The sequence below is a fragment of the Bacillus sp. P4_E1 genome (assembly GCF_056401715.1).
Map to the genome: position 1 here is coordinate 115,343 of NZ_JBFUIV010000008.1, position 115,343 is coordinate 230,685.

Sequence of the window (115,343 nt, forward strand, 5' to 3'; positions counted from 1 at the left end):
ATAGCTTTCCGATTTTCTTTTTTTAATAGGGAGACCATGACTCCGGTCGTAATCCCAATCACAGCATATTTAAATATTGTATGTTTCATTTTTCTCATCCTTCTCTACTTTTATTTTCTTCCATGCTACAGCCTAAAATATAGTCTATTTCAATCTTTTCTTGAAATAGGAAATTAGCATTACCTTACCTATTTATCAGATGTTGCAATCTATTAGAGGGAATGATAGTTTTGCGGCTGCCTATCACTCGCCATTGGTGTTTCAGCTGTTACTAGGAGTAAAATTCTCCCTTGATCTAGTTTTTCTTCATATAAGTTAGCTTCCTCCTTCGACAACCCCATTTCTTCCATTTGATTTCGGAGTTCGTCCCCTTTTTTGGAGAAAAAGTTGATAATACTTGTGCCCAATCCTTGTTCTTTTACTCCAATCGTATTTGTGTTTGTATCATCCGCAATCCTTTTTGTTAGATGTTTTTCATGTGCTAAGACATAAATGTCATCTTGGCGAATCCCTTGCAATTCTAGCTCTTTTACTTTCATAACTACTTCCTGTTCATTTTGATATTCATGAACCACCGGTTTTCTTTCATTCTTATGCATGGTATCTTTCCTCCTTTAGATTTTTTATTTAGTTGTTATGTAATATGTAATACACCTATTTTAAAGATGTTAAACTTAAATTTTCAAAAAACTTAATGCAATAGGTTATTAATGTTTTTGAATATCAAAGCGATGTCACGAGAACTTTGCTTTAATAAAAGTGTTACAAATAACGATTTGTTTGGAAGGCAAGCCCCTTATTTTATAGAAAATTTCTATTTAGAAATAGTTACAAAAGGAGTACAAGATATTTTTTTCGTTAATTAAATCAAAGGAAAATATAAAAACACTCCTTTTCAAAGAGTGCTTTTAAAAAACATATAACCTAATAAAAATGTTTCTATTTTGATTACAGAAAGAAAGTCTTTATTAAAACATATGGTTGCTAATTTAATTGCGATCTTCCTTGCACCCAAGCAGCAATATCATTTATAACATACTCAGGTATATTAGCAGGACTATAATATTCATCCGGCTTACTTATTTCCCCATCACCCTCTGTAAAGAAATGATTTAACTTTGGATATAGTCGATAATCAACGTTATCTCGTTCTTTTAATTGTTCTTTCCAAAGAGGAATTTCGATTTTTGATTGAACTTGATAGTCTCTTTCTCCTTGAATAATAAGAAGCGGTGTCTTTTGTTCTTTTGACATTTCTGCTGCTTTAATTTTCCGGATAGAATCCCAAAATACTGCTGATCCTAAGTAAAAATCTTTTGGGGGATTCTGACTAGAGAAATTGGGATCATTTAATAATTCAAATTGCGATTTGTAGAATTTATATTCCTCTAGGTTCATTGCTCCAATAGAAAAAAGGTACTCAAATTGATCTAAAACAACGTCTTGGATCGTACGAGCTGGCCCTCCCATTACAATTGCCCCAGCAATATTTTGATTTTGGTCTTTTTCAATCATTTTCGGAAGCATCATTCCACCTTGACTATGGCCCAGAATATAAATTTGATTCTTATCTATTAGAGGCTCATTTTTAAGAAATTGAGTTACAAGAAGAGCATCATCTGTTGTCTCTTTATCAACTGTATAAAAGGGACTGAATTGTATTTTCAACCCATGTTCATATGTTCGTTTATTATAGCGAAGGACAGCAATTCCCTTCGATGCAAGACCTTCAGCTAAATCGCGAAATGGTTTTAAAGCAAACGCTGTTTCATCCTGATCAGTTGCTCCAGATCCTTGAACAAGAATAACCGCTGGGAAAGGACCCTTTCCTTTTGGAACAGACAATGTTCCTGGTAATGGAAAGGCACCACTTCCAACTACTACTTCTTTATCAACAAATGATTCAGGCTTACTATATGATGGACGCTCTGCAACAGGACTAAACGACATGCTGAGTTGAAAATCGTCTATTTTTCCAGATGGATCTAGTTTTATTAGTAAAGGTACAGTCATTTGTTCAAAAACTAATTGAATCTCCACATTTGTATGAACAGGATTTGTCTCTTTTTGTGTAACCTCTCCAATTTCTATAAAAGAACCTGCTTGTAATTGAACTGGCAGTCCCTCCCAATAGCTCTTCAACCATTCTTTGGATATTATTTTCTGTAATGACCTTGAGGTTAAATCAAATGCAGATTTATAATCTTCACTATTCATATGGCGAATAAATGAAAGAGTAGTAGATATAATAGGATTTTCATCATCACTATTGTCTACTTTTTTTATAGTTGTGTTTGCTTCCTTTAATTTCGAAATAAATTGGTGGTTAAACAGATAATTATATGTATCAGGATATAAGCTTGTTTTCAATACTTCCGTATTCCGTCCCTCATACAAACTTGAAGAACTCGTAAAATTCCCAGGTGAAATTACTTCCTCCGCATATGAGACTGAGGGAATTGTTATTGTACAAATTGCACTGACAAGTAATAACTTATTACTTATTCTTTTTTTCTTACCCATAATTATTGATTCTCCTTTCAAAATTAAAAATTTCTAATACAGTATGCCAAATGCTATAAGGAAAATAAAAATTATCAAAGAGATTAATAATCTATTTTACGATCCCCCCTAACAAGTTAAAAAGCTATCATTAACAAACTTCAATAAAAAATGCCTTCCCCCTCTTTTTTTATCGTTGGATTTTCCAATGACCTAGAAGCACAGCGCTGCATTACATGTAACTGCCCCATGGGATTCTCTATTCCAAAAGAAAAAAGCACCCCACTAGATGTTTTCTTTAATTGTTCTCACTATCATTTATTTAGATAATTCTCTTATTACTGTAAGATAAATTTATTCTAGTTCCTAAATCCCACTTATTTCTTAATTCACTCATACCAATATAAAACCAAATAACCTACCATCAAAAAATAAAGAAAACAGGTTATTTAGCTATTCATTCCGTAAGCTTAATGCTCAAGGTAATCTTTTTTCACACGGTTAAACTTTATTAAGAAAACCTTAAGGAATTTCCCTCTATATTTATAAGAATTTTTTTCTATACTGAATCATATAAACGAACAAGAGGAGAAACGTCATGAAGAAATTTGTAATTTGCATACTAGGAATAGGCCTCCCTATATACTTACTACCTTTCATATTACGCGGAGATTTAGACAGATTTAATCCGATTGCTGAAGAAAAAAATGTATACGCTATTGCGGAGGAATATGGCGTTCCAGATTACCATCATAAAGGAAGAGCTATGTACTCGCTAAAAGGTGTTGATGAATTAAGGAATGAGAAGGAATATAAAGTAGGAACGAACACTCCTAATGATTTTATAAGAAAAACTTACTTAAAAATTCATGTGAAAGGTAAGTATGTCTATTCCTACGACATTATTTCTGAAAAGGACATTCCGGAGAAAATAAGGGGCCAATTGGAGATAGCAAATAAATAAAAGAGCCAATTCGTACGAGTTGGCTCTTTATTATCTCTCCCACCTACCGTTAGGCTATCTTCCTACACATGCTTGAGATGGGAGAATCCTTTCGGTAAATTTATTACATTCGCTATCATTGTTTTAATAACCATTCTTCAATTACTTTCACTGTTTCATCTCGTTGTGCTTTTGACGTAATTAAGCTCGCATTATCACCTTTTTGCTCACCATACATGCCAAAATGAGCATGATTGCCGCCTTTTATCATGTGCATAGTTATATTTTTTGACATTAACTTTTTATTGTTCTCTATTTTTTCTACAGTTGCTAAAGCATCTACTTCCCCATAAATTGATAACATCGGAAGCGATTTAGTAGAGAAATCCTCTGCAGGATACGAACCTAAGAAAATGATCCCATCTACCTTGTCTTCATGTTGAAAAGCATACTTAGAAATCATAGCTCCCCCCATTGAATGCCCCGCAACATACCATTTTTGAACTTCAGGATACTTTTCAATTACACTGTCTACCACATTGATTCCAAGTATCGCTAAGTTTAATGGTAACTTAGGCATCACTACAAAATGCCCATCTTTTGCAAGAGCTTCCCCTAAGTAACTATAAGCCTCAGCTTCTACTTTAGCTCCTTGATAAAAAATAATCCCTATTTTAGCATCTTTCTGTCCAAAAACTATATTATCTTCATCTTTTTTATCATCTACTAACGACAAAGCCTCTTTCGTTGGTTTATAAGTAAACTGAGACCAAACAAAAAAAGTAATACTTCCCATAAGTAAAATACCTAGTAAAGAGTACAGAACAATTTTCATCCACTTCTTCACATATATGCCCTCCCTAAGATGTGTATATTCTATACTTTAAATGAAAAAGGATTCCTCCACAAATGGGGAACCCTTTTTATTATATATATCTGGTCTCGAGGTAACTATTTCTTGATTATTTTTTAATTTTTTCTTTTGCTTTTTCTGGAATATCACTTTCTTTTACTTCCTCTAATGAAAAAACATGACTTCCTTTTACCCGAACTTTTATATAAGTGTCTTGATATTCAGTTTGGCCAGCAATCCCTACTTTAATTTCCGATTCATTTCCTGATTCATCCACTCCATTTAACATGTACATAAATCTCCTAGGGTAATCAGGGTCAGGTTCAGCTGGGCCCTTAGTAAGAGCATAGACATCTTTTTCTTTCACAAGTGGATTATATCTATCTATAATCTCGTTTTCTGTAAAAGTTAATCCCCAAAACGCTATGATTAGCACTACAATTACTCCAGCAATTTTAAATAATAATTCTTTCATGTGTAAATTTCACCTTTCGTTAATTAATATATTTATGACAACATTTATATCTTTGAATTTTGAAAGGATAAATATGTTGTATAAGACATTTCTAAATATAATGGGTATATCTTAATAAAAAGTGAATAAACAACTTAAGTTTTTCTTAATATCCCATTGTAAATTTTCAAATGAGTCATTATCATAACGGACATAGATACTGTAATGGTGAATGAAAGCTATCGAAAAAATAAGCGAGATTCTCAAAGTAGATATCAGTAGCGAAAGAAAAAGCCGATTTCCTTATCGTATAGGAAATCGGCTTTTGGCTTAGTTATTGATTTAGTAATAAAAATGTACGATATGAAAATATTTTTATTTAATCCCTTGTTTTTTCAAATCTATATTACTTAAACACTTCATCGAACGTTTTTTCAATTTTATCAGCATCCTTTGATATTGCTAAAAGGATATAATTATCTTTTGTTTTTAAGACACGTTTTTCTATTAAGAAATATTCTTCTGGAAGATAGTCTTTAAAACTTTTTGATTTTTTTTCAATCCTATTTGAAATTTTCTCTTTAATACTTTCTACATTTTTCATATCTTTTACTTTCATTACAGCAATTTCATCAGCTTTAATATTTGTAGGAGCGGTATATAGCACAAAACTTTCGACTTCATCAGCATTTATGTTATATAGCTTTTGAAGTTTTTTACTATCTCCTTCTTTCATTTCTTCTAAGTTAGTAACATGTTTAATTTTCTCCCCTATTTCTGTAGCTGAAAGGCTATTGGCATTTTCTTTTTTTCCAAAACAACCACTTAAAGCTCCTAAGGTAATCGTACAAACAATAATAGTAATAATGAATTTTATATTAAAAGGTTTCAACAAATTTATCTCCTTTTCATTTAGTTGCTTCAAATATTTAATTTGAGCCAGGATTGTAGCAATTTATATTTAATGAATACGGCCATTGACATAAATAAATTAAAGACGAGGATACTGCTCGTTATAGATAGGATATACATTAAATATAATAAATTCAATTATTCAGATAAAACATTTATGGATGCATCTTCAAAGAAAGTATTTCCATTATAAAGCACTAACATATCATTGATTTTATTTTTCTGTACCAACATATTTAGACTATCTGTATAGTACCTAAGGTCGACTATATGGATTTCACTAAAATGCGGTAGTAAAAAAGGCAATAAAGAATTTGCATAAGAATCTTTGACAACTAATAATTTTTTCCCATTCGTATTATCAGTTTTTATTTTTATTAATGGATGATTCCCATTGAAAAATACAGTATATTTATCTTTTTTCTTAATGTTCTCCATTTCATAAAGCGATGTTGACGTTTTGCTTTCATCAATATACTCTACTTTATATTTGTTAGCTTGCTTTGGTTCATATAATTCAATACTATCAGGGTCTATATTTCTAAAGCCCGATTTTGAATATAGGGATCCATAAAAGCTATTTGTAATCTCTTTAATGTTGAATGAATCACTTTTATTAGGAGTAAATTTCATGTTTTTACCTAGCTCTTGATAAGCATAATATGCGCCTTTAGTAGTCCAATGATGATCGGTTTTATAATATATATATTCATCCTTTTTAGAACTCAATACAGGATATACATCAATAAAGTTTATATCCTTATCTAAAGATTTTTTCACTTTATTAATATACGTAAGCTCATCACTATGAGAAACATAGTTTGGGAGTTTATTTTCTAAAATACTAGTTGCTGTAGGTACTAACATGACTTGCATTTTCACATTAGGATTTGCAAGATGAAAATCATTTATTGCTTCTATTTTGCTATTTACATCTTGTTCTTCAGGCTTACTAAACTTTTGAAGTAAAAAGCCATCTTTACCGATATACACACCATTATTCTCTTTCTTTCCTAGTGTGTAGTCCATATCAGATTTCACGTTTATCCAAAAGTCCCTGAATGCAAACTGATCAGAAATATATTTTTCGTAGCTAGAAGTGAACTTTTTCTCTATAAGATTTTGGAAAGAGAACGCCGGAAACTGTTCTAGCTTTCTATTCTCTTCATCTGAAAATGTTTTATTGGGAGTTAGTAAATTTACACTGAACATTCCCCCTATAAAGAGTGTCAATAACCCTGCCATTGTGTGTTTGTATATTTTTTCATACTGATTCAAGTAACTCACCCCTTTCAAACAAATACGATATCATTAAAACCTAAAGTATAAGAATGGATTATATGTGTCATTCACTAAATACGCCGTTGAAAGAACTACTAGTATGACATACAAAACTGGAATGCCAATAGCACCTAGTAACTTCAGCTTTTCTCTAACATATACAATTGCCCTTTTTGGGAATGGTGTTGAACAACATGCAAGGACAATAAATAGTATAAAATTAGTTGTTAAATAATATAGAGTTTTATTATCCAAGAAAACGGATTGATTAAAGCCAAACATTGTTCCTATGAAATTCATTGCTACTGATAAGTTTTCAAATTCAAAAAATACCCATCCTATTAAAACAATGATAAGTGTATACACATGTCCGATAAAGCTCATTCTATTTTTAAGCCATTTTAAAAGAAATAGCTTTTCTAGTGTTACAAATAATCCAAAATACAATCCCCAAACAATAAAATTCCAGTTCGCTCCATGCCATAATCCTGTTAAGAACCAAACTATAAGTAAATTTCTAAGTTGCTTGATTAATCCAGTCCGATTTCCGCCGAGAGGAATATATACATACTCTCTAAACCATGATCCTAACGATATGTGCCATCTACGCCAAAACTCAGTTACACTTTTTGATATATAGGGATAATTAAAGTTTTCTGGAAAATCAAACCCAAACATTTTACCTAACCCTTGAGCCATAGCTGAATATCCTCTAAAGTCAAAATAAATTTGGAAAGCAAAAGCAATAATCCCAATCCATGCTGTAAGGATCGTAAGTTCTGATATAGAAGTTGTTTTTACACTTGTCCAAAGAAGTCCTATATTATTAGCTAAAAGTACTTTTAATGCAAGGCCTCTAATAAACAATTCCATTCCTTCACCAAAACGATCAAATGTTACTTTTCTTTCTTGTAATTGTTTGTCAATATCACTGTATTTTACAATAGGTCCTGCAACAAGTTGAGGGAACATCGTAACATAAGTACCAAAAGAAATAATATTTTTTTGCGCTTGTACTTTCCCTAAATAAACATCAATCACATAAGACATCGTTTGGAAAGTATAGAATGAGATTCCCACCGGAAGAGGAAGCGTTTCGACCTGAATATTTAAATTGAAAAGGGTATTGATATTCTCTATTACGAAACCATAATATTTGAAGAATCCCAGTATTCCTAAATTTATTATTATGGAATTAATAAATATCGCTTTTGTGATCCCCTTTCTATCTCTATATTTATCTATAAGCACGCCATTAACATAGTCAAATATAGTAGAGAATATCATAATAACTATATAAACAGGCTCACCCCATGCATAAAAAATGAGACTGACGATAAATAATATACAATTTCGAAGAACTTTAGGTGATACGTAATAAATAATAAGAGCTAATGGTAAGAACATGAAAAGAAAAATCAAACTACTGAACACCATTGTTCTTTCACCTCCTACAATTGTTTTTTCTTAAAAATTTACAGTCCTTACATAAGAACTGTAAATTTCAAATATAGATACTACTTAACAGAACCTTTCAATTGTTCAAGTAGCATCTTGTAATAATCAGCTTTAAAATGCACACCATCTGAATCATGAACATCTTTGTTTTTTTCAAAGATCGGGGATAAATCAATGTACTCTACTTTCTCAGTTTTTGCTAATTCTTTAAGTTTCACGTTATATTCATCAATATGTTTATATTGCGGATATTCCTGTAATACGCTATCTGTAACTGGTGTAACAGATAAAAGGTGTATGCTTACATTTGGAAGTTTCTCTTTTATTTTTTGTATTAATTTGGAATAGTTATCTATTGAAAACTTAACTGGATTTTCGATAGGCTTTCCTTCGAGGTCCATAGGCATCAGTAAATCATTCGTTCCAAAGCTCATAAAAATATGTTCAGGTTTCTTTTCTACTACTTTATTAACATCTTCCTCTATAGCCATTGCTGTAACTTTCCCCTTGTCAGCAATAATATTTTTATCTTCGATTAATTCTTGATCAATCATTCCTTCAGTAATGGAATCTCCAAAGAATAAACTATTTTTAAAAATAGGTTTATACGCACTATCTTTCGATGTTTTTTCATGCGTAGCATTTTGAGTAACCTTATTTGATGGTTTTTCAGTCTCGTTATTTACACAGGCTGCGGAGGTCAATGCAACGGCCCCCGTAAGTAGACAAACACATACTTTCTTTAACATTTCTATCTTCCTCTCAAGTCATTATTTCGTAAGCGATGGTGTATATAGCAATGTTATTTTTGTTTTCAATGCGAACCTTTCGTTTACAAAATATAGATTAAGCGTTATAGGTAAAGATGAGATGCAGATTATATAGATATAATTTAAAGAATCAACAGTTTGAAAATTAGTTATTAAATAACTTAACAGAAGAATAATTTGATGCTTATATTTCTGAGATTGAATATGAAATTTGATTGAAGAAAATGTGTTTAATAACCCCTGAAATGGTTTGTTAACGGTCGATTTCAAGATAGGGAATATGTGTTGGTTTAAACAAAAAAGGAAGCGAATTATTGTAGCTAGCAATAGTTCACTTCCTTTTTGTATTAGCTATAAACATTAAACACATTAACAGTAATAACTTAATAATAAAAACGTTTTTGTTTATTTTAATTGATTTTTTAAATATTCTAACCAAATCGGGTAAAATTCAGATTTAAAATGGATGCCATCCTTAACATAGAGATCTGGATTATCTTTAAATATCGGAGACAAGTCGATAAAATTCACTTGTTCTTTCTTTGCTAACACTTTAAATCCTTCGTTAAAATCATTAATGTTTTTATAACGCTCTTCTTTTTGTGTACGTTCTGGTGTAACTGGTGTAATTGACAGGATATTTATTTTGGTATCAGGTAATTTTCCTTTTATTTTTTGAATCAGTTGAGAATATTGGGTTATTGTAGATTCTTTTGTTTCACTAAGATTACATAACCCAAGTAAAATAAATATATTTTCCGGTTTTTGATTAACTACTTGCTCTATATTTTTTTGAGCATCTCCAATTGATTTCCCTATACCACTTACAATGTTTTCTTCGTCTAATATATCAATATCATGAAGTCCATCTGTAATGGAATCCCCTAAAAATACACTTGATTTAAAAATAGATTTAAATGTCGAAGTATCTATATTAGACGAAGAGATGTGTTCTTTTTCAAAAGTGGTAGAAGAAGAGTCTATTTTAGAGACTGGACTAGTAATCTCTCTCTGACTATCTGGATTTCCGCAAGCTGATAAAGCGATGATACCTATCAATGGGATTGTAATTATTTTTTTAATCATATACAATTTCCTTCCTTACAGTGCTTTTATTAGTAAAACTAGATAACATTTTTACTGATAAAAACCAATTTTTAAAGACAACCATGTATATACTATAAACGTTGATCTTTCTGGAAATTTAGTCGAAAATGATCCTCATCATTATATACCCCAAATTCATACCCTTGCTCTTTATAAAATTTAATAATTTCAGGAAGAGCTTGTAATGTTTGTGCTTTTTCATGCATTAAAACAACTTCTACTTCTTCTGTTGTCTGTTTTTTTACATTTTCTATAATCTGAGTTGGATTATCTTTTAATTTCCAATCATTTGAGTCTACTGTCCAATCCCAAACTTTTATTGCTGCTTCTACAATTTGATTACGAATTTCCTCACCCTTTAATCCTGGTGCAGATCCATATGGCGGACGAACTAGTTTAGGAGTTGTACCCGTAATATTATGGATAAGATCTAACGTTTCTTTCATCTCTGGTACAAATTGTCCCTTTTTGTATAGCTTATCACTATTATGTGTCATACTATGTGCACCAATATAATGTCCTTCTTTTACTGCTCGTTTTACATTTTCCTGAAAACCTGTATTTTGTAAATTACTACCTTGCATAAAAAATGTCGAAGCAACATTTTGCTCTTTTAGTACATCTAAAAATTTCCCAGTCAATTCGCTAGGACCGTCATCAAATGTTAAATAGACAACTTTTCCTACCGGTTTTCCATCAGGTCTTTTCTGTTTTGCTGGTGGTGTTTCTTTTTTCTTTTCTTGTTGTTGCGTATTAACTTGTTTACTACTTTCATTAGCTACCCCCTTCGCTGGGGTAGAGTTCCATTTCCCAATTAAAAAGAATGTGAAAAAGGTCGTTGCTATAACAACTCCTAGAGATATTATTACTTTAGTTACTACACTTGTTTTTTTCTTACCTTGTGATTCTTTCATTATTTTTCAATCCTTTCCCTATTAATTTTCATATTTATTATTTATAAGGCTGAACCTTTACTTGACTGAATCATTAGTTTCAACCGGTATCTACAATAAATAGATTAATAGAGACGGATAAAGATAAGATGCAGATAATGTCGATTTTGTTTAAAAATGATAAAAACGTGTAGAACGAAAATTCTACACGTTTTTATTTAAATAGAAGAAAAATAATACTCCATCTTCTGTATTCAAAACACCATATTCCACGTCATGTAGCTCTAATATATTCTTTGAAATGGCAAGGCCCAATCCTGTTCCACCTTTAGAGCGTTGACGAGACGTATCCCCTCGATAAAAACGATCCCATATTTTTTCTACATGTTCTGGCGCGATATGAGCCCCTTTATTTTCTACACATACTTTTACACGTTCATTTTCTTCTATTGTAGAAATAATAATATTCTCATGTTCCGGTGTGTAACGAATCGCATTCGTAATAAAGTTAGTAACCACCTGTTCTATTCGATGTGGATTTGCGACTACCTCAATTTTAGAAAGTTGTTTATGCACATGTAATTGCTTAGCTGTTATATCCGAGGTTAATTGCTCACATATATAATCAATCATCTCATCAATATGGAAAACATCCATTTCCATTTTATACGTACCAGACTCGAATTTTGCTAACTCCAGCATATCAATAATAAGCATATCCATTTTATCTACTTCTTTTGACATTGCTTTAAAGTAATACTCCTTTTTATTACTAGCAACACCATCCTCCAAAATTGAAATACAGCTCTTCATAATACTTAAAGGCGTTTTTAACTCATGTGAAACACCCGCGATAAATTCTTTACGTGTATTTTCTAATTGCTTTTCTTTCTCTATATCTTGCTGCAATTGATTAATATACGAATGCAAAGCCTTAGAAAGTGTATTAATATTTTGTGATAAAGCACCTATTTCATCCTTTGTAGTAATAGGTATTGTCTCTGAGAAATCTAAACCAGCGATTTTTTTTGTAGTATCATTTATTTGTAATAGTGGTTTGGCAATTTTATTTGAATAATAGAACGATATCAAAACGATTAAAATCAAAACAAAGATAATTAAATATACATAATAATCCTTTATCATTTGCACAGCTTCATCAACTGGCTGTAATGATGTCATAGCAAATATATAATTCACCTTACCATCTGCATCTATTGTTGGTTTGATTAATAGTTTATATTTAATATCATTTTCTTCATAGTCCACTATTTCTGTAGAAGTAATATTATTTGGTTTTTGATTTAATATTAAATCAACCTGAAATTGTTTTATTCTATCTATTAACACACGATTTCCATAAATAGAGTTAGTTCCTACAGTACCCTCCGGTAACTGCACGTTCTTAATACTTCCTGCTAAATATAACTGTGAATTTCCTTTTGAAGATGCGATTTTTGGGCCATATAGCTTCTCTGACAATTGCTTGTTCTCTAGCCCAACATTCTTCTCTTTTATTGTTAACATCGCAGGGACTACTGCATCACCTTCCTGCACTCCATCGATAATAATATGATTCCCCTGTTCTAAACTATCTTTTATCCTTTGTATATCTTCTAAATTAACAAAACTATACAACGGTACTTGAATGGAACGTTCAGAAAAGGTGTTATTTCCGTTAGGATCTAACTGAATTTCTAAAGAAAAATCACTTGCATATTTTATATTCCCTACCCTATCTAGCGTTGTAATCCATGTCGCATTATCTTGGTAGAAATTTTGTTCCAACTCTTGAATCCTTTTCGCGTCATCTCCAGCTTTTATATATGCCTTTTCAAAGGATTGAATATTCGTTTTAATATCATTAACTTTTCGATTCGAATAATATTGCTTAAAAAATATGGTTTGTCCAATAAAAATAGTCACTAAAATAAGTGTGCATAATGCCGTAGTTAATATAAATAACTTTAATACAATTCCTTTTTTCATACCTGTCCCTCAAATTTATAACCAGTTCTAACAACGGTTACAATACAAGTCGCTTTTCCCCCTAATTTATGACGCAAATTACGGATATGACTATTAACAGTACGATCATCCCCAGCGAATTCATAACCCCAAATTTTAGTGATTAGTTGTTCTCTCGAAATTACAATCCCTTGATTTTGCATGAAATACGTTAATATTTCAAATTCTGTATGTGTCATACTTATGTCTTCCCCATCTACAGTTACTGTACGAGAAGGGAAATGTACATGGATACCACTACTAGTTAATGTGTCTGCAGTAGATACATTAATAGTGGAAGAATATCGGCTTTCAATTAATCGTTTTGCCCTTGCCAATAAAATAGGAGGACTATATGGTTTTGTAACATAGTCATCCGCTCCCATTTCAAATCCCAGTAAAGTATCATCTTCATCCACCCGAGCCGTTAGCATAATAATAGGTACATTAGATTTCTTACGAATTCGCCGGCAGACCGCCCAACCATCTAATTCCGGTAACATAATGTCTAAAATAATTAAATGTACCTCATGTTCTTCAAATATAGATAATGCTTCTTTCCCATCAATCGCCTCTAAGACGTTATATCCTTCGTTTAGTAGGTAATCCTTCATTATTTCACGTAAAATATCTTCATCTTCTACAATTAAAATTGTTCTTTGCATATTTCATCTTCCCCACGATTAATTTTATTTTTATGAAGAAATAGTTCATTTTATATTTTAACCAATTAGAAATCTTTCACTATTTCTGTCACTACTAAATGCAACATAGTTATATCAAGATAATAGCATGCTGATATAAAGATAAAATGCAGAGATAGCCTTACTATTGAAATGCTATTATAATTTTGTAATTGGAATGGATTTGAATCACATAAAGAACCAGAAGAAATACTATTATTTGGAGGTATCACGATGAACCTTTTAATTAGAGCGTTAGAAACAAATGATTTAGACAATCTCCCGGATATTGATGACAGTTTTATAGTGAATGCTCGGTTAATTCTTTCTCTTTCAAAAGTAAATAGACGCATACAATATACAGTAGAAGACGTTCCGAGTTATGAAAAAAGTTATTTACAAAATCAAAATGATAATGAAGAACTGACGTACAATGAATATATAAATAAGCCCAATCAAGTAATTTACATAGCACTGTTACATAACCAAATCATCGGATTCATAGTATTGAAAAAGAATTGGAATCACTATGCTTACATAGAAGATATAACGGTGGATAAAAAATATCGTACACTCGGGGTTGGTAAAAGATTAATTGATCAAGCAAAGCAATGGGCAAAAGAAGGCAACATGCCCGGTATCATGCTTGAAACGCAAAATAATAATGTCGCAGCATGTAAATTTTATGAAAAATGCGGATTTGTAATTGGTGGATTTGATTTTCTTGTTTATAAAGGTTTGGATATGACAAGTGATGAAGTTGCAATTTATTGGTATTTGCATTTCAAATGAGAATGTTCTTAACGTTAAACAAAATCAAAATAAAAACCCCACTCTCTCTATACTAAAATTGAAAAAGTGGGGTTAATTTACTTAACAATATTTTTTATTTAACGAAAGAATTCTCCTTCCAGAGGCGCATGAAGGGCGATAGCCCAGCGGTAGGTAGGAGATGAATTTCGGTTTGGCATAGCCAAAAACTTTTGATAAACTAGCTATATGAAGTTCCTTGATAACTTGATATAGAAGGTTGCAGGAAGAAACTAGCGTGCGAAAACCAAGCTATTCGGTTCCTGCGTAAAATATCAACCGTATAAAGAGAGCATCCAATCATTGGACATCTAGGGGTGGAACGCTCTGAAGTAACGCTCAGGGAGACGAAAGGTTACTTTCGTCGTGGAACTGAGAAGCTCCCACTTCAAGCTTTGCTAAGTGGCGAGTAGTTCACAACCAGTAACTAATTAACAATCCTGCTGATAATAAGAAGCCGAAAATCGTATTTGTCATCGCTGTTGATTTCATTGCGATGCGCATATATCCGGGATCCTTTGCTCCTTTTTGGAAACTTTGAATTGCAGAGATTGGCTTTTTCAAACCTAGGAACATAACTAATGCCCAAGGGCTTATATAACCCATTAATACAATCGCCGCGATCCATAAATAAGCAATGAAAAAGGCTACAGCTAGTGTTACTATGGCTTTTTCTCTCCCAAGGAGGATTACTAATGTCTTTCTTCCACCTTTAATATCTTCTTCGATATCTCGGATGTTATTCGACATGTTGATTGCACCGACTAAAATCCCAATTGGAATAGAAATTAATACACTTTCAATCGTTATCGTATTCGTTTGAATAAAGAAAGCAATGAGTACAAAACATGTCCCCATCAACAATCCAGAAACTAATTCTCCAAACGGAGTGTACGCAATTGGTAATGGACCACCTGTATATAAGTAGCCAACCGCCATCCCAATTAAACCAATGACGACTAACCACCAGCTGCTATTCATACATATATAAACTCCAATAATTGCTGCTACCACATACAATAAAAGCGCAACTGTTAATACATTTTTTGGCTTCAATCCATGACGGACAATTCCACCACCAATTCCAACAGAATCAGCGGTATCTAATCCACGTTTGAAATCATAATACTCATTAAATAAATTCGTTGCTATTTGCAATGCTAAACATGCAATCATCATCGCAATAAATAAAAGCCAATGAATGTCTGTAACATACAGTGATGCTACTGTCCCTAAAATTACAGGAGAAAACGTCGCCGTTAATGTATGTGGGCGCGTCATCTTCCATATTAATTTAGCGGAACTAATTTCTTTTTCATTCCCCATAAATCTGTTCAATCTCCCTACATTTTAAGTATAAATTACTAGCAGTATCTTTCTATCTATTTCCTGCTTCACATCTATTATATCAAAAAAAGAATTAGCGATAGAACTTTAATGCTCTTGCTTGCACCATAACTTTGCATCAAAATATCGTTTTTTCTAATATGTGGTACAGCCGCATGTCCGTCAACTTAAGAAATTGGTAGTTCCCCAAAACGAAGAAAATTTTCATTTTGAGGACACTTCAAAATATTAGCTTGAGGGCATGGGACTGAACCCCTAATGCTTTATTTTAATAATAATTCTTTTCATAAAATAAAACCCAGTTATCAGTCTAAACCATTTTTTAGATCTAACAATAACAAGTGTACATTTTTACCTTTCAGATGGTCTCTTTTATTCTAATTTCTTCATTTCTTTCAGCCGTTCTATATCCTTTTCTGAAGCCTTTTCTATTTTATACAATTCATAGCTACCCTTTGTCTCATTTATTACTACAAATTCAATTTCATTCCGAATATAGCTTTTAGTTTTTCCTTTTTTATAACCAATAACATTATCTAATATAGTTTCTCCACTATCTTTTTTATATAAATTATAGCTAACAGGTGGACGACCAATTACATACTTATTATCAGAAAATCCGACTATATCATCTCTCCCTAATCCTGTCGAAACACTCCAGACAAAAATAATCTGAAATATAGAAAAACAACAATACCACATAAGAAAACAAATAGGATTGATTTAAAAAATAACTTTAAAAATATCCTGCCCAAAAACATTCCCTCCCATTTCACCTCGGGATAGCAAGAACAAAACGTGAATTTTGTACGCTAAGAAACCAAATTTTTATATTGTTGAACTCAATCCCCGTCAGTGCCATAAGAAAAAGGGTTACCGCAGTAACCCTTTTTCTTATAATACACGTCATTTAGGTAAGCTATGGATGAATAAAGTCAATCTATGAAATTTCCCACAATCTTTTAACTTCCACCAATTCCTGCCCATTGAATTCCATTCTATATATATCTGGTTTTGATGTCTGTAGTAAAAAATTCAAATCATACTTACTGTCATAATATCCCATCATCAAAGTCATTACAGCTCCATGAGTGCCTAATACTACTTTCTGTCCTCGATAGGTGTTTAATAATTCTTTTAAAACTTTTATAGCACGTTTCTGACAGTCGACATTAGACTCTCCTCCCATTAAAGCAAAGTCGGGGTCTAAGAATGACTTTTCTATCAAAGGGAATAATTCTTTATCCGACATTCGTTCCTCTTCAGCAATAAAAATTCTCTCTTTTAAGTCCTCAAATACTATAACTTCTTGTCCTATTTGCTTCGCTAACTGCTGAACAGTTAGAATTGAGCGATTGTATGGACTTGAGATAACAACGTCGATTCCCTCACCTTGTAATGCATCTGTTATTCGTTGAACATCTAATTTTCCTTTTTCAGTTAATCCTCTTGTCTCTTCTTTTCCAAATTTCGGTGAATCCCCGTGTCTCACCATATATATGAAAGTTTTCATAATTACCTCCATTTTTCCAGTTCCCTTTACAATTCCTCCCTGATGTTAGCATATATATCCAAGTTTGTCTCCTTTAATTAACAGAAAACTGTGCGAATTTGAAATGAATTCACGATATTTGTAAGAAAGACGCGAAGTTTTCACTATCCTCAGGTATAAAAAAACGTTATTCTTTCTAAACAAGCTTGATTATTAGAAAGGATGAGATTTTTATGAATCTTTCGATTCGAAGCGAGCTACAATTATTTGCTGAAGAATTACATCAACATCTTACCCCATCATTTTTAGAAAAACTCGCTAGAGAACTAGCTTTTGTACAACGAAAGCGTAAATTTTCAGGACGTGATTTAGCTATTATTTGTGTATGGATTAGTCAACGTGTAGCGAGTGATTCCTTAGTTCGACTGTGTAGTCAACTTCATGCTGTTACAGGAACTCTTATGAGTCCAGAAGGACTAAATAAACGCTTCAATAAGAAGGCTGCTTGCTTGTTAAAACATATCTTCTCTATATTATTAAAAAATAAAATTTGTAAAACATCAGTGATTCCAAGCTCTTCAATTACCTATTTTCAACAGATTCGTATTTTAGATGCGACGATTTTTCAAGTGCCAAAACATTTAGCTAGTGTGTATCCTGGATCGGGTGGTTGTGCACAAACAGCAGGTATAAAGATTCAATTAGAATATGATTTACATAGTGGACAGGTTTTAAATTTTCAAGTTGAACCGGGTAAGAACACTGATAAGACCTTTGGAACAGAATGTTTAGCAACATTACGACCTGGCGATTTATGTATTCGGGATTTAGGCTATTATTCACTGGACGATTTAGATCAAATGGACCAACGAGGCGTGTATTATATATCGCGACTTAAACTAAATAATTTTGTACAATTACATCCGATTTACATTGGGTATATCCTAATTATTAAACATAGAAAATTAAAACATAATACATAAACGAAAGGGCCAACTCCTAGGAGTTGGCCTTTTTTCTCTTATTTTAAAAATCTTCAATAGTTACGCTACCTTGATAAACAGATAGGTTTTACTTTTGTAACCCATTAATAATTGTATCTATATTCCATTTCATCATTTTCAAATACGTATCTCCATCTTCACCTGATTTACCTAGTGAATCTGTAAAAATTGTACCTGCAATTGGTACGTTTGTTTCTTTTGAAACAGTTTCCATACTACGTCGATCTACACTTGTTTCAACAAATAAAGCTGGCACTTTGTTTGTTTGAATTAAACTTACAACATCTCGAATTTGATCTGGTGTACCTTGATTTTCTGAGTTAATTTCCCAAATGTATCCCGTCTTAATTCCATATGCTTTTCCAAAATATTTAAATGCACCTTCACTAGAAATTAAGAAACGTTTTTCCTCTGGGATTTGATGAATTCTGTTCACAGTTTCATCATGTAGCTTTTGGAGTTCCGCTACATACTTGTCGGCATTTTCAGTATAGAACTCTTTATTTTTAGGATCTTCTTTAATTAATGCCTTCTTCACATTTTCAGCGTATACAATACCATTTTTAATATTCATCCATGCATGTGGGTCTGGTTCTTTTTCTAATCCTTTTGTTTCTAAATAAATAGCTTCTACACCTTCACTTACTTTATAAACAGGTGCATCTTTTTCTGATTTATTTGCCGTTTTTAATAGTTTTTCAAACCATGCTCCGCCCTCTTCTAGGTTTAGCCCATTGTAAAACACCATATCTGCATCTGTCATTTTCATAACATCTTTTGGTAGTGGATCATATTCATGCGGGTTAGCTCCAATTGGAACAAGACTATGAATCTCAACTTTATCTCCACCAATTTGCTTCACCATATCATATATAATGGAGTATGTAGTTACAACTTTTAATTTTCCACTGTCCTCTTCTTTTCCATTAGTGTTACTCGAACACGCTGTTAATGCAAATACGAAAATACAAAGTAGCGATAATAAAACATTTTTAAATTTCATCTTTATCCTCCAATCAATTATGACAACTCTGCTCTATTTTTTCTAATTTTGATAGCTCTCCAAAACAAACCTTGTGACGGCGAGAAAAAGAATGCCAATGCGAACAAGAATGTTGCGACAAGAACAATTGTTGCACCTGAAGCAAGATTATAAGAGAAACTAAAATATAGCCCTACTACAGATGAAAGTGCACCAATACCTGCAGCTAAATAAATCATGACCCATAAACGATTTGTTAATAAATACGCTGTAGCCGCTGGTGTAATAAGCATAGCGACAACTAAAATAATTCCTACAGTTTGAAGCGATGCTACTGTAACCATTGTAAGTAGAATCATTAAGCCGTAATGAATCCACTTATTTGGCAACCCATAACTTTGCGCCATCGTTGGATCAAAAGTGGATACGAGTAGTTCTTTATAAAACAGAATCACAAGACCAATAATGACAACTCCAATAATAAGTGTCATCCACATATCGGAAGAGCGAACTGATAGAACATTCCCGAATAAAATATGATACAAATCCGAACTACTCTTCATAAAGGTAATTAAAATAATCCCTACAGCGAAAACAGATGTAAACATAATCCCTATCGCCATATCATGTTTAATTCGACTATTTTGACTTACAAATCCAATTCCGACGGCAGTAATAACACCTGTTAAAACCGCCCCTATAAAATAGTTCATACCAATCATATAAGAAAGTGCTACTCCAGGAAGAACGGCATGTGAGATCGCATCACCCATTAATGCCATACCTCGTAAAATAATAAAACATCCTATTACCCCACAAATCACTCCTACCATAACGGAAGTTAAAAGCGCCTTCTGCAGAAAACTGTACTGCGTTAATGCATCTATAAATTCTACAATCTTCATGATGAATGTACCTCCGCTGCATTATTAAACAATATTCCTTGATTCACATATGCTTTTGACATAACAGTTGGTTCTAATACTTGTCGTACTTCCCCGTAATGAATTAAGCTTTTATTCAGTAATAGTAATTTATCAAAATAGGACTCTGCTTTACTTAAATCGTGATGTACAACAACAATCGTTTTCCCTTCTATACGTAATTCTCTAAGAATTTTAATAATTGTCTCTTCACTTGTTACATCAATTCCAACAAATGGTTCATCTAAGAAAAATATCTCTGCCTTTTGTGCTAGCGCTCTCGCCAAAAAGACACGTTGTTGTTGTCCACCTGAAAGCTCACCAATTTGACGATTTTTAAACTCTTCCATTCCGACCTTTTTTAAACATTCAAACGCCCAATCCCGATGCTCTTTCTTCGGCCTTTTCATCATCCCTAAACATGGATACGTTCCAATTAGTACGACATCTATTACTGTGATCGGGAAATCCCAATCTATATCACTTCTTTGCGGTACATATGCAACATGTTTTCTAGCGCTTCGAATATCCTCTCCAAGAATCCGAACATATCCCTTATCACTTGGGATTAAATCTAAAACAGCTTTCATTAAAGTAGATTTCCCCGCACCGTTTGGACCGATAATTCCAACGAGTTTTCCTTTTTCAATTTCAAAAGAAACGTTTTGAACTACTTGATTCCCTTGATAGGATACAAATAAATCTTTGACAATTATAGCCTTATCCATTTTTTGTGCACTCCCCTTTCTTTTTTTCGTGTATGTAATCATTTTGCACTAAGGCAACTTTCAAACAAAAAAATATAGCGCGAATGTAAATTCACATAAAAGTTTCCTCTAAAAAACAAAAATATCAAACTTTTCTAAATTCATTTTTGACACACATATTAGCCAATGCTAATATGAATAAAGAATAACATATTAGTAATTACTAATACGAATGGAGAGATTACAATTGTGCAACTCAAATGATTCAGATGTAAAAGCCAAGTTCATACGTGGCTTTGCTGATAAAACAAGATTACAAATTCTTCAATGTATGATGGATGGTGAAAAAACAGTATCTGAAATTGTGGAAATCACTCAAGGAAATCAGTCAAACATATCTCAGCACCTAAACTGTTTAAAAGGATGCGGAATCATTCTAGGTAGACAGGAAGGAAAATACGTCCACTATTCCTTACGCAATAAGCAAATTGAACAGTTACTCACTATGTTTGATGTTGTTTTTCATGAAGTACAAAATGAAGTAGCCTCATGTGATAAACACGATGCTTGTTTGTCTCAAAAAGGAGAAAATTGTCATGACAAATAAGAACGCGAAGGAAAAACAGTAGCTATGATTGGGGACGGTATTAATGATGCCCCTGCCCTCGCTACTGCAAATCTAGGAATTGCCATGGGCGGTGCTGGAACTGATACAGCAATGGAAACGGCAGATATTGTATTAATGGCCGATAATCTTGAAAGACTTCCGCATACGATGAAACTTAGCCGGAAAGCATTGTACATCATTAAACAAAATATATGGTTCTCATTACTTATTAAATTTATCGCCCTTGCCTTTATCTTCCCAGGGTGGCTTACTCTTTGGATGGCTGCCCTAAGTGATACAGGCGCTGCGCTTATTGTAATCCTAAACAGTATGCGTTTATTACGAAACCAATAATAAGATGCGGGGCTACTTAGTAGCTCCTTACCTTAAATAAATTTTGAAAGGATGTACATATGAAAAAAGTGCGTGTCATTACATTACTTATGCTTATTTCTATCATTACGATTTTAGGAGCATGTAGTGATAATAAATTAAGAGATTCACTCGATTGGGATGTAGAAAAGTTTACGTTTACAGATCAAAATGGAAAAAAGTTTGGTTCATCTGAATTGAAAGATAAAGTTTGGGTAGCCGATTTTATTTTTACAAGTTGTGAAACCGTTTGCCCTCCTATGACAGCTAATATGGCAAAACTTCAAAACATGTTGCAAAAAGAAGGTATTAAAGATGTAGAGTTTGTATCGTTTAGTGTAGATCCTGAAGTGGACACACCTGAAAAAATAACAGAGTTTATGAAAGTATATGAAATGGATGCGAAACGAACTCATTTTTTAACAGGGTATACACGACCAGAAATTGAAAAATTCGCAAAAGATAACTTCCAAACACTTGTAACTAAACCAGAAAATAATACACAAGTTATACATGGTACAAGCTTTTATCTTGTAGATAAAAATGGGAAAGTTGTGAAGAAGTATTCAGGCATTCAAAACACGCCTTATGAAGATATGATCCGTGATATTAAAAAAATTCGCTAAATAAAAACCGCCTATTATGTATTAAATTTAAAAAATCCGAGGTGTTTACATGAAAAAAAAGCAAAACTCTCACATCAAATTATTATTCATTGCCACATTAATCATTTTCGCTGCTGTTACAGCTTTCGTCGTGCTAAATAAAGAAGATAAAGTTGCTACAAATAAAGTAATAAAAGATTTACCTCCTATCGGCAAGCAACCTACTTTAGGAAAAGAAGATGCACCAGTCTCTATTATTGAGTTTGGCGACTTTAAGTGTCCTGCTTGTAAAGCATGGGGTGAGCGTATCTTTCCTCAGCTTCAAAAAGACTATATCGATACAGGAAAAGTTAAATTTTCATATGTAAATGTTTTATTCCACGGAACAGAATCTAAATTGTCTGCTTTAACTGCTGAATCTGTTTATAAACAAGATCCACAAGCCTATTGGAGCTTCCATAAAATTATTTATTACTAAAAAAACAGCCAAATCGATGGCTGTTTTTTTAGTAATTGATTGGTGCTATTTTCCCAAGCAATAATGGGACTTCTCTAGTCAAGCACATAAAGTTTATTTATTTCATATTCTCTTCGTATTATGCAACAACCTCAAATTTCAATGTGTTTCGATTTACTACGATATATTCACCTTTTGATTTATTCATTACTAGAGAGACTTCGTTAGTATGTGTTATTTCAAAACTATCATTTTGTACATCCACCAATAATTTTACTTCCATATCACTATTTCCATATTTCAAGCCACTATAAGATAATTTCGTCATTGTTATCCTCCTTTTTTTATATTAATCTATCTCTATAATACTATAAGTTATAACCTTTACGAAAATAGTCTGTTATTACGAATGCATTTGTGCAAAAGACATTCCCGAAAAAATAATTGGTATATAACAAAAAACCTACTTATATGAATTGGCTCTTTCTCTACTTACCAATACAGATAGATTTTCTCCTCTTATTTTATAAGCTCTCAAATGTTTCTCTGCTTTTCTCTCGTCACCTAATAGACTCAACGTCTTTTTAACAAAATTCCAATTTAAACTACCAGATAACCATAGTAGTGAAGAAAGCCTTTTATAGTCATTTGAAGCTAAAATATTACTAGCTTTATACCCTTCTAAAAATGCTCTAGCAACTTTCGAGCATACTACATGTGACTCTATTCCTTCCGTTCGAGAATACCACTTTATTAAAAAGGCTAGTCCTTCCATACGATCAACATATGCAATCAATTCAAAATCTACAATCCCTTTTACACATTGATTTGAATCCCATATGACATTTAAAGGATTTAAATCAGTTTGTACAATAAACTCCAAATCACTCGTATGTGCGCATTCTAAATGATACGTAGCTAGATCCATATACCTCTGCAATTCCTTACATGTACCACCTTTATTTTCTAACAACTTTATAAACTCACCATATCCATCTAAATGAGATTTCTTTTGAAAAATCGGACTTTGAAACGTACTAGAAATATCATGTATCTTTCTTGCTTCCTTTCCAAAAACTTCCGCCATGGTTTCTGTACAATGAGTAATATGTTCTCCTTCAATCCAAGTAAACAATACAAATCGGTACTGTTCATCATTCCAAGTGACTAATGTAAATGAATCTCCCGCCCTATTCTCCTTAATCTGCATAAATGGTATTCCATGCTCTCGTAAATAATACGTAAACCGTACTTGCTCTTTCAATTGTTCATTTGATAACATCCCAAAGGCTGGATTAATTGTTCGATTGCTATTTATAAATCGTGCGGAATACCGATTCCCATTCACCATGATTTTATAATGTAAATCTGTATGCCAGCTATTCTTATGTAGTTCTTCTTCAACTATTAGTGAATGAATTTCTTTAAAGTAGTTTATTAATATGTCTTTTATTATTTGCTTCATCTTATTCTCCTTACATGTAAAAAACCCTCGATGGTAGGTTTGTAAAATACACTTCATTTACTCAAAAGGAAAATAATAACCTACATAATTAAACACATTTGTAAAACCTACATTTTCTACAACCGCGACAGAAGGCTTGTTCAAATCCATGCAGTCCCAATATGGAATGATATTATTCTCCAAACACTCTTTTACGAAACTATGAGCTATCGTTTGAGCTAATTTTCTCCCTTGGTGACCTTCTATCGTTTCAATATCTATACAGTGTATATTGTCAAAGACGAACCCCGAAAAACAAACACTTACAATCATGTTGTCAAAAACAATACAATAACCTATTCCCTCATTAAAAAATTCATCCGTTGAGGACCAAAATTCTAAAATTTTTGATTGTAAAAATTCAATATTCTTAAATACGTTCCCTTGATTTTCATAGAGAGCTTTACTCATTTTTAGTACTGTATATCCTTGTTCAATTTTAGGTTCACGATTCCCCTCATAATCCTCTTCCTTTAGCGTATACACTCTTTGATTCCAACTCTTTAAATTACGATGTTGAAATATTTTTTCGATTGCTTTATTCCACTTTGAATGATTACCAATTGCTTCAAAGCAATTTAGTCCAGCCTTTCTTGCCTCAGGTTCTATCACATTATCAATAAAACTATTCATTTCATTATTAAACTTTTCATTTTCTGCACTTCCTATAAAAAAGAAGCCATCGTTATTCCCTAACCAAATAAGTCCTGAATTAGGAGAATAGATGTTATCTACAAATATACGACCAGGATTCACCCCTGCAATTACAGCCTTTACCTCCAATTGCCCTTTTTCATTTACTAAACTGTTACATTTATAAAAATCAGTCTTGTTTAATTCAGAAATCATATGTTATCCCCCCTGAAACTGCTCTATTCTAACTTTACCACCATGACAGAATATTCTCTATTCGTTTTAATAGTTGTTTTCAACCAATGAAATATAAAATAAAAAAGAGCCAATCCCCTATACGATAGAAGATTGGCTCTTTCCTTTATTTATTCCCCTGTTTCAGAAAATCGCTTTATACGTTCTCCAATTTCATCGCGAACACGTTGAAATTCAGACCATTCTTTTCCTGCTGGGTCATCAAATCCCCAGTGAACACGATTTACGTGCGGAGGTGTCGAAGGACAAACAGAATCCGCATGACTACAAAGAGTAACAACTAAATCAGCGTTATTTAAAATATTTGCATCAATTATATCCGATGTTTGATTCGTTATATCAATATTTACTTCGTTCATTGCTTTAATAGCATTTGGATTTACTCCGTGTGCTTCGATTCCTGCAGAATATACATTCCACTTATCGCCTAAATATTGTTTGCCCCATGCTTCTGCCATTTGGCTTCGGCATGAATTTCCTGTGCATAAAAAATAGATTGTCTTTTTGTTTTCCATGTTGTTTTCCATGTTGTTTTCCGCCTTTATTTTTAAATTATACTGGTTGATCATTAAAATATTTACGCTTAAACCAAAAAGCGACGTTTACAAGTGCAATCATTACAGGTACTTCAACTAACGGCCCGATAACAGCTGCAAATGCTGCGCCTGAATGAATACCAAACACACCAACTGCTACAGCAATTGCTAACTCGAAGTTATTGCTACCTGCTGTAAATGCTAACGTTGTAGTCACCGAATAGTTTGCACCAATTTTTCTTCCCATAAAGAAAGAAACAAAAAACATTACAATAAAATAGATTAATAACGGAATTGCTATTCTTACTACATCTAATGGTACGCTAACAATCATTTCCCCTTTTAAAGAGAACATAACGATGATTGTAAATAGTAATGCAAGTAATGTAAGTGGACTAATCTTCGGTATAAACACCTTTTCATACCACTGTCTTCCTTTTAACTTAACGAGTACAAAACGTGTCAACATACCTGCTATAAAAGGAATTCCCAAATAGATAAATACTGATTTCGCTACTTCTCCCATTGTAATATCGACAATAGCCCCTTCAATTCCTAACCATTCTGGAATGACTGTTACAAACACGTATGCATAAACAGAGAAGAATAACATTTGGAATACGGAGTTAAAAGCCACTAAACCTGCTGCATACTCTTTATCCCCATCTGCAAGGTCGTTCCAAACAATTACCATTGCAATGCAGCGTGCTAAACCAATCATAATGAGTCCGACCATGTATTCTGGCTTATCTGGAAGAAAAATAATTGCTAAAACAAACATAAGTACAGGACCAATAATCCAGTTTTGCACTAAAGATAAAACCAATACTTTTACATCTTTAAATACCCGGCCCATTTCCTCGTAACGAACTTTCGCCAACGGTGGATACATCATGACAATTAAACCAACAGCGAGTGGGATGGACGTCGTTCCAACTTGTAATGTATTTAGTCCGTCTACTACACTAGGAAACACAAACCCTAAACCAATCCCAACAGCCATAGCTAGAAAAATCCATAGTGTTAAATATCGATCTAGAAAAGATAAACGTTTCATTTTATTTTCCATCTCCTATTAACAACAAGAATTTTTATCTACTACGTTAGAAGTCGTGCAACAAGATGGATCTTCAATTTTATGAACATCACTATGTGCTTTTGTATAAAAGAATTCCCACTCGTTCCCATCAGGATCCGTTACCCAAAACTTATCTTGAACCGCATAGCAACAAGTTGTATCCATCTCATCACGCGCAAAGAACCCTTCTTTTTCTAATCTTTCTTTATGAAATGTAATTTCTTCAGCTGTATCCACTTGGAAACCAAAATGATTTACCTGATTTCCCTTCACTTCATCTCGTACGTTTAGCGTAAAATTAAGTCCTGGCGTCTCTAATAAAAATTTTGCATAATCCATTTTCACCTTAACTGGTGACACACCAAATACCTTTTCGTAAAATTGAATAGACTTCTCTAAATCCGTAACATTTATACCAACGTGAACATATCTCATAGCTTATTCCTCCTCTTTAAATACTATTAATCAATTTTTTTTGATTAATAGTGCAAAATTTTAACAGCAACTACCTTTGCCTGTTTTTCTAAAAATACAGCACAATTCTTCTGATAATAAATTATTTACTTCCGCATCATTTAAATCATAATAACTCCACGTACCTTTTGTTTCTTTTACAATTAAACCTGCATCTAATAAAATTTTTAAATGATAGGACAACTTAGATTGCGTCATTTCAAAAACCTCTGTTAGATCACACACACAAGTTTGTCCCCGCTGGCAAAGTTCATACATAATCTCTAAACGCTTCTGATCCGCTAATGCTTTGAATTTTTTCTCATAGAGCTGAAAATCTTGCGCCACTGTAGTTCACTCTCCCTTCATCAACTTTTTTTGATATTTATAGTATATACGCTGATTAATTTATTATGCAACTAATTAATCGATTTTTTTTGATTTACAAAAACCTCCTCCCATCATATCTTTGCTACAACTAAAAAGGACCATAGCCTTTTCAAAAATAAAAAACTACGGTTCTTTTTACAACTTAATAGTTACAATGTTTCCGAGGAATGGAGTCTCTATAACTGTTTTAAATTTTAATTTGACCATTATAGCGTAGTGCCCCATCACCATCAAGCTAAGAAAAACAAATACCCCCAAATGAAAAAAATCGATATAACTCTTCGGCAAATAAAGATAACTCTTGTTTTTGGTACATATTCATAAAAAGCACGTCACCCTTTCTCATTAACATAAGAGAATAGTAATGTGCTTTTAATTTCAAAAATAGTCTAAATCCTTAAGTTGATGGTTGTGGGGCGGGACCCCAATAAGAACGGTATCTAAGGTTGGATGAGAGGTGTTAGTTCCATTCCAAAGGCCTCAGCCGAAGATTAACTCAAGTACCGATTTCGGATGACCCCCATGTGATGAAGTTCGTGTCCTGCGATGCCGTACGCGAGGGCGCGCACCGTAATGCTTAGGTTGTTGGCTGTGCCCTGGCGGGTCCACGCCTCCGCCGGTAGCCCGCGCAGCAATGTGATCGTTGATTGCCGTACGGCCCGGTAGTCTTCGGCCAATTGCTCGGTTGTCCAACTTCCGAAAGGAGGCATGAACAATTCCTGATCAAAACCAGTCAGAGACGTCTGGTCCCCTCTTGCGAACCGGAGCAGGCGGTAGGTCATGACGCGTTCCGAGTCTGCAATGTGGCCCACGACTTCTTTCAGCGTCCATTTTCCTTCAGCATACCGATACGCGTACTGGCTTTCGGTCAACGATGCCAGGAGCTCGGTCATTTGTTTTTCCTGGGCGAGCAGAATATCGATGATGTTACCGTTCGGTACCAAACGGATATATTCGCCGGAGTTCCCGGCGTATTCTTCTTCTGACGGTCTTTGATTCATGCGTAGTCACCTCTTATATGTAGATATAGAAAATTATAGCACTCGTCTATGTCTAATAAATTCGCAAAATGATAGAACTTTCCTTCTAATAATTGAGGATAATCAACTATTTAGTTTGTCGGTCGCCACACTATCCTGATTCGTTAGCACAATAAGCAATGCTAATCAATAATGCATAAAGTGAAACTTTAATCAGTGGGGGTTTTCTTCATCCCCCACTGATTATTAGTTGAACCAATCGGACTTTTATGGGCAGTTGATCCCCCACCTAACTTCTTTGCTTTCGCTGAATTTTGAGGTGGGGGGTCTTACTGCCCATTAAAGCGGGATAAAAATTATCTGTTATACAATATTTCGAAGTTATTAATATATAAAGGTAACACCTTCTTTTTTAATTTAAAGATGGATTTTCAATTATATTTTGAAATGAATCGGAGTAAAACACACTAGTCTAACTACTTTTCTATACAAGATTTTATGCAAAAAAGAATAGCGAAGACCCCTAGAATCTCCGCTATATCAATGATGTATAAAATCTTGTATAAGTGATAGATAGACAGAGAGACAAAAAATTTAGTAAAAACAAGGATTCTATGAAAAACTTGCTACCGATAATGAGACGTTATGTTAACCGAGCATGAATAGAATATTCATCATTTTTCCTCTTATATTCACTTGTACTAGAATTAAACTAGTCTTCAAACCAAAATAACACTTCAATAGGTGCTTTCAAAACCTTCGCAATATCATAAGTAAGTTTGAATGAAGGATTATATTTTCCATTTTCGAGATTGCCAATTGTTTCTCTTCTGACACCAACTTCATTGGCTAAATCTTCTTGAGACATACTTAGCTTTACCCTATATTCTTTCATTCGAGTTTTAAGTGGCATCTTGCATCCCTTTCTTTTCTCTACGCTCAAATATTTCTAAATTAATTATGAATGTACCTAAAGGTATGAAAAACGAAAATATAACAAAGAACCGAATTACATGTAGATTTTCAAGAATAAAAACACTTAAGAGTAGTATACTACCTAATACTAGTGCTATGAAAAAGGCTCTTGTAGCTGCAAGGCGAACATGTAGCATAAAAAGCTCATCTGGTACGACTTTTGCATATGCGAAGAAGAAAAAGAAACCGAAAAAATAAGATGCCCATGAAATATTACCTAAAAATGAGAACGGACCTAAAAAACCCAAAAAACCGAGAAATCCTAAATAAGCTAATTTATTTTTCATATAAACCTCCTGTGTGATATATTTCGCTCTTTATGATATAAATATATCACATTAACTTGAAAATAAATAGAATTTAAAACGGTACATCTTTGTTTCAAATTAATACTTTTAACTTCCGCTTTCGAGAATTATGTAAATAAGCTGTCCATGTGGACAGCTTATTGTTTTTTTGCTTAGCGTGCAAAATGTTCATTTTTTCGTTTTGAGGTATTTACGTTTCTTAGTCTGATGGTGATGGAGTGGGGCCCCAAACAGTACGATTTTATTTCAAAGACACAACGATCTTACTACACACTGTTTATTTATCCCACACTCTCATCTGCTAGTATTACTATTTTTTATTACTAATGTTGCCGTTTCACTCGGATGGCTAAGAGGAAAATGATGGCCATATGGAACAAAATCAACCTTACCAAGATGCGATGGAGCAGAATAGCCTCTGTCATACTCCCCCAAATAATGTGAAGATTATACTTTGTTACTTCATTGAAATCACCTTGATCGTTTTTCAGTAGTAAACTGTTAAGCTGAACCGTAGTATTTAAAATTCTAGGAGAAGTAAAACTGTTACTTATTTTTTCGATATAATGTTCAGGGATGCTCTCCATACTTTCAAACAAACCATTACTTAATAAATAACGCCCTATCAAATTAGTAGTTGCCAATTTTAATGTCCATTTGTTCATAACTTGGGGAACATTTAGCGATTTAGCATTTTTTTTAGCAACAGGTGGCTGAAGTAAAGTGATTGAATACTTCTTATCTATGTACTTTTGTACCAATGCTTCCAGAAGAATAAACGCACCGAATGAATGGCCAATTAGATGTGCACCATTAGTAGCTTTCTCCAATAACTTTTTCACTACATTCAAATAGATATCTAGAAGATTTTTCTCTTGTTTAAAAGGAGAACGTCCCAAACCTGGAAGATCCAAGATCCATACAGGTTGACCAGTTTTTTCATGAAGCTCTTGTGCTAAAGGAAATAAATCCTCTCCATCACTCAATAAACCATGTAATAAAATAAACGGTTTACCCTCTCCTTGTAATTGGTAAAGGGTAGTGTTATCGCATAATGTTCGTTTAAATAAATGATTATGCTGGCCATTTTGATACATCATTCGATAATCCAGATCAGCTACTACGGCAGGGAAAAATTTCATTACACTCGTCTTCTTAAACCAATCTCCTCCCATAATTTTTTTCGCTGAAACATTTGAAAATTTTCGTTTTGTAATAAAATTCAGTCCATCAGAAGGAATTTTTGTTATTTTACTTACTCCACTATTCATAATTGCTTTCATAAGTGGCATTGGGACAGAGATTTTTGGTGCCCTCATATTCATACTTTCCGACATAATACTTAATAATTCAGCAATGTTCTGATCGTGCTGTTTGTCTTCAACAAGTGTATATGTTTGAATAGTCGGTTGTTCCAATCTGAAAACCTGCACAATAAACTTCGCAAGCTCATCGTTTGAAATAAGTGGTAACCTATATCCCTTACCTCCAGGAATCACTGGCATGAGCCCTCTTCGCATACTCATCACAAGCAAACCTAATCCTGCTATCTGCTCTGTACTCCCTGTTTTACTACTACCGACTACAGTTGGCGGATTAATTACAGAAAGCGGATAACCTACTGCTGATGCCTGGTGACGGATATAAAGATCTGCTAAAAATTTTGTTCTCTCATATGGATTTTTCATTTTCAAATAATTGTTTCCTTCTTTAAACACATCAATTGCAATCTTGCTATTTTTATCATCAAAGGGACTCATATAACCTACAACATGAATAAATTGTTGCAAGCCCTTCAATTGATGAATACTTTTAGCTAATTCACTAATATGTTTGGCGCCATTTAAAAATACGGAAGCTGCCTCTTTACTTGTCACTTGAATATCCATGGGGCCTCCTGCGTGAATAATCACATCCGTTTTCAATACCCTCTCCTTATCTTCAGCACTTAGACCTAAATCTATTTTCGTCAAATCACCTTCAATAAAGTGCATAACTGCCTTTTTTAAGATGCCTCTTTCTTGAAAAATGCGTATTGCTTTACTTTTCGACCTTACTAAAAGAAGAATTTCAACATCCTCTTTGGCTAATTCTTTTACTAATTGCTTTCCAATAAAGCCTGTTCCACCAGTTAAAAATACTGTTCTCATATAAAATCTCCTTTTTAGTACTAATTAGTACTAATTTGATGTAAAAAAAATGCTTCTTTTATCGAAGCAATTTTAAAAAATGATCTGCTGTTTTCATAATTACAGTTGCATCCTTCAATGTTTCTGAAATAAATAACGCTCCTTCAAGATTTGTAATAAAAAGTGATGCAACCTCATCAATATTAATCGTGTTTCTGAATTCTCCATTCTCTACCCCTTGTTTAAGTAATAGAGAAACTTTCTTTTGTAATCCTGTAAAAAAAAGACCTATTTTTTCTTTTATTTGCGTGGCCTGTTTAGGACTTTGAATATAAAGAGTAATAAATGGACAGCTCCCCTTATACTCTCTCGACTGAACTCCTTGTGATAATTGCTTTAAAAACAGTTGGATACGATCTTCAACTAAAAATTGGTTCTGAGAAAGTACGTCATCAATTGCAGATTGATACATTTCAATCCAATAATCAACGACCCCTTCTAATAATACTTCCTTATTAGAAAAGTGATAATACACATTAGACTTTGAAACTTTGCTTACACGTACTAATTCATCCATACTTGTATAAGCAAACCCTTTTTCTAAAAATAATGTTGCAGCTACTTCAATCACACGTTTTTGATTCATTAATTTTACCTTTTTCATAACTAGAACTATATAGTGCTAATTTAAATGTTGCAAGGATTTATTTTAATTTAGAAAAAAGTTTGATTAAAAAAGTTCCACTAACATTGATTTTACTGCAAAAAAATCTTATTTTGAATAAAGTGGAACTGAACCCCGAAATTGTTAATTCACTATCGTCTAATAGGGGTCACCATACATACCCATCAACTTAAGAAAAAGAAATGCCCTCAAAACGAAAAAATGAGCGGCTTCTCAAAATAGCTATCTGTAGAGAAAGAAAATTTTAATTTAGGGGGATATGAAAATATTAGCTTGATGTGTATGAAGTAGTGCCCCTATAAACAAAATCCTCCAGAAACATCTAAAATTTGCCCTGTTACCCAGCGGCTATCAGAAGAAGCAAGGAATGCTACTACATCTGCAATATCTTCAACTTGCCCTATTCGTCCGAACACAGATGAATTCGTAGCAAAATTTCGTATTTCCGGATTATCTAGCAATTTCGCATTCATATCTGTCTTCGTATACCCAGGCATAATTGTGTTCACTGTTATACCTCTTTCTCCAAGCTGTTTAGCTAGAGGAAGTGTCATCGTATTTAATGCCCCTTTACTTAAACCGTATGCAATTGATCCTGTAAAACCAAGTCGTACTTCGGCCGATGAAATGTTAATAATGCGCCCTTCTGCTCGTAGTAATGGTAATGTTTGCTGAATTAAGAAGAATGGTCCCTTAATATTTACGGCCATAATTTCATCAAAAACTTTTTCTGTCGTATTTTCAATTGTTCCTTGTGTACCTATCCCTGCATTGTTTACTAAAATATCAATCTCTGATGTACCAACTCTTATTTGTAATTCATTCTTCAATTGTTCTACTATCTTTTTGACACCATCAATTGAATTGAAATCCGCTTCAATTAAGAATGCCTTTCCTCCATTAGATTCAATCTCACTAATTGTTTCATCTGCAGCTGCTTTATTTCGGCCATAGTGAATTGCAACTAATGCACCGTCGTTTGCCAATCTCATCGCAATCGCACGACCAATACCGCGACTCGCCCCTGTTACTAACGCTACTTTCCCATCAAGATTCTTCATTTTTTCCACCCTTCCTAAATTTTCGTTTAATAAATCCTATACTTATATTTTTAAGCAAATACTAATAATTTTAAATATAGATTTATAGGTAATTTAGTTCCTTCACTTATGATATTATAGTTATAATTTGCGATTTACTTTAGAAAATAAAAAAGGGGGGCTATCCAATGCAAAACGCAGTAAAACTAGATGAAATTGACCATAAAATTATGAACTTGTTGTATGAAAATGCGAGAATTTCTGTTTCAGAAATAGGACGTATTATATCCATGACGCAGCCTGCTGTAAAAGAACGCATTAACAAACTTGAAAATCAAGGCGTTATAGCTGCATACCGAACGAAATTTGAGCCTTCTAAAATTAATAAGAACATTCAAGCATTCATCATGTTTAAAACGAGTCAATGCTCTGATTTCATCCAATTTTGTAATGCCGCTCCCGAAGTAACTGATTTATATCGAATTAGCGGGGAGTTTAATTATATGATGAAGGTCATGAGCGATTCGATGGATTCTCTCGCTACATTTTTAGACTCCTTAATGCAATTTGGATTATCGTCTCCTTTAATTGTTTTAAAGAGTGAGTTTGAGGAGAAATTGTCGTTCTGATAAAAGGATACGTATTATCCTCCGCTAACATTAAAAGTTGCTTCTTTGTGAGAGAAATCAACAAAATAAATGATATAATCTATTTAAAATCAAATGATCAAACACAATTGATATAGATGGTTAGGAGAAAATTAATGAACGAAAAAATAGGCTATGTTTGTAAATTTTGCGGAGTATTTCACGATGAACTCCCTATATGTTATGGGAATGAGGCTCCCGATTATTTTTACTATATCCCTGAAGAAGAGCTAGAGAGTCGAGTTGAAATGGATGAAGATCTATGTGTAATTGATGATGAATATTTCTTTATGAAAGGTTGTATTGAAATTCCAGTTTTAGATGGAGAGGGACCTTTTATATGGGATGTATGGGTATCTTTAAGTGAAACAAACTTCCAAAAGACGCTTGATTACTGGGAAACGAAAGGAAGAGAAAACGAATTAGAGCCAATGTTTGGTTGGTTATCTACCCAACTTCCTTGTTATCCAGATACAGTAAGTTTAAAAACAATGGTTCATACTAGAGAAATCGGTTACAAACCTTATATTGAACTCGAACTAACAGACCATCCATTATCTATTGAACAAAAAGATGGTATTAAACTAGATCGCATCCAAGAAATTGCTGAAGAAATTTGTTATCAAAATAACGAAGAAATAAATGATTAGTAAATAAAAAAGAACATTGAAAAATCAATGTTCTTTTTTATTACATTTTCACTTATTAATCAGATTTCTTTTCGAAAAGAGAACACTCAACTGTATTTTAACCACCTACCCCTGATTCCTCTGCTCCTCCCTAAACTCCTCCTTAACCTTTTCTAACAACCCTTCTTCTGTAATTAATCGATACGCTGTATTTGCTAGTGCTTTTGCGGATGTAATTAATGCTTTATCTCCTAATTCTGAACGTGCTGCTTCTCTAAATTCATTCGTATGCGCAATTAAGTCATCTGGACCGATTTTAATGTACGGATGAATTGTCGGTACAACTTGGCTTACATTTCCTGCATCCGTTGAGCCGATTCCTACTCTTTCTTTACGGTTTACCTCTTCACCTTGTAGTTCTAACTCTTCCGCTACGACGTCATTAAATGTTTTTGTTACGAGTAGTTCATCGATTTCATTTTGGAATTGATGAATTTTTACTTTTGTGCCTGTTGCTAACGCTGCTCCTTGTGCGATGTTTCTTACTTTCTCTGTTACTTCCGCACATCTTTTTCTCGTTGCAGCACGGATGAAGAACCTTGCTGCGGCGTAGTCAGGAATAATGTTAGGTGCTTTCCCGCCCTCAGTAATAACACCATGAATTCTCACATCTGATGGGAGTTGTTGGCGAAGTGCATTAATACTGTTATACAGCTGGATAATCGCATCTAATGCGTTAATTCCTTCTTCTGGTGAGGCCGCTGCGTGAGCTGTTTTTCCGTAAAAATGAAAATCTAGTGGATCAACTGCTAGTGACGGACTCGTTGGAGCTGTTTTTCCGCTCGGATGAATCATAAGCGCCGCATCAATGTTTTTAAATAAGCCAGCTTTCACATAACTCGATTTTGCGCTACCATTTGGCCCGCCCTCTTCTGCTGGTGTTCCGAACACGACAACTTCTCCGCCGATTTCCTCAAGCGTTTCTGATAACGCGATCGCTGCTGCAACGCTAATTGTGCCAATTAAATTGTGACCACATGCATGACCGAGTCCTGGTACAGCGTCATACTCAGCTAAAAATGCGATGACTGGTCCTTGTTTCCCTGAACTTTTTCGCGCGATAAATCCTGTTTCATGCCCAGCTATATTGTGCTGCAACTGAAATCCTGCGCTTCCTAACAACAAACTTAACGTTCTTGATGCGTAAAATTCTTGGTTACCAATCTCCGGATTCGCATGAATATTATGACTTGTTTCTATGTACTTTTCCTTATTTCTTTCTATACTCTCTTCAATTGTTTTTCTTTGTGACGTTACTCCTGTCGCTCCCATTTTTCTTCCTCCTTTTATTTTCACGTAAAAAAGCCTCTTTCTAAAAGATAGAAAGAGGCTTCTGTATATACAGTCAAAATGAGCTTCTTTCTTATCTTTCAAGTTACCTTGCTGGAATTGGCACAGTATTCATAAAGAATCCGCTGCCGAGGTGTCATAGGGCCAGTCCCTCAACCTCTCGTGATAAGAATTTTCATAAAATTATATTAAATTATTTTCATTCTAAGTTCATTCCAGGCAAAAGTCAAGGAATTCCTATCTGAATTTACCGAATATCTAAAAACCCTTTTAATACGCCAATTGTTTCAGGTGCTTGTAATCTTGCACATATGTACGGAAATTCCATACTACCTTCAAACATCATTTGAGATGTAAGAGGTGCTCCTGCCCAAAAGATTTCATCATCGATTACGATAAACGGGAATGCTTTATTTTGTCTTTGTAACTTTACATTTTTTAACGGAACTGGTCCATCACTATACACTGTTATTTGCGCATTTGTACGCATTAACGCTTGCCAGACTCGCTTATCCACTTGCTTTGTACTTGGAAGTGAAATGATAATTTTTCGTTTTGCGGCTAAAATATCTTTCAATAACCCTTTCGGCTCTTCAAGATTCATTTCCATAAACCAGCGTAAACGTTTCGAGATCTTTCGCTCCCACAATTGTCTTGATGTCGTGCGATCATACACATCTCCGTGACGTTCTATATGAGCTGTTAATTGCGATAACGCTTGTTTTCTCGAAAGATTTTTACGCATGTAGTGGCAATCTGATAATTGAATGAACTTCCCTCTCGCTCTTGTCACTGCAACGTTGACGAGGCGATGATTTTTATGGTCAAAGAATAACACGCCAGGTCGTTCTTGCGGATAACTATCTACCGTATCAAAGATCATCATATCTCTTTCAGACCCTTGAAACTTATGAACTGTCGCCGCTAAAACTGGTATGTTTTGATATTTCGTTTTCTGCAACATTTCTCTAATACACGTTGATAAAAAACGGGACTGTGCCCTGTAAGGCGTAACTACACCGATAGATTGAACACCGTCTAACAATCCAATTAACATCATTTGCATCGCTACTAAACCAGACATAATATTAAAACGAGAACCGGAAGCAGCGTCTTTTAAAGAAAAGGCTCCCATTAAGCTCGTATCAAATAAAACACTCGCCTCATTTGCGAACGGTTGCAGTTTCGCAAGTTCTTTACGCTCTGAAACAGATGGATGATCGTACACTCTATTTTTATAAATAAATGAATTCGTAAACTTAGATATATCCGTATGCATACGTCTTTGCTCCTGCAGCATAAAAAGGTTCGGATGTGCTTCTGATTTATTTACAGAATCAACAATCCCTGCATGATAAAACATATCTTCACCGAGCCATTTTCGAACGAGTTCATGGTTCGCCATCGCAATCGGAGGTAACTGTAAAAAGTCACCACAAACGACAATACGTTTCCCAAGTGAAGCAGCTAATGCGATTTGCGGAACATAAGCCATACTTACTTCATCTACGACAACTAAATCAAATGTACGCTCATAAATAAGTGAATCAATTGCACATTTCGATAAAGTCGCACCGATTACTTTCGCATTTTCAATGTATTCTTTTTCTACTTCTTTAATTTTCGCTTTTTGCTTTCGAAGATCACTTTCAATCTCTTGTATACGCTTCTTATCAGCAGAAGTCGCTTTATATGATAAAATCTTTTCACGAAGATCTTGTCGCGTCTCTTCTAAATAGAGTCTTTCTTCTCCCCAAGATCCATTCGTCGTTTCAACTAACTTCGATGCAAGTAACGTTTCATGATTTCGTATATGTTCATGTTGACTATAACCGTAACGAACAATTTCTCCAGGCGTCCATTTCTTCTTCTTCTCAATTTGCTTCGTTACTTCACTCATTAATACGTCTACTGCCGCATTACTATGAGCTAACACAAGTACCGATTTTCCTTTTTGATAATGAGCAGAAATAATACGCGATAAATTGTAAGACTTCCCTGTTCCCGGTGGTCCCCACACGTACGTTGTTGGATTGTAAAAAGAACGATACGCCAATTCATTTTTCGTATTTTTCATCTTTTCAATATGTTTCGGACTGCTCGTCCCATCAACAAGACGCTTTATACGATTACGTTTTAACTTATCCTTATGTGCCTCTTTCAATCGCTCTTGTAGTTGTTCTAACAATTGCCACGGTTCACTGTATAAAACGGCTTCTCGTATTTCACCTTGTATATAATCATTTAACTTCAATTCGATTTCTAATCCATGTACAGATAATACTTCCCCTGTCGCTTCCTCACCATCGAACTCAATTCGAATTGGTGAACCTTCAGGTAAGCTTACTTCCGAAATAAGCTGAAATACGTATACTGTACTTTCATAATCTGTATATAAAAAACGACCGTTCATGATAGAGATTTTACTACCACCTATCGTTTTCCAATGTTTAATTTCATATGCTAATGCATAATGCCACTCTTTCATTGTTTCCGATAATGAAGGAGTTTGAGTAGTTGTATTCATCGTATAATCTCCTTCCTTCTCCCCAAACATACTTTCTCACTATACCATATAACACGCTAAAATTTGTAAGGTTTTTATCTTGCTTATTTTCTTAATTTTCAATAATATATTGTATATAATTTTCAGAAAGAAGGAATCCACATGCCAGTTAGACGAATCGAACACGTTGGACTTATGGTTACAAACTTAGAAACATCTATTTCATTTTATAAAGAAGTAGTTGGCTTACAGCTCATTAAACGTATGGGGCACCCAAATCCAGACTTAAAACTCGCTTTTTTAGGTGTGGAAGAATCGAAAGAAACGATACTTGAACTCATTGAAGGTTACAACTCTTCCCTTCCGGCAGAAGGAAAAGTACATCACATTTGTTTTAAAGTGGATTCATTAGAGGATGAAATCGAAAGACTAAAGAAACAAAAAGTAACCTTTCTACTAGGAGAAGAAATTGAAACATTACCAGATGGAACACGTTACATATTCTTCGCTGGTCCTGATGGAGAATGGATTGAGTTTTTTGAGACGGAGAGATGAAGTAAACCTTTATTTTGCGGGATAGAAAAAGAGCCGGAATTCCGGCCCTTGTTTTTAACTAGTAACAATAAAACATACCTTCAATCCGAAAATTTACCTATATTAAAAAAAATTATTTTATTAGGAGTAAAGAATGATAAATACAATCTATATTATTATTTTTTGGATCCTTATACTCTTTCCAATCCTTTATATAATTAAGATAAAACACTGGAATTTAAAAGTAGTTGCCGTATTTGTTGGAAGGATCCTATTAAGTATTATCTTTTTCTTGAACTACTCACCACTTAACGTCCTTACGGACTGTTTGAAGTGGGAGATTCCTAAGTACAGAAGCCTAGTGGCTTCTAATTCATTAGGCTATCCCCGTAGTTCCTACGGTTAGAAGCCTTAAAGCTTCATTTTTAAGATTGATACTTGCGTTAATATCTCTGTCGTGATGACTATTGCACTCAGGACAATCCCATTCACGAAGATTTAGATTCTTAACGTCTTTATTTTGATACCCACAACAAGAACATAATTGGCTTGAAGCAAATGTTTTGGATACCGGAATGACTTGTTTTCCATACCATTTTGCCTTGTATTCTAGCAACGTTCTAAATTGTGACCAAGATACTTCACTAATCGCTTTTGCTAACTTATGATTTTTTAGCATATTCGATACTTGCAAATCTTCTATACCGATAACATCGTGGTTTTTGATGATTTCAGTTGAGATTTTGTCCAAGTAATCTTTTCTAGCATTAGCTATGTATTCATGAATCCTAGCTATCCTTACTCGTTGTTTATTCCAGCGAGAAGATCCTTTCATTCTTCTAGAAAGAACACGCTGTGCTTTTGCCAACTTCTCTTCCAATGAGCGAAAAAATTTAGGGTTTTTATAGGTTGTTCCATCTGACAAAATGACGAAATCTTTTAATCCTACATCCATTCCAATATAAGAATGTGTTTTCGGAAGTTCTTGCACTTCTGTTTCAACTAACAATGACACAAAGTATCTGCCAGAAGGGTTCCGTCTAACCGTAGCATTTAAAATACGTCCCTTTACTTCACGACTTTTGGCAAATCGAACAAGACCTAGTTTCGGCAATTTCATTTTGTTTCCCACAACAGCAATGTTTTCATTTGTTTGTTTTGTGGTATAAGATTGTACGTTGTTCTTTTTAGATTTGAAACGCGGGGCACTGTTTTGTTTTTTAAAAAAGCGTGTATAAGCATCCGCAAGGTTGCGAACAGACGATTGAATAGCAATACTATCCACTTCTTTTAGCCAAACAAACTCTTTCTTCATTGCAGGAAGTTTGGCAGAGCATGTACCATATGTCAAACCTTTTCCTGTTTCTTTGTATGCATTATCCCATAGAGATAGGAAGTGATTGAATACAAAACGAGAACAACCAATCGTTTTATTGATCAGGATCGCTTGTGCTTTATTTGGATAGATACGAAATTTATACGCTTTATTGATCATCCTTCGTTTCACCTCCATTTCGATATATATATATCTATCATATACCAAACGTACATTCGATTGATAGTGAAGTGATTATGACAAATTGTCCGGTAACACTTTACATATGTCGAACAATTAAGATGAATTGGCATCTCTTGTTCGATGCCAATTCATCTCCCTCCTACTCCCTAGGCTACGTCCTTCACGCTCCTTGAGGAAGGAGTCTTCTTGGCTAAATTGATAAATGGAATAGCTTTCGGAATGCAACGAAATTGGTCAGAGCCTCCCTATGAAACAGAATGGGATTTCTTTATAAAGTCTTTGCAACATGGGAAAACGGATGCACTTATACACTTGGTACTTCTAATTATTATCATTACTTTGGATCTAGTCATCACATTTTATTATATTAATAAAAAGAAATAGGGTGTTCTCTCCTATTTCTTTTCTTAATGTTATAAAAATCTTTCAAATAGCTCTAATTTGCACAATGCTTCCCGTTAATATAATACGCTGATTCTGTGAAAACCGTAAATACAACCTCTACTTCTGGAAGTCCAAAATCCATTACATATGTAGTAATGGCCTTGGCAAATCGATCACGAATTTCCTGTCCACGCTCGAACCATTTCACTTCAATAAGAGGAAACGCTTCTATTTCTTCACCATTGAATACAAACGTAGAACTTGGTAGTTCCAAGGTGAAATTATCCGTACCACACTCACAGATATCTGCGAGCTCTTCTACTAATGGCTTGCTTATGCTTTTTAATTGTTCAATAGTAATTCCACGAAACATAACATGCGGCATGTGAATCCCTCCGTTAGATAGCTTTATATTTGCTCACATCATAACACAATTTATTTTGCTGCACTAACATCTATTGGTACATTTCAATGACATTCTTAAGAATGATCATATGTTATTGAAGCAATACATGTATTGTAACCTGAAAAATAATAAAGGGGTATTGTCACATCGATATCAAACTATCAAAAAGAGATGACCCTAAATTAAAAAACACGCTATTCTTTCTGTAGCATCAATTCAAAAAAGAAGGGATTCCCCCCTTCTTTTTTGAATTCCGTGTCCCTCATTATTTACTATAACCGCGATTCAGTTTAGTTAACTTTTCATTGATGTGAAAAATTCTTACTCTAATATCTTTAACACCAGATGCTTGAAGTCTATTTTTGTGCATTTCCGCGTATTTTTCAGCATCTTGTTTTTCTTCAAATACATAGATGCCTCCAGCTTCTTTCGTTTCTTGATTCTCCGTCCATATTTTCGAATGGAATCCTTCTTCTTCATTAATACTTTTTGCTAAATCCCAAAATGCTTTTTCCATTTCTTCACCAAAAGGACCTTCAAACGGAAAATCAACTTGTAATAAATATGCCATTTTCACTCACTCCTATGTTCAATATTTTCACAACCTCTTTTATAAAATAATTACAAAATGATAGCAACTTGAACGCATACAGTTTAACGGCTTTCGGTTATGTTCTTTAAAAAAACAGCCATTCCTTAGTGAAACGGCTGTTTTCGTAATTCAATAAAAGCTCCCAGATTGCGGTAAATATTTTTAAAGATTATTTTGTTTTTTTGACTTGATTATAATAAAAGATGGACTTCGCGATTCGTTTATTAAATCTGGCATTTTCTCTATCCCTGCCAAAGTTGATTGCGGTTCGATTATTTTATCCAGCGAAAGCCCGTGTTCAATTAAAGTATTTATTAATGTAGCAACAGTTCTATGATAAATAACCACACTATCGTCAACAAACCAGTTGTGTACTCTGATTCCTTCTTCTTGATAATTATCTAATGCCCAGTGTGATGTATTACCATCCTCAGTTTTTATCCAATGGTTGCTTCCTTTGCGAGCTGTTGCTATTGGGTGTTCGGTTGAAAAGATAAATTCACCACCGCTTTTTAATAATTCATTAATCTTTTGAATCATTGCCGAGTAATCTTCAATGTAATGTATAGAGAGGGAACTTATAATCAGGTCGAACTTTTGATTGGCTAGTCCCATATCCTCCATAGGAAGACACATAAATTCTATGTTATCATCCTGATTTAACTTTTTAGCACGTTCAATCATATTTTTGGATATGTCTACACCTATTACGTTTTTTGCACCATTTTCTATACAATACTTTGAAAAATGACCATCACCGCAACCCAAGTCTAGTACCGATTTTCCTTTCAAACACAGAATTAATGATTTGATTGCTGGCTGTTCTATGAAGTCATTAGCATTTATTCCACTTTCACGCAACGCTGTGTAGTTTTTGAAGAAATTCGGATTATCGTAAACATTTTGTCTCACTTACATCACTCCTCTGATAAGGTTTTCATAGATTAAGCTGACTTCTGTTTCCAAATTACCATACTAACCATAAAAATTTTGTCATCTTTTTATTCATGTTGTGTATATAAAGCATAAAGATTGTTGGATTTTGAATCAACATATACGTCCCTTTTATTTAAAAATAAGAAAACCCCATATTCAATAAAAAATACAGGGTTTTTATAAATCAGTTTATTTTGTTTAAAGTTATACTTAGTCGAAAGAAGTTCGTGAATTAAATATTACTTATCTAATTAAGACGAATTTAGATTCCAGCCCAAACATCTTTTCCATATCGCCCTTCGTCTTGCACACGTTCCAACCAATTCCTTGCTTCTTGTTCACTGACTTCATGAATTTCTTGATAGGCTTGACAAAGGGTGTCTTCTACGTCAGGAGCCATTTTACTTCCATCACCACATATATAAAGATGCGCCCCATTATCTAATAACGAAATTAAATTGATTCTATCTTGTTTTATTAAATGCTGTACATATGTTTTAGGATATCCTTCTAGGCGGGAAAAAGCTATGTGTAAAGAGATTAATCCATCTCTTTCATCATTTTCTAGTTCTGTACGATAGAGATAATCCTTTTCAGGATGACGACAACCAAAATATAGATGTGCTTGTCCTAAGTTAATACCTTTTTGCTTTTGAACACGACGCGCTTGCAAGAATCCACGGAATGGTGCAACTCCAGTACCTGGTCCAACCATGATAATTGGTGTTTCTGGATTTTCAGGTAATTGAAAGTTTGATTGTGGCGTTCGAATGAAACATATAATCTCATCTTTATTATGACGCTGAGCTAAATAATTAGAAGCGACTCCTTCATATGTCCCTACCCCACTCCATGCAGGTGCATTAACAACACCAACCGTAATGCTCAGACGATCCTGTGCAACGAGTGGAGAGCTTGAAATAGAATAGTAACGCGGTTTGAGCGCAGGAAGAAGTTCTAAAAAGCGTTCAAATCGGAGTTCACAAGCCTCATACTTTTCAAGAAGATCCAACATTGACATACGTTTCTTTAATATTTGTTCATGATAAACTCCCTCTTCCAATAATGATTCCAATTCCTTTTTATGAGGAGGGCATGCTGTAAATGTCACCATTTCTCGTATTTGTGCTCGAGTGGCTGCTTCTTGAACTTCTACACTATAACTAAGAAGGTCAAATAAACTAACAGGACTGTCTAAAGGTATGTGATTTACACTTCGTCCACTTGCACTCAATATGACTTGATCCTTCCCATTTAATCCAAAGCGTTTTAAAATTCGGTTGACATTTTTCTCACTATTAATTGGCAGCACCCCAAGGTGGTCACCTTCTTGATACGTAGCGCCTTCTGGCAAGGATATCTCAATATGTCGCGTGCTTCTTTCACTGCTAGATGATTGAAGTTCACGATTTTCTAGTATAGATGCATAAACTGCTTCATATGTTCGCGCAAGAGGAGATCCTCCAAGACGACTAACAAATTGTAAACTTAATGTACTGCGTTCTTTCTCAATGTTTTTGTTAAGTTCCAATCCAAATGCCTTCATCGCATCAGACCACATACTTTGTTTCCATTGCTCGAGCTGTTCCTCGAAATCACCACTTGCATCCGCTTCTCCACGTGTAGAAAATCTTGTTGCTCCTTTTTGAGCCATTTGCTCATCAATGTATCTTGGAATTCGCTGATAAGTACTAGCCCAATTATGATCTCCACAACCAAAAACTGCGTATTGAACACCTTTTAGCTCATCCGATTTTAATTCCTCCAACCATTGCACAAACTGCCCTGCATTACTTGGTGGTTTTCCATTATAAGAAGAAGTTACAATAAGAACCGCCCCTTCTTTTGGCAGACTTCCAATTCGATCGTTAAGTGCTACCACTTCCGTTTGAACACCTTCTAAACTAGCTGTATCTGCTAGTTCTCTTGCAATACCTTCTGCTACCCCTGTATCCGATCCATACAGAACAAGAAGCGAAAGATTATCGGCTCCAATAATAGAAGGAGTCTTCTGAACTTGCTGTTCGATTTCATCGTTTTTCAGTTTCTCCTCTATAGGCGCAAGAACAGTAGTATGGCTAATAGTTTGATTTCGGGGTAGAATCCTAATTTTAAAATCACCAGGCTTTAGCGTTAATGTTTGTTTTACGTCCAGCTGATAGTCTTGATAATCGATGAATTCAAAATGTTGAAGAAGCATCCCCATTACGAGTGTGGCTTCATGAAGTGCAAACTGCATACCGATACATGCTCGTTGACCATTTCCAAATGGCTTATAAGCATGATGGGGAATCTTATCCAGCTCTTCAAATCGTTCAGGTTGGAATTCTTCCACATTGTCTCCCCACGCGTCTTTATCCCTATGTAGCTGTGGAATAAGAACAGAAATACGATCTTCTCCTTTCTTAATTGGATATTTCCCACCAATCACTGTATCTTCTTTTGCATAGAGACTGAATGCTGGAGCAGTAGGCCATAGACGTAGCGATTCATTTAAAATCATCCGGATATACTTTAATTTCATAACTTGTTGGTATGTTGGAGTGGGATCTGTTAAAACCCGATCTACTTCTTCATAGGCTTTTTTCAATTTATCTGGATTCTTTAATAAAAAATAGATTGCAAAAGATAATAATCCACTTGTTGTTTCATGCCCAGCTATTAAAAAAGTGATAATTTGGAAACGAATATTTTCATCATCTAATTTTTCACCAGTTTCCGGATCCTGCACATTTAACATACGGGAAAGTAAATCATTTTCTTCCTGATTTCCACTACTTTTACGTTCAGCAATAATATTATCTACTAAAGAAAACATAGATTGAATATCATGCTGAAATTGACGTTTCGTTCTCCACATGAGTTTGTCTTCTATATCCAGCCGCTGTAATTGGTGCATCGCCTCATCTAGAGCACGGCTCATGCTAGTAATAAAAGGATGAGGGGTCTCACGATAATAGCTATTAAATCGATAATTAAAACCACATAGACCAATTGTATCCAATGTAAGGCGAGTCATATCCTCTGGAACATCTACGTTTTCATTCGGATTAAGCCGTGCCCATTTTTGAACGAGTTGTACAGCAATATCAACCATCATAGCATGATAATCTTTCATTGCTCGTTGGCTGAATGTAGGCATCAAAATATTATGAGCTTTTTTCCAGTTAGGCTCGTGAGTCTCGCTTGTAAATAATCCGTCTCCAGCAAAGGCGCGAACTTTCGCTAAAGCACCCTCTATACTTTTATCAAATCTTGTTTCGTCACAGACTTCTGCTACCAGTTCATGTCCAGAAACGACAATGATGGTATCACTTAAAGTTTGAATTCGAAAAATGGGACCATACTCTTCCGCTATCTTGATAAAGGATAGGGTCGGTTTATCTTTATCGATTAATGGGAGATTCCCCAGCAATCCATATGTTTTCGGTTGAGGAATGGCAGATACTTTTTTATCCATTAAAAACACCCTTTCAAAAAAGCATGAAATAAAATATCCCATTCAATAAAAAGAAGATAGCAATGAATCGCCTGGGATAAAGATATGTAATTGATTACCTTATTTTATCTTTTCCCTAACTATTCACGATTATGATATTGCTTATAAGGTTGGTAATCTAAGTTGTTTGTTGATATTAGATTTATAACTTGCAGAGAAAATACTAAATTAAAATGAAGCGTATTATTATAATGTTTATCAGAAATTGAGAGCTAAAGATTGTAGTATTGGGAAAACCAGTAGTTCCTAATGTCAATTCAAACAAATACGATAAGCAAGTATACTGTGTTACTAATGAAAAAGGATCTGATATGAATATCAGATCCTTTTTACTATATATAATTATTTCACTGGTTCTTTTCCAAATTTAAATACCAGCGCCTTAGCAGCAGAAATTTGCATCTCTTCATAGTCTAACTAAACAGCAAAAACTTATAGGAATCATGATCTTAAGTTTTATTTTACTCTACCGATTTAACCTCTCGACAGCTTCCGCACTTGTATCTACACGTTTAACGAAAAAAACTAATAGTAGTGCAACAACATTCATGCCAAGCGCTACATAGAATGAATATTGAATTCCGGATAATAAAGCCTTCTGAGTTAACATTGCCTTCGTAGCCTCTGTGAAGGTTGTAGGATCTACATCAACCATTAGACTTTCAGCTTTTGTTTTTGTTACAGAATTCATAATCGTAACAAGAATAGCAGTACCAATCGAACCGGACACTTGTTGAGCTGTATTATTAACAGCTGTACCGTGCGGATTTAAGCGCGTTGGCAATTGATTAAGACCATTTGTCATAAGTGGCATCATCACCATCGCCATCCCAAACATCCGCAGTGTGTAAATAAGAATAATATGCGTGTGACTAGAGTCGAGTTGCAGGTTTGCTAGCATATAAGTTGAAACGGCTGTAATAGAAAGTCCTACTATACCAAGAATACGAGGGCCATATTTATCAAATAGTTTACCTGTAATTGGTGACATAATCCCCATTATTACCGCACCTGGAAGCATCATCAGCCCAGAGCTCAGCGGCGAAATACCGCGGACGTTTTGTACATAAGCTGGTGTTAAAATCATACCCGAAAACATGGCCACTGCGTTAACAATCGCAATTACAGACGCAAGTGCAAACATTGGGTACTTGTAAACACGTAAATCCAATAACGGTTCATTCATTTTTAATTGGCGGACAATGAAAGTAACTAGGGCAATAGCGCCTATGGTTAAGGTTGTTAAAACAACTTTATTCGTCCAACCGTCGGAGCTTGCAGAACTGAATCCATATAACAAACCGCCAAAACCGATAGAAGATAATAGTAATGAGAGATAATCAAGTTTTGCATTTTTGTTTTGTCTCATGACATTCTCCGATTTCCAAATCCCTAACAGTAAGCTAATGATTGCTAACGGTAAAATCATTTCAAAAAGCAAACGCCAGTCATAATACTCTACAATATAACCCGATAGTGTCGGTCCAATTGCTGGAGCTGTAATCATAACTAATCCAAAAATCCCCATTGCTGTTCCCCTTTTTTCTCTTGGAAAGCTTACTAGCATAATATTCATTAACAAAGGCCCCATGACTGAGGAACCTGCTGCTTGAACCATCCGGCCAGTAAGTAATAAACTAAAGTTCGGTGCTAAAGCCGCTAAGGCCGTACCAAAAATAAAAATCACCATAGATGTAATAAATAAGCTCCTATTGGAGAAGCGGGTTATTAAAAATGCTGATGCCGGAATTAATATACCACTTACAAGCATATACCCTGTAGAAAGCCACTGGATCGTCGAATAATCTTTAATGTCTAAATCCTTCATTATTGATGGCAAAGCTACATTTAAAAGCGAGTTATTTAGAAATGAAACAAATGCCCCAATAAAAAGGATTACAAGCATTAAATATGGTGGTTTTCTTTTATGTAATGTTTCACTCATATATTCATTTGCCCCTTCATTATAAATTCCATTGATTCATTTAAATCTTTTGCATATCTGCACAAGAATACATTGTCCTTGCAGTATTTTGCCAAACTCTTCGAATGGATATTCTCTTTTTAGCAATTCTACTTGCTCAACATAACATTTTAAATTTTTTTTGTTGATTAAACCTTTATAAACACGTTTGTTAACCGAAATTAAATTAGGCTGAAATAAACAAAAGGAGCAACTGAAAATACCCTTCTAAAAGCCCCCCATCTAACTTTTTTGCTTTCGCTGAATTTTGAGGGGACGGTGTCTTACTGTCCACAAATAGCGGAATAAATCAACAAGACCACACACCCATTCCTTTAAATACGGGCTTGTAAATCTAGTTATGTAACCATCCATAAAAAGGAATATTACATAGGCTAAGTCTAACATTACATTTTTAAAGTGAGGGGAATAAGCTTATGCACCAATATTGGTATTTGAATTCAAATGGAAACGGGGAGCAATATAATAACCAAATTTCAATGTCATCATTACATTCACAACCTCAAATAACTAAAGCTCAGGGAATGGATGGTCTGAAGGTTCCTGAGAATTTGAGTTGTCGAGTCTATCCATTTGGTTGGGATTCACCAGCCAATTATACGGGTTTCACTCCCGAGCCCCCTCCCTTCCCTTTAGGTCAGCCAATCCATTATGCAGGGATGATGCCCCAAGGACATCCTGCTAATTGGGCTCCATTACCAGGCCATGCAGGTTTTAATTTTCAAAAACCTCCCATCCCCTGGCCCCAACCATTCAATCATACAGGGATGTTCGCACAAGGTCATATTGCCGCTTTACTATCACCGCCAGCCAAAGCTTTTCATTTTAATACCAATAATAACTGGGGTGTTTTTGGAAATTCTCCAGGATGGGGGAATAACGGGCAGCCAGGAATGCTTGGAAACTTACTGACAGCAGGAAAAGGAACCATGAATGGAATCGGAATGCTTAGTAGTCTAATCGGTATGGGAAAATTCTTCTTTTAGTTAATTAGAACGGGGGGATAGGTCCATAGCTCAAACATGCCCCCTCAATGTATTTATTGTATGGTTCCAGTACTCCCTCCAAGTTCGTTTGCTAGTCAAGCGAACTTAATTAATAAAATACAAGGGAAAACCTTCATCTTATGTATGAAAGGATCTTTCAATTAAAGATCCTTTTATATTGCTCATTTAACTAAATAAATTGGTTAATTGCATAACGCTCTTCTAACTTTCCTTGCGAAACTTAGCGGATCATCAACGTCTTCGATATTAACGTAAATTAAATTCGGCTCATCACATAACCACTCATTGTGTATAGACGAAACGATTATTCCTTGTTTAATAATTGTAGCAACAAATTCAGTAACTTCTTTTTGTAAGAGCGCTATCCGACCTAGACATAATGCCTGTCCAGTTTTATTATCTCTTGATTCGAATGAGAAGGAAGTTGTTACTCTAAAACGTTTTCCTAAGATAGTTGCTTGTATTTCATCCCGATTTATTGTTGCCACGCATTTTCCACCGGCGAATCCTTCTTGGCCACCGATAATTCTTGCAAACTGTTGACAAATTAATTCATCATTAATCGCCATGCCTTTAATCATCCCCCTTTTACTGTTAGGTTATGAATGAATACATCGGTCTGAAACGGTAATGAATCTATTCTATTACAAAAAAATGATAGCAATCTAACGAAATCTATTAGCTTGATTACTTGAATTAACTCGGCTATTATATGTTAAAACATTTTTAAAGAGCATAAAAAAGACACCCTAAGGTGCCAGCCTCCAACTTGAGAATCGTATCTATGTATGGAGAAATTTAGAAAAGACAAATACTAAAGATAAGGTTCTAGCTATAATTTATAGAGCTCTTATGCCATTAATTAATTACATTGTTCATCATAAGAAGAATCCCGTTATATTACTTTCTGACCAGTCTCGTTAAAGCCATCCCAATAAATCCAGCGCCCATTCCTATTAGCCATCCAGCATGAGTATCGCCTAATATAGATCCCACTCCTCCGCCAAGAAACATGCAGCCAACAAATACTAATCCTCCAATTCCCCAATTCGTCCGTTCCATAATTCAATCACACCCTTTCAATAAAACATATGCTTTTAGCTATCTAAACTTTCTTGCATAGGATGGTTAATTTTTTTGCTTAGGTTTAGCACTTTCAGGGAATTCAAAAGATGCGGAAATTGGCCGATTTGAATGAATTGCAGAAGAAGAATTTAATTTTTATGTATTATAATAACTTACGGGCTGTGGAACAAATTTTTCTTCCACTAACCAACTAATAGAAGCCTGGAGATTTTCCACAATCGGAAGCTCATCCCATCACTATCAAGCTAAGAAAAGCAATTACCCCCAAAACGAAAATTATATGCATCATTGACTACTGTTAACGAGAATTATGTAAATAAGCTGCCCATATGGGCAGCTTATTGGATTTTTTCAAATACGCGATATTTTATTTGTCGATAATTTTTTAATCTTCATTATTGATTTCTATTGTACCTGTTCTAGCACTAACCTTTAAAATATTTAACAGATTATCAGGTGTCTTGATTTCCACTTCATATTCAAATTTAGATTGTGCTAAGTTGTCATCTTCTAATTCGAATTCTTTTTTCACATTAATAATTTCTCCATTTGTATGAGCTAAAGAAATTTCACGAACTTGTTTCTCTGTATAGTTTTCATTCTTTTTCGCATAATTGTAGCCCATACCATAATATCCACCAACAATAGCAATACCACTTACTAAAATAGCAATTACACTTATAATTATTTTCTTTTTATGTTTTAACATTTCCATCCACTCCTTAATAATTAATCATTTATTCCAAATCTTGCTTCAAGTACATTTTCTGCTTGCTCTAATTGATCTTCAAGTATATCTTGTTCTCTTTCTTGTATTTGATATTGTTCAACAGTTATCGTTCCAGCGTGAAAATCTGCTTCTAGCTGATCATCAGATAGATCTATCTTGTCATCTAATTGGTCAATTTCTTTTTTTGCTGCTAAGTACGTATTTAAGTTATCTTCTTTTGCTCCAACTGGTTTCGTATTATTTGCCTTTTCTACAATAGATGTGACTTCGTTTTTGAAATCTTGTGTTTGCTTAGTATCATTCATAGCAGGCCCTGTTTTGTGTGGTTCTTGTTGTAGTTGAGCACCTTCTTTTTGTGATGTATCGTTTTCTACTTTCAGTTGTTGTACTTCTGTATCGTTATCAGCTTGAGTCGAACAAGCTGTTAAGAATAAACAAGACATTGCTCCAATCATCATCCATTTTCCCATTATGTTCTCCTCCCTTTACATGTGCACCTTATCCATGTCCTTATATTACTGAACAAACATTAAAGGAAGATTAATGCGCAAAAAAATAAAATGATATAATTAAATAGTTTCTAATCTTTCTTTAATGTTTTGAAATTATAGTGATACATATAAATAAGAAGAAAAGGAGAATGTTAATGCGAGTTCTTATTGTCGAAGATGAAAAAGACTTACAAAATATATTAGTAAAACGATTAAATGCAGAATATTATAGTGTCGATGGATGTGGGAATGGAGAAGATGCTTTGGATTATATAAGCATGGCTACCTACGATTTGATTGTGCTTGACATTATGATTCCCGGAATAGATGGTTTACAAGTATTACAAAGATTACGTGCGGACAATAATACAACTCCTGTCTTGCTTCTTACAGCTAAAGATACAATTGATGATCGCGTAACAGGACTCGACTTAGGTGCGGACGATTATTTAGTAAAGCCCTTTGCTTTTGATGAGCTGTTAGCAAGAATTCGAGTGTTGATGCGAAGAAAAACAGGAAATACATCTAATGTGTTTGAAATCGCTGACCTAGTGGTGGATTGCAATATGCATAAAGTAACAAGAGGAGATCAAGTTATCAATCTTTCCAGTAAAGAATTTGCTATTTTAGAATATATGATTCGTAATAAAGAAGTTGTGTTGACACGAGATAAAATTGAGCAACATGTGTGGAATTACGACTATGAAGGTGGCTCGAATATTATTGATGTTTACGTCCGCTATCTTCGCAAAAAAATTGATAGCCAGTTTGAAACGAAGTTAATTCATACAGTACGAGGAACTGGTTACGTATTGCGAGTAGAATCATGAAAAGACTATCAATAAAAATGAGAGTGACCCTATGGTATACGGGGCTAGTTGTAATTATTATGGCACTCGTGTTAGCTTTTATTTTAACTTCTTCAGATAAAGTTTTGCTTTTTAATATGAAAAATCAATTGAAGAGCACAGTAAAAGAAAGTGTTGAAGATATCGAATATAAGCATGGGCAGTTAAAGATTGACGATGAATTTGAAGCCTTAGAAGATGGAGTAAATATCATCATTTATAGTAAACAAGGTGAGCTGCTGGCAGGACATAATCCAACAACCTTTAATAAAAAGGTATCGCTTAAATCCGATGAAATACAAACCATTAAAGACGGTAATAAGGAATGGATAGTATATGATTTTCTCCATAATGTAGGCGGCGATGAGCAAGTCTGGGTTCGTGGCATAATGACCATGAATCAATTATCATCGACCATGAATACGCTTATTGTGGTAACACTCATCTCATTTCCATTACTTATTCTCATTGCAGCAGCGGGAGGATATTTTATTACGCAAAGAGCGTTTCGACCTGTGCAACAAATGAGTGATTCAGCCAGTGAAATTGGTGATGGTAAAGACCTTTCGAAGAGAATTAATTTACAAGGTTCATCGAAAGACGAAATGTATCATTTAGCACAAACCTTTGACAAAATGTTTGAGCGATTGGAGACATCATTCGAAAGTGAAAAACAATTTACATCTGACGCATCTCATGAATTAAGAACACCAACATCTGTTATTATTTCGCAATGCGAATACGCTTTATCGCAGAGGAATAATCCGAAAGAAATGGAAGAATCGTTAGAAGTAATTTTAAGGCAATCGCGTAAAATGTCCGCGTTAATCTCGCAACTCTTATTATTAGCACGAGTTGACCAAGAAAAGCATAATACTTTTCAATTTGAATGTATCAATATGAGTGAATTAACGGAAATCGTTGTAGAAGAGCTTTCATTAATGGTTCAAGAAGCTTCGATTAATATAACAACAAATATAGAGGAAGACCTGTTTATTAAAGCAGATCAAACATTGATGATGCGTTTATTAATGAATTTACTAACGAATGCGATTGCTTATAGCAAAGCGAACGGCACTGTGAATATGCAACTGTTCCGGGATGAAACCAACATAATAGGTAAAGTCTCCGATAATGGCATAGGCATCAGCGAGCAACATGTTGCGAAAATATGGGACCGCTTCTATCGAGTTGACGCAGCACGAACATCTTCAAACAATGGAAACACAGGTTTAGGATTGTCGATGGTAAAATGGATTATAGAACTACACGGAGGAGAAATTACCGTTGAAAGTGAATTAGGAGAAGGCAGTACTTTTACATTTAAACTACCTATTGAAAACCGAGCATAATGTATGCTCGGTTTTAGCTTTAAAATACAGATTGATTAAAAAGCTCTCTTCAGTCCTTGTTTAATAATTGTAGCAACAAATTCAGTGACTTCCTTTAATCAACATAGATCATGCACTATGAAATAAAGTGAAACTTTAATCAGCTCCCAACAAACTTCTGTACCCACCTAAATTTTGAACTGGGAGTTTTACTTTCCACAAATAGTAAAAAGCTAAATATATAGTAAAACCCCAGAAATCCAAAGGTCTCTGGGGCTCCATTATATATTTAGCTCTTTTTGCTTTTTATTTTGTTTATGTCTATGCAGCAATTTTCGACTTATGAGAGAAATCAGTAATAAGATCAGTATTAGTACGAAAAGTTGCATAAATGACAAATCAAAATATTTAGCACCTGTAACTATTAAAAGTGTAGAAATCGTACCTTTTACAATGAAAAAAATAATAATCCATAATCCGCCTTTTTTCCAGTTCATTTTTATTTTACCCTTTCCTACGCTTAAATTCTTAAATGGGACACCTTAATAGAAATCTATTATATTAATAAAAAAGTAAACTTTTTCACAAAAATCATGTCCAATTACATGCGACGATTTCATAATAAATGAAAATGATATTCAGTGTCAATTTTATTGACTATTTGAATATCTATTTATCATCTCAATCTCTTTCTACTTCGTTTCTTATAGGCAATGAACTCTTGTTTTCAAACAAAAAACACCTCCATTGAATTTGCACACTAAATATGCGAATTCAAGAGGTGTTTTTTCATGTACCATCAGATAAGATTTCCTGCTTTATTTATTTCTTGATACGTAGCTATTTTCTAGTACACAATAACTGGATCATTAGTGTTCAAACTGTCATATACAGTTTTTGCAACATTAGGAAGAAGGTTTACACACCCGCCTGATCCCCCTGTTAAATAAGCATTATTTGCCCAGTCTTTTCGCCAGCCTGCATCATGGAATCCTTGGCCGCTATTTGTGAATGGAACCCAGTAATCTACCTTAACTGCATAATCAGCTTTACCTACTGCGCTGCCTTTCAGCGTGTATGGTGTTCGTTTATATAGAACGTACCACACACCTGGTGATGTATCTTCACTCGTGCTATGTTTACCAGTTACTACATTTGTTGTGACGACTAATTTCCCATCTTTATAAATCCAAATTTGTTGATCTGCAATTGAAACTTCCGCATACGTGTCTCCGATGCCATTATTCGATGTTGTTTCATAACCGATACCTTCCTTCTCCCAACCATTTCCATGGATATTAGAAGCAGATAGCGATTTTTCACCCTTTTCAAAAGCTTGTTGAACTTGTTTTGTTTCTTTTTCAACATCTAGTGCCCAGCCGTAGCCTTGTCCTTTTACTGATATGACCGAACCGGAATGGGTTTTAAAGCTGAAATTTTTATTTAATGTTGATTTAGCATTATTAATTTCAGCAATCTTATTCTTAATGTCGCTCGCATCGATTGTAACTTTCATATCCTTTGACATAGAGGCATTCTGAATTAAATCTTTCGCTTTTAAAGGATACACTTCATTCTGCACTTTATACTCAACAGACTGCCCAAGAAGATTCTGTAGTGCTTTCTCCTCTTTTTTGACAATCGGATCGTCTTCTTTAATAGGCTGTATGTATGTAGACTTCAGATGAATTTCGCTTTTATATTTCTGCTTGTCGTAATCTTTCAGTAGACTAGTAACGTCATACTGTTTTCCATCAACGCTCTTCGAAATAACAACTTTTCCTTGTTCAAGCTTCGCCATAGCATCTTGAGGCGCTTTTAATTTTTCATTCATAGAGATGAGCTTTTCTTCTACAAGTTTTTTCATCGTTTCACTACGATACTGATCCGCCTTTTCCGGTAGCACTGAATATTTTTTTTCCTTTGAGGAAGGGAAAAATGTCCACTGGCTTTTTAATAGTTTCTTAACTTGAGGCAAATCTTTTTCCGTAAGTTCCGTTTTTGTATCTTTTTCATCTAAAATTTGTTGTTGATCAACATAGACTTTGTTTTCTAGTCCAGATGTTTTTAATTTCTGTATTGCCTGATCAGCGTTCAGACCACCGACTTTTGTGTCATTAATCGTAACATTTGAATTGAAGTGAGTTGCCTGATAATAACTCATTCCTCCAATGAGAAGTACAATTACACCAACACCCGCTGCAATAAGCTTCCAATTTGTAAAACGTTTGCTTGATCTTACTCGTTTTCTCTCAACTTCTTCAACTGATTCATTTATTGGATTATTGTTCATCAATCTTTCCCCCGTATACATTAACGTCAATCGATTTTAAACTAAAACCATTGACTAGTGTACCTTATTTTTCCTAAAATTTCATTATTTTTAAAAAGATTTTATCGCATTTAATTGATTAAATTTAGACTTTTTAATAGAAAGACACACTGAATAATTCCTTACAAGTAGTGAATCATTACAATAAATCTGAAAAAGTTAAGTACCATATACTTTTATTCAACTAACTTTTCTCCCGTAACAATCTCAAACAAAGTGGCTGCATTTTTCCCTTCTAATTGAGCATAGCGATTATCCCCCGCCATAACTTCTACTTTATCTTTATTAGGACTTATCCAAATTTGATACAACACAGCTTTCGCCTCTATTTTCGGATTTTTAAATTGAAAAACAAAGTGATAATCAGCTGAACGAGACATTTCCACTTTTTTATTTTCAAAATGAATATCATTTAATATTTTCTTTACTTGCAACACTTGATTATTGTCTGTAACTACTTTCAAATCCTCATAATTATCATCACCAACACGTTTTTGCACTTCGATTCTTTGTTCTTCATTTCCTAGTATATTTGAACAGCCGGTTACTATGAATATACACATAAAAACAATAACTAAAGTTAAATCTCTAATTCGCATATTAGTCCTCCTCTTTTTAATAAAAAGCATCCGAAATTGTAAAATAAAGGTAAACACCTTACAATTAGACATATAAATACTAATAAGGAAGGAGTGCTATTCCATGCAACTGAAAACATACACTTGGAAAAGTTATACGTTTCTCATTGTAAGTATATTCGTTACTATTAATCTCTTTCTCTTCTCACCTATTTTAGACAGAGTTGGAGTAGAATACGTAGTTCCTTTCGCGTACTTCATATTAACTTCCGCTGTTATAGCAATTATATTAGCAGTTATCTCATTTTGTAGTCGCAGCGAAAAGAAAATTTTATCTATTATCGGTTTAACCTTTACGTTATTTAATACAGCAATTATTTTATCTTTCCTTTGGTTCGGTTATCATTTCACTTAAAATACAAATATAATCCGTAACCTAAAAAAATTATTAATATTATAGAAATACTGAGTATTGTGTATATGACCCCTCTTAATGTTGTACTCATATAATCACCCCTCTCACGCTTCAATAATTCCATTATATAACCAATAATTCGTTGGAAGTTTAAAACATGTTTTAAACTAAATTAAGCGAAGTAAGGGATGCCATTTGACTTCCCTTACTTCGCCTTTAAAGAATAATTAGTGAGTAGCTTACACATCAAGCTTATTAAGTAACCTTTCACTATTTTTTACACAATTGTAATTATAGTGTTTTTTGACATTTGATCATTATAAATTTAAATGGAGGTTTACTTGCCATATTTTTATGCGGCTCCAAAATTTCCGTAGTTTCTATCAGTCCATATTTTCCAAAGTCTTGTTGTACCGAGTCAACATCATAAAAGTACATTTTTACCCCTTCCATTATCTCGAAGTAGTCTTTACCAAGTTGTTTCCCCTTCCCAAACATTGGGGCATCTTTAGAAATAGTAGTAAAAATCATATATCCGTTTGGTTTTAACTGACTATAACAATCTTTAATAAACTTCTCTCTCTCATCCTTATTCAACAAATGAATAAGTGCATAAGAAAATATGCCATCATACAGTTTGTTATCAAAAGGCATATCCGTAACTGAACCATGGAATAAATTAGCATTAATTTCATTTTCCCTCGCCAATTCGATCGCTGTTTTTGAAATTTCAATACCTGTTACATGTATTCCGTTATCAATAAAAACCTTTGCATTTCTTCCATATCCAATACCAGGAATCAATATATCCTTCACTTTCTTTTCAAGGAAAAAATCCTTCGTCAAAATTGCGGAATCTGCAGCTTCAAATCCCCACATCATTTGATTTTCTATAAAACTTGCTTCCCAAAATTCTGTCATACATCAATCTCCTTTATATATCGTTGTTTACCGTTGAATGTTGAAAAATCATCGCATATTCACGAAATTGTATCAAATTTCAACATTAATTCAAAACAAAAAGCATTGGATACCCAATGCTTTTTACACTTACGCAAATAGAGACGTATTCGCATATAAAGCTGGTGAACCACCTGAATGTACGAATAAAATGTTGTCTTCTTTATTAAATTTGCCTTTTCTAATTAAATCAATTAATCCTGCTACTGCTTTACCTGTATAAACTGGATCAAGTAAAATACCTTCAGTTTTCGCAAGTAATTGAACTGCTTCTACCATTTCTGGCGTCGGTAACGCGTATCCTGGTCCTACATATTCATCAAAGCATGTAACTGCCTCGCGTGAAATAGAGTTTGGGATACCAACGTGAGCTGAAGTTTCATCTACAAGTTTTGCTACTTTCTCTTCTTGCTCCGCTTTTCCTCTACTTACGTTAATTCCGATTACAGGAATTTTACTTTGTGTTCCGGAAAAACCAGTAATTAAACCAGCATGCATACCAGCGCTACCACTTACACAAACAACTGAACTGAAATCAATTCCTTGCTCGAATGATTGCGCCATAATTTCTTGCGCACAAGCAATGTATCCCATTGCGCCAGTAGGATTTGATCCACCAACTGGTATTACATATGGTGTATTACCTTTTTCACTAACTTCTTTCGCTACTTTATGCATCTCTTCCATAAGATCTGCTCCGTTTGGCACAACAATTACGTTTTCAGCACCTAATAAATGATATAAGAAATAGTTTCCGTTAAAGTCTCGCTTTTCTTCTGGCTCAAGCCCTTCTTCTAGCACAAGAATACATTTCATTTTTTCTTTTACCGCAGCTGCAAGTGTTAGACGGCAATGGTTTGACTGAATACCACCAGCTGTAATTAACGTATCTGCACCCTTTTCCTGTGCATCCGCAACTAGAAACTCTAACTTTCTCGTCTTATTACCGCCAGCTGTTAAACCAAGTAAATCATCTCGTTTAAAATAAATAGTTGGCCCACCAAGTGCTTCAGAAAAATTGTTTAATTTTTCAATTGGTGTATATGATTCTGTATATTTTTTTCTCGGAAATTTAGCTAAATTCATCAATAACGCTCCTTTTATACTCTTTCACAGTAAATGTAACCATACTATTATTACATGGAAAAATGATGAAGTCACCTTTCTGGATTAAAAATGTAGGGAATTTCGTTTCGGTGCATGAAATTGCATTAACGATTTTAACTTCAATACGGTACATGAAATTTTTTATCAGCGATTTTCAAATCATATCGACTTGCCGATAAAAAACGACAAAATAAAAAGAGCCCACTCATTAAGAAGTAGGCCCTTACCAATCATTTATTTACCGAAAAACGAAGAAGCTGCGTTAATCCTGGCTCTAAATTCATTTCGCCTTTATGGCGTACGTATACAATTTTGTTCCCATCAAATTTTGGAGGATTCGCTTTATTGTACGTGTACCAATCATTCGTTCCTTCTATATTGTACTCCATATACTCTGTTGCACCAACGATTACGTTTTTACTATCATCAGCCGTTACATCTGGTGCCATTTGTGCAATTTTTGCATCACTAATTAATAAGTTCTTTATACCTTTATCACGTTTATAATCGTAAGCCGTTACGACAACATCGTTACCATATGCTTTCACTTGCAACCCTTGTTTAAAAGAAGATCCATCCGGAGCATGAATCTCGCCGCCATTTGGACCAGCTGACCTCCATCCTGTTTCAATGCCGCCCGTATTTACAACTGTAAATCCTTTTTCATCTCCGCCTGCAATTTTCTTTTTACCAGCCCAGTCTGGTAAATTTAAATCCCAGTGCGTATGGCTCGTGAAAAAGACAACTTGCGGGTAATCTTTTAATATATCGTACAATTTATCCACGTTTAAATAGTCATTTAAATACGGTGATTGTCTTGAACCAGATACAGAATCAGGTAAAACGTGGTGAGAAAAAATAAAAATCGGCTTATTTTTATCTTTTTGACTGTAGTCTTCTAAATTTTGTTTTAGCCAACCTAATTGTTCCTCACTTAAGTACACTTGATCTGACATTTTTGAATCATGGTACCTCATATATTTTTCTGTCCCTAAAAATAATAGTGGATAACCATCTAATTCTTTTTTATGGTACACCTTTTCTTGTCCACTAAATTTCAAATATCGATTAAATAGCGTTTCTTCTGCTACACCGTTTGGCCATGTACTTTGAGATAACTTTCCATCAGCTGTCCATTTCCCAGCGTAAAACTCATGGTTCCCAATAGCCGACCATACATTTTCCGGATGCTTATTTTTGTTTAACACACGCTTCACATCATCATATTGTGACTGCTGTCCTTCTGGCGTTATATCCCCATTCATAATAAGTGCTCTAGATAGCGGCGTCACTTTGTTCATATCTTTTAATACGTGATCAAAATCCGATAAATCCCCTTGAATGTCACTAATTACATTAAACAACGTCGCTGTTTTTCGTGCTTGTGCTTGTTCTTTTCCCTCAGCATTCATCGAAAACGTTGGTAATAACACTGCCATAACGGCTAACGAAGCAACTACCTTTTTCATACAATTTCTCCCCCTAATAATAAAATGTATAAACTGACATGTTCTGCTTTCTCTTAGGTGCTTGTCCAATTCACATTATAAGGAGGGATTGTAAAGATAGATGGAGTAAAAATTTAAGTATTTTTTAAGAGATTTTGTCTTTTTTACACTACGCATTTAACAATTGGCACCAATTGTTCTATTTACCTATTAATATTAAATGTGTGTAAAATCACACGATTAATCTCGTAGTTTGATACGTTGTGTTTTAATCTATTTTACATAATCTCAATAAAATAATTTACCCTTTCAAATTTTCTTCATTTAATCTGAACAACTCTTGTAAAATAAAACGCCCATCTTTTCTAATTAGTACATCATCGAACCAAACTTCACCCCCGCCATACTCCGGTCTTTGAATGTTTACTAAATCCCAATGTATCGCTGATTTATTCCCATTGTCTGCACCTTGTAACGAATCTCCAATTGCTAGATGAAAACTACCATTTATTTTTTCATCAAATAACGTATTATTCATCGGGTGTAATATATAAGGATTAAACGCTAGTGCAAATTCTCCAATATATCTTGCTCCCTCATCCGTATCCAGAATTCGATTTATTCGCTCTGTATCATTTGCATATGCATCTATCATTTTCCCCTGTTTCATATGTAACTTTATATTTTGAAACGCATAACCTTGTTGAACAGATACTGTGTTAAATGTTATTACTCCATTTACAGAATCTTTGACAGGTGCTGTATATATTTCGCCATCCGGAATATTATCCGTGCCATCCCCCTTTAAAACGCCAATTCCTTCAATTGAAAACTTCAAATCCGTACCTTCTCCAATAATCCTAACTTGCTTTGTCTTTTCCATTAATTCTTTTAACGGATTCATTGCTTTCGACATTTTATTGTAATCTAACGTACATACATCATAATAAAATTTTTCATAGGCCTCAGTGCTCATATTCGCTTCTTGCGCAGACGCCGCATTCGGGATTCTTGTTGTCACCCACCTTGTTTTATACACTGCTTCACTATGAGCTTTTCCAAATATCTTTTGATATAATTTCATTTTTTCTGCTGGTACATCTGCTAACTCATATGCATTTCTAGGGCTACGGAGATTAATATACACTTGCATTTTACTTAAGCGATAACATTCCCAATCTGCAAATAACTTAAATTGTTCTTCAGACCCTGACAAAATCAATTGCCTTGTTACAGAAACATCGCGCATTGATACATGCGTATATCCCCCTGCTTTTTCCACAGACTTAATAATTTCACGAACTACTGCGGGATCTATTTCAGTAACACTTTGGATCAACACTTGATCACCAGGCTGCACTTTCGTAGAATGATTGACTAATACATCTGCTAATTTCGATAATCCTTGCTTCACTACGCCTCCTCATCCTTTCATTCCCGTTTCAAAAGCTTAATAAAAAAAGAGAACTACTCTTTTAAGCATTTCTCTTTTCCATCCAAACGATAGCTAAACAATACATTATGAAAAATATAACGTATGCATTCCATAAACTGGGTATCGCCGCTACTCCTAAATAAAGAGTTCCTGGTAACATCCACATGCAGCAAACGACCATAAAAGCCTTTTTCCTTGCCACCGCCGCAATTACTGCTAGAAAAGAAGGAAATAAGAACATGAAAAATACAGTGATATATACTTCCTTATCAAGCTCTTGTTTGCTGTAAGGGTTGAAATATAGAAAAACAATTGAAAGGATAAAGATACTTATAGCAGCTACTAGTCCTATATAATTTTTCATCATTCCCCGCCTTCCAATAGCTATGTACTTAATACTTTCCATTCCTGCTATCTATATCTTCCGCTCCATATAGAACTCTCTTTGGGTTCACAACAATTAAAACAACTGCAACTACTAAATAAAAAATCGCGTTATACATAATTAAATCGATTAAATTTCCGTTTATTATGCCGATAAAAAAATTAAAGAATTGGTGGATAATGATTGGAATGATTAAATTTTGATTTAAGTTATAGAATGCTGTCATGACAATTTTAATGGATATGATAGAAATCATAAAAAATAAAATATATTTAAATAAATCAATTCCTACAAATCCTGTAGTAAACCATATAGGTAGATGCCACGTCCCCCACCAAAATCCTATAATTAGCGAAGCTTTTAATGGTGAATGCCTCTTTTGGAGTTCAATTTGTGCAAAACCTCTCCATCCTATTTCTTCTCCCAATGGCCCCGCAAGAAAGTTTTTAACAAAGAAATAGATTAGCATTCCCCATGAAGAGACAGTAAAAATAGAGTCTACTTCACTATTTTTAGACACGATAAACAAAATCATTAAAAATATGAAAGCTTGAATCATACTCACAATAAGAATTACAGAAACTTTAAGTTTATTCTTGAACTTGTCTTTTACAAATTGTATAAAACTCTGCCCTGGATAGATTTTTTTAAATAGCACAGCAAAAACAAAAGTTGAGGACCAAGACGATATACAAAACATTACATCAAAAACCCATGCTGGGAATTCTAGCATACTTATAGCTCCTACAAGCAAAAAAAGTGGTAGAAAAGTGATATTGGTTAGTACGATAAAACTCGCTACTGGTTTTTTTAGTTTCTTTTCCCTATTCATGCACAATCCCCATTTCAAACTAAGTATTTCGTAAACATAATAGTAGTTATATTTACAGATACTTTCAGCTTAAACCTGGGGGTTACTCACAGGTCAATACATGTCAGCATTATTTTACAGGTGCATAAATTTCTAAAAATATACGCTCAAGTTCCTCTTCATATGTGGTAAGTAATATATTTATATACACTAGCCCCAAAAGTTCATGTCCTTGTTCTATTGCTGCTTTTCTTAAACTGGATTCCACATTATGATCAATACTTTTCCCACCAGTTGCCCATCTTCCATCTTCAATAACTGTATAAATACATTTTGGATGCGATAGAATTTCCCCTTCTAATTCTTTATCAAAGTCTTCTACTTTTCTTACGATTATAAATTTATCTTCTATAATACCTTCTTTATTAAAACTTATAACTCTTCGTAAAGATGTTAAAGTAACTGCTTTCTTTAAACTATCCGTATTCTGTTTCAAAGATTCATATTCATCATACGCAGTAAAATGCTCTATTTCTCCGTTTACTTCTAATGGCTTCATTTCTTTTACTACGTATTTCCCTAAGAATTGCGTTGTTTTTTCGCAATCTTCTTTTACAATTTGAAGCTTTTTTAAAAGAAGTTTTTTATATTCTATCTCCTCTAAAACTTCTTGTTCTTTCTCTTCTAACAATGATTTTATTCCCTCTATACTCTTACTTTTTCTTAATTCCTGAATTTTTTTTATTTCGATATCCATTTCCCTATAGAAATTGACCGTTGTTATATCATATATATCAAAATGATTATATTTTCTATATCCATTCTCAATATTTTGCTTCGGCTTGACCAAATCTTTTTCCTCATAAAACTTCAAAGTATCTCTAGATACATCTAAAAATTTAGCGACTTGTCCAATTGTGTACATTACGTTCTCCTTTATCATTGCTACTTAATTTATTACATTCATACTTCATATTCTTTAAATTATCGAATTTCCCTTCCTATTAATATTCCCCCCTTGTTTTCCCACAAAAAAAGACACAGAGATTTCTCCCCATGCCTAATTGTAGCTTTAAAATAAAATTTAATTGAAATAATACCATTAACTTTAATAAATAAAAGAACAGAGCCTATTTTTAAAAAAGGTCAATCAAAATACGATATTTTCGTGATAATTCTAATAATTCTTCCGAAAAAAGTTTAATCGGTTTGTACACCTTATGTAACAGAAGCATTTCGCTTAACAAGATGTTGTTTCTTGCTTTTATTTTTCTACTACTATTAAAAATTAACTACTGAATATTTTTATTGCACTCTAATTGATTTTGAATTCCTGACCTATCAATTTGAATCCAATACTCTGCTATTTTTCCATCTTCTATTCTATACACAGCACTTGCCATTTGAATTATTGGGAGTCCTGTAGGTTGATATCCATCGATTTCTCCTAAGTGTATACCTACTTGTTTCCAACGTACATATACTTTACTTCCTTGTACTAAAAACTCTTGTATTTCTAAAGAAAAATCACCATATACTTCAATCATCTCTCTTACATGTTCAGCATAATCTTCAGGTGTTCTGCAAACTGTTTGTTCTTCTTCAGATACAATTTGATGTGCCAATACTTTTTCTACCATCAATTGATTTGAATAGTCAGGATTCTTCCCTGAACGTACTTCTTCAAAAAATTTTCTAACAATTTGTTCTGGCGTCATTTGAAAACCCCCTTATTAATACATCCAATACTAATCATATCACAGTTTATTTTAATCTAACTATTAAAGTAAACTGGTCCGTGTGTACAAAAAAACAAGACCTCTTCATTATTAAGATATTTCGGTTCATATCTTTCAGAAAAATCGAAACTTTATTCGAAACATCGTGACTTCATTTCAAATTCACACTAATAATTCTCTACTTCTTCACCGCATGTACATAATGCACCGTCTCAAAAGCTTCTAAATAATCGTTTCGTCCCTCAAAATATAATGTATGAATATCCTCTGGTGATATGTGCTCATAAATGAATAAGCCCGATTTCTCTAACAGTACTTCCATTTCGGTATAAGAAAAACATGATTTCATCGGTTCTCCGCCTATCTCAGCCATCTTTATCATATTTTCAACTCGATTGGATAATCCTTTTTCCGTAAATAAATTTTCATCAGGATAATCGAAAACGATAGAACTTCCTGCTGGAACTATCTCGAATAAATATTCTATTAAACTGGAAAGTTCCTCTTTCGTTAAATAATACGTAACACCTAAAAGGCTAAAGAACGTCTTTGTATTTTCAAATCCTTCATTTACTAATGCTTGCTTCGAGAAACCTTTAGTAAAATCCATCGAAACAAAATGAAGATTGTTTGGAATTTCATACTCTGCTTCTTTCACTCTTTGTATTTTAAACTCTTGCGTAGAAGGATGATCCACTTCAAATATTTCTATTTTATTTTCTAATTCTCGGTGTCTAAAACTAAACGTGTCTAAGCCTGCACCGAGTATAACGTATTGTTTTGCACCTAATGCAATTTCATGTAGCAATACTCTTTCACAATATGCCGCGCGTGCCAAAGGTGTTGGTGATAACTGAACTTGTGTAATCCATTTTAAAATTTCTTTCGGATTGTCTTGAAACTGCTGTGCAATGTCTTTATTGAAAAAATGTATTCCTTGAACTATGTTCGTTTCAATATCATTACGTTCTTTTTGTGAAATAAGATCTTTAGCTACATAATCATCAAAGATTTTAGAACTATCAAATTCACTATGATACGCCCTTCCGAAAGCTGATACTAACGACGTTACACTTGCTTCACCTTGTTTCACGCACATACACTCTCCTTCATTTTCACAACAAAAATAGGGTCCCCCTGGCCAGGAGAACCCTATTATACACTTTATTTTTATAATGGTAAATTATAGCATAAATAAGTTTTTTTGTCAAGTTTTCAGCCTGCTAACACTCCAACACTTTGTATATTCTCCGGCAGGAACATCGAAATTATATGCACAATTTTCCGAATTATTTATTCATTCTTTTTTGAGCAGTATTAGTATCTTGAGATACCGGTATGTGTTCGGTAGCTCTAGATAAACCTGTTTTTGGCATATTAACATAGATTGCTTCAGAAGCACCTTTTTCTATTTGATAGGTTTCGTGAAAAACACCGACACTCCCATTATCTTTAATCTTATTATTGTAGGATTTCCAAGCATATGAATGATTTTTTCCGTGAGCATAGTTTACTAATTCGTCGAATCCCTTCCAGTATTGAATTAGGATTACTTTTCTCCAACTAAATAAGAATTCTGTATGTAAGAAACCCCATTGTGGATTTTGATACAATTCTTTAATCATAGGTCCCATAGCATTAAAAACTGGTATCCACTTCCAAAATTTTAATAGGTTATTAATACGCATACCAATAATAAAAACAACAAATTCTTGATCCTTGCTATTGGCTATATGCCTGCCGTTAAAAATTTTAGCCCCCACTTTAATCCCCCTTTTTTACTGAACATAAATAATGTGCAGCTCCCAAATAAACCATAACACTTTCCCATGAATTTTCCAATTGATTCAACATAGATTATGAAAGGCTGTACTTAACAATAAAGGGTATATGTTTCCTACCTTTTTATTATTAACAGCTATTTTTAATATTTGTTCTAAACCTCCTTTTCACCAGGAACATTTCCATAATATATTTCAATAACGATAGCATTGTCGCCCCCTTTCTAAACAGAATATTTTTTAGTTCATTTGAGTTAGGACAACATCACACTTTTCACATTAGGGAATTATTGGATAAATAAGTTTTTTGGTGAAATTTTCAGCCCATTACTACTCAGCCACTTTGTATTTTCTCCGGCAGGAAAATTGTCGATTCACACCGAACATTCCAGATTATAACAATACATATGGAGGCCAATATGAAACGATTAGTCATTATTACAGTAGGAAAAACCCACAGTGGAAAAACAACATTTGCTAAAGAACTAGAAAAAAAGTTACCCCACTCTTTCGTTATGGATCAAGATAACCAAGCAGAATTTATTAACACGCATTATGAAAAATTACAGCCAACTGAAGGCCCTAATACATTTAAGCACGCTCTTTCGAAATTCATTGTTGATTATGCAAAAGAACATACAAATTTACACCTTATCATTTGCAACTCAAATAGAAGCCGAAACGGCCGGATGTATTTGCTGGATGAATTGTTTAAGCAAGAGGAATATGTACGTATATTCGTTCGTTTTGACATTCCAGATGATATTCTTTATGAAAGAGTAGCTCGTAGTAAGCGAAGTATAAATATATTTAGAGGTAACTATTCCAGTTTCAAAGAAGTACTCGTTCGGCAACAGGCTGAATCTCAACATGAAGATGTAGTAGATCCTGTAGAAAATGAGGCTGATTATTTGTTTGTTATTCGCGATAGTAAAGATGTAAAATCTACTATAGAAGAAATTGTTCATCTTGCTGAAGATTTGTCCCCTATCCCAAAATAAGAGACTATAAGAATCACATAATCATAGATTATTATGCAAATACTTCCTCTAAGCGCCGAACATGGTATATAATAATAAAATAATCTACTTCTATATGCTCAATTTTACACAAAACAGCTCATGCATATGAAAGAAAAGAGGTACAAAAATATGAAAACAAAACAAACAATCGCTGCGTCTACACTAGCTTTAGCAATGATTGCTGGCGCAAACTCTACTCATGCGGAAGTAACTGATGCTACTCCCCAGCAAAGTACGGGAGATCGCTTAGCTGAAATTAAGCAACATAGACAAGAGTTAGATGCGAAATTACAGCAGCACAAAGAAAATGTGGATCAAACATTAAATGAACTTAACCAAGTTAAGGAAAATGTTGATACAAAGGTTAATGAACTACATGAACGTAAACAAGTTGCAGATGAAAAAATTGGCGAGATGAAACAACATAAACAAGAGTTAGATGCAAAACTTCAGCAAGACAAACAAATCGCCGAAGATAAAATCGCTGAAATTAAAGAGCATAAAAAGCAAGTAGATGAAAAAGTTGCTGAAATTAAAGAGCATAAGCAAACTGTTGATGAAAAGGTTAATGAGATTAAAGAACATAAACAAACTGTTGATGAAAAAGTGAATGAAATTAAGCAGCATAAAGAAAATATCGATGCAAAGGTTAATGAACTTAAGGAAGTAAAAAAACAGGTAGATGACAAATTAGCTGAGTTAAAGAAAGCGAAACAAACTGCTGAGGACAAACTTGCTGAAATTAAAGAAAATAAACCGAATACAGGTAACACATTAGAAGAACTTAAGAAAATTAAAGGCAATTTAGATAGTCTTTCATCTAACTTAGAACTAGCTAAACAAGATGTGAAAAACAAATTAGCTGCGTTACAAGAAGCTAGACAAGATTTACTAAATAAAATAAACGAAATGAAACAAGCGAAACAAACTGTTTCAGACGATTTAACAAAGAAAAAACAAGACTTAGATATTAAAATAAACGATTTTAAACATACTGAGAAAAAAATTGATGACAAATTAGCTGAGTTACATACAACGAAGCAAAATGTAGATAACAAAATTAATGAAGTATCACAACCTAAACACACGACAGTGAATAATAACACTACTACTACTACACCTTCTACTGTTCCAGCGAAAAACGATGCTAGAGAACTTCCTAACGCTGGTAGTGAGCAATCAAGTAACGTGCCTTTAGGAATGTTATCTGTCTTAGGTGGACTTTTATTAGTAACACGAAATAAAATTAAAACGTTATTCTCAAAATAAAGCCATTATATCTATTTTAAAATAATCATACAAAGGCCAACTGCACATATATGTACGGTTGGCCTTTTTTCTTTATATTAACTGCCCATCTCTAAGCGTCAATATACGATCACATACATCAAGCATTCTTTCATCATGTGTAATCATAATTGCTGCTTTTTGACTTTCTTTCACTTCACGTTTCATCATTTCCACGACTTCACGTGCGCGTTTTGAGTCTAAGCTTGCCGTTGGTTCATCCGCTAATATTAAATCTGGGTTGTTCATGAAAGCACGAGTGATTGCTACCCTTTGTTTTTCCCCGCCCGATAGTTGATTTGGATAATGAGTTTTTCTTTCAGATAATCCAAATGCTGCTAGCAAGTGATCCGCACGCTTTTCCGATTCTTGTTTGTTGTCTTTTTTTAACTTTGCAATGTAAAGCAATTGTTCTTTTACATTTAAATATGGAACAAGATTTGCGAACTGGAAAATGAAGCCGATTTTTTTCAAACGAATGTCTGTCATTTCCTTTTCTGATAACTTCGTAATATTTTGCTCACGAATGTAAATATCCCCTTTTGACGGTGATAGTAAAGCACCTGCGATTGATAATAACGTACTTTTCCCTGATCCAGAAGGACCGACGATTCCGATAAATTCTCCAGCTTTCACATCAAGCGACATCGGATGAAGGGCTGTTACTTCCGTATTCCCTTCTCCGTACACTTTACTTACTTTGTCTAATTTTAATAATGAAGTCATTACATCCCGCCTCCAATTGCTTCTAATGCATCAACTTTTAATACTTGATATAACGAAATAAGTGTTCCTAAAATACTAATGACGATAAAGATTGCTGCATATTGTGCAATCATCGGTGTTGTTAATAAGAACGGCATACCCGCTGGTAAAATTTGTTCTAATCCTTGTACAAGAACAATACTGATTATCATCGCAACGACTGATAAGAATAACGCCTGCACGACTAAGCTATTTGCTAAATAAGAATTTTTCGTACCGATTGCTTTTAGTACACCTAATTGCTGTGTTTTTTGCAATGTAATTACGTAGAAGAATACACCGATCAGTAACGCAGCGATAACAAGTAAGAACGCAATGATCATCGTTAATGTTCCTTGCTCTTCTTTAAATCCTGGAATACTTTGCAGTACTTCTTTTTTGTCGATAACATGTGCATTTTTAATTTCTTTATCTGTATTAAGCGCAATTGCACTATAATCTTTTTGGTTTGGTTGTGAAATAGCACCCCATACGTCTTCATTTACATAAACGACTGGTGTATGGCTAAACATTTGATCTTTCGTAAATCCAACGATTGTAAATTCTTTCTTTGAAACAGGATCAATAATTGTATCCCCAATATCAATTCCTTTTTCTTTAATTGATTCATCAGCAACCATTTCGTTGTTTGCTGTACCTAATTTCTCACCTTTTACAATTTTCGGTTCTAAAAATGAATCACGTTCACTTGAGAAAATAGCGACATCAACTTTTTTCGAACTATCTTTCTTTTCATACGTTGAAACTTTCACACGAAACGGAACGGCCTCTTTCTCGCCTACTTGATTTACTACGTTATCTACATCATCTTTCTTAATTTGTGAACGAAGTAATTTATTTTCCGCATCATCTGCTAAAACGAACTTATTTGCCTCCATATTTTGAATCGATGAAGCATTATCATATGATAGTCCATTTGCTAATCCTGAAATAACAAGGACTAAAAATGATAATAACACCATAATAAGTCCGATTAATCCATATCTTAATTTTGATTGTTTTAATTCACGCAGAGCTAAAAACATTTCGCTCGCTCCTTCCTATTACTTTCTATGCACTTATCATAAAAAAGAAATATGAACGGAATATGAACAGAAGATTACAGAAGAAAAATTAAATTTTCAGAAAGCATTGAAAACAAATGAAATCCTTGATACAATTCAGTCAAATAATCTTGACCGAGTAATTTAATTTGAGGAGTTGATCATTTTGAAGCCCGTGTTAACACTAACTACTTATAGCCAACTAAAAGCAATAAGCGATCCACTACGTGCCGAAATGATGATGCGTCTATGCGAACGTCCTTATACAGGACAACTGCTATCTGAGAAATTCGGCATTTCAAGGGCGAAAATTCATTATCATTTAAAAGAATTAGAGAAGAATGGCCTTATAGAAATCGTATATACAGAAGAAAAGAATGGCATCGTTCAAAAGTTTTATCAATCTGTCGCTAAAGGATTTACCCCTGCCGCGGACCTATTACCTCATTTAGAAATATTAAGCGAATCAGGTCGCCAAATCTTTTTACAAATGACGGAAAGAACGAAAAGCCATATTCTCGCTGCACCAGAAGAATCTTTTACATTACGAAATGCAAGTGAAGACCCAGCTGAGTGGAATTACGTTTCATCCTGCTGGGAATTTGATGCTACGCCAGAACAATTTCAAGTGTGGGTGAAAAAGTTTCATGAATTAATGGCTGAATTAAACGAAATCACAAAAAGTGCGGATAAAGATCCAAATAGTAAAGCTTATTATATTTCTACTACTGCACTTCAAATCGCTGAGAGAACAATGCAGCAGTTTGTAAAAAAAGAAGAAAAATCGTAATGCGATTTTTTTTTACATAAACGGTCAAATTTATTTTACCGAATAATTTTTTTATAAAGGAGTAGATAAAGTGGACATATTAAAAAACCGGAATTTCCTCTTATTATTTTTAGGGAGAATTTTTACAAACATAGGAGATAGCTTGTATTATGTAGCAGCGATGTGGCTCGTATATGAGCTGAGTGGTAATCCTTTTTATTCTGGATTAGCTGGTTTCCTTACATTATTACCTTCTGCACTTCAATTTCTTACCGGTCCTTTCGTTGATAGATGGTCAATCAAAAACACCCTTGTAATCACACAAGTCCTGCAATGCATTCTTATATTAATCATTCCTATTACACACTACTTCGATCTATTAACAGTTCAACTACTACTCATCATTATGCCCATCGTAGCCTTTATCGAACAATTCGCCTATCCCGCACAATCAAAAGCTTTACCACTTCTACTGCATAAAACACAATTATTAAAAGGAAATTCACTCTTTTCATTTGCGTATCAAGGCATTGACTTAATTTGTACGACTCTTTCTGGAATATTAGTAGCACTACTTGGCGCAATCACTTTATATGTAATCGACTCTTTTACATTCGCGATTACTGCCCTTTTGTTCTTTTCACTAAAAATGCCAAAGCAAGCAGAAACCAATACATCGCTATCAACTAAACAATATTTCACTGATTTAAAAGAAGGTTTTTCGATCGTCTTCCGTTCACTAATGGGCGTATTCTTAATCGGTTCAGTAGTTGCTAATTTTTCAATCGGTATGACGATGGCGATACTTCCTTCTTTCGCCGATTCTTTAGGAGGGGTTAAATTATACGGTTTCTTTTTAGCCGCTATATCCGCCGGTAGTTTAATTGGAGCACTATTCAGTTCATGGGTTGGTAAACATAATATTAGCCATGTCTCCATTATTAGCTTTGCGACTAGCGCTTTCTTTTGGTTTCTCTCTACGTTTGTACCGTTTCAATGGTTATCAATTTTTTTATTCGGCTTAGCTTGGATACCAATTGGTGCGACCAACATATTATTTGCGACAATTAGTCAAACTTTAATTCCAAATCAATATCTTGGACGCATCAATTCAGTCACACGAAGCATGGGTACAATTGCTATGCCATTCGGTTCTTTAATTGGTGGATACACCGCAAATGTATTTAGTAGCCAACTCATTTTCGCGCTCGCTAGCATCGGTATTTTATTTATTTCTATAGTATGGCTACTTCATCCGAAATTACGTTCATTGCCGAAAGCTGATGAAATTACAGCGGATACTTTTGGGGTTCGGTTTAAAGTAGAGCGCGGGAAAGGTGCGACTTTATAGCAGGAACAAATTTAACCCCGTTCTAAATTTTGGGCGGGGTTATAATTATAGTTATTTAATTTTGAATGTAAAATACCTCACTAAAAATATAACAATAGCACCAACTAAAACGTTCAATTATCGATTTGATGGCCAAGACCCCTGCATTTTCCTTAATTGAATAATTTGACCTGTATGATAAGCATCATGAAGCATAATGTCCAGTAATTTCCCCTCAAGTGAATTTTGCTCAAGTTCTTTTTCGGAAATTGCACTCAATGCCTGTCTTAAATTACGTTGGGCATTTTCACAACGTTCAACGACTTTCTTCCATTCCTTATCATCATTAGATTGATTGGTAAGATAAAAGGTTTCATCACCGTCGAGATTATGTATCCATTTACGGTCTTCCAAGTTTGCAGCAAGTCTCTCTTTGTAATAAATGAGATGATTAACGTTCTCCCAAATGGTTTTAGTTGCCTCTCCATATGGTTTCCAGATAGCCTGTTCGGCTGTAAGTCCTTCTATAGCATGTTTAAACGGTGCATACCAACTCTCTTTATCGAATGTGGAATCTAGTCCGTTTAAAAACAAGTCAATTCGTTTCAAAGTAATCGCCTCCCTAAATAGTTAAAGTTTCAATAAAATCCTTATAGCTCTGTAGAGATTCTACATTTTCAAATAAACTTCCTGCTAATCTTATTCCACAAACTGACCCAATTGTGAAATAGAATGACTCGCATTTTTTCAAACAACTTTTTATCACTTTACACGTAAGTGATAATATATTGACCAATTGACAAAAATAAGAAGAGGCTGTTCTAAAAACAGCCTCTTCCTTTCCATCTATTTCGGAAGCTCCACCTGAACAGTAGTCCCTTCCCCTTTCGTGCTATATACCGAAACGTTTCCATTATGAAGTTCAACAATTTTCTGTACAATCGATAATCCTAAACCACTACCTTCTATGTTTCTTGCCCTTGCCGTATCTACTTTGTAAAAACGATCAAATATACGATCCATTTCTTCTTTTCCCATACCGATTCCGTTATCTGATATAGAAATGACAATACCTGATTCTAATTCTTCTACAACAAATTCAATCGTCCCGCCATCGTTTGAAAACTTAATGCTATTCGTAAAAATATTACTCCATACTTGATGTAGTAGGTTTTCATCACCTTCTATAAATATGTCCGGTACATCAAATTCAACAGCTATATCTTTTTCACGCCATTTCCATTCGAGCATAAAAATGACGTCTTTAATTTGCTTCTGCAGATTGAATTCTTTTATCTGTAAAACCTTCTCTTCTTTATCTAATGAAGCAAGCGTAAGTAACTGTTTACATAAACTAGACATCCGCTTACTTTCACCCTCAATAATTTTCAAGTAACGTTTTCTTTCCTCTTCACTCATATTCTCCGATTGTAATGTTTTCGAAAAACCTTGTATCGAAGAAAGTGGAGATTGGAATTCATGAGAAACGTTAGAAACGAACTCTTGTCTCATTTGGTCTAATTCTTTAATGCTCTTTGTCATCTTTTGAAAATTAGTCGCTAGTGTACCAATTTCATCTTTTCGATTTTCATCTAATTCGATATCATATTCACCACTTGCAATCTTTTGAGTCGCTTTCGTAAATGTTCGAATAGGACGAACGATATAACCTGCTGCGATCGCTATAAAAATGATACTTAATACAACGATGAAACCAAGTAATACCGCTAGAAAAATTCTCATTTCACCAAATTGTTGCTGAATGTCAGGGCGAATGAATAAAGCGTACTGTTTATCATCGTGTTTTAGCGGTACACCGACACTATTAATTAATTCATTATCAAAAAATCCTGTAATAAAGAGGCGCGTTGGATATGTGGAAACGCCATTAAACGTTTCACCTTGCAATACTTTATGAACGGTATCATCACTAATTGTTATCTTACGAAACGCATTCCCAATACGCTTTCCATGATTTTCGTCATCTACAATATAAATTTCATACCCTAACTTCGCAATAGACTGTAAGTATGCCTCTTTATTCTCTTCACTTTGCTTTTCATATAATGATTTTACTTCTTTAGCATACATTAAAATCTTTTCACTATTGTACGGTTTTAACTTCACTTGATAATATACGTTCGTTAATAAAAAACCGATAATACTACTAAGAAGCATAATACCGACTGTCATAAAAACAAATCTAGAATATAGTGATTTCATTTTATTTCAACTCCAACTTATAACCGAGTCCGCGTACTGTCGTAATTTGAAAGTCATCTGTTCGTTTTGAGAAACGATCTCGTAGCCTCTTCACATGAACGTCAACTGTTCGTTCATCTCCTTCAAAATCCATTCCCCATACTAATTCAATTAATTCTTCTCTCGAGAATGTTCTTCCAGGATAACTAGCAAGTTGTGATAACAATTCAAATTCCTTTAATGGAAGCAAAATCGTCTGACCGTTACACTTCACTTCAAACCCTTTTCGGTCAATTGTTGTACCGTGCAGCGTAATAATATCAGCACTAAGCATTTGATAACGGCGCAATAAAGCTTTCATACGGAAAATTACTTCAGCTGGTTCAAATGGTTTTACAATATAATCGTCCGTACCAGAAATGAATCCTTTTTCTTTATCGACTAGCTGATCTTTTGCAGTTAATAAAATAACAGGTATATCATGATACTTCCGGATTTCTTCGCATAACGTATAGCCATCAACAAACGGCATCATAATGTCTACTATCGCAAGATGAATATTTTCTTTCTCTAATACGCCTTGCGCTACCTTTCCATCTTCCGCTTCAAAAACTTTAAAGCCCTCTTTTTGTAAATGGTAATGCAATAACTCTCTAATATGTTTATCATCATCAGCTAATAAAATATGTATCATCTTCATTAAACCCTCTCTTGTTCATCCTTCTACATCCTTACCTTAAGAAACAATTGGATTTTTTGCAAGAAAAAGAAAAACATACCAACATTTTAAGATAAATAAAAAGAATCTATTTTGAAAAAAGATTATTCAAAATAGATTCTTACGTTTTAGTATTAAGATTATTTTAATGAAAAGTAATTTCTATGCTTTAGAAATATCAACGAATCCTTCTCCAAATACGTCACGAACATCGTGTATAGCGATGAATGCAGCCGGATCCGTAGTTTGAACAATCCGTTTTAGCTTCACTACTTCTTGCTTATTAATAACAATATAAAGAATTTCCTTCGGAGTTTTCGTGTAATAGCCATGACCTGAGTACACAGTAACCCCTCTGCCCATTAAGGTAGTCACCTTCCCGGCAATTTCATTCGGGTTATCAGAAATAATCGTAATGGCTTTCTTCGGATTTAAACCTTCAATTACAAACTCCATCACTTTCGTTGCTACATATAGCATAATAATTGTTATCATCAGTTTTTCTGCACCAATGATGAAATAAGATGAAAACGCAACAATTAAATCGAAGAACAGTAAACCATAGCTAATGCTCCATCCTAAATATTTATGCGTCATTCTTGCTAAGATGGTAGTACCTGCTGTTGTTCCGCCAACGCGAATAATAAGACCAATCCCGCACCCAATAAATATTCCTCCGAAAATGGCATTTACAAGCATTTCATCCGAAGCAATCGTCCAACCTTCTGTCAAATGAAGGAATAGCGAGTTCGTAACTACAGCGATAATCGTATAAATTGTTGTAATCTTATTCAAAAATTTATAACCAGCTATTAACAAAATCGCATTTAAAATTAAGTTAACTAAGCCTGGTGACCATTCAAATAAATAGTACGTAATAATCGTGATACCAGTTACTCCGCCTTCTCCAAACTCGTTCGGAATAACAAACAAATTCACACCTAACGCAAAAAGAAATGCACCAATAATAATAAAAATAATGTCTGTCGTTCTTTTTTTCATACAGTACCTCACTTCTTATGTAAATATTTATTCTGTCATAAACTCTCACCATTATATCGTGGAATATTCAAATCGAACAGTGGTTTATTTTTATTTTAATATAGGGTAATAACTCAACTTCATCCTATATCCACATGTAATTTAAAAAGTAAAACAACTGTATTTATTATGTACTACAAGTAAAGTTTTGATTTCACATGCAGTTGATGCTAAAAAAATGAATAGGAACACTCACTCGCACAAACTTCGAATACAAAACAAATAGGCGAAGCTATAGAATAGACTTCGCATCAAACATTTGATCAAAGAGATTTATATTCATACATTCCAGAAATAAATTTACTTATCTTTCTCCATATATTCTTTAATCTTTCGTTCTTCCCACTCTTTTCCGAATATCCCAAATGGAAAAGTTGTCAATCCGTGTATAACGATACCGATCCCCCAACCTGCAAGTGGATATAAAAACCATAATTTACTTGAATCAGAGCTTATATTTATAATAAAAAGCATTAAGTTCACTAGTATATAAACCGTTAAATGAATATAAAACGCTTGTAAATTCTCTACCCTTTTTTTAGCTCGTAAATAAACCTCATCTCGCTCCACCCTTAAACACCTCTTTCCATATTGTTTTTTTCACCTTCGCTCCAGTATTAACATCATATTCTAATCGGAAATCCGTTATTCTCAAAAAAACATAAAACAAAAAAGTACCCATCGAATTATCATACATATGATGATTCGATGGGTACTGCATGATACATTTGTTATTTACAAGCGTCTAATTAAGACCAAATCCAAACATCATCATTATTTTCAGCGTTGCTCTTTACCTCATGAACTTTTTCAATGTTGTCCGTTGTGTTCCAGTTAATAGAACTTCCGCCCCATCCTACATACTTCATATCAATTTTTACTTTCTCACCTGTATGAAATACTTGTCCCTTCGTTAAGAAAACATCAATAATATCTTTTTTTCCGTTTAGCGATGGATACTCAACTACGGCATATTTAGTAGAACCGTCTCCCCCATATTCCATCGTTCCTATTTTTGATACTTCCCCAATTACATAATCAGGAGAACCATCTTCTTTCATGTGCATACCTAATTTATTTGACGTATTTTCAACTGTATTTGCAATCATATATTCCGTAAAATTACGCATCATAGATCCAGTAGCTTTAACCTCATCCCCTACTTTCACATTTGAAAGGGAATCTATATATACACTTACAGGCTCCTCATATTGCTTAGATTTTACGACAATTACACCGTTATCTACTTCTATTACTCGCCCTTCTAACGTCGAGAAATTCGACTCAATAGAAGCGGCACTCGCTTTTGATATTTCTAATCCTGGTAAATTCGTTCCTGATAATGCTGCGATCCCTAAAGCGCCTGCTAAAATTATTTTTTTCATACCCATATGTAACCTCTCCATTCATGATAATCTTATTTTTTGATTGGATACGACCAACCTGTAACTATTATAGTTACAGGTTATAGAAAATAGCAACCATCTTTCTTATGCAATGTTGCATACTGTGATTTTCAAATATAAATCGATTATTCCTATATTCAACACGAGTGCTAAATTCTTGAATACCAGCAGGTAAACGGATTGATGATGAAGAAACTAATGTCATGCATCATATTTTTCAATACTACAGTTTGTATAATCGTAGTCCATTACATTATGTAGGAGCGGAGTTAATATGTTAAAGAAACCAAAGAGATTACAGGCAGGAGATATTGTGGCAATAGTAAGTCCTTCATGGGGAGGCGCAGGCGATTCTGAGATAAGATGGCGTTATGAACAAGGAGTAAAGAGATTAGAAGAAGTTTTCGGTCTTACGGTTGTTCCAATGCCGAATAGTTTAAAAGGTAGCGAATTCATTTATAACAACCCAGAGGCTCGTGCGGAAGATTTAATGACAGCATTTAAAKATACGCGCGTGAAAGCAATTATTGCGAATATTGGCGGTGAAGATAGCATCCGCTTACTTCCTTATATAGATTTTAATGTAATACGTGAAAATCCGAAAATTTTTATGGGGTACTCTGACGTTACCGTTTCACACTTGTTTTGTCATAAAGCAGGAGTTTCCTCTTTTTACGGTCCAGCCATTTTAACTGATTTTGCCGAAAATGTAGAGATGGATCCATATACAGTTGAAATGGTAAATCGGACTCTCTTTTCAAATGAGACAATTGGCGAGATTCAACCAGCTCCTAAATGGACAAGTGAGCGTTTAGAATGGATAGAGGTAAATAAAGATACAAGGCGTACGATGCAACAAAACAATGGCTATGAACTACTTCAAGGCTCTACTACCGTACAAGGACGCTTAATTGGTGGCTGTATAGAAGTATTGGAATTTGCAAAAGGAACGGAACTTTGGCCTGAGAAAAAACATTGGGAGAATACCATCATTTTCTTTGAAACTTCTGAAGACCATCCAGAACCAAGCTATATAAAGTATTGGTTACGAAATTACGCAGCGCAAGGCATTCTTCAAAAAGCAAAGGGTATCATCTTTGGTAAACCAAAAGACGAAATGTATTATGAAGAATATAAACATGAAATACTGCAAGTTATGAAAGAACATAACTTAGAAGATTTGCCGATTCTTTATAATTTAAATTTTGGCCATACCGAGCCGAAGTTTATTTTACCTTACGGTGCGATGGCAGAAATTGATTGTGAAAATGGGTCTTTCTCTATTTTAGAGAGTGGCGTGGAATAAAGGAAAACTTTAAATAAGTATAGCCATTTTCCTGATCCTACAGAAAAAATAGCGTGTTTTTTCATTTTAGAGAGTATTTTATTTTGGTTAGCTTGATAGCGACATGAAAGGACCCCAATAAATAAAATCACTCCTATGAGATATGACTGTGAATTGATACTTTTTAAAAGTATATAATTGGAGGGAGATTACGTTTATGGAAGTAACATTTACAGTAAGTAAATGGGATGAAAAACTAATTGATGATACTAGAAAAGATTTTCCTATTAATATTGCCCATGTTGAATATGATATTGATGGTGAATTAAAAGGAAAAGCTTTTGTTGAATACTTATTATATTATTTAGACTCAAATATAAATGATGGTCACTTGGCTACTGCTAAAATTTCTGGATTTTTACACTTTGAAGGAATTTATAAGGGGCAACAAGGGACATTTACAGCTATAGAGCAAGGAATATTTGATAAAGGAAATCTAGATTCCCCAGGAACAATTATTAAAGCTACTGGTAACTTAGAAAATCTGAGAGGGTCCTATAATTATCAGTTTACAGGTCAAACCAGTAAACTAATTTTAGAGTTTGAATTTTAGCAAAATATCCTATAATTTAGTGGAAAGGACATTTCTTGTAATACTAGGAATGTCCTTTTTTTGTTGACGAGCTTATTCAACTATTCTTCTATTAGTTAAGAAAAGAACAGAGTATATTACATAACGTCTTATTATCAGTATTCAGCAATGTGTAAAATTTTAATTATGGGGGGAATTAAAATTCTAAGCCCGAGAGACATGGCCCCCACCTATTCATTACTTTTCCTACTTACTAAAGAATAATCCCCGAAAAACTCCCCTTCATAACTTCTTTTTCAAGTTGGTTCCTACATATAAACATCGCAATAATTTTTGTACGATGTTTTTCATCGGGTTCAAATTGTTCAATGGTTACGTCACAACGAATTGTTACTATTAATTTGTGACTTTTGATTAAATGAAAATTGCCTCTTATAGAGCGCAGTTTTACTTATATTCATTCTTATGCAAATTCTGAAGCATATTCTTCGTATGTCTTTAATGTATTAAGCAATCGAGCTGATTCAATCATGATTTCGTTCGATGAATCAGTTACACAAATGACAATAAATCGATTATCATCTCTGTCTCCAAACAAGCCTTCTGATTCAAGTTCCATTAACACATTTAACGTTTCTTTCAACAGTGTATTTACTCGTATGTTAAAGTCATCTTCGACGATATCATGATATTTCTTGATAATTTTGTTCACTTCATCAAACATTCCAAAATCGTCCCATTCACTCCACTCAACAGCTCCGTATCTATAATAATTGTATAAAGGGTCCGACTTATTAACTTTGATTAGTCTTTCTTTATTAGCCACTGGTCCAATGCTATTGACACAATCGTCTGTTAATATGGAGTACCCATATATTGTGTCAACACCGCACCTAGTTATAAGTTCGTTATAATGACAACGAATTGCATTTTTCAACTCAACATAAAAACTTTCTTGCAGTTGCACTTTCATCGTATTTCCTCCGTTTTTTGTAGCGACCTGTCGTTACATATTTTAATCTTAACATGAAAATCAACATGTAACGTTAACTGAGCCAAAATAAGAAAAACCGAAACTATAATCATTTCGGTTTTTCAATCTAAAGAAGTCTATATTTATTTTAACGAATGAACAAACAACCCACTGCGCAGTTTCGGTTCAAACCACGTTGATTTTGGCGGCATAACTTCCCCTGCGTCTGCGATTGATAATAAAGCTTCCATTGATGTCGGATATAATGAAAACGCTGCTTTATATTCACCGCTATTTACAAGGCGTTCTAATTCTTCTAATCCGCGGATTCCTCCGACAAAATCAATGCGTGAATCAGATCGTGGATCATGTATTTCAAGTACTTGGCTTAATAAATGATCTTGCAGAATAGATACATCTAAACCTTTAACGAGATCATTCGCATCAAACGTTTCCTCTTTCACAGTGAGCTTATACCACTTCTCGTTTACATACATGCCAAATGATTTTGGTTCATTTGGTTTATACGGAGAACCATTTGCTTCTTCTACATAAAAGTACTGCGTAATTTGCTTTAAAAATTGCTCTACTGATAAGCCATTTAAATCTTTCACAACCCGGTTATAGTCCCAAATTGATAATTCATCATGAGGGAATAAAACAGATAAGAAGAAATTGAATTCCTCTTCTCCTGTGTAATTCGGATATTGCTCTCTTCGCATTAGCCCTACTTTTGCAGCTGATGCAGAGCGATGATGTCCATCTGCAATGTAAAGATTGGGAATGTCTTCAAATGCATTTACTAAAGTCGTAATTACTTCTTCATCTGCAATCTTCCACGCAACATGCCTAACGCCATCTTCTGCTGTAAATGTAAAGATTGGCGCATGTTCTTCTTTCCAGCTTGCAATGAAACGTTTCACTTCTTCTTTTGTACGATACGTTAAAAAAATTGGCCCCGTATTTGCGTCACACACATCTACGTGGCGAATACGATCAAGTTCTTTTTCATGACGCGTTCTTTCATGTTTTTTAATTGTATCATCTTCATACTCGTCAATCGATGTACAAACGACAAGGCCTGACTGCGTTCTTCCTTGCATCGTCAGTTCATAAATGTAAAGCGCTGGTTCCTCATCTTGAACGAACACTTCTTCTTGTATAAATTGCTTTAAATTTTCACCCGCTTTTTCATATACGCGATCATCGTACGGTGAAAGTGCCGGGTCTAAATCAATTTCTGCTTTATCAACGTGTAAGAAAGAATATGGATTCCCTTTTACAACTTCTCTTGCCTCTTCACTATTTAATACGTCATACGGTAAAGCTGCTACTTGTGCTGCTTTTCCTTCTACTGGACGAATAGCACGAAACGGTCGGATTTTTGCCAAGTTTCTCTCTCCTTTACACAATCATTCGAACAGCTACAACACCTGTGATTTTGCTTATATTTTCCACAATATTCTCTTTCATTATATCATCAATTCCGTTATCAATATCAATCATTGTGTACGCCCAAGAATGTTTACTACGATTAATCATATCCGCAATATTAATATGATGTTCTGCTAAGCATCCTGTAATTTGTCCTACCATGTTCGGAACGTTTTGATGCATAATTGTAATTCGTTTTTTTCCGATGTACGGAAGTTCTACGTTTGGATAGTTTACTGAATTACGAATATTACCTGTCTCTAAATATTCACGTAATTGACGTGCAGCCATTACTGCACAATTTTCTTCAGATTCAGACGTAGATGCACCAAGATGAGGCGTTGCTGTTACATTTTTCATCTTTATCACATTTTCATTCGGGAAATCTGTTACGTAATGTGTAATAATATCTTCTTCTAACGCTTTTTGAAGAGCTGTTTCATCTACAAGTTCTCCTCTTGAGAAATTGAATAGACGCATTCCTTTTTTCATCGTCTCTATAGCGTGTTCACCAATAATCCCCTTCGTTTGGTTCGTAAGAGGAATATGAAGTGTAATATAATCACACGTTGCAAAGATTTCATCTAGGCTAAACGCTCTTTGTACTTGCGTAGAAAGACGCCATGCTGTTTCAACTGATATATACGGGTCGTATCCGACAACGTCCATCCCTAAAGATAACGCATCGTTCGCAACTAAAGCACCGATTGCGCCAAGACCGATAACCCCTAAACGTTTCCCTGCAATTTCTGATCCAATGAATTGCTTTTTCCCTGCTTCAACAAGCTGTGGTACTTCTTCTCCATCCAACTCTTTCGTCCAGCTCACTCCATTTATAATATTACGGGAAGACATAATAAGGCTTGCGATAATAAGTTCCTTCACTGCATTCGCATTAGCCCCTGGCGTATTAAATACTACAATCCCTTTTTCCGTACAACGCTCAACAGGAATATTATTTACACCGGCACCAGCTCTTGCAATCGCCTTTAAATCTTCTGAAAACTCTTCTTGATGTAAAGAATAGCTGCGAAGTAAAATACCATCTGGATGACCTACTTTGTCTCCAATTTCATAGCGATTCCCATCAAAAATTTGCAAACCCTTTTCGGCAATTTGATTTAACGTCTGAACACGAAACATATCTCCATCTCCCTATCTATTTTCAAGCTCAAATTCCTTCATATAGTCTACTAATTCTTGTACACCTTGGATTGGCATCGCATTGTAAACACTAGCGCGCATACCGCCGACTGAACGATGTCCCTTTAGCGTAACGAAACCGCGCTCTTTCGATTTTTGTAAAAACTGATTGTTAAGCTCTTCTGACGGTGTTGTAAACGGAATATTCATAAGTGACCGATACGTGGGATCAACTGGTGAAGTAAACAATTTAGATTCATCTAAAAAATTGTAAAGAAGTGAAGATTTCATTCTATTTTGTTCTTCAATCGCAGATACCCCGCCTTGTTCTTTCAACCACTCTAGTACAAGTTTTGCTACATAAATACTAAAGGTTGGCGGTGTATTATATAGGGAGTTATTTTTACTGTAAGTTTCATAGTTTAACATCGTAGGACAAGCACTATTTGCACTGCCAATTAAATCTCTTTTTATAATTACAATCGTTAAACCCGCTGGCCCTAAATTCTTTTGCGCACCCGCATATATGAGACCAAACTTCGTAACATCATATTGTTCTGATAAAATATTTGAGGACATATCCGCAACGAGCGGCACTCTTTCTAAATGTGGAATATCCACATATTTTGTCCCCTCAATTGTATTGTTCGTTGTAATATGTACATAATCTAGTTCTTCATCATTTGGTAAATCATCCATTTTAGGAATTGTAGTAAACTTCTCTTTTTCAGAAGAAGCAATCACTTTTACTTCTCCTACTTTTCCGGCTTCTTGCAGCGCCTTTTTAGACCATGAACCTGTCAGTACGTACCCAGCTTTTTTATACGTACTCATTAAATTTAACGGTATCATAGAAAATTGTAATGACGCACCGCCCTGTAAAAATAAAACTTCATACTCATCAGGAATGTTCATTAATTCACGAAGTAAGCTACTTGCTTCATCAATAATACTTTGGAAATAAGAAGATCTATGGCTCATTTCCATAACAGACATGCCTGTCCCGTTATAATTTACAAGCTCCTTTTGCACTTTCTCTAAAACTGGCAAAGGGAGTATAGATGGTCCTGCTGAAAAATTATACACTCTCTCCATCACCCAGATAACCTCCCTATTTCTCATTTTTATTATTTTTTAAACTTTCTGAATTATAACCTATATACAATACACGGTCAATTTGTTTTCCGTTATTACGGTGCAAGACGCAATGGAATCGCTTGCATGTGCACCCTGCTTTTTATAAACATACAAAAAAGTGTTAAGTACATAATCGTACTTAACACTCTAGTAATTAAGTATAATAGCTACTTACTCGTAAAGAACCGATCGAAAATTTGATAAATAGCTGAAAGACCAAAGAGCCAATAAATAGTATCCACAAGCGCCGGCATAGAACCAAACCATTTCTCAACTACATTATAATCTAACGCCACAAACAACCAATTCAAACCGCCAAGAATCACCAAAATTACTGTAAGGTATGACAAAAATTTCATTATGATTGCCCCCTAGGTGATAAGATGGTGAAAGGCCTTTCACTAAAATATATGTAATAGATTCTAAAACTTACCTATTTTATAAAATTTATTTTCGATACCAGCCATTAATAACTGTCTCTGCTTCTTTACTATGTATTTGATATGAATGATTACTATCATTAGATCCGATAAACCAAATTGAAAAACCTTTAAAATATGGCTTCGCTTCTAATACATCTCGGTAAGCACGCCACCCGTTAAGTTGTACATCTTTCGAAAACACATTCGTAACATCTGGGTTCCACGGGCTTTGTAGTCCAAGTTCACGTGCTGGCACATTAAATCCACCAAAATAAACTGGCTTTCCAGTTGTTTTATGTAATGTCTCAAGTTGCTGAACAACATTTTGGCCCCGATTGTATACTGTCGTCGCAAATAAGCTTTGTTTTACTTCTTCGTATGATGGATTTCTTTTTCCTGAAACTTCAAACCAACTATCAATACTTACAATGTCCACCTTTTTTAAATACGGGCGATTTATTTTCTCTTTAAATTTCGCCTCATAAGAAGGATCAAAGCTTGCAGTTAACCACCAGTTCATTTGATACAAAACATTTCCTTTATACTGCTGGCGAACAAAATTAATCGTATCATTCCAATATCCTTCTGCATATTCCATATTCACGAAATTAGAAGCGATTTTCAGCCCATAAATATTGTACTTACTTGTAATGGAATTAAAAATATCTTGTAAAACAACCGTTTTCCAATTCCAGAAGAAATCGTTAATATTACTAGGGTTCCACTCTGTTTCTCCAATATTTCCTTGCTGAATAAACGGAAACGGCTCCAATATAACTTGTATATTACGCTTTAATAATTCTTGAATTAAAATAATAGCTTGTTTCTTTTGCGCCTGATTAATTACCATATTAGCCGAATTCACATCCGGAATATCTACTTGAATAGGTACATTCACCGTATTTAAATTCAAGCGCTCTACATCTGCTAACACTTTCGCTACATTACCTACTTCCCATACCGTTACATTTCCTGATTTTATTTTTCCAGATTGAACAGTATTTACATCCGCCTGTATATTTCCCTGGAAACAAAAAGAAAACAACATGATACACACTCCTAAAATACTTACTAAACTCTTACTTTTCTTCACAAGTTTCCCCCTATATTTTTTGGCATTCTTGCTTATTCTATACAATTTTTCACATATATTCCATAAGAATATTTAATGAAATTTCATCAATAAAAATGCTATTCACCCTTTATCCATACCTTATTCATACTAACCTCCTAAAAATAGTAAGGTAAATAAAAAAGGAGCGTATTTCCGCTCCTTTTTTATCTTTTCACGATTGAAGTTATTGAATTTTTTCTGATAATCTAACCACATCTATCTTTTCGTATAAATAAATTTTTATACTCATAAATTTATCAAAAAATTTTTATCTATATTCGCTTTTTGTTTGTATTACTTTTACATTTACTTCATTCGTATTACTTTCATATCTTTGAATATTCATGATTACACCTCCATTATATTTGTATATAACATCCGCCTAATTATGATATTTGGTAAAATTTACTATTCGAGACGTAATTATTGCAGTAATTAAGATAATAATAGCAGTTATCAAGCCAGATTCTCCAATCCAAATCTCAGTTTGATACCCTGTACTTGCACGTGCGAAAGGTCCTTGAATAATGGCATTCCAAGTAGCATGGATGATAACCGAAGGCCAAATGCTACCTGTGATAAGTCGTAAATAAGCTATAATATAACCGAATGGTACAATACAAAGATAGATACCAAGTACTGAAAGAACGACAGATGGTCCCTCTACATATAGACCAGCAATAACTATTGGAACATGCCACGTTGCCCAAATCAATCCACTAATAAGGATGGGCCGTGAAAACTCTGCATCGACTAGCCTTGTGAGCATATAACCTCGCCAACCCATTTCTTCTCCCAAAACTGGGATTAAGTTAAGCAAACTTCCTAAAATGCCGCTCAATACTACTAGATAAATGAAACTGAATGGTGCCGTTAGATACTGAAGCCCAAGTATATTGTAGATTGGTTCTAACATACCACCTTCGGGATGCTGAAACCCCGCAATTCCGCTCAACCAGGCGATAGAATAAGTAATTCCACAAATAATCATAGGTATTAGCAGAGCAAAACCAATCCCCTTCCATATCTTTAAGTTACCGAGACTAAAAGATACATCTTTAAACCCTTCTTTCAGTATTATGCGAGTCAAAATAGAAGAAAATGCTGGGATAAACATATATACCACAATAAGCGGCATACTTTTAGTAATTATTACTACTACATTTAGGATAATAGAAGTAATGATTAAGATACTCAGAAAGAGTTGCAGTCCTATTTTAGCACGTTGGATTTTATCTTTATTGTGGAACGATTTTGCGTGTAATATCATTGTAATCCGCCCTTCCCCTTTAATTCACTTGTTTATCGAATTTACTTCTTGTCATTTCCACAGACACAACTTAGAATAAAAATATTTTGGCATACAGATTAATTCATCTTTAAAATCCCTCCCAAATTTATAATCTAGTCTTACTTGCGACTCATCAATGTAATTATTATTTATAAGTTGTCATAGCCGATAGTACAAAAGTGTAATGATTAGTCTATGACCTATGTCAATTAACCTTATGACAATATGTAACTAGAAAATATGATATGGGATAGATAACAATTGAATTAAGGCAATTGATTCGTGCAAGTACATGAATCAATCTCGCTTTTAAAACAATTCAATTGAGGTGGAAAAAAATGAATAAGAAAAGAATAATTGCAATGGTTAGTACAGCTTTATTAGTCACAGGATGTGGAGAAGTAGGAAACGCTCAAACAGTAGCAGTCGAAAATCCAGGTCAATCAATCCAAAAAAATATAGTTAAATCAATACAATCACAGGCTTACCCATTAAAAACGATAGAACCGTCAAAATCATTTGAGGATTTAAAACCACTTAAGAAAATGATTGGGAGTGCACAATATGTAGGATTAGGAGAGAATACTCATGGAAGCTCTGAAATTTTCACTATGAAGTTTCGACTTGTGAAATATTTAGTTACTGAGATGGGTTTTACAAATTTCACAATGGAAGAAGATTGGGGAAACGGCTTAAAGCTAAATGAATATATCCAAACAGGAAAAGGAAACCCTAGGGAATTTTTAAACTTGTTATATCCTACTGATGAAATTATAGCCATGATTGAGTGGATGAAAGATTATAATGCCGATCCATCCAATAAAAAAAAGATCCAATTTATTGGGCTCGACTTAAAGGAATTGGACCAAGGTTGCTTTAATAAAGTAATTGATTATGTAAGGCTGCATCGACCAGATTTGCTGGCAGAAGTAGAAGAAAATTATAAAGAATTGTCGGCTTTTAATGGAAGTACACAGGAATATATGGACCTTGCTCCTGAAATAAAAGAAAAGTTCAAAGCAAACGCTGAGAGAGTAGCTCGATTACTAAAAGATGAGAATAAACAAACCAACACAGAAATAGTTTCACCCGAGTACATCTGGGCGAAAGCAACGGCAAGTGCAATAGAGAAATTTACCACAATGCTAATTCCTAACGACTATCCAAGTATGTTAAAGCTACATGAGCAATACTTGGCCGATCATGCAATGTGGGCACAAGAGACATTGGGTGGTAAAACGATGGTATGGGGACACAATATTCATATAGCTAAAGGAATTATCGATGAGAAATTATACCCTTATGTTGCGGGGCAATTTTTGAAGGAACGTTTAGACACTAATTATGTCACAATTGGTAGTACAACTACGGAGGGGAATTTCACCTTATACAGCGAATATGATCCTTCTACTGGAGGTAAGATTACAACGGGTGCGATTCCACAAAATGTAAATAGTTTTAACTATACCCTCGGAAAAGTACCATATAACATGTTTTTATTGGATAACCGTCACCTTAAAGGACAAGCAGAGAAATGGGTTAAAACAAAAAGACCATTACTAAGTATAGGGGGACAATTATTCCCAAATGAATCGGCATACTTTGATAAATCATTGCTTGAGCAATTTGATATTATTTTTCACATTCGAAAAACAAGTCCATCTCATATTAAATAAAAGTACAAAACAATCCCGTTCTTGCATCTGCAAGAACGGGATTGTTTTATGGAGATTAATATAAGCATCTTTTTTAACCAGAAGTAGGTTACTCTCCCCTTTTTAGCATCATTTAGAGATGTCATATGACACTTTTACACTAGTGAGAATGACAAAAAAAGCAATATAATTCGTTTATTACATAGATAGGAGCGATGAGCTTTATGAAATCAAGATTCATCCAGAATGGTTATTTTTTATTACTAACTTTCATTACAGGTTTGTTTTATTTTTGTTTTTATCTAATAGCTCTGCTATTCAGTTTCACCCTTTCATTTACGGTAGTTGGGATTCCATTAGTTATACGCGTACTACAAACTACCACACCCTTTATCCAATTCGAGCGCATACAAACGAAAATTTATACTGATATTTCGACAGAATCTTACGATAGAAGTGTAACGACGGATACATCGGACTGGGCGCAAGTAAAATTAGGACTTACGGATCGCCACACCTGGTCTGCTGTCTTTTGGTTAATGCAGAAATTTGTGATTGGCATTTTCAGTCTCATTAGTGCAATCATTTTTTATGTAATGCCACTTATGTTCCTGTTAGCACCACTATTGTATCGATACATCGATATGAATATTATTTTCATACAGATAGATACTTTTCCCAAGTCACTCCTTGTAATGTCTATCGGTATAGTGTTTACCGCCATAAGTATTAAAATAGTAGATGGTTTAACGAAAAAATTTGGAGGTTATACACGCAGCATGATTCAGCAACTAAATCGATAGAAGTTTGTAGTCTACGAATAGTAGGCAGTTTAAACTTAAAAATATAACAATGTAAGAAGGATTATTCTATAATATAGGAAATGAGAAAGAAGGCTACTTAGGGGGTAAATAAATTGTTTGATATGGTTAAATATTGGTTTTGGTATGATTGGATTATGTTAGGAATCCGTCTACTTGTTAGTGTGTCTACCCTCCTAGCAACATTAAATTTCCAGGATGGTTTAACATTACCACTTTGGATTATTATTATTTGGGAAATTATTGCCTTCTCTATTCCATGGGTAGCCTTACTATTCAATTATAAATATTACTTATTCACAGAAATATTGCTATATGGTGGACTATGTATATTCTTAACCTCTTTATTTCCAGAAGCTTATAATATCTTTCTTATATCGGTATTTCTTATCGCAGCAAATAGTAAGCATTTGTCCTATTATTGGACAGCTCCAACAACAGTTTTTATAACAACTGGAATTTTCTATGCGGTTGCGCCAAGTAATAGCTATTGGGTTATGGTCACCTATTATGGATTCGCTTATGTAATGGGATTCGCCTTTCATTTATTAATCGTCAATCATAAGCAAAATGAAGCAATTCGTAAACAAAACGCAGTACTTGAGCAATATATGTCTCAGATTGAACGCATAACACTGGCAGAGGAACGAAACAGACTGTCGTGTGAGCTTCATGATACAGTTGGTCACGCTTATACTTCTATTATTATGGGGATGGAAACGTTGCGCACCGAACTTGCTACTGAAATGGGTATACAGAGGCTAGATTCTCTGCTTGAAATGGGACGTAAAAGCATCGAGGACGTGAGAGGTTACCTACATCAAATGGAGTCTCCGTGTCAATCGCCCTCCTTAATTCAATCTCTACAAAATCTTGGAGCCGAATTTCAGGAGCACGCTCAGGTTACTGTAAGTTTTCGGGCATACGGAGAGGAATATCAATTGTCTCGGCAAGCGAAGATAGCGTTCGTTCGTTGCTTACAAGAATCTCTTACAAATGCAGTACGTCATGGTCAGGGGACTGAAATTATAGTTTCATTGCAGTTTGAACAACAATATACGAGGTTAGAAGTTCAAGATAACGGAAAAGGAAATGTAGAATGGCAGGAAGGCTTCGGTATGAATGCGATGAAAGAACGGGCAATGAATTTGCAAGGTCAATTGTCTGTATATACAAAGCCAGAGGAAGGAATGCTTGTTACATGTACCATACCGCGACAAACTGAAATAAAAGATGGACTTATTCGTTTGTTAATTGTAGACGACCAGCCATTTGTTCGGGAAAGTTTGAGGACACTACTCGATAGATATGAAGATTTAAATGTAGTCGGTTTGGCTGAGGATGGCAATCAAGCCATCGATTTGTGTGGGCGCCTTCAACCCCACGTTATACTTATGGATTTAGATATGCAGCACATGGATGGAGTCGAAGCAACCAAAAAGATTAAGCAACAATGGCCACATATCCGCGTATTGATTTTTACAACTTTTCAGGATACCGAACAGGCGTTGGAATCACTTCGCAACGGTGCGGATGGTTTTTTACTCAAATCTATTGAAACATTGGAGCTAGCTAATACGATCCGACTTATTCACAAAGGTGGGACACTGATTGATCAGGGAATGTCTCACAAAATATTTGAGAAGTTTGATGAGCAAATCGAGACACCACAATCAAAAGCAACTGCTTATGAGCTAACAGCTAGAGAGATAGAAATATTGCAGCTAGTAGCAAAAGGACTTCGATACACTACCATAGCATCAAGGTTATATTTATCGAATGGTACGGTCAGAAATTATGCTTCCACAGCTTATACAAAGCTAGGAGTCCGTAACAAAGAAGAAGCTGTTCAAAAGGCTCTAGAAATTGGAATTATTGAATAACAAAATGTTTTGCGGTATATACCAATGAGTAACAAAAAAACAGAACGCTTTGTGTGGTTTCTTTTGTAACAGAGTAAATAAGGTCCGTTATCGTATAAGTAAATGTTAAAACACTTACTGTTTTGTCATAATAAAATCATTGAATCTTATTCTCTAAAATACAATAGCCTACTATCAATTTAACTGATAGTAGGCTTTTAAAATTATTTAAGAACTTGGTTATGTTCTAATTTAACAGTTTTCATCAGTGGAAATATTATCACTTCGGCTCTAAAGTTAACACCTTCCCTTCTATTCCATCCATATTCAATGTAGTCGTATGATACGTTCCGTTTACCCAATCATCTATTTGATCATGATACCAATCGCTTCTAAAATGTCCTGACTGTCCTGGCCCTACGATATGATAACCGTTTGACATATCTTTCGTATCAATAACAAATCTCCAAGATGCCCCATGATTTACAATACCGTTATCTCCGTAACTCGCTGCTTGAACGGTAACTTGACTTCCGCCTATTGGAACTGGTTTCTCACGATTAAATGCGAGTAATGCTAATATACTAGATGATCTCGAAATTGGATGTGTAAAAGCAAGTTGATGGTAATCGCCCCACTTCCACTCCGCAACATTCGGTCCATATTCCTTCTGTAATTTCTTCATTACATTCTCGTACGATGTATGTACAACTTCTGTGAAGCCTCCGTACTTCGTAAACCAAGCGCTATTTTCTCCTGCTACTTCTTTTCGAATCAATTCATCAACTACTTGTGACTTCCCTTCAAATAACTCCATCACATCTTTCGGTATTTCTTTTGAAAATAGCGTATTCGAAATCTCTTTCATTAACAAATGGAATATTAATGGTGCCGCTTCATCTTTACTATCGTAAAAATTCCACTTTGTTAATTGTTTTACGCCTTCTTTCTCTACTTCATTTAAAGATGCTTTATTTAACTCTTTTAACAATATAGGAGTAAACTCTTTCCCATATAAATTTTTTTGATCCATCTGTAAATCTTCTAAATCTTTCACCGTATACTTTTCCTTCTCTTGTAAAAACTCTTGAATACGCATTTGCCTATATGGCTGCGCCCACGTATTACTAATATGGTACGGATAATTATCATCAACGATTTTATTATTTGCAGTTGAAATAAACCCTTGTTTTGGATTTATTACTTTCGGTAGCTGATCAAACGGAATATACCCTTCCCATTCATATTCGTCTGTCCACCCTGGCACAGGCAAACTACCATCACCTTTTTTACGCACTGGTATATTTCCATTCGCTTTATAAGCAATTGTGCCATCGTTTGATGCAAACACAAAGTTTTGAGTCGGTGTATGAAAATCTTGAAGAGCCGTTTCAAACTCATTCCAATCTTTCGCCTTATTCATATTTAATACAGCCTTTAATTCAGCAGAAGGCTCCAAAGCAGTCCATTTCAAAGCGAATACTGTTTTTGTTTTCTCTTTTCCTTTATCCGCAAACTCTGAAATAACTGGACCATGCCTCGTAACCGTAACGTTATACGGAATTGTTTTCCCGCCTTTTACTTTAATAGATTCATCAACAACCGTAGCCTTTTCCCATTTATCGTTATACAAAAATTCATTTTCATTATTAGGATTTCGCTTCTCAATATATAAATCTTGCACATCAGGACCTGTATTCGTAACGCCCCATGCTATTTTGTCATTGTGTCCTAATATAACGCCTGGTACTCCTGCGAAAATAACGCCACTCACATGTAAATCTTTCATTTCAAGTTGCGATTGATACCAAATAGAAGGTGTCGCAAGAGATAAATGAGGATCATCCGCTAAAATCGGCTTACCAGATACACTCTTTTCACCACTCACAACCCAGTTATTACTACCGTTAAACTCTGGTGGAATAACTGTCTTTGAAAAACTTTGTGCTACATCCACATTTGTATTTTTCAATTCAGCTAGCAATCTAGGCGCATCTTTCGGATATGTAGGAAATAGCTCATTTGCTTGCTCTTTCGGTAAATTTTTCAGCGCCCAATATCGAAATGCCTGTCCGTGCCAATGTCCTCCTAAATCAAACGCCATATACTTTCCAATCGTTAAAGAATCCACGATTGACCATTCAGCAGGTTCATAACCTAATAGAGTAAACTCAACCGGCAATTTCTTTTCCTCTTTTGCCTCACGTATAAAAGTATTCACCCCATCAGCAAATGACTGCAGGGCATATTTCGCTTCCCCATCATATTGACTAACAGATGCTTCTGCCGCTCGCCGTAAACCGAGCGTTCGAAACAATTTATCTCGATCAACAGCTGCTTCCCCTACAACTTCACTTAACATACCAGAAGCTTGTCTTCTACTTAAATCCATTTGAAACAAACGATCTTGCGCTTGTACATACCCTTGTGAGAAATATAAATCATGCGCATTTTCCGCTTTAATATGTGGTACACCTTTACTATCTCGTTTCACCGCAACAGCATGTTGTAAATCCTCAAGTTTTATCGTTCCATCTATGTTTGGCACAGAACTAAGCGTATATATGTTCAAAAAAATCATAGCGCAAATAAACAAAAAAAGAACGATACTACTAGACCAAATAAAAATTCTTTTCCCCCTATTTCGTTTCTTTTTTATGACGACTTCCATACAATCCCTCCTCTCTCAATCTATTCGCTTCTATTGTGAAAGAACCTTTTAGAAAAGAAGAAATCATTACTTGTTCATGCTATGGATCATACAAACTGAATACTTCTCTCTTACGCACTATTTCCTTTCCTTTATTGAAGCTTACTCGTCCTTTCTTACACCAATTCCTCAAAATCCCCTTTACATAAGCAAGTGTCCCCTTATTATTTTCAAACGCAATTTTAAGTGCCTCTAGTACTTTATCTCCTGAAACTCTTTGCATCCATTCCTTTAATTCCTTCGCGATATATGGAGATAGACTACTAATGTTTTGTTCGTAAAATTTATAAACTTCACTATGCGGAGTGGCATCCTCTACTCTTTCTACCTCTTCCTTCTCTTGAATAATTACTTGTTGTGAATTACTATCAATCTCTTCTTCTGGCATACCAAAATACTGAAGTAATAATGGAATCTTGCATTCTTCTTCAAGACATTTACGTAAAAATATATGTATGAACTCTTTATTTTTTACAGTCTTTAACTCACGTAACACACACTTCTCTACATTTGTATTTAAAATAGGGTTATAGTGTAGCCAATTTAGTATGTATAACTCTTTCGTTTCCGCATCGTATAAAATCTTTCCGTATTCAACAAATCTATTTAACAGCTTCTCAACAGTTTCCATACTGTAGCCTGTTTCCAGTTCTGCCACACGCTTCGGTAATACGTAAATTCCACATTGCTTCGTTTTCGTACCAGTTAACAAATATATGTAAAAATAACGCTCCTCTGGCGTTAAATCTAATATGAATTCATCTTGCCAAAAGTTCACCTGCACATTACGGTACACCGCCATATATTTACCTCCTCCTTTTATTCATAAAAAGGCAGAATTCAATCCTTCAATATACATATAGGAATGAGGGCTTTGTTTTTTGCATTTGAATTCCAAATTTTTTTAACTACTACAACGCCGGTTTTATTTTTTCGCGCTTTTTTGTTCTTGTAGTTGTTTTTGTTTTGTTTTTTCTTTTCTTAGTGATTTATTACTTGGTAGGTGCTTATGAAGGGCTTGGAAGGGGCTTTGAAGGGGCTTATATAGTGTTTTCATTCCTCTCTTATCCGATGCCTAATTACAAATGTCTCCAACAATCTTCATATATTGCAGACAACCATTATGATTCACCTGCTCATATTTACACGAAAATAAAAAGCACTTGTTGCCTTCGTAGACAATTCAGTGCTTAAAGTTAAAAGCTTATAAATAAAAGTGTCTATAATCGACATAGTTGATTGAAATACAATTCTGTTACATTTATTTTAGTAACGATAATATGATACATACCGAATTATCTACAACTGAACGTTCTGGGCGAGATTTCATTAACACCGTTAATCCAATTAATGAAGTGACTAGCGTTTGTGCCAATGCTTTAGCATTCACATCACTTTGCAGTTCTCCAGACTGAATTCCTTTAGTAATTAATTCTTGAAATATAACTGAAAGATACATTTGATGTTCTCTAGTCAGCACTTCAAATTTTTCATTATGAGGGGCAATCTCAACCATTGTGTTAATACAAAAACAGCCTTTATTTGATTCTTTTTTATATTCCTCTTCCACCATATTTTCAAAAAATATACGAATGGCCTCTTTTACAGATTGTTCTTTTTGAAGTTTTGTTCGAATGCTAGCTGCGTGTAAATTCGTGTATCTCCGTAATGCAGCTTCAAATAGCCCTTCTTTATCACCAAATGCTGCATATAAACTCGGTCTTTGTATTTCCATTTTAGCAGTTAGATCACTTAATGAAGTAGCAGCGTATCCTTTCTCCCAAAAAAGTTGCATAGCAGCATCCAAAGCTTTTTCTTTATCAAATTCACGTAGTCGAGCCATTTAACCCCTCCTCTTTTTTCACCTGTTTTCTAAATTATAAATCACGTTTTTATGTACTAATCAGTATATTATATATCGTATTAAATTATAAATGATATGTCAAAAGAAACTGAATTTAATTCACAATTCACTTGACATAGTAACTTATCCCTGATTATATTTGACTTACGAAATAACATACCGTTCGGTACATTATTTTAACAACAAAAGGAGATGATATTATGGATACTAAAGAAAAAATGACAGCTGCCCTTACACAGAATAATGATCAGTTCCAATCACCTATCAATACAATCATGCCCCGCTATATAACTCTATTATTTTCAATAGCTTGCGGGATGGCTGTGGCGAATATATACTTCGCTCATCCTCTACTTGATTCTTTATCAAATGCGTTTAAGATCAACCATTCAACTATTGGTGTCGTTATTACGATTACTCAAGTTTGTTATGCACTTGGATTACTTTTATTAGTTCCACTTGGTGATTTGTTAAACCAAAAAAGACTTATCATTGTTCAAATGCTTTTATCCGTTTTCGCTTTAATTGTGGTCGGAGTCGCTCCTTCCAGTACCGTACTTTTTATAGGTATGGCCTTAGTCGGAATTCTTGCGACTGTTACGCAGACACTCGTCGCATACGCATCCATTTTAGCTAACCCAAAAGACCGTGGGCGAATAGTAGGTTTCGTCACGAGTGGTGTCGTAATAGGAATTCTACTTGCACGTACATTTGCCGGAACATTAACAGATCTAGCGGGATGGCGTTCCGTTTATCTCACCTCTGCTGTACTTATGCTCTTCGTAATTGGTTTGTTATATCGTAATTTACCTAGTCTTGAACATAAAAAAACAGCTATGACCTATCGTAAATTATTACGTTCTGTTCTCTTATTATTTGTAGAAGAAAGGATCTTACGTATTCGCGGAATATTAGCATTGCTTATTTTTACTTCATTCAGTATTTTATGGACTTCATTAGTTTTACCTCTAAGTGTTGCACCATATAATCTATCACATACAGCTATCGGAGCATTTGGCCTTGCTGGAGTTGCTGGTGCATTAGCTGCCACTAAAGCCGGACAACTTGCTGATCGCGGATTCGGAGAGAGAACTACTGGCATAGCCTTATCCTTATTATTACTTTCATGGCTCCTCATTAAATTAATGAACCATTCTCTATTCCTACTAGTTATCGGTGTTATCCTTTTAGATTTAGCTGTGCAAGCTGTACATGTCACCAATCAAAGTATACTTTTCACAGTGCGTCCAGAAGCGAGAAGTCGCCTCACTGCCAGTTACATGATTTTTTATTCTATCGGCAGTGCAACAGGTGCAATTCTTTCCACAAACATTTATGCAAGCTACGGATGGAACGGAGTTTGTATATTAGGTGCATCCGTTAGTGCTTGTGCTCTTTTATTTTGGGCAATGACCTTACGGCGATCATCATAAATAAAGGCTGTTTTCTCAAAGATTGTTACTGCTAAAACTAAAAGGCAGATTTAATCTACAAAACGTGTAGAATACTTTGCTATAATCAACCCAGGATATATAATTATGGTTAATCGAAAGGAGGGATAATAATGAAACAAGTAGCTCTCCATCAATTGCACAAAGAGCATAATAAACGAATAGCAGAATTTCATAAAAAACACGAAATTGAAATTCAACGTGGTGAAAATGGGAACGGTTTGTTAGCTAAATGGGAAAGATTTTTTTATAACAAGGTAATTTTCCCTCTAAAGAATGTGAAATAATACCTACCTATTAAATGAATTGTCATCCTCGTACAGTTCATTTTTATATCGCATTTTAAGTCAAATACGCATTACTCTTTTTTTCTTATTCAACTAAACTACTCCATTAGTTAAATAACAATAAACCACTGAATCTACCTAAAAAGCATCTGATTAATGATGCTTTTTATCTTTTCTTAATGCTTCAACTGTGAAATATTTAGATTTTTGGCAAGCTGAAATAAGTATTTGCTCTATCCAATTTTCAAATGCTAAGTTTTTATATAACTCAAGCCAACGATATCAGTAGAGGTGACTATCCAAATAATACGTACAAACGCCTTGAAATCGTTCCATCCATCTTTTCAAGCGGCGATGAAAGTTATTAACGTGTTGTATGTGGAATATCCCTTTTTTTACTCGTTGATAGAGAGCAACAACCTATACGAAAACAGCCTAAATAAAAGGAGAATAATTTATTAGTGCATTTTTTAATATACTTTTTTACAAAACTATAAAACTGTGAAAAATACGATTCAGGATTCTCCAGAACGAACAAAATCCGCTATGAATAATCTTCTAAACACTGTGCGGATTTCATATGCGCCACTACATGAAAAGGCAGTCGAGACTGCAAAAGAAGTTGGTATAGTTGAAGTAAAACGTAACAAGAAAAAAGCAATTTTCTAAATGCTTACGAAAATATGCATTTAGAACTTGATAGAGAAAGACTCGGTTTCAAACGTAAATATGTAAGATGTAAAAAAACAAAAAGGGGTATCAATCTTTCTTGATTGATACCCCTTTTTACTTTGGTTACTGAACTAGCTCCGTAGAAAACATTCATTTAATTCTGGACAAATTATATGTTAAAAATTTCTTCATTCAATTTATAAACCCTATCTCTTTTCTCATCATTTTTGATAAAAGTAAGCTTTCCTTCTGTAACAAACCCTTCTAATATTAAGCATACTTGTCCAAAGGCTTTAGGCTTATTCGTTGTAAATCTCTCATCTGATATTTTACCAGATCGTATTAATTGTTCGCATAGCTCAAGTGCACTTATTTCTTCAGAATTAAATAATCCCAAAATATCTTTTTGCAAGGGCGATAAAGGTGCTGGGATCTCAGCTACCTCCACTTTTTCTTTTTCTTCTTCAAATAAATCTTCAAATGAAATTTGATTCATTACATCTTTTCCTTTCTAACAACAGATTTGTATAACATGAACTGAATCCTATAGGTACGAGAACTTTAAATATTAGTTATTGTTATGTAGTACTTACCTTATTACATGAATTTCAAACTTATGTACATCATTTCATATAGTATGTTTTGATTATACCAAATATACGTTCTGTCTTCTATTGTAGAATTTTTTATAACAGGAATGAAAGTAATAGTGAATATTTATCTCCTCGTTAGTTGTATACACTATGTAAAAAAACAGAAAAAATGTTTACATACTAAAATTATAGTTCTCTATTAATTTTCTATGCTAAAACGCAAAAAAGCACTCGTTTCCTTTAATTGACAATCAAGTGCTTTAGGTTCATATGTTTTTAAGTATCGTTAATTTTGTAAGTTTTTACGAGTTCGTTAGTTTCATGCCCATTCCATGTGTTTATATTCACCGCCATGTAAAATGTCATTTCGCCTAAGCTCGTACTTCGTTTTCTGTTCTATCATTGCACACAGTACTCCATGATGGTACAACCATCATGGAGTACATACTTTCAAAAAACCTTTTATTTTTTCTATCTACTTCACATATACTTTATTTTTTATTCATATATACTTATGCGTATTTAAATTTAGCACCACGAACTTTATCATATTCGTACATAAAATATAATTTAGTATAGTAGGCTTTATAAAATCACTATAACTAAACTCATTTATTTACTGTAATGAGTTTTTAATGTTTATTTATATTTTAGGAATATCAATTATATTTCCTGGTGACTCATTAATAAGAATATCTGAAATACTTGGGTTCCTTTTTTTCAACTTGAATATTTGAATTTTTGTTAATTCAGGGCTAAATGATATATTTTGTGTTTTAAACTCCAAATTCATAATTTTATTTTGAAGTTTTAATATAAAAACCTTCCATTCTTGTAATGGAGAATTCGAAACTGCCTCCGGACTTTCTAATAATCGATATCCGTCTGCATAATGAAACATTAGTAATCCCGTTCCTAAGTCACAATCTTTGTTTTCAAGAATTGCATTTGGTATATCAAATCCACTATTCCAATTATAATTTGCTGCAAAACAATGAAGGAGTATTGGATTATCTATATTCTTTATTCGGCTAATTGTATCCTCTTTATTTGTATTATAAAGTAATTCTTCAAGCAAACTAATATCTTTATTTTCCATTACCCCTTACCACCTTACTGATATTTACTTATTTTGTATTTCCAATTGTCTTAGTTTTCTTTCCCAAAGTTCTACTGTTGCACCTTGGCTTGGGTACAATGGTAAACTATTCCCCTGTAATTATAAAAAAGCACTCGTTGCCTTTAGTTGACAATCAAGTGCTTTACGTTCCTATGTTTTTAAGTAGCATTAAATTTGTAAGTTTTGTAGTAACAGTATGACACCTTTTATACGTCATGACAACTACTACGTTAAAACTTACGAGTTTGTACGAGTTCGTTAGTTTTATGTCCATTCCATGTCTTTATATTCGTCGCACAGTAAAATGTCATCTCGCCTAAGCTCGTACTTTGTTTTCTATTCTATCATTGCACATAATACTCTATGATGGTACAACCATCATGAAGTATATACTTTTTAACAGCCTATTATTTTTCTGTACACTTCATAACATGTTTTAAATTAATTACAGCAATACTTTGTCACTCCTGTATACAAATACTGTATTTATAAGTCACTAAATACTACCCAAATGCTATTCTACAAATTGATGCTACAACTTTCATGAGTTATTAATTCAATTTAGATATATCTATTACTATAATTTTTTTAGAGGTTATTATTTTTTACTTCCTCAAACCACTCATCAGCAAAATCATCAGCCGTTTTTATATCCTCATTTGTATGTATTAAATCATACTTATATTCAGCTTTAAACTTACCACTCTGAGCAGCGTATATTAATTTCATCTCAGTTGGCATATCTTTTTCGTATTCTTTGCATAATATTTCAATCTCTTCGATATCTTCACTTATAATTTGTAGAACCTGAAACATTCGTTCTGGAGACACATCATATCTTTCTTCTCCATTTTCCAATGCATCATTAACCTTGTGACACTCTACATACTTATTGTTAATTAAATAAAAGAAACTACTAGAAATCATATCTTCTTCACATGAAGCGTAAACATATACTTTATCGGCTCTATTTTCAACATATTCCATACATATGGATATCATATCAGCTTGCAATTCACTAAATCTATCTTCGAATTCTTTCATACTACATTACACTCCTTTTATAAATTTTTAAATTTTGCATTACCTGGCTTACCATCTATAGTGTAATTAACTATAAATTTGTCTGGACGCATATCATTCCCAGAGTATATTATATCAACCTTAACTGTTACTTCTTTTGGTGGTTTTTCTTTTAAAGCTGCAGCCCATTTATCTTCAACTTTTTTATATTTCTTCAAATTAACATCAGATAATTGCGAAACTAAATTGTCAATTTTAGGTGACCCTCCAAACCTATCACCTGCCAAATGTCCTGCATGATCTTGTCCTTTTACTTTTCCTAGTGTATTTTTACTATGTGATAATCTCTTCTCTCTCTCAGTTAGTTGCAACTTATCTGTTTCAAATTTTTCAATTCTTCCAAGATTATCTGTTTCGTAAAAGTAATCATACTCTCCTGTTTTATACCTAATTTCAGGCTTTAATCTATTTTTTCTTCCATTTGTAAACTGTTCCCCTTTGTCCACAAATGTTTTAACTTCACTTACAGTACTGCCTTTACCCGTACCCTATGTTGTAATCTTAAACCCTCACAATAAAAAAGCAAACCATGTAAACCTTATTAAACTACTTCTTTTTCTTCTACTATCGGCAATTCATATGCCGTTTTATATTTCATCATGCCATATACAATGTTTACAAGCCTTCTCATAATACATACCAATGCTTGTCCTTTTGTTTTTCCCTCTTTAAGTTTCTTTTGATAGTATGCATGAAACACTGGGTTTCTAGGTAACTTACTTCCTTTCGCTACTTGCACTTGCTGTACTGCTAAATTATAAAATAAAGCGTGTAGCGCCCTGTTTCCTTGTTTGCTTTTGTGTGTCTTACCTTTCCCACCAGAACCAAAGTAAACAGGCGCAATCCCCGCAAATCGTGCTAATTTGTTGGCATTTGGAAATCGTCTTACATCTCCAATTTCTGCAATTAATGCTGATGCAGTCACAAGTTCTATTCCCGGCATCGTCTCTAATTGATAATCTAGTAGATTTACTAGCTGTTTTAATTCTCTTTCGATGTATTTCATTTCCTTCTTTTTAAACTCAATCTCCCGTACAATACTTCTTACTAAAAAGTTTCGCATTTCTTGATACTCTTTCATTGTTTGTCCATCTTCTTTTACAAGTTTTAATATGTCGCTTGCTTTCTTTACCGAACATGTATTGTTGCTAACATCTAATAAAAAAGCTGTTAATTGTTTTATATTTGCCCCCTCTAAACAAGAGGGTGACGGATATTGCTGCCAAAACGCTAATGCTGTTTTCCCATCTAATTCTGAGAAAAACTTTTTATAACTTGGATAATGATGGTTTAATTGAATATGTAATTGGTTCTTTAATGCACTTTGTGCTTTTACTAATGCATTCCTTCTTGAAACCAGTTGTTGTATTGACCATAATAAATCGTTTGGCTTTGCATCTGGTAATTGATTAAATTTGTTTACCAATATGCGTGCCACACATTCCGCATCCCAACTATCATTTTTGTGTATCATCACTTGGCTTTTTCGTTCTAAAAATGATAAAGCTGGATTTACTTCTTTTACTACCTGTTCGTGATCTACTAAATATTTCGCTAATGCTCTTCCGTAACCACCAACATCTTCTAAACCAAATACAACTGATAAACCATCACTCACATATGTCTCTACTTCTAATAAAAACTTCGAAAATGCAGATGGTTTATTCTCAAATTGTATTTCTCCTAATTTCTCTTGCCAACAATTAATCATAACAGCCGTATGATGATGCTTATGTAAATCTACTCCTACATACAAATAGTTCTGCCTATTATGCATAACTCATCCCTCTATTCAATTATTTAGTCATATAAAAATGTCGGCAACCTTAGTTCGAGCGTTCATCTTCCGATGCGCATAGGTACGCAAGCCTATCCATTTTTCATAACTCTAGTAGTATGTATAGTAAAATGAGCTAATTTTTTAAGTGAATTTACAAAATAATTGCTGCATGTTTTCCATTTGTTTGTATTTCCCCGTATTTATACATGCCACGATAAAAATTCTCTCTATCTAACATGCGTTTCACTTGTACTTTCGTAAATTGTTTACCTTTCGCTGTGCAGTAGCCTTCCACATTCAATTGTTCTGCCAATTGCGTAAGTGACCAATGTTTAAAAAAATGTCGTAATTCAAATAGTCTACGTACAACTACTGCTTTCTCACCATCTACTTCTAACACCTTTTGTCCTTTTGTTGCCTTGTAGCCAAACAATACACCACCACCTGCATATCCACCTTGTTCAGCCTTCTTCTTTCTACCTCTACTTAGCTTCAATGCAATTTCAAGTCGTTGGTATTGGTCTAATAGCTCTAACATGCCATTCACCAAAAAGTCATTTGGCTCATGTGTGTAAATACTATAACTTGATTGTTCAATTGCCTTCACATCTACTTCGTGTTTCTTTAGTTCTCGTTGTATCAATACTTTCGCCATATCAGAGCGCCACAATCGTGATGTATTCAACACAACAACATAGCTTACTTGTTTATACGCCATATCGGACAATAGCTCTTGTAATCCATCACGTTCAACTGTTAATCCATCTTCATCAACAGTCGCTCCGCTTAATCCTCTATCTTCATACACATGAAGTAGTTCTAACTTATTTTCGTTACAGTAACGTTCAATCTTTTCTACTTGATACGCTAAACTATACCCATCACGTACTTGTCCTTCCGTTGAAACTCGTACGTAACCAACTACTTTCTCTCCCATCATAAATCCCCTCCCGTTACAGTAATTTGAGTCCCTGTAACGTTTATCCGTTTTTTTGCGGATAACGTGTTCGTAACGTAAATCCGTTAAAACGTACTTTACGATGACTTCAAAAAATAATACAACCCTTTATTTTTTCTTCTACTCTCGTTATACACTGTACAAAGCCATTACAATCTATAAAAATTTAATACTTCGTGCACTTATAAAATTATAATGTGTCTACCTATTTCTATCCTAAAACGCAAAAAAGCACTTGTTGCCTTTAGTTGACAATCAAGTGCTTTAAGTTCATATATTTTTAAGTAGCGTAAATTTGTAAGTTTTGTAGTAACAGTATGACACCTTTTGTACATCATGACAAATACTATATTAAAACTTACGAGTTTGTACGAGTTCGTTAGTTTAATATACATTCCATGTGTTTATATTTATCGCCCGGTAAAATGTTATCTCGCCTAAGCTCGTACTTTGTTTTCTATTCTATCATTGCACATAATACTCTATGATGGTACAACCATCATGGAGTATCTATTTTCAAACACCCTATTATTTTTTCTATCCACTTCACATAAAATTTATTTTTCATTCATCATTATATTTTTTAATCGTGTAATTTACTTAAAAAATCAGTAAATGTATCTGCAATGTAAAATACATTTTCTCTTGCGATTTTCTCTGCTTCTTCTGCCGTAATCCCTTCACTTTCCATCAGCGCTTCCTTTTCCCATGCATCTTCATGTTCCCAAAAAACAACAATTGGATTTTCTTCATGATTTTTATAATCAAAGCAAATTAAATTTCCTGCTGGGTCAAATGCAAATGGAATTAATTCTTTAGGTAATGTATCACTAAAGTCATTATATACTTCAACTATATATTCGTCACTATTTTCATCAAAAGATAATAAAGTCCCAAAAACTCTCTCATGATTATTCACATTAAATATTTCTGGTTCCACATTAGCACCATTATTCACAGCTACACATTTTATATAATCGTTTGGAAATTTAACACCTATTTCATTACCAATTTCCCCTACAAAATCTTCACTTACAGTTGCATCAGCAAATTGCCACTCTACTTTTCTCATCTAATTCCATCTCCCCATAATTTATTTCCACCTAAGTGATTTACTTTATGTACTTTTGAAATAACTAATTGCATCTTGCCAGGGACTTGATGGTGATGCCAAGTTAATCCTTTTATTCTTGCCTTACCAGCATTTATTTGAGCTAATTGATCTGGAGAAAACAATTCTTTTGGAATCTTGCCTGAATCAATCGCTTCTTTTAATTTCCTTGTACATTCCTTAAACTGTGGCTCATCTGGACTAATATGTAAATTCTTATCTAGTCTCATTGTAAATTTAACATCGTCCCCTTTAAATATTGGGAATCCTAAAATATCAAAATCTACTCCTTTTTTCACATGTGTTCCTCCTGCTAAAGGCTTATTTAATATATTATTTTTCGTTTTAGTATTCAAATATGTTTCTGTTAGTCCCACGACTTCTTTAAACTCTTCAACACTATCATACCCAAATTCTTTGATAGTAGTATCATCTACTTGTTTTAAGAAATCTTCAACACTATCATATCCCTTAGGCACAATTGATCTATTAATCAAATTTCCGTCTTTATCGTAATTATTTTTAATTACTTCGTCAATTTCAGATCTATGAACAGGATTACCCGTACCCTTAGGAACTTCATCGACTTTCCTTTCGAACTTGCTGATTAGATTTCCAAGCTTTTCAGTATCAACTTGGAGGGACCTCAATCCGAATAAATCAGCCGTTTGACTAAGCCTAACCTTAACAGGAATTGGAACATTCTGATATTCCTTTTTCCACCGTTAGCCGTGCTCATTCCGTCATAAACAGGGAGCTTGTATTTAACTTCATAAATACCTAGAATATCCGGATATGGCGTTTTCGTTACACCTTGATTAATATTCTTTATCGGATCACCGAAGTTGTCTAAAATGTACTATTCAAAGTTTTCAAGGTTGTGTCCACCTTTTATACCTATAGTCGGTTTTGCTTTAAAACCATCTACTTCAATTAAATGCTTATCATAACCAGTCTTAAAATTCACTTTAATTTTCGGATTAACTTTAGGAACTTCACACGTCCCCTATGTTGTACTTTTAAATAATTCGGGGAAAAAGAAGAGGCTTTCTCTGAGTCGTTAGACCATAAAGAAAGCCCCGTTTAAATTAAAGAGATTAACCAACTATTAACTAATTCGAATCAATAAAATCCTATCATTAGTTTTCAGGAATATATAAATTATCCACAAATTCAGAGAAACTTTTAGAAATTAGTCGGATGTATTCCTCTCTTAACTCGTTATCTTCTTCAAAGTAATCCATATCACAATGATATACACTACCTCTATCTTTCCCATCAATTGATAAACAAATCAAACTCCCCGCTGGGTCAATTCCAATTGGAAGCAAATTACTTGGTACCACTTGCACCAAATTATAACTTCTTAATTTCTCTTCTAGATTTATTTCATTTTCTATTGATAGAGGAAAAAACATTGAAACAGACGATGTTATTACGCCTTTCTTAGTTGTATCATTAGTTTTAAATCTTCGTTGCTCAGTTTTCCCTCCATTTTTAGACAGCAAAAATTGTTTATAATCATCAGGGAACAATATACCATACTTATTTTCGAAATCTTCGATATCTTCAATGCCAATAGGAGTAAAAGTATATTCAAAATCTAAATTCTTCATACAATTAACCTTCTTTCCTGTTCATTTTGTTTTTCTCAATCAGAGTATAATCTCTCAATCAATTCAGAAAAAGAGTCGCATATTAATTTGATTTTATCCTCATTCACTGATTCCTGATCATAGAAAACTACTGACGGAGAATCTTTAGTATCACAGTAATTAAAACAAATCAGTCCCCCAAATGGGTCTCTTGCAAATGGAATAATACCTTCCGGAAGTGAAGTTAATTCATAAACAACTTCTATATTTGCATCTTTGCTTGTAAAACTTAATAGACAATCAAAGACTGCTCCACCCTCATCATCATTAATATCATAAATATTAGGCTCAGGATAACCACCGTTATTTTTTTTAATGCATTCACGGTAATCATCTGGAAATCTGACACCAAATGAATTCTCCACAGCAATAATTACTTGCTCATCTATCGCTCCATCCGTAAATAGCCAAGTTACTCGGCTCATTTTATCATCTCCAAAATAATTTTCTTCAGTTTACCTGTTCTACCGTCATCTCCACCACCCCAAATTGCTCTACCACCTGTATGACCCGCAACCTGATGTTCATAGTAATCAACAAGTTGCATTTTACCAGTCTCTTGATGATGATGCCATGTGACTGATTTTGGCTTCTTACCTAATTTGAATAGCTCAATATCTGTTGGGCTGAATTGTTTTGCTAAGTTTGGATCTTTCATTATATCGTCATATAATTTTTGTGAGAGATATTTAAACTGCACTGAGTCAGGCTCTATATGATATGACTCTGATAAAGATGTTTCATATTTTGAATTAAAAATTGGGTAACCATCTTTATCATATTTAACTTTATAAGTTTCCCCATTTTTCTTAGATGTAAATGTATAAGTAGTAATTCCTGTAGAATCATCTACTACTTTTTCTTCAAAATCTCTTGGTTTATTAGGTTTTCTACTATAAGGAGGTAAATCTCTAGCTGCTTTTGTCATAGCTTCTTCATATTCTGCAGTTCTTTCATTAGTCGGTTTAATTTTTTTAGTTTGAGTACCTTCACCCGTACCCTTAACCCCACCACTCTCCAAATTCGAGATCCTACTCTGAATACTCGCCTTTGAGGCATCATGGGCTTCTTGGAATTTCCCGCTATAGTTCGTTCCAGATCTAACGACACTTCCATCTGGCATGATTTCTACACCTTTAGCGAATGGGGTTACGGAGTCCACACCTTTTGCTAATGTACTTTCAATTATATAATACTAGTAATTTTTGTTAGTCTGAATTCATAAAAAATAATTCCTAAAAATCTATAGCATGTCTATCTATTAAAAAGGCACTCGTTGCCTTTCGTAGACAATCAAGTGCTTTAAATTCATCTGTTTTAAGTAGCATTAAATTTGTAAATTTTGTAGTAACAGTATTATGACACCTTTTTATATGGTAACAAGTAATACATTAATACTTACGAATTCATTATTATTGTGTCCTTTCCATGTCTTTTCAATAAAATATCATCTCACCTAATTCTCACTCTTTTCTTTCTAATACAGTTGTAAAAATAAAAAATTCAATAGCCACTACGTTCTCCTAACGTTGCCATTGAATTCCTTTACTAAGCATGTACCTTTGTCAGCGTCCAAGTAACCAACAAAATAGGCACATTTCTCAATTTATTTTTCTATCTCTATTATCAACCCTCCCAAATCCAAAACATTTTTATTATTTCGAATTCAGGAGGTGAAAAGTTTAAATACATTTGTAGTAACACATGGTGTTATTAAAATTGTACGTGGCCAAAAATAGCACATTCTAGATGGTTATGCAATCTTGATATTAACTTATAAGAAAATCTTGATCGGATTCAAGGGTGAAGGCATACAATCCTTAGGTCTATCTATAATATTTGATACACCTTTCTTGAAAAGGAATTCTATCATCAAGCAACACCTCTTCTTGCAGGATTTTTGTTATACTCTCTATTTTCCCAATGAATAATGCGTAAAAGTCGCCCGAATTTGGATATAAAAACAGACCATATCCCTTTGGTGACAGTATTTTGTTGGCCATCTTGATCTTATCGGGTAAAAATTCATAATTAAATGCTTCTAATCTCTCAAGTTCTTCTTGTGTTGCTAATTCAATTTGGTGGGCAAATTCGTAATCAAGAATAAAATTGACAATTTCTTGGTATTGCTCACCTTTATAGTCAACGTATAAAAACTGTTTCGTTGTCAATCCATATTTTAATAGATCTTCATGTAAGTCATAACCTCCCTGTTCCTTCAAAAATGTTTCCAAATCCTTGCTATCAGGAAATATAATCTGCGCTATCCCTTGATCAGGCATCTTAGCTTCCTCCCTTTTATTGAAATAATTCTCCATGCTTGTTAAGAATATATTCCGGATAGTTTTCACGATAAAATTGATCAATCATCTGAAGTACGGGATCCCATTCAGGATATGACTCATGTTCCCCAAATACCATTCTAGCTTCTGGAGTATTCATCAGAAAATTATCGATTTGAGTAGGTACTGGCAACCCTAGTTGTTTCCTTACATGGATTAAAAATAATATTTCAAAAGGATAAAATCCGTATCTGAAATCACCAAATTCACCTAGCTGTCCGATTTCAGAAGCTAACGCAGAATGATACTGAGACATTATCGAAATTAGATATTCTATTTCTTCTAAGTCACGAGTCGACCAACGTCCTAACACTTCATCATATATATTTAGGTCTTCAGGGATTAAATCGCATCGCAGTTCAGCTTCTTTAAACTTATTTTTCACGACTAGATGCAATTTTTCATTTGTCCCCATGATGGTTTTATTTCTATACTGCGAGTATAGCTCTAGCAAAAACCAAATATGTCTATTCTCTTCATTAGCATCTATTAAATGTCCACCGAAGTGATGAACCATAAAATCATATAATATATTTTCTTCTTTCTCCCATCCATACATTGCAAAATGAACTAATGTGAGGACGACTTCTCTAAACGTATACCCCAAAATCATCTTTGGATATCTGATTTTATAAAGATCTTGTCCCATGCACTGGTAAAATAAGACTTTCTGCATGTTCTTTAATCCTTCTACATTGTTTCCACCGCTTATCAATACATCGTTTTTCCATAGTGACAAGTGATATGAGAAAATTTTGCTTAAATTTATTAGTAGGATGTGATCTTTCTCTGTTTCATTTTGCTCAACAATTTTCTCAACCTTACTTCTACTGACATTATATTTATCTTTAACATCTTCAAATTTGATTCCATCCACAAAATTTTTGCTATATCTTTTAAAAGCCATTTCTAACTTTTTGGGGTTCATCATTGCATCCTCCCTATGAATTAATCTATTTTCTTATTCCAGTCCTTTACCTTTAACTCATCAACACCGAATCCAGTATCAGTAATCTTTATATCTGTTTCAACTCTAATAAAATCGAATTGTAGATCCGGACTCTCCTCCATCAGATTCTCTAAGTTATCTCTAAAATTAGCATACCTAGGATCATCGCTGTTAACCATGTCTTGAAAATAAGTATCTCCACCCTTTTTCTGTTTATCCGAGTAACTAAAACTAGCGGAATCTGATGCCTTTGATTCAATAATAGTTAACTTTGGCGGCGGCCCTTTCGATAGGAATGCTGCATCTATACCATTTCTCCCCACTTGGAACAGATCGGAAACATCTTTACCTAAATCACTGTCTCTAGCTACGATTTTTGTCACTTCTTCCCCAAAATCACCTTTATCATGAGAAAAATATTTAGAATTATCGATTTTTCTTTCATACTCCTTTGCAACCTTCAAGTCATAATGATCACTAATAACATCTTTTGTATCCAACTTGTTGGCCAATTTATTTTTTTCTCGCGTTAATCTTTTGACTTCTTTGTCATTTCCCTCTATTTTCAATCTATTTATTTCTTTATCTAACTCTTTAATTTCTTTTGAGATATTGTCTGAAATGTTACTGCCATAACCAACTTTATCCGTACCCTTAGCAAGTTGATAAGCGTCATCCTTAGCTGCCGTACTTGCCTTTGAAAACTTTCCAGCTACTTCTCCAACAGTTGACGATTCTACATAAGGAATCTTCACTCCTATTCCAGTATCCACCATCCTAACTGCTACTGGAATAGGAGTATTTTTCACAGCATCTAGTGCATTCTTTAAAGTCTTATTTTCCTTAAGCGATTGTACCACATTTTTACCCAAATTTGGATTAAAACCAGGCATTCCTTCTTTGAATTTTAATAATTTCGCTAAATCAGCTAATTCACTCGTGCCTTTGAATGCTTTTACTCCTTTTCCTACAGCTCCAACAACTGGGATTGCATCTAATCCACCAAAAATAACGTTTCCTACCCGCTCTTCTTGACTCAATTTCCTGTGTGTTCCCCAGTCTTCTCCGTCAATACCACTTTTTATTTGTACAGCGCCGTATACTACTGCGGCAGCGGCCCCGAGTGGTGGACAAAGGATTGTTGTGATGATGATTCCTACGCCTATTCCTATGTCTCGTATCATTTCTAGTTTTTTCTGTTCATCTTCTATCGATTTGTATTCAAATCCTCGTGTGGATGGGACTACTTTCTTGTATTCTTCATAATTTAGTTTTGCATCTGGATTTTGTTTTTTTAGTTCTTTGTATTCCGCCCTAAGTACGTTATCAAATGCAGGTGAATCTCTAAAAATATCTTCTACTGTTATTTTATCTTTCCTCTTCTGTATTGTTTGTGGTACACTTCCGTAGCCTGCATGCGCACCTGGTAATACTGTCGTTGTTGTAGAGCCAATTCGGTTATTTGTTTCAAAACTGAGAATAGATGTATCTCTCATTTTTTGAGCAAATTTATCCATTTCTACTAAAAAAGGTTTATCTATATGTTCAGAGACTACTCGCCCTACTTCTCCGCAATATTTTTGCAATGTCGTATAACTATCAAGTAATTCCCCGATTTTTTGCGATTGATCTTTTGGATTAAAATGTATACTACCATCCGAGTCTAAATCTCGTATTCTTCCATCAATTCTTTTTAATGATTCATTTGCGTCCCGTAATTTCATGAGTGCATCTTTTGTAATTCGATTCATACCATCTCCCATGTTTTGCCATGGTTCAGGTCTATATTTCACATCCATCTCGTTTTCATCCCCCAGCCGTATGGTGATTTCTACAACTTACTTAATATTTCACGTAATTGTTCGTCCTTTTCAAGCATTTCTACACATACATTTCCTACAACTGTCGCTGACCTAGAATAGTGTTCAGCCAATTCTAGTGTTTTGTGTAATATATCAGGATATTTTTCGATTACTCTCATCGCTTCACCTTTTTGATAAAAATCACAGCTTAATAAACTCTCAATATTCGTTCCAATGACGTCTACATGGATTTTATATATATTTTCTAATTTCATTACTATATCAAGTAGTTCTTGAAAATTAACTAATACTTCTTCTCCACCACCAGAACCACTATCTCCCATTGATACTTGCATTATTGAATACCTCCTAACGAGAATTGTCTCGGGTCAATTAACTTTTTATATGGCATTTTTAACACGTCATACAATTTCTTATTCACCGCATAGAGGCTCACCCAGTCATATCGATTACGTTCTACATCTATTTGAACGAAATCTTCTCCTTCAGTGAAATATAAGAAACATTCCCATTTTCCTCCTCTATTACTCCGAGGCCTCGTATACGTTTCCATCGCTATAACGTCTTTATTTGATAAATCTTTTTCCTCAAATATTTGTTGTTCTGTTTCTGTCATTCTCTTTGAGAAAAATGTATCTTCTATCTCCCTCGGTTCTCTCAATAAGAAGGGAATGCGTGTTAATAAGGAAAAATATACGTCTGGCTTTGGTATGTAGTCGATCTCGTATTTTTTATTTAGCTCTACTTCTGTTAATACAGCCACTCGGTCTTTATCATGTTTCAAAAAACCAATTAATACATTATTAATTCTCGTGTATTCATGACAATTTTCATATTCCTTTAATAGCTCAATCAATTGAAAAGCTGCAGGGGTAATTCCATTTTCACTTGTAAGTAAGCCTTTTTCTTTTAAACTCGTAGTTGCTTTCGTGACACATTCTTCATCAAGTAAAATAATTACGTCACGGTTTGGCAATCCAAATATATCCGTAACCCCAGCTGCACCTGCGAGAACATATAATTCAGCAGGTGCAAAATTCATTTCTTTTCCCATTCTTTTATCCCTCATTTCTCCATCACAACTGTTTTATCGCCCTTACTTCCGGTCTATCTCCGTACGTTTGAATACTTTTATCTAACTCTTTCAAAGCTTTCGTATGTCCTTCAAATGCCTCTACCATTTCTGAGTTATATTGAATGATTAAATCTAGATAACTTAAAAAGGCATCTCTCGTTTTTCCATTCCAGTTCGCACATGTAACGTATGCTTTTAAGTTTTTCGCTTCGTTTAAAGAATCCTTCATACCATTTTCAATATTTTGCGCATAAGAAATGGCACTTGCAGTGTTACTTCCTATAATTTCAACCTCTTTACCACTCATGTGGGTTCCCCCATTCTTTATATGTTTAATGGATAAGATTTTCAATTTCTTTTTTCTTTTCTTCAAAAGCCTTGGTCGCTGCATTGTATGCTGACGCTTTCTCCGCTTCTGCTTTCGCTTTATATTCCAAATACTTTGCATAAGCTGTACCTATCGCAGATCCAACATCGCTTAATGCACTTTTAAAATAGGATAATAATGTATTTAATTCCTCATCCTTTTCATGACGTTTTTGTTCAAATTCAACTGCCGGAATTTTATTAGCTTCTAAGCCATTACTTTTACTCTCATAATCTCTCTTCGCTGTTTCAGCATCTTGAATGAATCGTTTTAACTCTCTTTCTTGATTTTTTAAATAATCATGTAATTTATCATACTGATCTCGTTTCCTCGCGCTTTCTGTAAAACCCGATGCATTTAAAAAAACAGTGTACAATTCCTCTAACATCTTTCTCCCCCTTTATTACAACAACTATGTAGTTAAATTCGTATATTTAAACATGAATATTCATTACATTGAGAATTTATAAATAATTATTTTTGCATATTGCTATTCTATCAAAGGGATTTTAACATTTCCATATTTTATAAAAAGGTTTCGCATTTTTCTTCAATTAAATAGCAATGAATATTTATTATCTAAAAA

Annotated in this window: 117 protein-coding genes, 10 pseudogenes and 1 riboswitch (1 of these 128 cut by a window edge); of the genes and pseudogenes, 29 read left to right on the plus strand and 98 right to left on the minus strand. The window is 34.2% G+C overall.

Annotated features, from left to right (window positions below):
• Both AC1DS7_RS13385 and AC1DS7_RS13390 read right to left on the minus strand, forming a co-directional pair.
• Positions 1-89, minus strand: partial view of a peptidase U61 gene (locus AC1DS7_RS13385; RefSeq protein WP_215588316.1) — the 5' end (the start) only. It extends 313 nt beyond the left edge of the window; 89 of the gene's 402 nt are visible here — the first part of the coding sequence; it begins with the start codon at positions 87-89; its stop codon lies off the left edge, out of view.
• A gap of 123 nt (positions 90-212) precedes the next feature.
• Complete coding sequence (locus AC1DS7_RS13390) at positions 213-599, minus strand: YflT domain-containing protein (protein WP_044441740.1); 387 nt, start codon at positions 597-599, stop codon at positions 213-215.
• Between the two features lie 111 nt (positions 600-710).
• On the opposite strand from AC1DS7_RS13390, the gene AC1DS7_RS13395 reads away from it, so the two are divergent.
• Positions 711-866 carry a hypothetical protein gene (locus tag AC1DS7_RS13395; RefSeq protein ID WP_002142383.1) on the plus strand — a complete coding sequence of 52 codons (156 nt, stop codon included), beginning with the start codon at positions 711-713 and terminating at the stop codon, positions 864-866.
• 118 nt (positions 867-984) lie between these two features.
• Here AC1DS7_RS13395 and AC1DS7_RS13400 read toward each other — a convergent pair whose 3' ends face one another.
• Positions 985-2,523 (minus strand): alpha/beta hydrolase, encoded by a 1,539-nt coding sequence (locus AC1DS7_RS13400; protein ID WP_215588317.1) that lies wholly within the window; start codon positions 2,521-2,523, stop codon positions 985-987.
• A 577-nt stretch (positions 2,524-3,100) separates the two neighbouring features.
• Between AC1DS7_RS13400 and AC1DS7_RS13405 the strand changes: the two genes are divergently transcribed.
• Complete coding sequence (locus AC1DS7_RS13405) at positions 3,101-3,466, plus strand: YxeA family protein (protein WP_002013629.1); 366 nt, start codon at positions 3,101-3,103, stop codon at positions 3,464-3,466.
• A gap of 115 nt (positions 3,467-3,581) precedes the next feature.
• Here the strand turns inward: AC1DS7_RS13405 and AC1DS7_RS13410 are convergent, their stop codons facing one another.
• From AC1DS7_RS13410 to AC1DS7_RS13455, 10 genes are all read right to left on the minus strand, one after another.
• The gene (locus AC1DS7_RS13410) at positions 3,582-4,292 is read right to left on the minus strand and encodes an alpha/beta hydrolase (protein ID WP_002137122.1); all 711 of its coding nucleotides are present in this window, start codon (positions 4,290-4,292) and stop codon (positions 3,582-3,584) included.
• 115 nt (positions 4,293-4,407) lie between these two features.
• Positions 4,408-4,773: a YxeA family protein gene (locus AC1DS7_RS13415; protein WP_002137124.1), complete on the minus strand. Its 366-nt coding sequence runs from the start codon at positions 4,771-4,773 to the stop codon at positions 4,408-4,410.
• Between the two features lie 385 nt (positions 4,774-5,158).
• Positions 5,159-5,653 (minus strand): DUF4358 domain-containing protein, encoded by a 495-nt coding sequence (locus AC1DS7_RS13420; RefSeq protein ID WP_215589111.1) that lies wholly within the window; start codon positions 5,651-5,653, stop codon positions 5,159-5,161.
• Between the two features lie 149 nt (positions 5,654-5,802).
• Positions 5,803-6,942 carry a DHHW family protein gene (locus AC1DS7_RS13425; protein ID WP_215588318.1) on the minus strand — a complete coding sequence of 380 codons (1,140 nt, stop codon included), beginning with the start codon at positions 6,940-6,942 and terminating at the stop codon, positions 5,803-5,805.
• Between the two features lie 33 nt (positions 6,943-6,975).
• Positions 6,976-8,382 (minus strand): MBOAT family O-acyltransferase, encoded by a 1,407-nt coding sequence (locus AC1DS7_RS13430; RefSeq protein WP_215588319.1) that lies wholly within the window; start codon positions 8,380-8,382, stop codon positions 6,976-6,978.
• Positions 8,383-8,462: 80 nt separating this feature from the next.
• Positions 8,463-9,152: a GDSL-type esterase/lipase family protein gene (locus AC1DS7_RS13435; protein WP_061675993.1), complete on the minus strand. Its 690-nt coding sequence runs from the start codon at positions 9,150-9,152 to the stop codon at positions 8,463-8,465.
• A 426-nt stretch (positions 9,153-9,578) separates the two neighbouring features.
• On the minus strand, positions 9,579-10,259 hold the full coding sequence (locus tag AC1DS7_RS13440; protein ID WP_215588320.1) for a GDSL-type esterase/lipase family protein: 681 nt from the start codon (positions 10,257-10,259) through the stop codon (positions 9,579-9,581).
• A 92-nt stretch (positions 10,260-10,351) separates the two neighbouring features.
• Complete coding sequence (locus AC1DS7_RS13445) at positions 10,352-11,194, minus strand: polysaccharide deacetylase family protein (RefSeq protein ID WP_476999035.1); 843 nt, start codon at positions 11,192-11,194, stop codon at positions 10,352-10,354.
• Between the two features lie 183 nt (positions 11,195-11,377).
• On the minus strand, positions 11,378-13,162 hold the full coding sequence (locus AC1DS7_RS13450) for a sensor histidine kinase (RefSeq protein WP_476999036.1): 1,785 nt from the start codon (positions 13,160-13,162) through the stop codon (positions 11,378-11,380).
• The gene (locus AC1DS7_RS13455; protein ID WP_012261222.1) at positions 13,159-13,845 is read right to left on the minus strand and encodes a response regulator transcription factor; all 687 of its coding nucleotides are present in this window, start codon (positions 13,843-13,845) and stop codon (positions 13,159-13,161) included. Before AC1DS7_RS13455 ends, AC1DS7_RS13450 begins: the two co-directional genes overlap by 4 nt.
• A gap of 252 nt (positions 13,846-14,097) precedes the next feature.
• Between AC1DS7_RS13455 and satA the strand changes: the two genes are divergently transcribed.
• Positions 14,098-14,655 carry a streptothricin N-acetyltransferase SatA gene (satA, locus tag AC1DS7_RS13460; RefSeq protein ID WP_427344231.1) on the plus strand — a complete coding sequence of 186 codons (558 nt, stop codon included), beginning with the start codon at positions 14,098-14,100 and terminating at the stop codon, positions 14,653-14,655.
• Between the two features lie 432 nt (positions 14,656-15,087).
• On the opposite strand, the gene menA is transcribed toward satA, so the two are convergent.
• The 3 genes and pseudogenes from menA to AC1DS7_RS13475 form a co-directional block, all read right to left on the minus strand.
• Positions 15,088-15,999 carry a 1,4-dihydroxy-2-naphthoate polyprenyltransferase gene (gene menA / locus AC1DS7_RS13465; RefSeq protein ID WP_476999038.1) on the minus strand — a complete coding sequence of 304 codons (912 nt, stop codon included), beginning with the start codon at positions 15,997-15,999 and terminating at the stop codon, positions 15,088-15,090.
• 393 nt (positions 16,000-16,392) lie between these two features.
• A pseudogene (locus tag AC1DS7_RS13470) lies at positions 16,393-16,775 on the minus strand (hypothetical protein).
• Between the two features lie 185 nt (positions 16,776-16,960).
• Positions 16,961-17,533, minus strand: a complete 573-nt coding sequence (locus AC1DS7_RS13475; RefSeq protein WP_016101094.1) for a histidine phosphatase family protein — start codon at positions 17,531-17,533, stop codon at positions 16,961-16,963.
• A gap of 212 nt (positions 17,534-17,745) precedes the next feature.
• On the opposite strand from AC1DS7_RS13475, the pseudogene AC1DS7_RS13480 reads away from it, so the two are divergent.
• A pseudogene (locus AC1DS7_RS13480) lies at positions 17,746-18,432 on the plus strand (IS4 family transposase); the annotation flags it as partial.
• Between the two features lie 151 nt (positions 18,433-18,583).
• On the opposite strand, the gene mntA reads toward AC1DS7_RS13480, so the two are convergent.
• From mntA to AC1DS7_RS13495, 3 genes are read right to left on the minus strand one after another with little or no spacing between them, the layout of a single operon-like run.
• Positions 18,584-19,519 (minus strand): manganese ABC transporter substrate-binding protein/adhesin MntA, encoded by a 936-nt coding sequence (gene mntA / locus AC1DS7_RS13485; protein WP_476999039.1) that lies wholly within the window; start codon positions 19,517-19,519, stop codon positions 18,584-18,586.
• A gap of 17 nt (positions 19,520-19,536) precedes the next feature.
• Entirely contained in the window at positions 19,537-20,403 is an 867-nt protein-coding gene (locus AC1DS7_RS13490) for a metal ABC transporter permease (RefSeq protein WP_063262070.1), read from the minus strand.
• Positions 20,400-21,149 (minus strand): metal ABC transporter ATP-binding protein, encoded by a 750-nt coding sequence (locus AC1DS7_RS13495; protein WP_476999040.1) that lies wholly within the window; start codon positions 21,147-21,149, stop codon positions 20,400-20,402. The genes AC1DS7_RS13490 and AC1DS7_RS13495 overlap by 4 nt, the downstream gene beginning before the upstream one ends.
• Before the next feature lie 226 nt (positions 21,150-21,375).
• Here AC1DS7_RS13495 and AC1DS7_RS13500 point away from each other — a divergent pair, with 226 nt between their 5' ends.
• The 4 genes and pseudogenes from AC1DS7_RS13500 to AC1DS7_RS13515 all read left to right on the plus strand — a co-directional run bounded on the left by AC1DS7_RS13500 (position 21,376) and on the right by AC1DS7_RS13515 (position 23,190).
• A complete protein-coding gene (locus tag AC1DS7_RS13500) occupies positions 21,376-21,735 on the plus strand; it encodes an ArsR/SmtB family transcription factor (protein WP_476999061.1) in 360 nt (119 codons plus the stop codon).
• Positions 21,736-22,089 (plus strand): annotated as a pseudogene (locus AC1DS7_RS13505) (HAD-IC family P-type ATPase); the annotation flags it as partial. It abuts the gene before it with no gap.
• A gap of 59 nt (positions 22,090-22,148) precedes the next feature.
• On the plus strand, positions 22,149-22,733 hold the full coding sequence (locus AC1DS7_RS13510) for an SCO family protein (RefSeq protein WP_476999041.1): 585 nt from the start codon (positions 22,149-22,151) through the stop codon (positions 22,731-22,733).
• A 49-nt stretch (positions 22,734-22,782) separates the two neighbouring features.
• Positions 22,783-23,190 (plus strand): thioredoxin domain-containing protein, encoded by a 408-nt coding sequence (locus tag AC1DS7_RS13515; protein WP_476999042.1) that lies wholly within the window; start codon positions 22,783-22,785, stop codon positions 23,188-23,190.
• Positions 23,191-23,308: 118 nt separating this feature from the next.
• Here the strand turns inward: AC1DS7_RS13515 and AC1DS7_RS13520 are convergent, their stop codons facing one another.
• From AC1DS7_RS13520 to AC1DS7_RS13580, 13 genes and pseudogenes are all read right to left on the minus strand, one after another.
• On the minus strand, positions 23,309-23,497 hold the full coding sequence (locus AC1DS7_RS13520; protein ID WP_098635587.1) for a hypothetical protein: 189 nt from the start codon (positions 23,495-23,497) through the stop codon (positions 23,309-23,311).
• 135 nt (positions 23,498-23,632) lie between these two features.
• Entirely contained in the window at positions 23,633-24,634 is a 1,002-nt protein-coding gene (locus AC1DS7_RS13525; protein ID WP_476999043.1) for a phosphotransferase enzyme family protein, read from the minus strand.
• A 57-nt stretch (positions 24,635-24,691) separates the two neighbouring features.
• Positions 24,692-25,522, minus strand: a complete 831-nt coding sequence (locus AC1DS7_RS13530) for a GNAT family N-acetyltransferase (RefSeq protein WP_476999044.1) — start codon at positions 25,520-25,522, stop codon at positions 24,692-24,694.
• Positions 25,523-25,671: 149 nt separating this feature from the next.
• The gene (gene arsC / locus AC1DS7_RS13535; RefSeq protein WP_088096915.1) at positions 25,672-26,076 is read right to left on the minus strand and encodes an arsenate reductase (thioredoxin); all 405 of its coding nucleotides are present in this window, start codon (positions 26,074-26,076) and stop codon (positions 25,672-25,674) included.
• 37 nt (positions 26,077-26,113) lie between these two features.
• Positions 26,114-27,154, minus strand: a complete 1,041-nt coding sequence (gene arsB / locus AC1DS7_RS13540) for an ACR3 family arsenite efflux transporter (protein ID WP_098858013.1) — start codon at positions 27,152-27,154, stop codon at positions 26,114-26,116.
• 18 nt (positions 27,155-27,172) lie between these two features.
• The gene (locus AC1DS7_RS13545; RefSeq protein ID WP_476999045.1) at positions 27,173-27,610 is read right to left on the minus strand and encodes an ArsI/CadI family heavy metal resistance metalloenzyme; all 438 of its coding nucleotides are present in this window, start codon (positions 27,608-27,610) and stop codon (positions 27,173-27,175) included.
• 60 nt (positions 27,611-27,670) lie between these two features.
• A complete protein-coding gene (gene arsR / locus AC1DS7_RS13550) occupies positions 27,671-27,976 on the minus strand; it encodes an arsenical resistance operon transcriptional regulator ArsR (protein ID WP_000046018.1) in 306 nt (101 codons plus the stop codon).
• Between the two features lie 533 nt (positions 27,977-28,509).
• A complete protein-coding gene (locus AC1DS7_RS13555) occupies positions 28,510-29,019 on the minus strand; it encodes a DinB family protein (RefSeq protein ID WP_476999046.1) in 510 nt (169 codons plus the stop codon).
• 691 nt (positions 29,020-29,710) lie between these two features.
• A complete protein-coding gene (locus AC1DS7_RS13560; protein ID WP_001128817.1) occupies positions 29,711-29,911 on the minus strand; it encodes a helix-turn-helix transcriptional regulator in 201 nt (66 codons plus the stop codon).
• Positions 29,901-30,260 (minus strand): DUF3796 domain-containing protein, encoded by a 360-nt coding sequence (locus AC1DS7_RS13565; RefSeq protein WP_000791546.1) that lies wholly within the window; start codon positions 30,258-30,260, stop codon positions 29,901-29,903. Before AC1DS7_RS13565 ends, AC1DS7_RS13560 begins: the two co-directional genes overlap by 11 nt.
• Before the next feature lie 315 nt (positions 30,261-30,575).
• Positions 30,576-32,431: pseudogene (locus AC1DS7_RS13570) on the minus strand (alpha/beta fold hydrolase).
• 58 nt (positions 32,432-32,489) lie between these two features.
• Positions 32,490-33,056: a TetR/AcrR family transcriptional regulator gene (locus tag AC1DS7_RS13575; protein WP_476999047.1), complete on the minus strand. Its 567-nt coding sequence runs from the start codon at positions 33,054-33,056 to the stop codon at positions 32,490-32,492.
• A 335-nt stretch (positions 33,057-33,391) separates the two neighbouring features.
• Entirely contained in the window at positions 33,392-34,156 is a 765-nt protein-coding gene (locus AC1DS7_RS13580; protein WP_476999048.1) for an SDR family oxidoreductase, read from the minus strand.
• A 167-nt stretch (positions 34,157-34,323) separates the two neighbouring features.
• Here AC1DS7_RS13580 and AC1DS7_RS13585 point away from each other — a divergent pair, with 167 nt between their 5' ends.
• Both AC1DS7_RS13585 and AC1DS7_RS13590 read left to right on the plus strand, forming a co-directional pair.
• Positions 34,324-34,764: an Lrp/AsnC family transcriptional regulator gene (locus AC1DS7_RS13585; protein ID WP_476999049.1), complete on the plus strand. Its 441-nt coding sequence runs from the start codon at positions 34,324-34,326 to the stop codon at positions 34,762-34,764.
• 134 nt (positions 34,765-34,898) lie between these two features.
• Positions 34,899-35,432, plus strand: a complete 534-nt coding sequence (locus AC1DS7_RS13590) for a DUF2199 domain-containing protein (protein WP_328012272.1) — start codon at positions 34,899-34,901, stop codon at positions 35,430-35,432.
• 105 nt (positions 35,433-35,537) lie between these two features.
• On the opposite strand, the gene AC1DS7_RS13595 is transcribed toward AC1DS7_RS13590, so the two are convergent.
• Both AC1DS7_RS13595 and AC1DS7_RS13600 read right to left on the minus strand, forming a co-directional pair.
• Positions 35,538-36,743 (minus strand): M20 family metallopeptidase, encoded by a 1,206-nt coding sequence (locus AC1DS7_RS13595; protein ID WP_476999050.1) that lies wholly within the window; start codon positions 36,741-36,743, stop codon positions 35,538-35,540.
• Positions 36,744-36,831: 88 nt separating this feature from the next.
• Positions 36,832-36,933, minus strand: a riboswitch (SAM riboswitch).
• Between the two features lie 75 nt (positions 36,934-37,008).
• Positions 37,009-39,318: an AAA domain-containing protein gene (locus AC1DS7_RS13600; RefSeq protein ID WP_033730773.1), complete on the minus strand. Its 2,310-nt coding sequence runs from the start codon at positions 39,316-39,318 to the stop codon at positions 37,009-37,011.
• A 111-nt stretch (positions 39,319-39,429) separates the two neighbouring features.
• Between AC1DS7_RS13600 and AC1DS7_RS13605 the strand changes: the two genes are divergently transcribed.
• Together AC1DS7_RS13605 and AC1DS7_RS13610 are read left to right on the plus strand one after the other, a co-directional pair.
• A complete protein-coding gene (locus tag AC1DS7_RS13605) occupies positions 39,430-39,822 on the plus strand; it encodes a VOC family protein (protein ID WP_151304372.1) in 393 nt (130 codons plus the stop codon).
• A gap of 133 nt (positions 39,823-39,955) precedes the next feature.
• Positions 39,956-40,159, plus strand: a pseudogene (locus AC1DS7_RS13610) (hypothetical protein); the annotation flags it as partial.
• 18 nt (positions 40,160-40,177) lie between these two features.
• Here AC1DS7_RS13610 and tnpB read toward each other — a convergent pair.
• Positions 40,178-41,296 (minus strand): IS200/IS605 family element RNA-guided endonuclease TnpB, encoded by a 1,119-nt coding sequence (tnpB, locus tag AC1DS7_RS13615; protein WP_016101077.1) that lies wholly within the window; start codon positions 41,294-41,296, stop codon positions 40,178-40,180.
• 222 nt (positions 41,297-41,518) lie between these two features.
• On the opposite strand from tnpB, the pseudogene AC1DS7_RS13620 reads away from it, so the two are divergent.
• A pseudogene (locus AC1DS7_RS13620) lies at positions 41,519-41,704 on the plus strand (hypothetical protein); the annotation flags it as partial.
• 52 nt (positions 41,705-41,756) lie between these two features.
• On the opposite strand, the gene AC1DS7_RS13625 reads toward AC1DS7_RS13620, so the two are convergent.
• The 5 genes from AC1DS7_RS13625 to AC1DS7_RS13645 form a co-directional block, all read right to left on the minus strand.
• Positions 41,757-42,089, minus strand: coding sequence for a DUF1904 family protein (locus AC1DS7_RS13625; RefSeq protein ID WP_215588334.1), 333 nt, complete (start codon positions 42,087-42,089; stop codon positions 41,757-41,759).
• Positions 42,090-42,375: 286 nt separating this feature from the next.
• The gene (locus AC1DS7_RS13630) at positions 42,376-42,681 is read right to left on the minus strand and encodes a monooxygenase (protein ID WP_098635577.1); all 306 of its coding nucleotides are present in this window, start codon (positions 42,679-42,681) and stop codon (positions 42,376-42,378) included.
• A 183-nt stretch (positions 42,682-42,864) separates the two neighbouring features.
• Positions 42,865-43,614 carry a class I SAM-dependent methyltransferase gene (locus AC1DS7_RS13635; RefSeq protein WP_088039735.1) on the minus strand — a complete coding sequence of 250 codons (750 nt, stop codon included), beginning with the start codon at positions 43,612-43,614 and terminating at the stop codon, positions 42,865-42,867.
• A 286-nt stretch (positions 43,615-43,900) separates the two neighbouring features.
• Entirely contained in the window at positions 43,901-47,098 is a 3,198-nt protein-coding gene (gene cypD / locus AC1DS7_RS13640; RefSeq protein ID WP_215588335.1) for a bifunctional P-450/NADPH--P450 reductase, read from the minus strand.
• A 505-nt stretch (positions 47,099-47,603) separates the two neighbouring features.
• Complete coding sequence (locus AC1DS7_RS13645) at positions 47,604-49,082, minus strand: MDR family MFS transporter (RefSeq protein ID WP_002033130.1); 1,479 nt, start codon at positions 49,080-49,082, stop codon at positions 47,604-47,606.
• Between the two features lie 455 nt (positions 49,083-49,537).
• Here AC1DS7_RS13645 and AC1DS7_RS13650 point away from each other — a divergent pair, with 455 nt between their 5' ends.
• Positions 49,538-50,107: a hypothetical protein gene (locus AC1DS7_RS13650; protein ID WP_002190107.1), complete on the plus strand. Its 570-nt coding sequence runs from the start codon at positions 49,538-49,540 to the stop codon at positions 50,105-50,107.
• Positions 50,108-50,310: 203 nt separating this feature from the next.
• Here the strand turns inward: AC1DS7_RS13650 and AC1DS7_RS13655 are convergent, their stop codons facing one another.
• From AC1DS7_RS13655 to AC1DS7_RS13670, 4 genes are all read right to left on the minus strand, one after another.
• Positions 50,311-50,709 (minus strand): DUF1259 domain-containing protein, encoded by a 399-nt coding sequence (locus tag AC1DS7_RS13655; protein WP_002033128.1) that lies wholly within the window; start codon positions 50,707-50,709, stop codon positions 50,311-50,313.
• Positions 50,710-51,028: 319 nt separating this feature from the next.
• The gene (locus tag AC1DS7_RS13660; RefSeq protein WP_002190108.1) at positions 51,029-51,190 is read right to left on the minus strand and encodes a hypothetical protein; all 162 of its coding nucleotides are present in this window, start codon (positions 51,188-51,190) and stop codon (positions 51,029-51,031) included.
• A gap of 409 nt (positions 51,191-51,599) precedes the next feature.
• Positions 51,600-51,923 (minus strand): PepSY domain-containing protein, encoded by a 324-nt coding sequence (locus AC1DS7_RS13665; RefSeq protein ID WP_002137174.1) that lies wholly within the window; start codon positions 51,921-51,923, stop codon positions 51,600-51,602.
• 20 nt (positions 51,924-51,943) lie between these two features.
• On the minus strand, positions 51,944-52,414 hold the full coding sequence (locus tag AC1DS7_RS13670; RefSeq protein WP_002168053.1) for a hypothetical protein: 471 nt from the start codon (positions 52,412-52,414) through the stop codon (positions 51,944-51,946).
• 176 nt (positions 52,415-52,590) lie between these two features.
• Here AC1DS7_RS13670 and AC1DS7_RS13675 point away from each other — a divergent pair, with 176 nt between their 5' ends.
• Positions 52,591-53,265, plus strand: coding sequence for a response regulator transcription factor (locus AC1DS7_RS13675; RefSeq protein WP_002128055.1), 675 nt, complete (start codon positions 52,591-52,593; stop codon positions 53,263-53,265).
• Complete coding sequence (locus tag AC1DS7_RS13680) at positions 53,262-54,635, plus strand: sensor histidine kinase (RefSeq protein WP_016101067.1); 1,374 nt, start codon at positions 53,262-53,264, stop codon at positions 54,633-54,635. The genes AC1DS7_RS13675 and AC1DS7_RS13680 overlap by 4 nt, the downstream gene beginning before the upstream one ends.
• Positions 54,636-54,895: 260 nt before the next feature.
• Here the strand turns inward: AC1DS7_RS13680 and AC1DS7_RS13685 are convergent, their stop codons facing one another.
• The 3 genes from AC1DS7_RS13685 to AC1DS7_RS13695 all read right to left on the minus strand — a co-directional run bounded on the left by AC1DS7_RS13685 (position 54,896) and on the right by AC1DS7_RS13695 (position 57,545).
• Complete coding sequence (locus tag AC1DS7_RS13685; protein ID WP_002017170.1) at positions 54,896-55,111, minus strand: hypothetical protein; 216 nt, start codon at positions 55,109-55,111, stop codon at positions 54,896-54,898.
• Between the two features lie 350 nt (positions 55,112-55,461).
• Positions 55,462-56,907: a L,D-transpeptidase family protein gene (locus AC1DS7_RS13690; RefSeq protein ID WP_002142419.1), complete on the minus strand. Its 1,446-nt coding sequence runs from the start codon at positions 56,905-56,907 to the stop codon at positions 55,462-55,464.
• A 215-nt stretch (positions 56,908-57,122) separates the two neighbouring features.
• Complete coding sequence (locus tag AC1DS7_RS13695; RefSeq protein ID WP_016101066.1) at positions 57,123-57,545, minus strand: YhfM domain-containing protein; 423 nt, start codon at positions 57,543-57,545, stop codon at positions 57,123-57,125.
• 103 nt (positions 57,546-57,648) lie between these two features.
• On the opposite strand from AC1DS7_RS13695, the gene AC1DS7_RS13700 reads away from it, so the two are divergent.
• Positions 57,649-57,939, plus strand: a complete 291-nt coding sequence (locus tag AC1DS7_RS13700) for a hypothetical protein (RefSeq protein WP_016101065.1) — start codon at positions 57,649-57,651, stop codon at positions 57,937-57,939.
• A gap of 291 nt (positions 57,940-58,230) precedes the next feature.
• Here AC1DS7_RS13700 and AC1DS7_RS13705 read toward each other — a convergent pair whose 3' ends face one another.
• The 10 genes from AC1DS7_RS13705 to AC1DS7_RS13750 all read right to left on the minus strand — a co-directional run bounded on the left by AC1DS7_RS13705 (position 58,231) and on the right by AC1DS7_RS13750 (position 67,587).
• Positions 58,231-58,860, minus strand: coding sequence for a class I SAM-dependent methyltransferase (locus tag AC1DS7_RS13705; RefSeq protein WP_016101064.1), 630 nt, complete (start codon positions 58,858-58,860; stop codon positions 58,231-58,233).
• 129 nt (positions 58,861-58,989) lie between these two features.
• Positions 58,990-59,985 carry a D-cysteate sulfo-lyase gene (gene cuyA / locus AC1DS7_RS13710; RefSeq protein ID WP_016101063.1) on the minus strand — a complete coding sequence of 332 codons (996 nt, stop codon included), beginning with the start codon at positions 59,983-59,985 and terminating at the stop codon, positions 58,990-58,992.
• Positions 59,986-60,236: 251 nt separating this feature from the next.
• Positions 60,237-61,475, minus strand: a complete 1,239-nt coding sequence (locus AC1DS7_RS13715) for a DUF4073 domain-containing protein (RefSeq protein ID WP_476999051.1) — start codon at positions 61,473-61,475, stop codon at positions 60,237-60,239.
• 280 nt (positions 61,476-61,755) lie between these two features.
• Entirely contained in the window at positions 61,756-62,868 is a 1,113-nt protein-coding gene (locus tag AC1DS7_RS13720) for an aminopeptidase (RefSeq protein WP_476999052.1), read from the minus strand.
• 61 nt (positions 62,869-62,929) lie between these two features.
• Entirely contained in the window at positions 62,930-63,253 is a 324-nt protein-coding gene (locus tag AC1DS7_RS13725; protein ID WP_016101060.1) for a hypothetical protein, read from the minus strand.
• A gap of 28 nt (positions 63,254-63,281) precedes the next feature.
• Positions 63,282-64,106 carry a lysostaphin resistance A-like protein gene (locus AC1DS7_RS13730; protein ID WP_476999053.1) on the minus strand — a complete coding sequence of 275 codons (825 nt, stop codon included), beginning with the start codon at positions 64,104-64,106 and terminating at the stop codon, positions 63,282-63,284.
• A gap of 109 nt (positions 64,107-64,215) precedes the next feature.
• Complete coding sequence (locus AC1DS7_RS13735; RefSeq protein ID WP_016101058.1) at positions 64,216-65,010, minus strand: MerR family transcriptional regulator; 795 nt, start codon at positions 65,008-65,010, stop codon at positions 64,216-64,218.
• A 367-nt stretch (positions 65,011-65,377) separates the two neighbouring features.
• Positions 65,378-65,803, minus strand: a complete 426-nt coding sequence (locus AC1DS7_RS13740) for an ester cyclase (RefSeq protein WP_016101057.1) — start codon at positions 65,801-65,803, stop codon at positions 65,378-65,380.
• Between the two features lie 199 nt (positions 65,804-66,002).
• Positions 66,003-66,923 carry a class I SAM-dependent methyltransferase gene (locus AC1DS7_RS13745; protein ID WP_016101056.1) on the minus strand — a complete coding sequence of 307 codons (921 nt, stop codon included), beginning with the start codon at positions 66,921-66,923 and terminating at the stop codon, positions 66,003-66,005.
• A 190-nt stretch (positions 66,924-67,113) separates the two neighbouring features.
• Positions 67,114-67,587, minus strand: coding sequence for a DUF4188 domain-containing protein (locus tag AC1DS7_RS13750; protein WP_002128099.1), 474 nt, complete (start codon positions 67,585-67,587; stop codon positions 67,114-67,116).
• A gap of 425 nt (positions 67,588-68,012) precedes the next feature.
• Between AC1DS7_RS13750 and AC1DS7_RS13755 the strand changes: the two genes are divergently transcribed.
• Together AC1DS7_RS13755 and AC1DS7_RS13760 are read left to right on the plus strand one after the other, a co-directional pair.
• The gene (locus AC1DS7_RS13755; RefSeq protein ID WP_195743467.1) at positions 68,013-68,606 is read left to right on the plus strand and encodes an AAA family ATPase; all 594 of its coding nucleotides are present in this window, start codon (positions 68,013-68,015) and stop codon (positions 68,604-68,606) included.
• A gap of 150 nt (positions 68,607-68,756) precedes the next feature.
• Positions 68,757-69,896, plus strand: coding sequence for an LPXTG cell wall anchor domain-containing protein (locus tag AC1DS7_RS13760; protein WP_016101054.1), 1,140 nt, complete (start codon positions 68,757-68,759; stop codon positions 69,894-69,896).
• 72 nt (positions 69,897-69,968) lie between these two features.
• Here the strand turns inward: AC1DS7_RS13760 and AC1DS7_RS13765 are convergent, their stop codons facing one another.
• Both AC1DS7_RS13765 and AC1DS7_RS13770 read right to left on the minus strand, forming a co-directional pair.
• Complete coding sequence (locus AC1DS7_RS13765; RefSeq protein WP_012261244.1) at positions 69,969-70,640, minus strand: ABC transporter ATP-binding protein; 672 nt, start codon at positions 70,638-70,640, stop codon at positions 69,969-69,971.
• Complete coding sequence (locus AC1DS7_RS13770) at positions 70,640-71,704, minus strand: ABC transporter permease (protein WP_016101053.1); 1,065 nt, start codon at positions 71,702-71,704, stop codon at positions 70,640-70,642. The genes AC1DS7_RS13765 and AC1DS7_RS13770 overlap by 1 nt, the downstream gene beginning before the upstream one ends.
• Positions 71,705-71,888: 184 nt before the next feature.
• Here AC1DS7_RS13770 and AC1DS7_RS13775 point away from each other — a divergent pair, with 184 nt between their 5' ends.
• On the plus strand, positions 71,889-72,512 hold the full coding sequence (locus AC1DS7_RS13775; protein ID WP_016101052.1) for an ArsR/SmtB family transcription factor: 624 nt from the start codon (positions 71,889-71,891) through the stop codon (positions 72,510-72,512).
• A gap of 70 nt (positions 72,513-72,582) precedes the next feature.
• Complete coding sequence (locus AC1DS7_RS13780; RefSeq protein WP_016101051.1) at positions 72,583-73,842, plus strand: MFS transporter; 1,260 nt, start codon at positions 72,583-72,585, stop codon at positions 73,840-73,842.
• A gap of 117 nt (positions 73,843-73,959) precedes the next feature.
• On the opposite strand, the gene AC1DS7_RS13785 is transcribed toward AC1DS7_RS13780, so the two are convergent.
• From AC1DS7_RS13785 to AC1DS7_RS13810, 6 genes are all read right to left on the minus strand, one after another.
• Positions 73,960-74,430, minus strand: a complete 471-nt coding sequence (locus tag AC1DS7_RS13785; RefSeq protein ID WP_016101050.1) for a DinB family protein — start codon at positions 74,428-74,430, stop codon at positions 73,960-73,962.
• A gap of 237 nt (positions 74,431-74,667) precedes the next feature.
• Complete coding sequence (locus tag AC1DS7_RS13790; RefSeq protein ID WP_016101049.1) at positions 74,668-76,044, minus strand: sensor histidine kinase; 1,377 nt, start codon at positions 76,042-76,044, stop codon at positions 74,668-74,670.
• A gap of 1 nt (position 76,045) precedes the next feature.
• On the minus strand, positions 76,046-76,723 hold the full coding sequence (locus AC1DS7_RS13795; RefSeq protein ID WP_000781971.1) for a response regulator transcription factor: 678 nt from the start codon (positions 76,721-76,723) through the stop codon (positions 76,046-76,048).
• Positions 76,724-76,903: 180 nt separating this feature from the next.
• The gene (locus tag AC1DS7_RS13800) at positions 76,904-77,743 is read right to left on the minus strand and encodes a YitT family protein (protein WP_000747487.1); all 840 of its coding nucleotides are present in this window, start codon (positions 77,741-77,743) and stop codon (positions 76,904-76,906) included.
• 339 nt (positions 77,744-78,082) lie between these two features.
• Positions 78,083-78,352 carry a 2TM domain-containing protein gene (locus tag AC1DS7_RS13805; RefSeq protein ID WP_000438998.1) on the minus strand — a complete coding sequence of 90 codons (270 nt, stop codon included), beginning with the start codon at positions 78,350-78,352 and terminating at the stop codon, positions 78,083-78,085.
• Positions 78,353-78,531: 179 nt separating this feature from the next.
• Positions 78,532-79,173 carry a F0F1 ATP synthase subunit alpha gene (locus tag AC1DS7_RS13810; protein WP_016101048.1) on the minus strand — a complete coding sequence of 214 codons (642 nt, stop codon included), beginning with the start codon at positions 79,171-79,173 and terminating at the stop codon, positions 78,532-78,534.
• Between the two features lie 289 nt (positions 79,174-79,462).
• Here AC1DS7_RS13810 and AC1DS7_RS13815 point away from each other — a divergent pair, with 289 nt between their 5' ends.
• Together AC1DS7_RS13815 and AC1DS7_RS13820 are read left to right on the plus strand one after the other, a co-directional pair.
• Positions 79,463-80,494, plus strand: a complete 1,032-nt coding sequence (locus tag AC1DS7_RS13815; protein WP_476999054.1) for a S66 family peptidase — start codon at positions 79,463-79,465, stop codon at positions 80,492-80,494.
• A gap of 196 nt (positions 80,495-80,690) precedes the next feature.
• On the plus strand, positions 80,691-81,086 hold the full coding sequence (locus AC1DS7_RS13820; RefSeq protein ID WP_000454079.1) for a DUF3224 domain-containing protein: 396 nt from the start codon (positions 80,691-80,693) through the stop codon (positions 81,084-81,086).
• Between the two features lie 232 nt (positions 81,087-81,318).
• Here the strand turns inward: AC1DS7_RS13820 and AC1DS7_RS13825 are convergent.
• From AC1DS7_RS13825 to AC1DS7_RS13860, 8 genes and pseudogenes are all read right to left on the minus strand, one after another.
• Positions 81,319-81,456: pseudogene (locus AC1DS7_RS13825) on the minus strand (enoyl-CoA hydratase); the annotation flags it as partial.
• Positions 81,457-81,528: 72 nt separating this feature from the next.
• Positions 81,529-82,038, minus strand: coding sequence for a DUF4303 domain-containing protein (locus AC1DS7_RS13830; RefSeq protein WP_016101046.1), 510 nt, complete (start codon positions 82,036-82,038; stop codon positions 81,529-81,531).
• Between the two features lie 143 nt (positions 82,039-82,181).
• Positions 82,182-83,429, minus strand: a complete 1,248-nt coding sequence (locus tag AC1DS7_RS13835) for a DUF1015 domain-containing protein (protein ID WP_016101045.1) — start codon at positions 83,427-83,429, stop codon at positions 82,182-82,184.
• 13 nt (positions 83,430-83,442) lie between these two features.
• Entirely contained in the window at positions 83,443-84,615 is a 1,173-nt protein-coding gene (locus tag AC1DS7_RS13840) for a 3-phosphoglycerate dehydrogenase family protein (RefSeq protein WP_016101044.1), read from the minus strand.
• Positions 84,616-84,627: 12 nt separating this feature from the next.
• A complete protein-coding gene (gene serC, locus AC1DS7_RS13845; RefSeq protein ID WP_215588345.1) occupies positions 84,628-85,710 on the minus strand; it encodes a 3-phosphoserine/phosphohydroxythreonine transaminase in 1,083 nt (360 codons plus the stop codon).
• A gap of 209 nt (positions 85,711-85,919) precedes the next feature.
• Positions 85,920-86,111 (minus strand): DUF378 domain-containing protein, encoded by a 192-nt coding sequence (locus AC1DS7_RS13850; RefSeq protein WP_002084566.1) that lies wholly within the window; start codon positions 86,109-86,111, stop codon positions 85,920-85,922.
• An 88-nt stretch (positions 86,112-86,199) separates the two neighbouring features.
• Entirely contained in the window at positions 86,200-87,267 is a 1,068-nt protein-coding gene (locus tag AC1DS7_RS13855; RefSeq protein ID WP_016101042.1) for a glycoside hydrolase family 113, read from the minus strand.
• A gap of 403 nt (positions 87,268-87,670) precedes the next feature.
• Positions 87,671-88,558 (minus strand): CPBP family intramembrane glutamic endopeptidase, encoded by an 888-nt coding sequence (locus tag AC1DS7_RS13860; protein ID WP_016101041.1) that lies wholly within the window; start codon positions 88,556-88,558, stop codon positions 87,671-87,673.
• Positions 88,559-88,917: 359 nt separating this feature from the next.
• Here AC1DS7_RS13860 and AC1DS7_RS13865 point away from each other — a divergent pair, with 359 nt between their 5' ends.
• The 3 genes from AC1DS7_RS13865 (at position 88,918) to AC1DS7_RS13875 (ending at position 92,938) form a co-directional block, all read left to right on the plus strand.
• Entirely contained in the window at positions 88,918-90,255 is a 1,338-nt protein-coding gene (locus AC1DS7_RS13865; protein WP_016101040.1) for an erythromycin esterase family protein, read from the plus strand.
• Positions 90,256-90,458: 203 nt separating this feature from the next.
• Positions 90,459-91,037: a sensor domain-containing protein gene (locus tag AC1DS7_RS13870; RefSeq protein WP_002084562.1), complete on the plus strand. Its 579-nt coding sequence runs from the start codon at positions 90,459-90,461 to the stop codon at positions 91,035-91,037.
• Positions 91,038-91,150: 113 nt separating this feature from the next.
• The gene (locus AC1DS7_RS13875) at positions 91,151-92,938 is read left to right on the plus strand and encodes a response regulator (RefSeq protein ID WP_476999055.1); all 1,788 of its coding nucleotides are present in this window, start codon (positions 91,151-91,153) and stop codon (positions 92,936-92,938) included.
• Between the two features lie 259 nt (positions 92,939-93,197).
• Here the strand turns inward: AC1DS7_RS13875 and AC1DS7_RS13880 are convergent, their stop codons facing one another.
• The 3 genes from AC1DS7_RS13880 to AC1DS7_RS13890 all read right to left on the minus strand — a co-directional run bounded on the left by AC1DS7_RS13880 (position 93,198) and on the right by AC1DS7_RS13890 (position 97,470).
• Positions 93,198-95,588: a penicillin acylase family protein gene (locus AC1DS7_RS13880; protein WP_476999056.1), complete on the minus strand. Its 2,391-nt coding sequence runs from the start codon at positions 95,586-95,588 to the stop codon at positions 93,198-93,200.
• Between the two features lie 79 nt (positions 95,589-95,667).
• Positions 95,668-96,429, minus strand: coding sequence for a DnaD domain-containing protein (locus tag AC1DS7_RS13885; protein WP_016101038.1), 762 nt, complete (start codon positions 96,427-96,429; stop codon positions 95,668-95,670).
• A 459-nt stretch (positions 96,430-96,888) separates the two neighbouring features.
• Positions 96,889-97,470 (minus strand): TetR/AcrR family transcriptional regulator, encoded by a 582-nt coding sequence (locus AC1DS7_RS13890; protein ID WP_002190148.1) that lies wholly within the window; start codon positions 97,468-97,470, stop codon positions 96,889-96,891.
• Between the two features lie 221 nt (positions 97,471-97,691).
• Between AC1DS7_RS13890 and AC1DS7_RS13895 the strand changes: the two genes are divergently transcribed.
• Positions 97,692-98,924 (plus strand): MFS transporter, encoded by a 1,233-nt coding sequence (locus tag AC1DS7_RS13895; protein ID WP_016101037.1) that lies wholly within the window; start codon positions 97,692-97,694, stop codon positions 98,922-98,924.
• A 131-nt stretch (positions 98,925-99,055) separates the two neighbouring features.
• Complete coding sequence (locus AC1DS7_RS13900; protein WP_002013769.1) at positions 99,056-99,229, plus strand: hypothetical protein; 174 nt, start codon at positions 99,056-99,058, stop codon at positions 99,227-99,229.
• A 153-nt stretch (positions 99,230-99,382) separates the two neighbouring features.
• On the opposite strand, the pseudogene AC1DS7_RS13905 reads toward AC1DS7_RS13900, so the two are convergent.
• A pseudogene (locus tag AC1DS7_RS13905) lies at positions 99,383-99,634 on the minus strand (IS1595 family transposase); the annotation flags it as partial.
• A gap of 90 nt (positions 99,635-99,724) precedes the next feature.
• On the opposite strand from AC1DS7_RS13905, the pseudogene AC1DS7_RS13910 reads away from it, so the two are divergent.
• Positions 99,725-100,002, plus strand: a pseudogene (locus AC1DS7_RS13910) (hypothetical protein); the annotation flags it as partial.
• A 68-nt stretch (positions 100,003-100,070) separates the two neighbouring features.
• Here AC1DS7_RS13910 and AC1DS7_RS13915 read toward each other — a convergent pair.
• From AC1DS7_RS13915 to AC1DS7_RS14015, 21 genes and pseudogenes are all read right to left on the minus strand, one after another.
• The gene (locus AC1DS7_RS13915) at positions 100,071-100,397 is read right to left on the minus strand and encodes a DUF3895 domain-containing protein (protein WP_002013774.1); all 327 of its coding nucleotides are present in this window, start codon (positions 100,395-100,397) and stop codon (positions 100,071-100,073) included.
• Between the two features lie 740 nt (positions 100,398-101,137).
• Positions 101,138-101,593, minus strand: a complete 456-nt coding sequence (locus AC1DS7_RS13920; RefSeq protein ID WP_016101035.1) for a DUF4274 domain-containing protein — start codon at positions 101,591-101,593, stop codon at positions 101,138-101,140.
• A 609-nt stretch (positions 101,594-102,202) separates the two neighbouring features.
• Complete coding sequence (locus AC1DS7_RS13925; RefSeq protein WP_000657439.1) at positions 102,203-102,658, minus strand: immunity protein YezG family protein; 456 nt, start codon at positions 102,656-102,658, stop codon at positions 102,203-102,205.
• A 17-nt stretch (positions 102,659-102,675) separates the two neighbouring features.
• Complete coding sequence (locus AC1DS7_RS13930) at positions 102,676-103,143, minus strand: DNA/RNA non-specific endonuclease (protein WP_033715056.1); 468 nt, start codon at positions 103,141-103,143, stop codon at positions 102,676-102,678.
• Between the two features lie 95 nt (positions 103,144-103,238).
• On the minus strand, positions 103,239-104,474 hold the full coding sequence (locus tag AC1DS7_RS13935; RefSeq protein ID WP_476999057.1) for an IS110 family RNA-guided transposase: 1,236 nt from the start codon (positions 104,472-104,474) through the stop codon (positions 103,239-103,241).
• Positions 104,475-104,628: 154 nt separating this feature from the next.
• Complete coding sequence (locus AC1DS7_RS13940) at positions 104,629-105,414, minus strand: recombinase family protein (protein WP_476999058.1); 786 nt, start codon at positions 105,412-105,414, stop codon at positions 104,629-104,631.
• Between the two features lie 203 nt (positions 105,415-105,617).
• Positions 105,618-105,824, minus strand: a complete 207-nt coding sequence (locus AC1DS7_RS13945; RefSeq protein WP_078185409.1) for a hypothetical protein — start codon at positions 105,822-105,824, stop codon at positions 105,618-105,620.
• A gap of 194 nt (positions 105,825-106,018) precedes the next feature.
• Complete coding sequence (locus AC1DS7_RS13950) at positions 106,019-106,507, minus strand: SMI1/KNR4 family protein (protein WP_001233226.1); 489 nt, start codon at positions 106,505-106,507, stop codon at positions 106,019-106,021.
• Complete coding sequence (locus tag AC1DS7_RS13955) at positions 106,504-107,154, minus strand: HNH endonuclease (protein ID WP_476999062.1); 651 nt, start codon at positions 107,152-107,154, stop codon at positions 106,504-106,506. The genes AC1DS7_RS13950 and AC1DS7_RS13955 overlap by 4 nt, the downstream gene beginning before the upstream one ends.
• A gap of 251 nt (positions 107,155-107,405) precedes the next feature.
• A complete protein-coding gene (locus tag AC1DS7_RS13960; protein WP_229193760.1) occupies positions 107,406-107,513 on the minus strand; it encodes a CdiA family toxin C-terminal domain-containing protein in 108 nt (35 codons plus the stop codon).
• A gap of 172 nt (positions 107,514-107,685) precedes the next feature.
• A complete protein-coding gene (locus AC1DS7_RS13965) occupies positions 107,686-108,162 on the minus strand; it encodes an SMI1/KNR4 family protein (protein WP_016101033.1) in 477 nt (158 codons plus the stop codon).
• Between the two features lie 35 nt (positions 108,163-108,197).
• A complete protein-coding gene (locus tag AC1DS7_RS13970) occupies positions 108,198-108,626 on the minus strand; it encodes an SMI1/KNR4 family protein (protein WP_000092333.1) in 429 nt (142 codons plus the stop codon).
• On the minus strand, positions 108,623-109,129 hold the full coding sequence (locus AC1DS7_RS13975; RefSeq protein WP_033715055.1) for an HNH endonuclease: 507 nt from the start codon (positions 109,127-109,129) through the stop codon (positions 108,623-108,625). Before AC1DS7_RS13975 ends, AC1DS7_RS13970 begins: the two co-directional genes overlap by 4 nt.
• A 120-nt stretch (positions 109,130-109,249) precedes the next feature.
• A pseudogene (locus AC1DS7_RS13980) lies at positions 109,250-109,324 on the minus strand (hypothetical protein); the annotation flags it as partial.
• 703 nt (positions 109,325-110,027) lie between these two features.
• Entirely contained in the window at positions 110,028-110,483 is a 456-nt protein-coding gene (locus AC1DS7_RS13985; RefSeq protein ID WP_016101031.1) for a hypothetical protein, read from the minus strand.
• 16 nt (positions 110,484-110,499) lie between these two features.
• Positions 110,500-111,474: a hypothetical protein gene (locus AC1DS7_RS13990; RefSeq protein WP_033715028.1), complete on the minus strand. Its 975-nt coding sequence runs from the start codon at positions 111,472-111,474 to the stop codon at positions 110,500-110,502.
• Positions 111,475-111,491: 17 nt separating this feature from the next.
• Positions 111,492-113,291 (minus strand): hypothetical protein, encoded by a 1,800-nt coding sequence (locus AC1DS7_RS13995; protein WP_016101029.1) that lies wholly within the window; start codon positions 113,289-113,291, stop codon positions 111,492-111,494.
• Between the two features lie 32 nt (positions 113,292-113,323).
• Positions 113,324-113,650: a hypothetical protein gene (locus AC1DS7_RS14000; protein ID WP_001198201.1), complete on the minus strand. Its 327-nt coding sequence runs from the start codon at positions 113,648-113,650 to the stop codon at positions 113,324-113,326.
• Positions 113,650-114,369 carry a DUF5081 family protein gene (locus tag AC1DS7_RS14005; protein WP_016101028.1) on the minus strand — a complete coding sequence of 240 codons (720 nt, stop codon included), beginning with the start codon at positions 114,367-114,369 and terminating at the stop codon, positions 113,650-113,652. Before AC1DS7_RS14005 ends, AC1DS7_RS14000 begins: the two co-directional genes overlap by 1 nt.
• Positions 114,370-114,391: 22 nt before the next feature.
• Positions 114,392-114,697, minus strand: a complete 306-nt coding sequence (locus AC1DS7_RS14010) for a WXG100 family type VII secretion target (RefSeq protein ID WP_016091772.1) — start codon at positions 114,695-114,697, stop codon at positions 114,392-114,394.
• 25 nt (positions 114,698-114,722) lie between these two features.
• Positions 114,723-115,145, minus strand: a complete 423-nt coding sequence (locus tag AC1DS7_RS14015) for a hypothetical protein (RefSeq protein WP_016101027.1) — start codon at positions 115,143-115,145, stop codon at positions 114,723-114,725.
• Positions 115,146-115,343: the final 198 nt, after the last annotated feature.

Bases quoted from the DNA above. Each gene is read 5' to 3' on its own strand.
- AC1DS7_RS13390 (WP_044441740.1), bottom strand. From the start codon at position 599: ATGCATAAGAATGAAAGAAAACCGGTGGTTCATGAATATCAAAATGAA.
- AC1DS7_RS13395 (WP_002142383.1), top strand. From the start codon at position 711: ATGTTTTTGAATATCAAAGCGATGTCACGAGAACTTTGCTTTAATAAA.
- AC1DS7_RS13400 (WP_215588317.1), bottom strand. From the start codon at position 2,523: ATGGGTAAGAAAAAAAGAATAAGTAATAAGTTATTACTTGTCAGTGCA.
- AC1DS7_RS13405 (WP_002013629.1), top strand. From the start codon at position 3,101: ATGAAGAAATTTGTAATTTGCATACTAGGAATAGGCCTCCCTATATAC.
- AC1DS7_RS13415 (WP_002137124.1), bottom strand. From the start codon at position 4,773: ATGAAAGAATTATTATTTAAAATTGCTGGAGTAATTGTAGTGCTAATC.
- AC1DS7_RS13430 (WP_215588319.1), bottom strand. From the start codon at position 8,382: ATGGTGTTCAGTAGTTTGATTTTTCTTTTCATGTTCTTACCATTAGCT.
- AC1DS7_RS13435 (WP_061675993.1), bottom strand. From the start codon at position 9,152: ATGTTAAAGAAAGTATGTGTTTGTCTACTTACGGGGGCCGTTGCATTG.
- AC1DS7_RS13440 (WP_215588320.1), bottom strand. From the start codon at position 10,259: ATGATTAAAAAAATAATTACAATCCCATTGATAGGTATCATCGCTTTA.
- AC1DS7_RS13445 (WP_476999035.1), bottom strand. From the start codon at position 11,194: ATGAAAGAATCACAAGGTAAGAAAAAAACAAGTGTAGTAACTAAAGTA.
- AC1DS7_RS13450 (WP_476999036.1), bottom strand. From the start codon at position 13,162: ATGAAAAAAGGAATTGTATTAAAGTTATTTATATTAACTACGGCATTA.
- AC1DS7_RS13455 (WP_012261222.1), bottom strand. From the start codon at position 13,845: ATGCAAAGAACAATTTTAATTGTAGAAGATGAAGATATTTTACGTGAA.
- satA (WP_427344231.1), top strand. From the start codon at position 14,098: ATGAACCTTTTAATTAGAGCGTTAGAAACAAATGATTTAGACAATCTC.
- menA (WP_476999038.1), bottom strand. From the start codon at position 15,999: ATGGGGAATGAAAAAGAAATTAGTTCCGCTAAATTAATATGGAAGATG.
- AC1DS7_RS13475 (WP_016101094.1), bottom strand. From the start codon at position 17,533: ATGAAAACTTTCATATATATGGTGAGACACGGGGATTCACCGAAATTT.
- mntA (WP_476999039.1), bottom strand. From the start codon at position 19,519: ATGAAATTTAAAAATGTTTTATTATCGCTACTTTGTATTTTCGTATTT.
- AC1DS7_RS13490 (WP_063262070.1), bottom strand. From the start codon at position 20,403: ATGAAGATTGTAGAATTTATAGATGCATTAACGCAGTACAGTTTTCTG.
- AC1DS7_RS13495 (WP_476999040.1), bottom strand. From the start codon at position 21,149: ATGGATAAGGCTATAATTGTCAAAGATTTATTTGTATCCTATCAAGGG.
- AC1DS7_RS13510 (WP_476999041.1), top strand. From the start codon at position 22,149: ATGAAAAAAGTGCGTGTCATTACATTACTTATGCTTATTTCTATCATT.
- AC1DS7_RS13515 (WP_476999042.1), top strand. From the start codon at position 22,783: ATGAAAAAAAAGCAAAACTCTCACATCAAATTATTATTCATTGCCACA.
- AC1DS7_RS13520 (WP_098635587.1), bottom strand. From the start codon at position 23,497: ATGACGAAATTATCTTATAGTGGCTTGAAATATGGAAATAGTGATATG.
- AC1DS7_RS13525 (WP_476999043.1), bottom strand. From the start codon at position 24,634: ATGAAGCAAATAATAAAAGACATATTAATAAACTACTTTAAAGAAATT.
- AC1DS7_RS13530 (WP_476999044.1), bottom strand. From the start codon at position 25,522: ATGATTTCTGAATTAAACAAGACTGATTTTTATAAATGTAACAGTTTA.
- arsC (WP_088096915.1), bottom strand. From the start codon at position 26,076: ATGGAAAACAAAAAGACAATCTATTTTTTATGCACAGGAAATTCATGC.
- arsB (WP_098858013.1), bottom strand. From the start codon at position 27,154: ATGAAACGTTTATCTTTTCTAGATCGATATTTAACACTATGGATTTTT.
- AC1DS7_RS13545 (WP_476999045.1), bottom strand. From the start codon at position 27,610: ATGAGATATGTTCACGTTGGTATAAATGTTACGGATTTAGAGAAGTCT.
- AC1DS7_RS13555 (WP_476999046.1), bottom strand. From the start codon at position 29,019: ATGAATCAAAGACCGTCAGAAGAAGAATACGCCGGGAACTCCGGCGAA.
- AC1DS7_RS13560 (WP_001128817.1), bottom strand. From the start codon at position 29,911: ATGCCACTTAAAACTCGAATGAAAGAATATAGGGTAAAGCTAAGTATG.
- AC1DS7_RS13565 (WP_000791546.1), bottom strand. From the start codon at position 30,260: ATGAAAAATAAATTAGCTTATTTAGGATTTCTCGGTTTTTTGGGTTTT.
- AC1DS7_RS13575 (WP_476999047.1), bottom strand. From the start codon at position 33,056: ATGAATCAAAAACGTGTGATTGAAGTAGCTGCAACATTATTTTTAGAA.
- AC1DS7_RS13580 (WP_476999048.1), bottom strand. From the start codon at position 34,156: ATGAAGAATCTTGATGGGAAAGTAGCGTTAGTAACAGGGGCGAGTCGC.
- AC1DS7_RS13585 (WP_476999049.1), top strand. From the start codon at position 34,324: ATGCAAAACGCAGTAAAACTAGATGAAATTGACCATAAAATTATGAAC.
- AC1DS7_RS13590 (WP_328012272.1), top strand. From the start codon at position 34,899: ATGAACGAAAAAATAGGCTATGTTTGTAAATTTTGCGGAGTATTTCAC.
- AC1DS7_RS13595 (WP_476999050.1), bottom strand. From the start codon at position 36,743: ATGGGAGCGACAGGAGTAACGTCACAAAGAAAAACAATTGAAGAGAGT.
- AC1DS7_RS13600 (WP_033730773.1), bottom strand. From the start codon at position 39,318: ATGTTTGGGGAGAAGGAAGGAGATTATACGATGAATACAACTACTCAA.
- AC1DS7_RS13605 (WP_151304372.1), top strand. From the start codon at position 39,430: ATGCCAGTTAGACGAATCGAACACGTTGGACTTATGGTTACAAACTTA.
- tnpB (WP_016101077.1), bottom strand. From the start codon at position 41,296: ATGATCAATAAAGCGTATAAATTTCGTATCTATCCAAATAAAGCACAA.
- AC1DS7_RS13625 (WP_215588334.1), bottom strand. From the start codon at position 42,089: ATGCCGCATGTTATGTTTCGTGGAATTACTATTGAACAATTAAAAAGC.
- AC1DS7_RS13630 (WP_098635577.1), bottom strand. From the start codon at position 42,681: ATGGCATATTTATTACAAGTTGATTTTCCGTTTGAAGGTCCTTTTGGT.
- cypD (WP_215588335.1), bottom strand. From the start codon at position 47,098: ATGGATAAAAAAGTATCTGCCATTCCTCAACCGAAAACATATGGATTG.
- AC1DS7_RS13645 (WP_002033130.1), bottom strand. From the start codon at position 49,082: ATGAGTGAAACATTACATAAAAGAAAACCACCATATTTAATGCTTGTA.
- AC1DS7_RS13650 (WP_002190107.1), top strand. From the start codon at position 49,538: ATGCACCAATATTGGTATTTGAATTCAAATGGAAACGGGGAGCAATAT.
- AC1DS7_RS13655 (WP_002033128.1), bottom strand. From the start codon at position 50,709: ATGATTAAAGGCATGGCGATTAATGATGAATTAATTTGTCAACAGTTT.
- AC1DS7_RS13660 (WP_002190108.1), bottom strand. From the start codon at position 51,190: ATGGAACGGACGAATTGGGGAATTGGAGGATTAGTATTTGTTGGCTGC.
- AC1DS7_RS13665 (WP_002137174.1), bottom strand. From the start codon at position 51,923: ATGTTAAAACATAAAAAGAAAATAATTATAAGTGTAATTGCTATTTTA.
- AC1DS7_RS13670 (WP_002168053.1), bottom strand. From the start codon at position 52,414: ATGGGAAAATGGATGATGATTGGAGCAATGTCTTGTTTATTCTTAACA.
- AC1DS7_RS13675 (WP_002128055.1), top strand. From the start codon at position 52,591: ATGCGAGTTCTTATTGTCGAAGATGAAAAAGACTTACAAAATATATTA.
- AC1DS7_RS13680 (WP_016101067.1), top strand. From the start codon at position 53,262: ATGAAAAGACTATCAATAAAAATGAGAGTGACCCTATGGTATACGGGG.
- AC1DS7_RS13685 (WP_002017170.1), bottom strand. From the start codon at position 55,111: ATGAACTGGAAAAAAGGCGGATTATGGATTATTATTTTTTTCATTGTA.
- AC1DS7_RS13690 (WP_002142419.1), bottom strand. From the start codon at position 56,907: ATGAACAATAATCCAATAAATGAATCAGTTGAAGAAGTTGAGAGAAAA.
- AC1DS7_RS13695 (WP_016101066.1), bottom strand. From the start codon at position 57,545: ATGCGAATTAGAGATTTAACTTTAGTTATTGTTTTTATGTGTATATTC.
- AC1DS7_RS13700 (WP_016101065.1), top strand. From the start codon at position 57,649: ATGCAACTGAAAACATACACTTGGAAAAGTTATACGTTTCTCATTGTA.
- AC1DS7_RS13705 (WP_016101064.1), bottom strand. From the start codon at position 58,860: ATGACAGAATTTTGGGAAGCAAGTTTTATAGAAAATCAAATGATGTGG.
- cuyA (WP_016101063.1), bottom strand. From the start codon at position 59,985: ATGAATTTAGCTAAATTTCCGAGAAAAAAATATACAGAATCATATACA.
- AC1DS7_RS13715 (WP_476999051.1), bottom strand. From the start codon at position 61,475: ATGAAAAAGGTAGTTGCTTCGTTAGCCGTTATGGCAGTGTTATTACCA.
- AC1DS7_RS13725 (WP_016101060.1), bottom strand. From the start codon at position 63,253: ATGAAAAATTATATAGGACTAGTAGCTGCTATAAGTATCTTTATCCTT.
- AC1DS7_RS13730 (WP_476999053.1), bottom strand. From the start codon at position 64,106: ATGAATAGGGAAAAGAAACTAAAAAAACCAGTAGCGAGTTTTATCGTA.
- AC1DS7_RS13735 (WP_016101058.1), bottom strand. From the start codon at position 65,010: ATGTACACAATTGGACAAGTCGCTAAATTTTTAGATGTATCTAGAGAT.
- AC1DS7_RS13740 (WP_016101057.1), bottom strand. From the start codon at position 65,803: ATGACGCCAGAACAAATTGTTAGAAAATTTTTTGAAGAAGTACGTTCA.
- AC1DS7_RS13745 (WP_016101056.1), bottom strand. From the start codon at position 66,923: ATGTGCGTGAAACAAGGTGAAGCAAGTGTAACGTCGTTAGTATCAGCT.
- AC1DS7_RS13755 (WP_195743467.1), top strand. From the start codon at position 68,013: ATGGAGGCCAATATGAAACGATTAGTCATTATTACAGTAGGAAAAACC.
- AC1DS7_RS13760 (WP_016101054.1), top strand. From the start codon at position 68,757: ATGAAAACAAAACAAACAATCGCTGCGTCTACACTAGCTTTAGCAATG.
- AC1DS7_RS13765 (WP_012261244.1), bottom strand. From the start codon at position 70,640: ATGACTTCATTATTAAAATTAGACAAAGTAAGTAAAGTGTACGGAGAA.
- AC1DS7_RS13770 (WP_016101053.1), bottom strand. From the start codon at position 71,704: ATGTTTTTAGCTCTGCGTGAATTAAAACAATCAAAATTAAGATATGGA.
- AC1DS7_RS13790 (WP_016101049.1), bottom strand. From the start codon at position 76,044: ATGAAATCACTATATTCTAGATTTGTTTTTATGACAGTCGGTATTATG.
- AC1DS7_RS13795 (WP_000781971.1), bottom strand. From the start codon at position 76,723: ATGAAGATGATACATATTTTATTAGCTGATGATGATAAACATATTAGA.
- AC1DS7_RS13800 (WP_000747487.1), bottom strand. From the start codon at position 77,743: ATGAAAAAAAGAACGACAGACATTATTTTTATTATTATTGGTGCATTT.
- AC1DS7_RS13810 (WP_016101048.1), bottom strand. From the start codon at position 79,173: ATGGGTATGAAAAAAATAATTTTAGCAGGCGCTTTAGGGATCGCAGCA.
- AC1DS7_RS13820 (WP_000454079.1), top strand. From the start codon at position 80,691: ATGGAAGTAACATTTACAGTAAGTAAATGGGATGAAAAACTAATTGAT.
- AC1DS7_RS13830 (WP_016101046.1), bottom strand. From the start codon at position 82,038: ATGAAAGTGCAACTGCAAGAAAGTTTTTATGTTGAGTTGAAAAATGCA.
- AC1DS7_RS13840 (WP_016101044.1), bottom strand. From the start codon at position 84,615: ATGTTTCGTGTTCAGACGTTAAATCAAATTGCCGAAAAGGGTTTGCAA.
- serC (WP_215588345.1), bottom strand. From the start codon at position 85,710: ATGGAGAGAGTGTATAATTTTTCAGCAGGACCATCTATACTCCCTTTG.
- AC1DS7_RS13850 (WP_002084566.1), bottom strand. From the start codon at position 86,111: ATGAAATTTTTGTCATACCTTACAGTAATTTTGGTGATTCTTGGCGGT.
- AC1DS7_RS13860 (WP_016101041.1), bottom strand. From the start codon at position 88,558: ATGATATTACACGCAAAATCGTTCCACAATAAAGATAAAATCCAACGT.
- AC1DS7_RS13865 (WP_016101040.1), top strand. From the start codon at position 88,918: ATGAATAAGAAAAGAATAATTGCAATGGTTAGTACAGCTTTATTAGTC.
- AC1DS7_RS13870 (WP_002084562.1), top strand. From the start codon at position 90,459: ATGAAATCAAGATTCATCCAGAATGGTTATTTTTTATTACTAACTTTC.
- AC1DS7_RS13880 (WP_476999056.1), bottom strand. From the start codon at position 95,588: ATGGAAGTCGTCATAAAAAAGAAACGAAATAGGGGGAAAAGAATTTTT.
- AC1DS7_RS13885 (WP_016101038.1), bottom strand. From the start codon at position 96,429: ATGGCGGTGTACCGTAATGTGCAGGTGAACTTTTGGCAAGATGAATTC.
- AC1DS7_RS13890 (WP_002190148.1), bottom strand. From the start codon at position 97,470: ATGGCTCGACTACGTGAATTTGATAAAGAAAAAGCTTTGGATGCTGCT.
- AC1DS7_RS13895 (WP_016101037.1), top strand. From the start codon at position 97,692: ATGGATACTAAAGAAAAAATGACAGCTGCCCTTACACAGAATAATGAT.
- AC1DS7_RS13900 (WP_002013769.1), top strand. From the start codon at position 99,056: ATGAAACAAGTAGCTCTCCATCAATTGCACAAAGAGCATAATAAACGA.
- AC1DS7_RS13915 (WP_002013774.1), bottom strand. From the start codon at position 100,397: ATGAATCAAATTTCATTTGAAGATTTATTTGAAGAAGAAAAAGAAAAA.
- AC1DS7_RS13920 (WP_016101035.1), bottom strand. From the start codon at position 101,593: ATGGAAAATAAAGATATTAGTTTGCTTGAAGAATTACTTTATAATACA.
- AC1DS7_RS13925 (WP_000657439.1), bottom strand. From the start codon at position 102,658: ATGAAAGAATTCGAAGATAGATTTAGTGAATTGCAAGCTGATATGATA.
- AC1DS7_RS13935 (WP_476999057.1), bottom strand. From the start codon at position 104,474: ATGCATAATAGGCAGAACTATTTGTATGTAGGAGTAGATTTACATAAG.
- AC1DS7_RS13940 (WP_476999058.1), bottom strand. From the start codon at position 105,414: ATGGGAGAGAAAGTAGTTGGTTACGTACGAGTTTCAACGGAAGGACAA.
- AC1DS7_RS13950 (WP_001233226.1), bottom strand. From the start codon at position 106,507: ATGAGAAAAGTAGAGTGGCAATTTGCTGATGCAACTGTAAGTGAAGAT.
- AC1DS7_RS13965 (WP_016101033.1), bottom strand. From the start codon at position 108,162: ATGAAGAATTTAGATTTTGAATATACTTTTACTCCTATTGGCATTGAA.
- AC1DS7_RS13970 (WP_000092333.1), bottom strand. From the start codon at position 108,626: ATGAGCCGAGTAACTTGGCTATTTACGGATGGAGCGATAGATGAGCAA.
- AC1DS7_RS13975 (WP_033715055.1), bottom strand. From the start codon at position 109,129: ATGACAAAAGCAGCTAGAGATTTACCTCCTTATAGTAGAAAACCTAAT.
- AC1DS7_RS13985 (WP_016101031.1), bottom strand. From the start codon at position 110,483: ATGCCTGATCAAGGGATAGCGCAGATTATATTTCCTGATAGCAAGGAT.
- AC1DS7_RS13990 (WP_033715028.1), bottom strand. From the start codon at position 111,474: ATGATGAACCCCAAAAAGTTAGAAATGGCTTTTAAAAGATATAGCAAA.
- AC1DS7_RS13995 (WP_016101029.1), bottom strand. From the start codon at position 113,291: ATGGATGTGAAATATAGACCTGAACCATGGCAAAACATGGGAGATGGT.
- AC1DS7_RS14000 (WP_001198201.1), bottom strand. From the start codon at position 113,650: ATGCAAGTATCAATGGGAGATAGTGGTTCTGGTGGTGGAGAAGAAGTA.
- AC1DS7_RS14005 (WP_016101028.1), bottom strand. From the start codon at position 114,369: ATGGGAAAAGAAATGAATTTTGCACCTGCTGAATTATATGTTCTCGCA.
- AC1DS7_RS14010 (WP_016091772.1), bottom strand. From the start codon at position 114,697: ATGAGTGGTAAAGAGGTTGAAATTATAGGAAGTAACACTGCAAGTGCC.
- AC1DS7_RS14015 (WP_016101027.1), bottom strand. From the start codon at position 115,145: ATGTTAGAGGAATTGTACACTGTTTTTTTAAATGCATCGGGTTTTACA.